The sequence below is a fragment of the Nocardia aurea genome (genome assembly GCF_003123685.1).
GTDB lineage: Bacteria > Actinomycetota > Actinomycetes > Mycobacteriales > Mycobacteriaceae > Nocardia > Nocardia aurea.
In genome coordinates this window covers 56,197-171,539 of record NZ_QCYJ01000029.1, presented here as the reverse complement: position 1 = coordinate 171,539, position 115,343 = coordinate 56,197, and the positions used below count along the sequence as shown (strand labels likewise).

Sequence of the window (115,343 nt, the reverse complement as noted above, 5' to 3'; positions counted from 1 at the left end):
CGAGGTCCCCTTCGTCCTCACCTCCCTGCACCTGACACCCCACAGCGCGAAACTGCTCGCCGAGGTCCCCGAACTCCAGGCGGGCGCGGTGAGCACCGCCACCGTCATCGGCCTGCTCGACCCACGCCTGGCCAGCCCGATCGCCGAAGCCGAACAGTCCATCACCGTCGCCCCGGCCAACGCCGAGGTCGCCGACGCGCTCGGCTGCCCCGTCGGACATCCCATGCTGCGCGTCGACCGGCTCTACTCCAACGATCTGGGCGAACCGGTCGAACTGTCGATCAGCCATTTTCTGCCCGAGCACTACACGTATCGGGTCACCCTGGGCCGCGACAACCGCTGACACCGCTCTATCGGTGCGGGACAGTGGATCTCGCCGCTGCCGCCCTCGACGACGACCGGATCGTGCCCGGGACGTGCTGCCCCGTCGAATGGTTCGAACTGCATGACTCGTGCGCGATGGGTATGATCTCAACCCGGCAGCCCGAAAATACTTCGGCTGTCGGAACGATCGGTCGGATTCCTCGGGTGCGGTGACGGATTCGGCCGCGCAGGCAATGAGCAGGGGAGTTCGACAATGTGTGATTCCGAGTCGGGAAGCGTTGTGATGCGCGCTTCCACCGTCCTCTCAGCAAGCGCCGCTGCCCGATTCGGGTAGGCGCGGCAGCGCGACTCGACGATCGCGTTCGAGCGTCGCGCTCTCCACGCCAGGCACTTTCGGCCGATAACCACGATTTCCCGTACTACCCGGACGACCCATCCTCGGTCGCTCCGGTGATGGCGCACTCAGCGCGCGCCCCGGGGATCGCTGGAAGGTGGGTGATGACCCGACGGCACCGGCCCCGCACGCCCGCATCCGGCGGGCGACCTCAATCGCCACGGCGATACCGGATGACCCGTAATTGTCCCCCCGCGACAGATCATGTGCTATCGGCGATCACCGTTCATCGACATTCGATGCCGGGTAATCGCGATTCGCCCACAATCGCGAAGCGGGCATTTCGGCGTGCTCGCGAACATTCGCGCATAGTCCGAAATATGTTCTCACAGTTGCGTTTTCATTCATGCTTGCTACCATCTGAGAAGAACTTCTCTGTTCCTGGCATATTCGGGGCAAAGGGTTCGAGGGGTCGATCTCGCCGCCGTCGAGGAACCGACGACGCGTAGAAGGTGGTGATGGATTCGCACGCGAACGCGAGTGATCTCGGGGACATTCCGTCCGCGTCCCACCCATCCCGACCGCATGTGGCCCGCACCACGCGGTTTCCGCATACCGATGGCCCGGGGTAGCGGAACGAAATCTCACCACAGGGTATGTGGTGCAACGACTCTCGACGGGTGATCGTCCGGCTCCTCCGTCCCGATACCGGCTGCGAACCGCGTGCCAGCGCGGCGACCGCCGAGTCCGGGTGCATCGAGGTTCGGCGGCGATAGTCCAGTCATGCCCGACGGCCGATCCGTGGCCGCTGGGTTCGGAAACAAGTAGGAGGCGACCATGCTAACGCACGGATCCGACGGACGCACATCATTGGCCGATATCTTTCGGCACGGCGACAGACAGTTTCACCAACAGCTGCAAAAGGTTCTGATCAACCCGGACTTCGCCGTCACGGAGAAACAGAGCCAGGAACAGCGGCGGAAGAACGCCTACGACCAGCTTCGCAATCTGGTCGCGGAGATCGGTAGCACTCGCGATGTCGCGACCGATCTGCCCGAACTCTTCGCGGTCTTCGACTGGTCCGCGATTCTGGCGACCGATCTGATTCCGCTCATCTCCGGTCACTACAACCTGGCTTCGGGAAGCCTCGCCACGCTGACCGATTCCGATTCCGCCGCACCGTATCTCCAGGATCTGGACGACGCGTCGAGCATCGGAGTCATGCTGCTCACCGAATACGGATGCGGCTCCAATATCGGCTTCATGCAGACCACCGCGACCTGGGACGGTGCCGGGTTCGTGCTCGACACCCCGAGCCCGCGAGCGCGCAAATTCATGCCGAGCGTGGGTATTCCGGTCGCCCGGGTCTGCGTCATCGGCGCGCGGTTCATCGACGCGGCGGGCATCGACCAAGGCGTGCACCTGTTCACGGCACGACTACGCGACGCCAACGGTGACCCGTGCCCCGGCGTGACGATCACCCAACTCGACCATCAGCCGTTGGTCATCATGGACAACTCGGTCATCGGTTTCGACAAACTGCGCGTCGATCGCAGCGCCTGGCTGAGCAACGATCTGGCCACCATCGACGACGAGGGTGTGCTGACCTGGCGCGACGAGAGCAGCAGGAAACGCTCGTTCGCCTCGGCGATCAGCCAGCTCACCGTGGGCCGACTGGCGCTCTCGTCGTGCCTGAACGCCTCGGCACGCGCGTCGCTCTACATCGCGTTGCGCTACGCGGCCAAGCGACTGGTGCCGTTGACACCCGTCGACAGCCCGTTCATGGTCGAGATTCCACACGTGCGCGACACCCTGCTCACCGATCTCGCGGGCACCATCGCCCGCACCGTGTACGGCAACGAGATCAAGACCCGCCTCGCAAGCAGCGATCTCACCGATCGCGACACCGTCGTCTCGGTGATGCTGGCCAAGCATTTCATTCAGCCGCACGCGTTGGAGACCGTCACGCACTGTCGCATCAAGATGGGCGCACAGGGCATGTTCAGCGCCAACCGCGTCGCCGACTATCTCGGCGTCTGCCACGCGGCGATCACCGGCGAAGGCGACTGCCACGTACTCGGCTCCGTGGCGGGACGGGTACTGGCCAGGCAACTCGCGGGTACCCCGCCGCCCGCACCGACCCTGCACGATCCCGCCGACGCCGGCGACCGCGCGCGCCTGCTCGACGCCCGCACTCTGACCATCGCGCAGGAGGCCCAGCGGCATCTGGCCACGTCCGCGCTCGCCGATCGGTTGGCGATCATTCCGGAGGCGATCGGCCTCTCCGAAGCGTACTGCGCCGCGGAAGCGCTGCGATTGCTCGACGAACGTGCCGACGATCATGTCGAGATCGCTGCCGCCCGTGACGTTTTCGCGTTGCAGTACCTCGATCGACATGCCGCGTGGTACCTCACCCGAGGTCTGCTCGACATCGCCGCTGTCGCCACGATCGAGCAGCAGCTGCGTCGGGCCGTCGACAACCTCGCCGACAACCTGCCCGCGGTGCTGGAAGCGTTCGATTTCGACGACGAAATCCTCGGCGCTCCGGTGCTTTCCGATGATCTGCCCGCCGCGTGGGACTCCCGAATCAAGGACACGCGCGGCCTCTGATCGGGTACCAGCATCCGGGCAGGTCGCCTCGGGGCGGACGACCTGTCCGAACGCGGGGCCGCCGAAGCCTGTGTCGCCGTTGCGAAGTCCTGTCGCGGCGGCGTCCGGGCGGTGGACGGCACGCCGGAAAAATCACACGCCGATCATCGGCGACGGACTCTCTCGGTACCGAACAACACGCGGCAACCCGACAGCCTTCGCGCAGGCCTCGTCGCGGGTACTATGCTGCCGCAACCGATATCAAGGAGACCACGTGTATCCGCAGCACACGCATCAGGGTGCTACTGCCGAATCAATCTCGCCGATCGAGGTCGATGGACCTCGAATCCCCATCTACAGCGCCGAGTTCGCGGCCGATCCCCACGGGGCCTACCGGCGGATGCGTCGCGACTACGGACCGCTGGTGCCCGTCGAGATGTGGCCGGGGGTACCGGCCACCCTGGTCATCAACTATCGGACCGCCGTCCGCATCCTCAACGACTCCGACCGATTTCCCGCCGATCCCAGCACCTGGCAGAAGACCGTGCCCGCCGATATCCCGATCATGCCGATGGTCGAATACCGGCCGAACGCGATCCGGACCAGCGGTGAGAAGCACACCCGCTATCGCAAAGCCATCAGTGACGCCCTGACCGGGATCGATCTGAACTCCCTGCGTGCCATGGTGGAGCGATCAGCCATCCCGATCGTCAACACATTCTGCCGCGACGGCAGTGCCGACATCTTGAACCAGTACGCTCTGCCGCTGGTCTTCTCCGTCTTCTGCCAGGTACTCGGATGTCCGCCGGAGATCGGCGCGCGGGTCGCGGAGGCCAGCGCGGCGATGTTCGATGGCGTCGACACCGAGACGGTCAATGCGATCATGGGCAGCGCGTTGACCGACCTCACGCTGCTCAAGCGCGAGCATCCCGGCGACGATGTCGCCACCAGGCTGATCCAGGATCCGGCGGGACTGACCGACGAGGAGATGGTCCATCAGCTGGTGCTGCTGTTCGCGGCCGGTGTGGAACCGCCGGTGAATCTCATCGCCAACACACTGCTGCTGATGCTCACCGACTCCCGCTTCGGAGACGGCAACAGCCTGCACGTCTCCACCAAGACCGCCATCGACGAGCGGCTGGCGACCGACCCGCCGATGGCGAACTACTGCATCACCTATCCGCGGCAACCGATCCTGATCGAGGATACGTGGCTGCCCGCCGATCAGCCGGTCATCATCAGCATGGCCGCGTGCAATACCGACCCGGAGATGAACACGGGCGAATTCCTGGACAACGGATGGAATCTCGCGTTCAGCACCGGTGATCACGCCTGCCCCGTGCAAGCCCGCCCGTACGGATTGTTGCTCGCCCAGGACGTCATCGACCAACTCCTGGACACCCTCCCGGAAATACGACTCGCGGTCCCCAAGGATCAGTTGATCTGGCGTCCCGGACCATTCCACCGCGCCCTGACGACGCTGCCGGTCGTATTCCCTCCGTCCGCTCCGCTTACTTTCTGACGCACCGGAACCGCTGCGCGCCCCGATGATCGGCGACCGGGCCACATCCCGGTCGCCGATCATCGCGACCGTCGGATCACCCGCCGATATAGGCCGCCAAGTGCTTGCCGGTGAGCGTGGTGTGATCGGCGACCAGATCGGCGGGCGTGCCTTCGAAGACCACACGTCCGCCGTCGTGGCCCGCTCCCGGTCCGAGGTCGATGATCCAGTCGGCGTGGGCCATGACGGCCTGGTGGTGTTCGACCACGATCACCGATTTGCCGGAATCGACGATGCGGTCGAGCAGGCCGAGCAGCTGTTCGACGTCGGCCAGGTGCAGGCCGGTGGTCGGTTCGTCCAGGACGTAGATGCCGCCCTTCTCGCCGAGATGGGTGGCGAGCTTGAGGCGTTGGCGTTCGCCGCCGGACAGGGTGGTGAGCGGCTGGCCGAGGGTGAGGTAGCCGAGGCCGACGTCGGCGAGGCGCTCGAGGATCTTGTGGGCGGCCGGGATCGCGGTGTCGCCGGGGCCGAAGAATTCCGCGGCCTGGGCCACCGACATCGCGAGCACTTCGCTGATGTCGCGGTCACCGAGCCGGTACTCGAGGACCGAGGCGTCGAACCGTTTGCCCTCGCATTCCTCGCAGACACTCGAGACGCCCGCCATCATCGCCAGATCGGTGTAGATGACGCCCGCGCCGTTGCACGCCGGGCACGCGCCTTCCGAATTCGCGCTGAACAGTGCGGGTTTGACGCCGTTGACCTTGGCGAACGCCTTGCGGATCGGGTCGAGCATGCCGGTGTAGGTGGCCGGGTTGCTGCGCCGTGAGCCGCGGATCGCGGTCTGGTCGATCGAGACGACGTCATCGCCCGCCGGGATCGATCCGTGCACCAGCGAACTCTTTCCCGAGCCCGCGACACCGGTGACGACCACGAGTACGCCGAGTGGAATGTCGACGTCGACCTTGCGCAGGTTGTTGGCCGACGCGCCGCGGATCTTCAGCGCACCGGTCGATTCGCGCACCGTCGACTTGATGGCGGCACGGTCGTCGAAATGGCGGCCGGTGATGGTGTCGCTGGCGCGCAGACCGTCGACGGTGCCTTCGAAACAGACGGTGCCGCCGCCGGTTCCGGCGCCGGGGCCCAGATCGACGATGTGGTCGGCGATCACGATCGTCTCCGGCTTGTGCTCGACCACCAGCACGGTGTTGCCCTTGTCACGCAGGCGCAGCAGCAGGTCGTTCATCCGCTGGATATCGTGCGGGTGCAGACCGGCGGTCGGTTCGTCGAAGACGTAGGTGATGTCGGTGAGCGAGGACCCCAGGTGCCGGATCATCTTGGTGCGCTGGGCTTCACCGCCGGACAGGGTGCCCGAGGGTCGGTCCAGCGACAGGTAGCCGAGTCCGATCTCCACGAACGAGTCCAGGGTGTGGCCCAACGTGGTCAGCAGCGGGGCGACCGAGGGTTCGTTCAGGCCGCGCACCCATTCGGCCAGATCGCTGATCTGCATGGCGCACGCGTCGGCGATGTTGACCTTGCCGATCTTGGAGGAGCGAGCTTCGGCGCTCAGGCGGGTGCCGTCGCATTCGGGGCAGGTGGTGAAGGTGATCGCCCGCTCGACGAAGGCGCGGATATGCGGTTGCAGCGCGTCGACGTCCTTGGACAGCATCGACTTCTGGATTTTCGGGATCAATCCCTCGTAGGTGAGGTTGATGCCGTCGACCTTGATCTTGGTCGGCTCCTTGTAGAGCAGGTCGTGCAGTTGCTTCTTGGTGAATTTGTTGATCGGCTTGTCCGCGTCGAAGAAACCGCAGCCGCTGAAGATTCGACCGAACCAGCCGTCGACGCTGTAACCGGGGATGGTCAACGCGCCGCCGTTGAGGGATTTGCTGTCGTCGTAGAGCTGGGTCAGGTCGAAATCGGTGACCGAGCCACGGCCCTCGCAGCGCGGACACATGCCGCCGGTTCTGCTGAACGTGGCCTTGACGGTCTTGCTGTTGCCCTTCTCGACGGTGATCGCGCCGCTGGCCCGCACCGACGGAGTGTTGAACGAGTACGCGCTCGGCGAGCCGATATGGGGTTTGCCCAGGCGGCTGAACAGGATGCGCAACAACGCGGTGGCGTCGGTGGCGGTGCCGACCGTGGACCGCGGATCCGAACCCATCCGCTCCTGGTCGACGATGATCGCCGTCGTGAGCCCGTCGAGCACGTCGACCTCGGGGCGGGCCAGTGTCGGCATGAAACCCTGCACGAACGCGCTGTAGGTCTCGTTGATCATCCGCTGCGATTCGGCGGCGATCGTGGCGAAGACCAGCGAACTCTTGCCGGAGCCGGAGACGCCGGTGAACACGGTGAGCCTGCGCTTGGGCAGTTCGACGCTGATGTCCTTCAGGTTGTTCACGCGCGCGCCGTGCACGCGGATCAGGTCGTGACTGTCGGCGAGATGGCGCTCGGGTGATTTCGCGCCGGACCTCGTGGCCGTGCTCATCGGGTCTCCCTCTGTTCGGCGGAGCACGGGTGCGTGCGTGCGTCCTCGTTCGGTGCGTTCGGTGGATTCCGGGCCGGTATTCCGGTCCGCGGTTCGAGCCGTGTGTGACCGGGACCGGTCGCCCGGTGGTTCAGTCCAACTGGTTGATGCGGATCAGATTGCCCGCGGGGTCGCGGAAGGCGCAGTCGCGCACACCGTAGGGCTGGTCGGTCGGTTCCTGCACGACTTCGGCACCGCTGGCCTGCACTTTGTCGAAGACGGTCTCGAGGTCGGTGGTGGCCAGGATGATGTGGCCGTAATTGCCCTTGGCCATCATCTCGGTGATGACGCGGCGCTCGTCCTCGGTGATACCGGGGTCGGCGGCCGGCGGGTGCAGCACGATCGAGGTCGCGGGCTGACCGACCGGGCCGACGGTGAGCCAGCGCAGACCGTTGTATCCGACATCGTTGCGCACCTCGAAGCCGAGGGTGTCGCGGTAGAACGCCAGGGCGGCGTCCGGATCGTCCTGCGGCAGGAAGCTCGAGTGAATGGTGATGTCCATGACAGTCAGGCTAATAGCTACCCGGTTACCGGTGCTTCTCGATTCCTGACCGGTCGTGTCACCTGTTTGGACACGCACGACGGCATTCCCGCAGTCTCGGCGGCGGCCTCGCGCCGGTAGGTGCTCGGCGGCACACCGACCAGTTCGGTGAAGCGGGTGCTGAAGGTGCCCAGCGACGAGCAGCCGACGGTGAAGCAGACCTCGGTGACGCTGAGATCGCCGCGGCGCAGCAGCGCCATCGCGCGCTCGATGCGGCGTGTCATCAGATAGGAGTACGGGGATTCGCCGTAGGCGCGGCGGAATTCGCGGCTGAGGTGGCCCGCCGACATGTTCTCGCCACGGGCCAGCGCCTCCACGTCGAGGGGTTTGTCGTACTCGCGGTCCATCCGGTCGCGGACGCGGCGCAGCCGGGCGAGCTCACGCAGATGATGAGCGGTCGCGGGAGTACTGGTCACCTGGAAAATCGTGCCATATCGGCACGGAGATGCCCAGTGGCGTTGTCCGGTGCGCGGCGGGTCAGTGGCCCGGCAGGACGCAGACGGTGTCGAGTCCGAGGACGTGGTTCAGACGCCCGAACGCTAGCCACGAGCCGATGCTCATACTCAGTTCGACGACTTCGGCCTGGGTGTAGTGGGCGAACATCCGCGCCCAGAATTCGTCGTCGAGATTGTGATGGTCGGTGGCGTAGCGTTCGGCGTACTCGGCGGCCAGGCGGGTGCGGTCGTCGAAGAGTTCGGTGGTCTTCCACTCGGTGACCGCGTCGGCGAATTCCGCCTCGACTTTCACCCCGTCGCGTTCGGTGCGCCAGTCCAGGCAGAAGACGCAGCCGTTGATCTGGGCGATCCGCAGCCGGGCGGCCTCGAATTCGCGCAGGCCAAGGGTCGAATGTTCGTAGACCGACAGCGAGAACGCCGAGGCGGCGATGCCGATGCCGGGAACCATTTCGCCCCAGACGTAACCGATCGGGTCTTTTCCCTCGGGCAGGTCGATGATCATCGGTACTTCCTTCCGAGTTTGCCGACTGCGGGCCGCAGCGGGACATCCAATGCGTCGTAGAGTCCGGGTTCGGCCGCCACGAGCCAGTCGATCGCGCCGACCAGCCTGCCCACGGCGGTGGCGTTGCCGCCCGCGGCGCGGTTGCCGCCCTCGTCGGTGGCTTCGACGCTGACCTCGATACGCGGCCTGCCCTCGATGATCACGCGGTGCGCGCCGTCGCCGTCGGGCGGTGTCGGCCAGTCCGGTGCGCAACTCGGGTGGATGCGGGTGACGTGTTCGATGACGATGCGGGGTTGTCCGTCGACGATTCCCTGGACCTCGAAACGCACCGCGCCCTGCGTGCCCGCGTCGAAGGCGCCCATGTGGGCGGTGTCGACGGTGGCGTCGAGTGCGCGTCGGTCGAGGGTTTCGCGGATGTCGTCGAGTTCGACGCCGAGTGCGCGTGCCATGAGCCGGATCTGCCCGCCCCACACCATGGTGGGTACCGACGGCAGCAGCATCGGCGGCTCGTAGTCCATCGGCTGGCCCATGCCGACGAGGTAGCGGACCGAATCGGGCTGGTCGTAGGTGGAGTAGTCGAAGATCTCCTGGCAGCGGATGACGTCGATGGTGCCCGCGAGTCCGCTGACGAGCAGCGGCAGCACGTCGTTGCCCCAGCCGGGGTCCACGCCGGAGACGAACAGCGACCCGCCGCCGTGCGCGATCGCGTCGAGAACGGGTTCGCGCAGTTCGGCGGGGGCGTTGACAGGATCGTAGAGGGCATACAGCGCGGGCGTGACCACGACCGCGCCCACGCGCAGGGCGCGCAGGATATCGGCGAGCGCGTCGTCGGGGCGGATATCGCCGGAGGCGGCGTAGACCACCGCGCCCGGGCCGGTCGCCAGCGCCGCGTCGATATCGGCGGTGGCGGCGACGCCGAGTGTCTCGTCGAGTCCGGCCAGCGCGCCCGCGTCGCGCCCGACCTTGCCCGGGTCGTGGACGAGGACGCCGGTGAGTTCCAGGGCCGGATGGGCATCCACGGCGCGGATGGCCGCTCGGCCCACGTTGCCGGTGCCCCAGACGAGCGTGGGGATCATCGAGCGAGCGTAGCAAGCGCTTGGTTTGTATTCGGCGATATGTCGGATCACCTTCCTGCGCTTACCGTTCGGACCGGCTCCGGCAGGTACGAACGCGTCCGCGCGACCGTTTCGAGGGCAACGGGAGAACTCTGTTTCATAACAGTCCCCGTCGCGCCCGGGAATAGGCGACCGATCGGCGCGCCGACTCGCACCACGGCGAGTACGTTGTACCCGCCGCACAGCGTCAACGGCGGGCGACGAGGAACGCGCAGAGATCGTGGAGAGGTGAGAAGCGACCGATGGACAAGTCGTATTCGCAGTGGCACACCCAGAATTCGACCAACAAGCCACCGCTCGCCGCCCTGTATCAGAGCGCGGAGCCGATCCGGTGGAGCGGCAGCATGATCTACCCGATGTTCACCGAGCGACTCGGACCTGCGCCCCTCGCCCTGACCCTGACCCTGCTGTCGGCGGCCCCGCCCGCCGGACTGCGCGGTCACGGCATGGCGCTCGCGGTGGTGAACGGGTTCGTCGACCTCGAGGGCAGGCAGACCGACAACGTCGACGTGTGGAGCACCGCCCTGCACGGCGGCGTCACCTTCGAACTCACCCCGACCGGGCCCGCCGCGACATTCACCCTCACTCCGGTATGGGTCGACGAACTCGGGATCAAGAAATCCTGGTCGGGCAACTACGGCATCCTCGTCGAGGACGTCCCCGACGGGCGAATCGCGCTGTGGTGCAGCATCGGTGAGGGACCGCCGAATTTCGCCAACCTGGTCGTCGGCTTCAGCACCGCACCCGTCCCCCGTTCGGAACCGGCCGCGCTACCCGAGCAACCGCATGCCCTACCCGAACCGCCGGAAACCCCGCGACCGCAGGATCAGGCGCCCCCGGTCTACCGGCTCGACGAACGCCGCGTCGAGGCCGCGCCCGTCCCGACCACGGAGCCGCCGCGCCCCGCCAACAGCCCCGAGGTCGGCTACCGCAACGCCCTCTACGACCTCGCCGAAGCGATGTACAACCGCGGCGAGGAGGACCAGGCGTGCGAACTGTGGCAACAGGCCGCGGCGGCGGGGCATCCGATCGCCGCCTACGACCTGGGCGTGGTGCGGTTACGGCGCGGAGATGTCGCCGGAGCCGAGAGTTGGTGGCGATCGGCCGCGCGACTGCGCGAACCGCGCGCCATGGCAGGTCTGGCCGAACTGCTCGCCAGGCAGGGCGATCACGCCGAAGCCGAGAGGTGGCGGGTCCACGCCGCCGAGGAGCGCGCCACACAATCGGGTCATTCGATGAGCTGAGCCTCCCGCAAGGCCGCACGAGCCCGCATCAGCGCGAAGCCGAGCAGGTTCAGGCCGCGCCAGCGCCGCGGATCCTCGGCGCGGACATCGTCGGCGGCCAACCCGATCCCCCAGATCCGATCCACCGGACTGGCCTCGACCAGAACCCGGTCCCCGGTGCCGAGCAGATATGCGCCCAACTCGGTGTGCTGAGCGAACTTCGCGGTACTTCCCGCCACCACGATCTCGAAACGATTTGCGTTCCAATGGTTCTCGTCGAAACCGCGAACCTCGCGCCCGAGATCCTTCGCCTGCTTCGGATGCCCCGCCGCCAATACCCGCTGCGCGGTCGCGGCGTCGTCGAACAGCATCGCCTTGCGCCACATCATGTAGTGCTCGGCGCTGGCGAAGGCAATGTCGTCCACCGTGAACTCCGCCTCCCACCACTGGCTCAGGCAACCCGGCCCCACGCCGCCGTCACGCGGGGGCCTGTGCCCCCAGAAGTGCAGATATTTCACGCGGTGCCCGGCCTCGATGATCTGGACCAGTTCGTCGACCGAACTCACATTCATGCTTGGCAGTCTGCCCGGGACAGCGCCGCATCGCATCAGGATTTCGACTGCCGAATCGGCACCGCGCGCAGAGCCATGCGCGCACTCGGTTCGGGGACAACACAATTCGGGTCATCCGGCACGCATGGTCCTCGACTAGGTTCGGGCGGCTACTGACCGATGTTGGGCAGGTTCGGCGGAACGGGTGGTAGTCCTACATCCGTGTGAACACGGCGGAACCGGTCAACTGCGCGGTGGTGGCGGCGTCCGGTGGTTGCGTGTAGCCGGGGTGCGGGTGGAGCGCGGGGATCAGGAAGCGTCGCAGCAGTTGGGCTTCGGTGTCGGCATCGGTGGGCCACAGCAGTAGTGACAGCATCGTCCGGATGAACCAGGTGGCGGTGAGCGGATCGTCGGGGTGGGTGCCGAGGACCTCGGAGGCGATACGGAGCAGCGCAGGAGATTCGGCCAACGTCACCACCGAGCGGGGGCCGTGCTGCGAGGACAGGAACGCGGTGAAAATCGTATCGGAGCGAACCTCACGAAGGGCGATGGTCAACGCGTCGTAGAGACGGTCCGGCCCGGTGAGCTCGCCGATGGCCTTCCGGATGACATCGGTGATGCGGTCGGCGGCGCGGATGAGAACGGTCTCGCGCAGATACCGCACGCCCCCGGTGTGGCGGTAGACGGTCGCGCGGGAGCAATGCGCGTGCCGGGCGACGGTCTCGATATCGAGGCTGTCGAACCCGGAGGCGGCGATCAGATTCACGGCCGCCGCGTAGATGTGTTCGGCAGCGGTGTCGTGGCGGTCGGCACCGAGCAGCCAATCTGTCCCCATCGTCTCAGTATGAGACATATCGACCGCATCCATCCGAAAATCGTGCAGGTCATCGCCACGACATGAGACAACCGGTGACTCGACGGCCACCGAGGAAGTTTCGACTTGGGTCGCACCTCTTGTTCGCTGGTGTCTGCGGCAGCCACGGTAGAGACCGTGCACGAGGTCGGCGACAGATTTCTGTCCGCACCCAGCGGTCCGCGCACGGTTGTCGTCTTCCCCCCACGGGGCGACGCGCCTCGGACGTGAACGGGACAGACGTGAACGGAGACAACGGATGACGAGCACCGCTGTGATCGACCCACCGGCGCGGACATGGTCGTGGGCCCAGCGGCGCACGGTGATCGTGTCGTGTCTGGCCGTCACGCTGGTCATCGCGGCGATGGCCGCCCTGTACACCGCGTTGGCGCAGATCTCGATCGCCACCGGCGCCACGCAGACCCAGGCGACCTGGATCGTCGACGGCTACACCCTCGCGTTGGCCTGTCTGGTTCTACCGGCCGGCGCGCTGGGCGACCGCTACGGACGGCGTCGGATGATGATCACCGGACTCGTCGTCTTCGCCGCCGCCTCGATGATCCCGGTGACGACCACGGCGGTGGCCTGGCTCATCGGTGCTCGCGTGCTGACCGGGATCGGTGCCGCACTGGTCATGCCGTCGACCCTGTCCATGCTCACCGCCGCCTTCGCGCCCGGCCCCTCGGACCGCGCCGTCGGACTCTGGGCCGGGGCCGCGGGCTCCGGCGGCCTGATCGGCCTCGTCGGGTCCGGGCTCGTCTTGCAGTGGTATTCCTGGCAGTCCATCTTCGCCGGAATGGCCGTGGGCGCGGTCCTGCTGGCCGCGGCGGGTTTCACCCTCGCCGAATCTCGCAGCACCGGCGAGACTGGGCTGGACCCGCTCGGCACGGTGACCGGAGTCGCCGCGATCGCGCTACTGGTCTGGGCGTTGATCACCGTCGCCGAACGCGGATGGGGCGATCGCTACGTCCTGGCCGGACTGATCGGAGCCGCCCTCGCGGGAGCGTTGTTCGTGGCGGTCGAACTCCGGGCCCACAAACCACTGCTGGATCTGCGATTGTTCGCACGCCGCGGTTTCGGCTGCGGCACCGTGTCCATCACCGTCCAGTTCCTGACCACCTTCGGCCTGTTCCTGATAGTCGTGCAGTATCTGCAATTGATCCTCGAATACAGCCCGCTGCGCGCCGCCGTCGCGGTCCTGCCCATGGGTGTGGCCGTCACCGGACTCTCGCTGCTGTCACCCCTGCTCACCGCCCGCTACGGACTCCGACTGCCCACCGCCGCCGGACTCACCATCGTCGCGGCCGGACTCGCCCTCATGGCCCGCGTGACACCGGATTCCGGCTACCCCGGAGTCCTGATGCCGCTGTTCATCATGAGCGTGGGACTCGGTCTCGCCTCGGCACCCGCCACCACCGCGATCATGAGCGGCACCGACGCCGACATGCACAGTATCGCCGCGGCGGTCAACGACGCGGCCCGCGAGATCGGCGCCGCCATCGGCATCGCGGTCGCGGGAACCGTCCTGGCCACCGGCTACCGCACCCGCATCACTCCCGTCCTCGATCGACTACCCGAACCCGCGCGCGCCCCGGTCTCGCACTCCCTCGCCGCCACCACCCAACTCGCCGAACACACCGGCCCACAAGCCCAACCACTACTCGACCTCGCCCGCACCGCGTTCCTGCACGGACTGCACAACACCTCCTACACCCTCGCCGCCATCAGCCTCGCCGCCGCCGCCATCCTCGGCATCTGGGCGCCCGGCCGATCCGCGACGCGCGCGCCGAAAACCCCGGCACGACCGACGACCCCGCCGAGCGACTGATCCGAGGTCCACGCCGACGGCTCGGTTCACCGGCTCCGCCGACCGACCGTCGAGTCGATGTGGCAGTCTACGAAGCCGTGTCCGTGTCCCGACACACTCGCGCCGTACCGGCCGAGCGGACGGCGTCGCTGTTGAAAGGAGGTGAGTCGTGACCGACACCGAACTGCGTGACCAGGTCGCCGCGACCGCGCGCCGCCTGGCCGCCGAAGGACTGCTGATCGGCACCGCCGGAAACGTGTCGGTCCGATCCGCGGATCGCGTGGCCGTGACGGCGACCGGGGTCGTACTCGGCGACTGCACCGCCGACGACGTCACCGAAGTGACGGTCGATGGCGATATCCTCGCCGGGCGTCTGCTGCCCACCTCCGAACTCGACCTGCATCTGAAGGTCTACCAGCGCACCGGCGCCACCGCGGTCGTCCACACCCACGCCCCGTACTCGACCGCCGTGGCCTGCGTGGACGACCTCACCGTGCTACCGGTTCTGCACTACCAGCAATTACTGCTCGGCGGGGAGATCAGGATCGCCCCGTACGCCACCTTCGGCAGCCCGGAGTTGGCCGATGTCGTCGTCGAAGCGCTGACCGATCGGCAAGCCGCGCTGATGGCCAACCACGGGTCCATCGCGGTCGGCGCGACGCTGGACAAAGCCGTCGACAACGCGCTGCTGCTGGAGTGGGCGGCCGCGCTGTATCAACGCACCCGCGCCATGGGCCGTCCACGCGCCCTGACCGGTGACGAACAGATCGCCGTCGTGGACCAAGCCATCAGGCTGCGCTATGGAACCACCCAGGAGAACCCGGCATGACCCGTGCGAAGATCGCCACCCTCGGAGTCCACGTCCTCGACGTCCACGTCCTCGGGATCGAATCCATCCCGAGCGGGTCCGAGGGCGCACTCGTCGACACCATCGCGTTCTCCCCCGCCGGGACGGCGGGAGGCACCGCCGTGGTGCTGAGCAGACTCGGCGCCGATGTCCGCACCTTCGGCGCCGTGGGCGAGGACTCCATCGGACGCAGCCTCGTCGCCCTGCTGGGCGAGCACGGAATCGACACCGGGGGCCTCGTCGTCAAACCCGGTGTCCAAACCTCGTCCTCGGTGATTCCGGTCCGACCCAACGGCGAACGCCCGGCCTGGCACTGTATCGGCGCCAACGCACGATTCGACCTGTCGGACTTCGACTTCGACGCCCTCGACGGAATCGACCACCTGCACCTGGGCGGTCCGGAATTCCTCGGCGGCCACGCCGCCGGGCAATTACTGGCCGAAGCGCGCCGACGCGGACTGACCACCTCGATCGACATCCTCGCCGCCGGAGATCCCGGCACCCTCGAATGGATCGCCGACGCCCTGCCACACACCGATTTCCTGCTCCCCAACGACGAACAGATCCGCGGATTCACCGGCACCGATTCCCTGCTGGAAGGCGCACGCGCGCTGCTCGCGCGCGGTGTCGGATGCGTGGCGCCGACACGCGGCGGTCACGGCGCCCTCGTCGTCACCGACCAGGAGGTGATCGAGGTGCCCGCCTACGAGACCGAGGTCGTCGACACCACCGGCTGCGGTGACGCCTTCTCGGCCGGGTTCCTCACCGGACACCTGCGCGACCTCGACCTGGAAGCGTCCGCTCGACTCGGTTGCGCGGTCGCCGCACACGTCGCCCGGGGAATCGGCACCACCGCGGGCGTCTACGACCTCACCGCCGTCGAGGCGTTCGCGGCCTCGGCCGCGACCATCTGACCGGACCGCGATCGGGGCCGCGATCCCCGATGCCGTCTACTCGGTGCCCCGCCCGCGGAAAATCACTGTCGGTGGGGACAGGCGTCGAGCTATGTTGTCGGCATGGGTGGTAGTCCTACATCGACCGGAGTGTGCGCGGTCGTCGCGTATTACATCCGGCTGCGCACGGTGGCCCGGGCTCAGCCCGCGCACAGCGCCGCACCGGGTTTCCGGCTCCGTTGATCGAGTGAGCCGGGTTCGGCTCACCCCAACGATGTCGCGCCGTCGTTTCGCGATGTCCTGATCGGTTGTGCCGATTCTCGTAGGTCGCTCACGGCTTTCTCATCGAGGCCGGGTCGAGCGTGCCGCAGTGGTCTTCGCCGTGCTCGGTATGGGTCCGGGCGAATCACATTTCCTGATTCGTCCACTCCCTCCGGAGGACACCCATGTCCCGTTCGCTTTCTCGCGCTCGCACGGCCCGGCCGGTCGGTGCCCGCAAACTCCTGTCGCAGAACTTCCTCGCCGATCCCGGCATCGCCGCGGCGCTGGTGCGTTCGTCCGGTGTCTGCGCCGACGACCTCGTCGTGGAGATCGGCCCCGGCGACGGCATACTCACCGACCGCCTACTGGCCACGGCGGGGCGCGTCCTCGCCTACGAGATCGACCGCCACTACGCCGCGCGGCTACGCGACCGCTACGCGGGCGACGACCGTATTCGCTGCTACCACAGGGACTTCCGCACGGCGACCGCACCGCGCGAACCGTTCGCGGTGGTCGCCAATATCCCCTTCGCGAGCAGCACCGATATCGTGCGCTGGTGTGTCGCGGCGCCGGACCTGACCTCGGCGACCCTACTCACCCAGCGCGAATTCGCCCGCAAACATTCCGGCGACTACGGGCGCTGGAGCAAACTCGCCGTCACCCATTGGCCCGGCACCGCATTCGAACTGGGGATGCGCGTGGACCGACGGCACTTCCGCCCGGTGCCCGGCGTCGACGCGGCGGTGCTGGGTCTGCGGACCCGTCCGGATCCCCTGCTGCCGGCTTCGGCGATGCCCGGCTACCTGCGCATGGTCGAACTCGGATTCTCCGGGGTCGGAGGCTCGTTCGCGGCCTCGTTGGCGCGGGCGTTCCCGGCACGCCGGGTTCGTGCGGCCTGCGCGCGGATCGGGATACCGGTCGATCGGCCGGTCGGGTCGGTGTCGCCGGACGACTGGATCGCCGTCTACCGGGAACTGCGCCGGTAGGCGCCTCAGCCCGCCTGGACCAGGACGCGTTTGAGAATCTTCCCGGTGGCGTTGCGCGGGAGGGCGTCGAGGAAGGTGACGTCGCGTGGCACCGAGAACCGGCTCAGCCGATGACGGATGTAGTCGCGGATCATGTCGCGGTCCAGGCGGCCCGCCCCTTCGCGGGTGACGACGAAAGCGGCCAGACGCTGGCCGTATTCGCGGTCGGGAACCCCCACCACGGCCACCTCGCTGACCTGCGGCAGCAGTGAGAGTGCTTCCTCGACCGGGCGCGGGAAGACGTTCTCGCCGCCGGAGATGATCATCTCGTCGTCGCGGCCAGCGACGAAGACCAGTCCGTCGGCGTCGATGTAGCCGAGGTCGCCGGTGTCGAGCATGTCGCCGGATTCGGTCGGCGGTGCGGCGTCGGTGTAACCGTCGAACAGCATGTGGTTGCTGACGAAGATACGTCCGGTCACCCCGCGCGGCACCGGTCGCAGATTCCGGTCCAGAACCGCGAGTTTGGTACCGAGTGGCGGTCGGCCTGCGGTGGTCGGCGCGGTGCGCAGATCGGCGGGGTCGGCGATGGTGGCCCAGGAGACCTCGGTGGAGCCGTACACGTTGTAGAGGACGTCGCCGAAGATGTCCATGAACCGTCGCACGGTCGAGACATCCAGTGGCGCGCCGCAACTGGCGACGACGCGCAGGCTGGAGGTGTCGTAGCGGTCGAGTACCGAGCGCGGCAGGTCGAGGATGCGGTTGACCATCACCGGGACCACGATCATGGCGGTGATGCGGTGGTCGTGGATCAGGCGCAGGCATTCCTCGGCGTCGAAACGTTCGGTGAGAACCACACTCGCCCGGATCGGTGTGCTGATCTGCAAGGCGGCCAGACCCCAGGTGTGGAACAGCGGCGCGGGGATCAGCATGGTCTCGTCCATCCGGAACGGGATGCGCGACAACAGCGCGGCGACGGTGCCGAAACCCTTGGGCTGGGGTCTGCGGGCGCTTTTCGGCGTGCCGCTGGTGCCGGAGGTGAGCACGATCAGCCGACCGGGTTGCGCGGGACGGGAGAAATGCGGCGCGGCGTAGTCGACCAGTTCGTCGACGGTCACCGGGCCGCCGTGCGCGGGGGGCGAGGTGGAGTAGCGCGGGATATCGGGGCTCACGCCGTGCAACAGCGGTTCGAATTCGTCGTCGCGGAAGATTCCGGCGAGTTCGTGTCGTGCCACGACCTCGCGGATCTGTAGCGCGGAGAGCCCGGTATTGAGCAGGACCGCGTCCACGCCCGCCTTGCCCGCGGCGACCATGCAGTCGACCATGGCCGCGCTGTTGCGCGACAGCACGCCGATGGCGGTGTGCTCGTCGAAACCGAGCGATGTCAGCGTGGCGGCGAGCCGGTGGGTGCGCCGGTGTACCTCGGAGAAGGTGTATTCGGTGGTCGCGTCGATGACCGCGGGCCGGTCCGGGGTGTAGGCCGCGGCGGCCGCGTACCCGCCCGCGAGGGTGAAACCCCATTTGGCGAGTCCGCCGAGTTGTCTGATGCCGCGGTCGGGTCGGTAGCTGCGGATGACGCCGGTGCTGACCAGTTGCCGGGCGATGCCGACCTGGAGCCGGGCCGGTGAATCCTCACCGTTGACCAGGACCGAGGTGGGCGCGCGGAGCAGGACGTCGGCGACGCGGTCGAGTCCGGCGGCGGTCCATTCGGTGATCTCGGCGCGTTCGCGCGAGGCGATGTCGTCGCCCATGCGCCCGAGTCCGATGAAGGTGACGGTGACGCGGGTGCCGACCATGTCCTCGGTCGCGTTGTCGCGCAATCGGATCGAGGCGAAGCTGCCCGCGTGCGGGCATTGGATCTCGAAGACCTCGCCCACGTGGGTGACGACCAGGTAGACCGGACCCGCGGCGGTCGGGCCGACCAGTCGGCCTCCCGGCACCGCCGGAATCGACTGCCCTTCGGCGGTTTCGGCGCGTTCGTACACCTCGACGCCGCGGAACATGCGCGGGTAGGTCTGCGGGTCCATGAGCAGATCCCACATCGCCCGGCGTTCGACGGCGTATTCGGCATCAACGGTGATGACTTCGGTGACCAACGGTGTGCATTTCTTCCGGGCCTGCCCGCTCTGGTCGGGTCGGCTGATCCCATATTTGTACCCAGCGGTAACACCTAGGTCAAACGGCGAGCGTTTGCCCGATGATGGCTACAGCGTTCGCGCCGTGAGTGTTCCGCCCTCGGAGCACCCACGGCGCGACGCCCTACACGGCGGTGAAATCCCGGGCCGCGATGTAGGTCGGTCGCGGCGCGGGAGCGGCGAACGGGTCGACGAGGGTGTTCTCGACGCTGTTGAATACCAGGAAGATATTCGAGCGCGGAAACGGGGTGATGTTGTCCGAGGAGCCGTGCATGATGTTGGAATCGAACAGCAGCGCCGACCCGGCCCTGCCGGTGAACTGCACGATCCCGTGCCGTGCGGCCAACTCGGCGATATCGGATTGCGTCGGCACCCCGATCTCCTGCTCCCGCAACGATTCCCGGTAGTTTTCCGCCGGGGTCGTGCCCTGGCAACCGACGAAGCTGCGATGCGAACCCGGCATCACCATCAGACTCCCGTTGACCGGATAGTTGTCGGTCAACGCGATCGACAGACTCACCGCGCGCGGCGCGGGCATCCCGTCCTCCGCGTGCCAGGTCTCGAAATCGGAATGCCAGTAGAAACCGGTGCCACGGAATCCCGGCATGTAGTTGATCCGGGTCTGATGCAGGTATACCGGCGAACCGAGCACCTGCCGCGCGAGACCGGCGATCCTGGTCTCGCGCACCAGATCCGACACCGCCGTGCTGAGCTTGTGCACCTCGAAGATCGAGCGCACCCGCCGTGAGGATTTCTCGATGATCAGCCGGTCGTCGTCGGCTAGGTCCGGATCGGCGGCCAGCCGCCCGATCTCGGCGCTGAATTCGGCCACCTCGGCCGGTGTCAGCAGATCCTCCACCGCGGCGAAACCCTCGGTCTCGAATCCGGCGAGTTCGGGCGTCTCGATCGCACCCCACACCGTGGGATCGGACCGCTCCACCCACCGACCCGGCGCACCGAGCCGGGTCGGGTAGCGATCGGCCAATTCGGTCATGTGCTGCAGTACCATTCCTCACCCGACTTCTGCGGCGACCAGCGGATAGACGCCGTTGCTGTCGTGAACCTCCTGACCGGTGACAGGAGGGTTGAAAACACACATCATCCGCATCCTGGTCCGTGCGACCAGGCGATGGCGCTCGTGACCGTTCAGCAGATACATCGATCCCGGGCCCAGTTCATAGACGACGTCGTTGTCCAGATCGGTGAGCGAACCCTCGCCCTCGACCAGCCAGACCGCCTCGACATGGTGCTGGTAGTGGAACAGATGTTCGGTCCCGGCCTCGATGGTGGTCTCGTGGAAGGAGAATCCGACACCGTCGCCGCCGAGCACGATGCGTTTGCTGCGCCAGCCCGTACCCGCGACATCGCGTTCGGTACCGGTGATCTCGTCGGTGCTGCGAACGATCACGCGCGCGCACCTCCTTCGACTGTACCGCGATGATGCAGTCGGCCCCAGCCGGTGCACACCGTATCGATGGCGCCGGTGAGCACCTGCAAACCGCGATCGACCTCGTCGTCGGTGACGGTCAGCGGCGGCAGCAGTTTGACCACCTCGTCGCTGGACCCGGAGGTCTCCACCAGCAGGCCGCGTTCGAAGGCCACCTGGCAGACCTTGCCCGCCTGCGACGGGTCCTCGAAGACGATGCCCTGGACGAATCCGCGGCCGCGGGTGCTGATGCCGGGGAAGTGTTCGGCGACCTCGCCGAGCGCGCCCGCGATCCGCGCGCCCTTGGTCTCGGTCGAGATCTGCAACGCGTCGTCGGACCAGTAGTGCTGCAACGCGGTGTGCGCGGTGACGAAGGCCGGGTTGTTACCGCGGAAGGTGCCGTTGTGCTCGCCCGGAGCCCACTGATCGAGTTCGGGTTTGAACAGCACCAGCGCCATCGGCAGGCCGTAACCGCTGATCGACTTCGACAGCGTCACGATATCGGGGGTGATCCCGGCGACCTCGAAGGAGAAGAACGGGCCGGTGCGACCGCATCCCATCTGCACGTCGTCGACGATCAGCAGGATCTCGCGCTCGGCGCACAGTCCGGCGAGATGGCGCAGCCATTCCACGCGCGCCACGTTCACGCCGCCCTCACCCTGCACGGTCTCCACGATCACCGCGGCGGGCCGGTCGAAACCGGAGGACGTGTCGTCGAGGACTCGTTCCATCCACTGGAAGTCGGCGGTGGTGTTGTCGAAGTAGCCGTCGTAGGGCATATGCGCGGCGTGCACCAGCGGCACTCCCGCACCCGCGCGTTTGGCGGCGTTACCGGTGACCGACAGCGCGCCCAGCGTCATGCCGTGGAAAGCGTTGGTGAAGCTGAGGATCGTCTCGCGGCCGGTGACCTTGCGCGCCAATTTCAGCGCCGCCTCCACCGCGTTGGCTCCGGTCGGGCCGGGGAACTGCACTTTGTAGTCCAGGCCGCGCGGCGCGAAGATGGTGTCGCGCAACGATTCCAGCAGCCTGCGTTTGGCCGCGGTCGACATATCCAGACCGTGGGTGATGCCGTCACCGGCGATATAGTCGAGCAACGGCTGTTTGAGCACCGGATTGTTGTGCCCGTAGTTGAGCGCTCCCGCGCCCGCGAAGAAGTCGAGGTATTCCTTGCCGTCCTCGTCACGCAGCCAGCTGCCCTTCGCGGTGGTGAACACCGTGGGCCAGGCCCGGCAGTAGCCGCGCACATTCGATTCCAGTTCGTCGAAAATAGTGGTTTCGGCGGTGATCATCGGAGTTCCTCCTGAGCGGTCGGTGCGATGCGGTACAGATCCTCGGCGACGTGGTGATCGGGGAAGGCCCCCGGATCGAACAGCGGTTTGCGCGTCATGGCATGACCACGACGGCGAGCCACCGAGGCGAACATCGCTATCGATGCCGGATTGTCCGGCGAAACAGTGGTTTCGAGCGCCGAAACACCATGTGAAGCAACGCTGTCGAGCAGTCTCTCGATCAATGCGGTACCGGTGCCTCTCCCCTGTTGGGAGCGGTCGACCGCCACCTGCCAGACGAATACCGTCTCCGGATCTTGCGGACGCAGGTAGCCGATGACGAATCCGGCCACGCGGCCGTCGACTTCGGCGACCACGGACGTGCCCGCGAAATCCCGACACCAGAGCAGGTACGCGTAGCTGGAGTTCACGTCGAGAACGTGCGAATCCTTGGCGATCCGCCAGATCTGGGCGCCGTCGCCGACCCGCGGGGGTCGAAGCACCGTGGTGGCGCGCCTATCGGACAAAGTTGGTAATGACATACAACTCCCAAGTCGGGGTGGCAGTACATCTCCAGGTTTGCCGGGCAACTTTGAGGTGAAGTGGTCGATCTCTTTGCGGTTGTGTTACGACCGGAACACATTCGCAGGCAGTAGGCCGTTTTTTGTGACGCGTACGACGTTTGAAACGGGGTTCGCGGGCGACGGGAATATCAGCGGCGAATATCGAGCCGATACCCGAGACCGCGCACGGTGACGACAATGGACGGGGCGGACGGGTCACGCTCGATCTTGGTGCGCAGCCGCCGCATATGCACATCGACGATGCGTTCGTCGCCGAAGAAATTGTCGTCCCATATGCGTTCGAGAAGTACCGGACGGCTCAATACCCGGCCCGGGGTTTCCGCGAGTTCGCACAACAATCGGAATTCGGTGATGGTGAGGCGGATCTCTTCCTCGCCGCGGCGCACCGCGCCGCCGTCGCGATCCAGGATCAGCGGGGCGCCGGGATCACCGTCCAACAGCAATTCCCGGCCCGCGGATTCCCGTTCGGCGGTCAGACGGGCGCGTCTGCGCAGCGCGCGCATCCGCGCGGAGATCTCCTTGATCTCGAACGGTTTGGTGACGTAGTCGTCGGCGCCCGCCTCCAGCGCCGCCACCACGTCGTGGGTGTCGTCGCGCGCGCTGACCACGATGATCGGCACATCGTGGTCACGGCGGATCTCGCGAATGCAGTCGAAACCGTCCATGTCGCCGAGCATCAGCTCCACGATCATGACGTCGGGCGCGCCGTTGCTGCGCAGATGGGTCAGCGCGTCCTCGGCCTCCTCGGCCTCGGACACTTCGTACCCCTCGTCCTCCATCGCCAGTCGTAACGCTTCGCGTACCTCGGCGTCGTCGTCCACGATCATCAGATTCGCCGTCATGACCACACCTCGCTGCGCACCCTCGACCTCATCCCATACAGACACGCGGACGCGCGACCCCGGTGCGGACAACCGCATCCCGTGCCGACGCGACATTTCCGCCTTCCGGCCCAACCGGCCAACCCACGGAATACCCGAACCTCCGAGACACAAACATCACCTGTCGTCGCTGGTCGACGCCCTACGGACACGACTCCGCCCCCACGTCGGACGTGGGGGCGGAGGTACGCGGTACTCCGGGGCGCTACTGCTCCGGTGGGCTCTCCAGGCGGTTGAAATTGCTTCGGCTGCCGTCTGCGCGCTGATCCTGGTAGCGGAACTCGAGCCGACGTTCGTCGAAGGTGGCGAACCATTCTTCCCAGTCCACCGGGCGCAGGACCGCGCCGCCGTAGCCGGGGAAGTCGAAACGCAGCACACCGAGGTGGCCGTTGTACTCGCTGCCCGGCATGGTGGCCGGTCGCGCGCCGCGCTGTTCGGCCCAGCGGCGGATCACCTCGTGATCCCGGGTCACCAGGGTCGGGACGGTGCGCGGTGGTCTCTGGACGTATCGAGGTCTGTCACCGAGCGAATCGAGTTCCCGGCCGGTGGGGAGCGACCGTGAACGGCCCGGCGTGGGAATCGGTTGCCGGGAGCTCGGTCGTCGCTGATAGTTCATGACGACCCTTCCTGAGCGCTGAACGACGAATATCCGGTTGATGACGGCGTACCCGATGGCACACGCGGACAAACTCGGCGTCGACTGTGACCTGAGCCGCGGTGTAAGAGAGTTCGGAACGGGGAACCGGGGGCTTCCTGTGGTTTGCCCATGAACGGCGGGGTACCCGCGACACATGATCGCTATGCACAGTTCCGACCCGAATCCCGGTGATCGACCGGAACCGGCGCCGCCGATCCCGGATCCGACACCGCCCGGGCCCTCCCCCGACCCGGTACCGCCGATCCCCGAACCCGACCCCATTCCGTCACCGGAACCCTTTCCACCGCAACCGGATCCGTCACCGGTGCCGCCGGTGCCCGAACCGGTCCCGCACCCGAGACCCGAACCGGGCAGGCCGTTGCCTCCGGTGCCCGGCCCGCCGCCGAATCCGGTGCCGGGGCCGACCGACCCGACGCCACCGGATCTGCACTGACCCCCGCGCGCGGGGCCGAACCGGACGCGAGTCGAGCCGGTTCAGTCCCGCAGCGCCTGCTCGCGCAGCGAATGCAGGGTCCGCGCCAGAATCCGTGAGACGTGCATCTGCGAGACGCCGAGCGATTCGGCGATCTCGGACTGCGTCTTGGATTCGAAGAATCGCATGATCAACACGCGACGTTCACGATCGGGCAGCGCCTCGATCAGCGGGCGCACCGCGAGATAGTCCTCGATCAGGTGATACGAGGCCTCCTCGGCGCCGAGGTTGTCCAGCATCGGCAGAGCGGTGCCCTCGTCGTCGCCGGTGACGGCGTCGATGGAGGCGGCCTGGTAGGCGTTGCCCGCGATCAGGGCGCGGGTCACCTCGTTCAATTCGACCCCGAGTTCGGCGGCGATCTCGCTGGCGCGCGGTCCGCGCCCGAGCCGCTGGGTCAGGGTTTCCACGACCGGGCCGATACTCAGCTGAATTTCCTTGGTGCGCCGGGGAACTCGCACCGCCCAGGTGTGGTCGCGGAAATGTCTGCGGACCTCGCCCATGACGGTGGGCACCGCGAAGGCCAGAAACGACGAGCCGCGCGCGACGTCGAAGCGGTCCACCGCTTCCACCAATCCCAGACGCGCGACCTGGAGCAGATCGTCGAACATCTCCCCGCGCCCGGCGAATTTCCTGGCGATGTGTTCGGCCAGCGGCAGGCAACGCCGGATCACCTCTTCGCGTAAGGCGGCCCGGCGCGGATCGTCGGCGGCCAAGGCCGTGACCTTCTCGAAGAGTGGCTCGATATTGTCGTAACTGTCACCGGGAGATCTCGAAATGCCGGACATCGTCTACCCCGCGCGCACCCAACTGAAATCGACGAGGGTCGGGTATCCGCCGATCGCGTGGTCGTAGGGCTGCTGCACCGCCGCGATCGAATCGGTCAGGGTCCGCACGATATGCCAGCCGAATCCGTCCTGGCCGACCGGCGCCTCCGAGGTCGCCACCGCCGCCACGTGCACGAACATACTGGCGTCGTCATAACTGAACCGACAGTCCAGATTCGTGTCCGGTGCCGCGTCCAAGACCAGCGTGGTGGCCACCTCGTCCAGTGCCAGGCGAATGTCGGTCACCTCGTCCAACGCGAAATCCGCTATGAGACAAACGGTCTCGGCGAGCGCCCGCACCATGATCAACTGCTCGAGTCGCGCCGGGACGCACACCGCTACCGTCGTCGTCTTCGTCGAGGATCGGGAAGCCCAGTCCCCCATACCCATCACCACCTTCTCTCGCGCGCCGCCGGTACGGGGCGGTCAAGAGCTGCCGGCGGCAGCTGAAGTCGTGTGACCGCAGCTTTCCTCTCGAGAGCGCTTACCCGGTGGGTGATGACCGAAACCGTACGGTCACGAGCCGTAACGCGAGCAGGCCGAGTTCCGCGCGCCCGGACCGACGGTGTTTGCGGGCACCTGCCATCGGGCATAACCGGCACATGCCGTACGTGGCTCGGGACGGGCCGAACAGAAACGGAGTCAGCCGTGAGAATCGCCATGGTGTCCGCCCACGCCAGCCCCCTCGCCGAACCGGGCAGTCCCGAAGCGGGTGGCCGCAATGTCCACGTCGCCGCGCTGTCGGCGGCGCTGGTGCGCGCCGGGCATCAGGTGACGGTGTACACCCGTCGCGACGATCCGCACACCAGGACCGAGGTGGTCACCCGCGAGGGCTACATCGTCGTGCACGTGCCCGCGGGACCGGCCGCGCCGCTGTCGCGCGATCAGATCCTGCCGCACCTCGGGGAGTTCGGAACCTTCCTGCGCAAACACTGGTCGCTGCATCCCGCCGACCTGGTGCACGCCCACTACTGGAGTTCCGCGCTCGCCGCGGAACTGGCGGCCCGCTCGCACCGACTACCGGTCGTGGTGTCCTTCCACGGACTCGGCACGATACGGCGGCGTCATCAAGGACTCGCCGACACCAGCCCGCGCTCGCGTATCCGTTTCGAACGTCTCATCGCCCTACGCGCCGCGCACGTGCTCGCCTCCTGCTCGGACGAGGCCGCCGAACTTGTCCGCATGGGCGTGCCCCGGTTCCGGACCTCGGTGGTGCCGGGCGGTGTGGATACCGCGCAGTTCTCCGGCACGGGCGGCAAGGCGAGCCGCGGCGCGAAACATCGCCTGTTCGGGGCGGGGCGCCTGTTGCGGCGCAAGGGATTCGATGTCGGAATACGGGCGTTGTCTGACCTGCCCGATACCGAACTGGTCATCGCGGGCAGTGCCGTCGGCGACGATCTCGACGACGACGGCGAGGGGCGCCGCCTGCGCCGGGTCGCGGTCGAGCACGGTGTGCACGAACGGTTCCGGATATTGGGGCCGGTCTCGCACGCGGCCATGGCGCGGCTCTACCGCTCGGCCGACGTGGTGCTGTGCACGCCGTGGTTCGAGCCGTTCGGGCTGGTGCCGCTCGAGGCTATGGCCTGCCGCACGCCGGTCGTGGCCACCGCCGTCGGCGGCATGCGCGACACCGTCGTGGACGGGGTCACCGGCCGGCTGGTCGAGACCACCGATCCCGCCGAGGTCGCGCGCGCGATCCGCCCGCTGCTCGACGATCCGACCCTGCGTGAGACCTGGGGCGCGGCCGCCGACGATCGCGCGCGATCCGGCTACAACTGGGACCGGGTCGCGGCCGCCACCCTGCACGCCTACCATCGCGCGGCCCCCGACCGCGCGGCCGACGCCGTGGCGGTCGCGCGCTGACCGAGGCCGCCGAACCCACGTTCCGGCTCGGGAAATGCCCGCACGCTGCATCGTTGGCGCGCTGTTGGTTCCTCGTTGGAACCTCACCGGACCCTGAGTGCAACAACCACACCACTTCAGGGGAAACACACCATGAGGATCCAGACCATCACCGCCGCACTCGCCATCGTCGCGGGCGCCGGACTGCTCGCCGTACCGACCGCCTCGGCGGCTCCGTACACCAACTGCGACGTCGACCAGGCCGCCCTGGCGTTGCGCGGTGAGGAGAGCACCGTCTTCGACCAGATCAACCGGATGCGCGCCGACGCGGGTCTGAAAGCGGTCACCCACAGCGACGTGATGGCGCGTCCCGCCGAATGGGCGAGCAACGACAGCGCGGCACGCGGGGTTTCCCCGGCCGATCACGTCGACACGCTCGGCCGTGACATCAAGACCCGTTTCGGCCAGTGCGGCGTCCCGACCAACGCGCCGAAGATCGCGGAGATCAACTTCTACGGCACCGGTGTCGAACCGGCCGACGCCATGCGGTTCTGGGCCAACTCGCCGGGACACCGCGCGATCATCCTGGACGGCGCGCTGAACAAGGTCGGGGTGTCGGTGATCTATCAGGGCGATCGCCGCCACTGGACGGTCACCTTCGCCGCCGACACCGCCGCGCCCGCTCCCACCCCGGCGCCCGCCGCGACCGTCACCCGTTCGAACCTGACCGGCGCCGCGCACCAGACCGAATTCGACTCCCTGGTCGCCCAGGGCTACCGGATCAGCGATATCCAGGTCACCGGTGGCAACGACCCCCGCTACAGCAGCACCTGGGTCCGCAACGACGGACGCGCGTGGCAGGCCCGCCACGGGCTGGACTCCGCTGCCTACCAGCGTGAATTCGACACCCTGCTGGCCCAGGGCTACCGGCTGACGCTGGTGCGCGGCTACGAGGTCAACGGAACATCGCGCTTCGTCGGCATCTGGGAGCGCAACGACGGACGCGCCTGGCAGGCCCGCCACGACATCACCGTCGCGGCATTCGACGCCACCGCCGCCCAACTGTCCGGCCAGGGCTACCGACTCGTGCACGAGCACCGCTACGCGGTGCAGGGCAAGACCTTCGTCGCCGCCATCTGGAACAAATGATCACCGGCTGAGTGATCGACCCCGAATGCGCCGCGGCCCACCGAGTGGGCCGCGGCACATTCGCGCGCGAACGAGAAATACGGAATGTTCCACCGGCACGGTGGCCGAGATTGCGTGTCGGAATTCCGGGTATGCCGTTGACCGACCCAGTTCGACTATGCCACCACCGAGGAGGGCATCGTGACCGAGGAGAATTTTCCGGACCACACCCGGACCACACGGACACACGCCGGAGAATCGATCGAGGACGCCCGCAATTGGCCGGGCATAATCCTCGCCGCGGTCGGCATCGTCGCTATCGCGTTGACATTGACCGCCGCGGGTTACGGATTCGCCGGATGGGCGGTTATCGGCGGAATCGTCGGCGTGGTATGCCTCGCCGGCGGCATATTCCTCGTCTGGGCCGAACACCGCCGGGTCCAGAAGAACGAAGATCGCCGGGAATTCGACGACCACGGCCACTGATTGTCGATCATGGCACCGGGTATCCGATCGGAAACAACGCCGAAACGGGCGCCGAAAGGATAGACGGATGAATACGGCCGAATTCGATTATTCGGTTCCGGTTGCGGGGTTCTCGCGGTAAGGCGCTCGACCTTTCCCCCTTGGCCTCCGGACTCGCCGGATTCTGATCCGAGACCCCCGGAGCATTCGCAGCAGCAGGAGATTCACATGAGAACGACCCTATTGATCGTCGCGGCCGCTGTCGCGCTCGGCGCCACCGGATGTGCCGAGGCGGAGAAGGCCGTCAACAAGGGCGGTGACACGCCGTGCAGCGAATTCGTCGCCCAGGACCAGGACAAGCGGCGGGTGACCGTCACCAAGTTCCTGGAACAGGAGAGCAGCGGTGACGCGGCACCGAGCGCGCAGTCGGTCGACGCGTCGCTCGCGGCGATCCAGGTGATGTGTTCGGCCCAGGCCAATCCCGACACCCCCATCCGTGAAGCGGATCTGACCGGGATCCTGGTGCCCAAATGAGCGGGCACACCAAGGCGGTCACCCTGATCCTGCGGGCACGCGGCCTGGGCGGGCTGCTCACCGCACTGCCCGCCTTACGCGCGATCCGCGCCGCTCGCCCGCACCATCACCTCGTGCTCGCCGCACCGGGTTGGCTGCGCCCGATCGTCGAATTGTCCGGCTGCGTCGACGAATTGCACGCCACGCCGCTGGTGGGTGATCTGCGCTGGAACGCCCCCGCGCCCACCTCGGCGGTGAATCTGCACGACGCGGGACCCGCGTCGATCACCGATCTGCTCGACACCGAACCCGCCCAGCTGATCAGCTACCGGCACCCGGACTTCCCCCGCGTGCGCGGCCCGGTGTGGCCCACGCGCGTCCACGAGACGGCGCGCTGGTGCAGGCTGCTCGAATCGGCGGGAATCCCGGCCGATCCGACCGATCTCGCACTCGCCGCGCCCGCGCGTTCCCTCGCCACGCGCACCCACGTCGTGATCCACCCCGGCGCCGCGCCGGCGCGCGTGTGGCCCGCCGAACGTTTCGCGTTGGTCGCCGCGCACCTGCACGGTGCCGGATATCGGGTCCTGGTCACCGGCACCGCCGCCGAGGCGCCGCTGGCCCGCTACGTCGCCGAACACGCCGGACTACCCGAAAGTTGTGTCGTCGCGGGCGAACTGACACTCGGCCAGCTCGCCGCCACGGTCGCGGGCGCGGCCCTGGTGATCGGCGGCGACACCGGCGTGGGCCACCTGGCCACGGCATTCGGCACCCGATCGGTACTGATCTTCGGTCCCACCCCACCGCACCTGTCCGGCCCGCCGCCCGAGCGCATGGCCCATATCGCGCTGTGGTCGGGCCGCGCCGGCGACCCGCACTCGCCCGACCCGGACCCGGGACTGCTGTCCATCACGGCGATCGAGGTCATCGACGCGGCCGAGCGCCAACTGCGCGGGGTGCGACGTGAAGCGGCCTACGCGGGCGCTGTCACCGAGGCGATCGGTGTGTCCGAACTCGGGTGACAGGTGTCCGACGCCGTATCGGCCGCACCAGTCTTCACCGGTGTCCGGCCTGCTGGAAACCCAGATCGGCCAGCAGTTTCTCGCTTTCGATCCACAAGCGCGCCGCGGCCTCGTCGTCTCGGGCGGCGTCGGTCGGCGTCTCCTCGGCTCCACGATGGAAATAGCGTCCGCCCTCGCGTCCGCCCTCGGCGTCGGTGGCCAGCCAGACCAGCATCTCGGCGGGCTCCTCGGGCGGCACGGTGTCGGCCGCGGCCATGTGTTCGCGCATCGTCCTGTCTCCGTGGGTGGCGAAATTGCTCGCGACGATGCCGGGATGCATTGCCTGCGCGGTGATTCCGTGCGGATGCGCGCGTCTGGCCAACTCGCGGGTGAACAGCAGGGTGGCCAGTTTCGCCTTGGCGTAGGCGGCCGTGGGGTGGAACGCGCCGAGGCTCTGTAGATCGTCCCAGTCCAACCCGCGCGTGATGCGATGCGCGCTCGACGAGACGGCGATGACCCGCACGGTACCGGGCGGGCTGTCGGCGGCACCGGCTTCCAGCAGCGGCATCAACTCGCGGGTCAGCAGGAACGGGGCGAGATGGTTGGCCGCGAAGGTCGCCTCCGTCCCTTCCTCGGTGACGATCCGCCGGTCGCGTACGCCGCCCGCGTTGTTGATCAGGACATCCAGGCGCGCGGTCATGGCCGCGATCTCATCGGCCACCCGCGCGACCTCGGCCATGCGCACGAAATCACCGCGCAGCATGTCGAAACCGCCGCCGTCACTGGCGGCCGCGCGGATCTCGACTTCGGCATCGGCCGCGCGGGCCCGATCGCGGCCGACACCGATCACGCGCCAGCCCGATGCCACGAATCGGCGGGCGGTCGCGCGACCGATGCCCGCGCTGGCTCCCGTGACGACGGCGACGGGACGGTTGTCGTCGAGTGGTTTCGTATCCGGTGACACGGCATTGTCTCCCTGGGTTCAGCGCGGCCGCAGGCCGTCGAGCAGTAGATGAACGGTGAAGTGGACCTGGCGATCGATCGCCTCGGGCGCGATCGTGCGTCCGCTCACGATCGCGCGCACCTGTCCGCCGACGACCATGCTCATGAAGGCGGTAGCGGCGAGCTCGGTGTCGGTGGGGGCGATCTTTCCCGCGGCGACGGCACGGTCGAGCAGGTCCGCGACGAATTCGATCACCGGTTTGGCCGCCTGCTCGTAGTTGGCGGTGAGGATTTCGGGGAAGCGGTAGCTCTCGGTATTGATGATCCGTTGCAGGCGAAGGCCGTTGGGGGTCATCACCTGTCCGATGCGCAGCTTGGCGATCGCTTCCAAGGTGTCGGCCACATCGCCCCGGTCGAAACTCTCCAGCACCGTCGACGGCACGATCTGGCGTTCGATCGCGCGTTGGACCGCGGCGCCGAACAGCGCGGCCTTGTCGGCGTAGAGCCCGTAGACGGTGCGCTTGGTCATGCCGACGCGGGCGGCGATCATCTCGATGGTCGCCACCTGGAAGCCGTGTTCGAGGAACAGGTCGAGCGCGGTGTCGAGCAGTTCGCTGTGGCGCGCCTCGGCCTGCTCTCGGGTGGGACGCCCGGCGCCGCGGCGCACGGGCGAGCTCGTGTTCGTCACGTCCACCTCGCTGAAACTCTCTCTTGCATCGATCCCGGTACCTCCACTAATAATGATACGCATGAGATGCCATTTTCTGGCGCTCATTCGAGAAAGGATGCCCCGGTGGGCTCATCCACAGACAAACTGACAGGCCTGGTCGACGCCGCCGACCGCTTCGATCACTCCTACGCCGACCTGCGCGAGACGCAGATCGAGGCACTGAACGAGCGCTTCCAGGAAGGCAGGGATCACATCAAACTGCTCGGCCATCGAGCACGTGAGGCGGGCACGAGCGAAATCCGCGACCGAGACGACGTGGTCGCGCTGCTGTTCCCGCACACCGCCTACAAGAGCTATCCGGAAAGCTTTGTGACCGAGGGGAAATGGGACCGGCTGGGCACATGGCTCGGCACTGTCTCACCACACCCGATCAGCCCGATCCGGACCTCGGACATCACCGATATCGATGACTGGATCGAGCGGTTACAGGCCGAGGGCCACTACGTCTCCTGTTCCAGCGGCACCACCGGAAAATCGGCGATCCTGCCCGCCTCCGACGCGGATATGGACTGGTCACGCCGTGACACGGTGAACGTCTTCGCCTGGGGTTCGGGCGTCGAGCCCTCGCGTGACCGGATGATCCTCGGCATCGCGCCGACCGCCTCCGTCCCCAAGAACACGGTCATCGCCGAGGCGCAACGCGCGGCATTCGGAGATCCCGGCAAACAACATTTCCGACTGCCGATCCCGCCCATCACGGTCGGCTCGCTGACCTCGATGGTCGTACTCCGCAAGAAGATCGCCGACGGCACCGCCCTGCCGGGAGAACTCGCCGACTTCGAACAGACCTCCAAGGAGCGCGCCGAAGCGCTGGACGAGGCCATGGTCGCCGCCGCACAGGCCCTCGTCGAACATCGCGGTGAGAAACTCATGATCTCCGGAATGTGGAACACGCTGCACCAGGTGGCCGTCATGGTGCGGGAAATGGGCTACTCGAGCACGGACTTCCACCCCGACAACTGCATCTACGTCGGCGGCGGGCTCAAGCGGGCACAATTACCGCCCGACTACCAGGACTACGTCCACCACACCTTCAATATCCCCGCCACCAGGAACTTCCAGAACTATTCCATGCAGGAACTCAATTCCGGCATGCCCAGATGCCGGGGCGGCAACCGCTACCACGTACCGCCGTGGGTCGTGCCCTTCGTGCTCGACGAGCGCGGCGACACCCTGCTTCCCCACCGAAGCGGCGAAATCGAAGGCCGCGCGGCGTTTTTCGATCTCTCGCTCGACGGCCGCTGGGGCGGGGTCATCACCGGTGACAAGATCGCGCTCGATTTCGATCCGTGCGCGTGCGGCGCGGGCAGCCCCTCGGTACGCGACGACATCACCCGCTACGCCGATATCGCGGGCGACGACAAGATCGGCTGCGCGGGCACCGTCGACGCGTATGTGAGGGGACTGTCGTGACCATGACCGATGCTGTCGTCTCCGCTCCGTTCTTCCTGCGCGGCGAGCTGGTCGAAGGGCGCGACGTCACCCACCGTTCGCGCGATCTCGGTGTCGGTTTCACGACGCCGGCGATCGACCTGAATGGTGCCGTGCACCCACGCGCCGAGGTGCCGCCGTTGCTCGACGTACCCCTCGAGGAGATCATCGACTTCCTCGTCGAGACGGGCGAACGAATCCGCGATCCGCGCAATCCCTTCGTCGGCGACTGTCTGGACCGGATGGCCTCCACCCACGTCCTGCCGCGCGCGGTACTGGAAGCCCAGGTCGTCGGCGCGGCCGCCTACCTCGACCGGCGACTGCTGCGGACGGTGGTCGAGCAGAACTTCCCCGACCCCGCCGCCCTGGACCGGTGGGTGCCCAAACAGGATTTCACCGGCCGCAAGAGTTTCGTGCGCGCGTTCGCGCCGCGACTGATCCACGTGCTGCCCGGCAATTCGCCGGGGGTCGCGGTGAAGTCCATCGCACAGGGCGCGATGGTGAAGGCGGTCAATCTGTTCAAGATGTCGTCGAGCGACCCGTTCACCACCGTCGCGATACTGCGCACGATGGCCGATATCGACCCCGGACATCCGATCGTCCGATCGATGTCGGCGGTGTATTGGCGCGGCGGCGACGAAACGGTGGAACGAGTCCTCTACCGCCCGCAGTATTTCGACAAGATCGTCGCCTGGGGTGGCGGCGACGCCATCGACAACGTGATCAAATATCTCGGACCCGGCTTCCAGTTGGTCTCCTTCGACCCCAAGACCTCGATCTCCATGGTCGGCAAGGAAGCCTTCGCCGACGACGAAACCCTCGATCTGGTCGCCGAACTGGCCGCCACCGACGTGATGATCCTCAACCAGGAAGCCTGCGTCGCCAGTCGTTTCCTCTACCTGGAGGCCGATCGCGCCGACGCCGACCGCTTCTGCGAGCGACTGCACGCGCGCATCGTCGAGAAGGCCGCCGCCTCGGGCGACGCACGCCCGCTCGACCTCGAACTGCGCGAACAGGTCGACACCCTGATGATGCTCGACGACGAATACGGTGTCTGGGGTAGAACCGACGGCAAGGGCCTCGTCATCCGTTCCGACGACCCCGTCGACTTCCACCCGATCAACAAGACCGCCAACGTCGTCCGGGTGGATTCGCTCGACGACGCGATGAGACATGTCGACGTGGCCACGCAGACGGTCGGCTTCTACCCGTTCACCCGAATGCCCGACTACCGCGACCGGCTCGCGGGCTACGGCGCCCAGCGCATCGTCCGCCTCGGAGACGCGGGGCCGAGCACCATCGGCAATCCCCACGACGCGATGTATCCCCTGCACCGCTTCGTGCACTGGATGGCACACGAGGACGGAGTAGCGCCAGTGACGCGGTGAGATCGCGCATCGCCTGCGGCGAGGGTTTGAAATATCGGCGCAGGTTCTCGGCCTTGCGGTGCCGGGATTTCGCCAGCAACTCGAGCAGGCCGGCTCCGGATTCCCCGAGGTGCGTGAGACCGGAATGCCTGAGTTCGTGCAGATCCCAGCCTGTTTCGGGCCCGTCGAGCGTGGTGGCGGCGTCGAGTAGATCGCGAGCCTGGTCGTAGGACAGTCGCGCGCGGCCGGTGTCGGGGGGATGTCGCGCTCGGCGAGGTATTTGCCGGGCCCGGGCAGGCGGTGAGTGAGGAACACCGGCCCGCGCGTGCGGCCTCGGATCAGCCTCAGTAGCAGCCGGGCGGTGCCCGCGTCCCGATACACCTTCTCCAGGACGTGTTCGTGGTGGGCGGCGCCGCGGCGGCGGGTGCGGGGTTTGGCACCCTTGGACTTCACCGGCGCACACCGGCCCGCCAGTTCCAGGTCCTTGGCGGGCCCGATGGTGTCCAGGAACGCCTCGGCGGCACTGCGCGGGGTGCGCAACCGGGTCACGCTCGCGGCCATCGGTCCGCCCTTGATCTCGGCCTCCACCCATGCCGAACTTGTCGGCGGCTGGTCGTAGCGTCCATGGAATGGACTGGAGACCGTGGTTGGAGCTGTGGAGCGAGGAATGGATCGCCAGCAGAGATCCTGATGAGTTGGATCCCGATGTGGTGCGGCAGCGCTGGCTCGGGTACGCCCCGGCCGCCGAGACCGACGTCGCAGCGGTCGAGCAGCGCCTCGGCCTGAGGTTGCCGCCCTCCTATCGCAGCTTCCTGCTGACCACCGATGGATGGCGCCATGCCGGGGAATTCGTGTGGAAGATGCGTGACACCACCAATCTGGGATGGCTGCGTGACCTCGAACCGTCCTGGGAGTCCTGGGCCGACCTGATCACCGAGCCACCAGTCGACGCGCCGGGTAACCCGTTCGGTCGCGGCCTGCTGATCTCGCTGCACGCCGACGTCGGAGTCCTGTTCCTCGACCCTGCCGACCGCGACGAGACCGGCGAATGGGCCGCCTACAGCGTGTTTTCCTGGGGGCAGTTCCCGCAGCGGTATCCGTCGTTCACTGCCCTCATGGAATCGGAGTACCAAAGCCTTCATCAACTACGTCAGCCCGCGGGCAAAACCCGTGACAACTGGGATCTGGTGGCCGAACAGGCTCGAGGCGAAGCCCTTTCCGGGGACATCGACACAGCCATGGCGGCCCTGGAGAAAGCCCAGCATTTCGGCCAGTCACGCGCCACGGTCTTACAAACCCAGCTCCAGATGTTCCTCGCCACCTCCTCCTCCCCATACGAGGCCTCCCGGATTCTTTCGCGTCTGCTACCTCTGGCGCCCGTCCCGGACGGATTCTTCACCGGTCCACTGTTCACCGACGAGTTCCTGCCGTGCATGTTCCTCCAACACGCACATAAAGAACCCTGGTACGCCTCCGCGCTCGACAGAGCCCAAAACCTGGCAGACCGCGCACGCACCCAACACCGCGTAGCCCTCGAACGCGCACAGAAACACGCCGACGATGAGCACTCACAGGACTCCGCGCACGAAATCGCCCAGCTTCTCGAAATCACACAAAACGACCCCGGCCTCGAGATCGGACGTGCCGTCGACGAGCACCGAGCACGGATACAGGAGCCCGGCTACCAGCTCACCTACGGCAACCAAGCATTCGACACCGCGGTACGAAACGCGCTCGCACAACACCACTCGGACCCAGCGGCACTGTGGCAGGCACTCGAGACCGCGATGACACACTGGCGGCCCCGCACTCCAGATCACATCGCCCCGGTCGCGCTGCTCGCCGACCCGGTGCTGGCATACAGCCTCACCCCGGAACGCGGTCGCGCGTTGTTGACTGAACCGCGTATCGGCCGCTGACCCGCGAGCAACCGCCCCGACATTCCATAGCATCGGGAACGTAGCCGGTTGTTTCGGCACGCAGTCCGAACCGGTTCGGTCACTGGTTGCGCACCCCCCGGCGACAACCCGGTCCTCACCGCGCACCCGCACCGACCCTCGATCACTGGCGACCACGCCGGATAGCACGCTCATCGGCTACTACAGGATGTCGATGAGAGTCGCCGCAGCACTGGGGCGAGGTCAGAAAAGGGTGTCGCGGACCCGCAGCGGCCGGTAACGGTCGGGCCCAGCTGGGCCAGTTCTCCTTCGATGTCGACCTCGATCGCGCCGAAGAAGTTGATGTTGGCGCTGCGCGCCGGGGAGATGTGGGCCAGGACCTCGTCGTCGAGCCGCTGTCCGGCCCGGCGCATCTGCTCCACGGCCAGCCCGTAATACTCTGTTTTCCAAGCGATCACGGCATTCGTGGCCAGGGTCCGGCACCAGGCTTGTTCGGCCTGCTGCTCGAGGTGACGGGCCCGGATCATGCCCTCGTGGGCGTAGAGCAGGTCGCGGCGCAGCGCGTGCAGCGATTCGCCCTTGTTGAGCTGGCGCGAGATCTTGCGCCGGTAGTCCGGATCCGACAGATACTTTGCGGCGTAGATCGTGCGGCGCGGCGCCCCGTACTCCTTCAGCGCGGCTGCGAGGGCGTTCTGGCGTCCCGAGGCCGAGAGCTTGCCAACCAGTAGGGAGGCGGTGGTCGGACGCCCCGCCGATTCCGGCGTCGCCCTGGCAGGCGTTGTCCAGGAGCTGCACAGCGCGCTATGTGTCGCTGGGGGTTTCGCGGTTGCGGTGGCTCTCGACCGGGCCGGTACAAGCTGGCGTTTCTGCGCGGGCTGGGCGCGGAGCGCCTTGGAAATGTCGGTGTTGCCCGCCGAGCGGCGCCGGTTCCTGGCCGTGATGGGCCGTCGGCTGACTCCGCAAGCACTCGAACGCCGCGATCCGCAGCGCCGGTATCCGATCCTGCTCACTGTGCTGGCCCAGTCCGGCACCGATGTGCTCGATGAAGTTCTTCGTCTGCGAACACCCCCGTCGCCACGAACTCTCACCCTCCAGCACGCCGATCAACATCATCGGCAAGCCAAACACCAACCAACCCGACCCGCACGCTGAAGGTGGAAACTGCCTACCGGCAGGGCATTACGTCATATCCGTTGTTTTTCGCGCGGTTACTACCGGGACCCCTGATCGAGCCGGGCCGAACGACCCGCGATCGATCGGCCCCGCTACTCGCTGCGCGCGGGCAGAGCCGTGAGCGTGTAATCCCCGGCACGGGCGCGGCGGGCGGAGCGGCGGTACTCGCTCATGAAACCGTGCCAGTTGTGGACGTCACGTCCGGCACCGTCCCGGTACCAACTGCGGCAGCCGGAGTTCCACACGGTCGGTTGATTCATGCGCCGCACCAACTTCCGCGAATACGCGTCGAACGACCCGGCCTTCACTTCCAGGCTGCTCGGTCGCGCCGCGGCGGCGGCCAGACCGATCGCCGTGCGAATGTGTTCGGCCTGCGTTTCGAGCATGTAGACGATCGAGCCCGAGCCGAGGTTGGTATTGGGTCCGTAGACCAGGAAGAAATTCGGAAATCCCGGTACCGAGATGCCGAGGAATGCCCTCGCGCCGTCACTCCATCGCTCGGGCAGTGATATCCCGTCGCGGCCGGTCACCGTCAGCGTGGAGACGAACGTGTCGGTCTCGAATCCGGTGGCGCAGATGATCACGTCCACCTCGTGATGAGCGTCGGCGGTGCGGATACCGCCGGTGTCTACGGCGGTGATCGGGGCGGTCTCCAAGCGGACATCGTCGCGGTTGAAGCAGGCGTGGTACGTGCTCGAGATCAAGATCCGCTTGCAGCCCGCCCGGTAATCGGGTGTCAACGCCTGTCGGGTCGACGGATCGGTGACGGTGTGGGCCAATACAGCCGCGTGTCGGCGCTCGAACAGCCGCATGACACGAGGCCATTTCCAGAACGCGGCGGTGACCAGCTCGAACCCGACCCACAGCGTCTTCTCGACCAGCCGTCGCAGGATCGGGGCACGCCGATACAGCCGATGCAGGCCGGGCGAATAGGTGCGGTCGGCCTTGGGGAACACGTAGGGCGCGGACCGCTGGAACACCGTGACGTGCGCGGCGGTCTCGACGATTTCCGGGACCACCTGGATCGCGCTCGCCCCGGTCCCGATCACCGCCACTCGCCGACCGGTCAGGTTCGGGTCCGTCGGCCACCGCGCGGTGTGCAATACCGCTCCCTGGAAATCGGCCAGGCCCGGGATGTCCGGAAGGGCGGGCACACTCAGTTGCCCGGTCGCGCAGACGACGAAATCGAAACGCGACGTCTGCCCGTCCTGGAATTCGAGCAGCCAGTCCCGGCCGGTCCAGGACGCCGCCATGACGGTCGTGCCGAGCGAGAGATGCGGCAGCAGACCCGCATCGATCACACAGTCGTACAGATACCGCTGGATCTGCGCGCCGTCGGCGAATCGGCGTGCCCAGGCGTATCGCGGACCATTCGAATAGCTGTAGACATGTGATGGCGCGTCGCAGGCCACGCCCGGGTACCGGTTGGCGCTCCACGTTCCGCCCACCTCGTCGCGAGCGTCGAACACGACGAGATTTCGGTAGCCGTCGGCGGCCAGCGCACGCGCGGCACCCAGACCACCGAATCCCGCACCGATCACCGCGATACGGGCATCTCGGTCATACCCGGCGTGTTCGGTCACCACATGAGGCTGGCAGTGCCCGGGGACGCTGTCAAGAAGGCCGGTCGGTTCGCTCCGGGTCAGCCGGGTTCGGTGGACAGGGTGATCGTGGTCCACGCGCCCAGGTGGATCCGGTCGCCGCTGCGCAGCGGGAACGGGGTATCGGCGGGGATCAGGTCGTCGCTGCCGTTGAGACTGGTGCCATTGGTGGAGCCGAGATCGGTGATCGTCAGCGCCGTTGGGGTCAGGCGCAGCATCGCGTGAGTCCGCGAAACTCCCGCGTCGGCGGGCGCGAGGCCCAGATCGATATCGGGTTGCACGCCCTGCGAGACGCTCCGTTTGCCGATGAGGATATCGGTGCCGCGCAATGTGATTCGTCGCTGCGGATAGTAGGTCGGGAAATCGACGCGGTCGGCGTCGGGACCTTCGCGCGCCACCACCCGATCGTAGAAGTCGCGGTCGGCGTCGATGGTCGCCACCCATGCGATGCGGCGGACTTCGGTCACTGTCGCGGCCGGGTGCTCGGGCTCGGTGGCCGGTTCGGGTTCCCGGCCCACTACCGTCGGCGGTGCTTCGGGGACCGGAAGTTGCGGCTCACCGGGCACACCGAGCGCCGAATCGTGGCCGCAGGCTTCACAGAACCGGCCGCCGCTGGGTTGGCGGCACGACGGGCACAGCGCCACACCGGCGGCGGCCCCCTCGATCGGCGAACCGCACACATCGCAGTAGTCGGTGGCCAGCGAGCGATGCCCGTCCGGGCAGGTAACCATGTCTCACCCCTCCTTGCGGACCCGTTTCGTCTTCGTCGAACGGGCATTGAGGGCCATCTCGTCGGCCGCGTTCACCGAAGCGCGAAGGCGCACCGTGCCATTGTGCTCGTCCACTTCCACCACGCCGCGCAGCAGTTTCGCCGTGCTCTCGTTACCCGATTCCGCCGCGAGTTCCACCGCGCGGCGCAATTTCGCGGTCGCGGTCTCCGCATCGCCGGAATTGCGCGCCGCCAACCCTTCCTGCACGGCCTGCGCCAATTCGGCCTGACCGGTGTAGTGCGCGACCCGTCTGCTGATCCGGGCCGACAGATCGGTCTCGGTGGTCCACACCGCGCGCACCAGACCCTGACCGACCACCTCCTCACCCGCGACCACGCTGACCCGCGCCGCCAACTTCTCGCGGCCGGGCGCGGCCGGTTCCACCCGGATCTGCACGTGGTAGTCACGTTCCTCGGCGCCCCACGCGCCCAACGGGTACTCCCCGATCTGCCCGCCAGCCTCGGTGCGGCGGGCGGTGAGATCCTCGATCGTCGGCGCGACCTGTTTCACGAAACGAACCGCGGCCCCCGCCGGAGTCCACACGCGCAACGTGAGTTCCGGGATCGCCTTGGCCATCGACGACCGCGCCATCGCCGCGAAATCCTCGGCCAGGCGACCGGGATCGGCGACGATGTCCACGGTGCCGTGCAGAGCGGAGGCGATGGCGCGCAATTCCTCCACCCGCCAGTCGGTGCCGACGCCGCGGCAGTCGCAGGTGAACGCGCCCTCGGACTGCTGGATCTCCGCGGCGAGCGCCGCGGGTTCCTCGTGCTCGTTCTTGCCGTCGGTCAGCAGGATGGCGTGCACCATCGCGCCCTCGTGCTTGCGGGCCAGTTGCCTGGCCAGACCCAGCCACGTGCCCATCGCGGTGCCGCCGTTGGGACGCAACAGGTCCAGATGACGGCGCGCCTGCGCGCGGGTCTCGCGACTGGCCGGCACCGACGGCATATCGGTCGGGTAGATCAACTTCGCCATCGATGTGCCCTGCACGATCGCGAAGCGGGTGCCGTCGGGCAGCACGTCGAGCGCGGCCATCGTGGCGGTGCGGGCGCCGTCGAATTTCGCCCCCACACCCATCGACCCCGAGCAGTCGATGATCAGGATCTCCACGCGCTCCTGCGGTCGGCCGGTCGTGACGAAATCGGCGCCGGTCTCGATGGTGACCACGGCGTCCACCGTGCTCGCGCCGTCGGCCAAATACTCGTTCTGGTCAACGGCGACCGAAACGCCGTTTTCCGCAACAGAACTCACAGTCCTTCTCCTGGCTGGTCGATCACGAAACGGGAGCCAACGCGACCGTGATGTTGTCGCTGCCGCCGCAACGCAGCGCGAACTCCACCAGTCGGCGGGCCACATCCATACGGTCGGCGCCGGTGGTCAGCGCCGCCAGATCCGCCGCGTCCGGGCGGTAGTTCCACAGGCCGTCGCTGCACAACAGCAGTACACCGGGGCCGCCGGTGCGGAAGGTCCGCACACAGCTGTCCGACCACGGTTTCGGTCCCGAGTCGGCCCCGAGCCACCGCAGCAGCGTGTGCGCACGCGGATCCCTCATCGCCGCTTCCTCGTCCATCGCGCCCGCGTCCACCAGCGCCTGCGCGTAGGAATCGTCGACGGTGAGCCGTTGCGACGCGATCACCCACCCGGAACCCGAGGACGAAACGTCCTGGTTGAGCCAATACGCTCTGCTGTCACCGACATTGGCGACGGTGATCTCCGCGGTGTCGGTCCCGTAGCCGCGCAGGATCGCCGACACATACGTGCACGAGGGCGCGTGCCCCTCCCGCACCGCGACCGCGCGCACCGCCCGCGCCGCGCCCGCCAGTCCCGCGAACGCCGCCTCGGCGGGCGTGCGCCCCTCGGCGAGAGCGGCGAGCACGGCGTCCACACCCGCGCGCGACGCCGCACCGGAGGCCGCCTGCGGATCCTCCGACGTCGACACCCCGTCGCAGACCGCGATCACCGTGAACTCGGGCCCGCCGTCGGCTGCGTCGACCACCGCCGCGGCGACCGAATCCTCGTTGCGCGCATGCGAGAGACCCCGGTCCGTGACCACCGACACCGCGCCCAGATCGGCTTCGAACCGGTCGGGCTGCGGCCGCAGTTGACCGCAGCCGCGGCAGTAGCCGTCGGCGTCGTAGAGCCCACCGCCGCAACTGTCGCAATCGGCTTCGGAGGGCGATTCGGACCGGGGCAGCGCGATGCGGCGCGCGCCCAGTTCGCGACCGCAGGATTCGCAGAACCGATCGGCGGCGGCCACCACCGAATCACAGCCGGGACAGCGGGGACCCGACTTCACCTGCGGCCGAGCCGCGGTGGTCGCACTCGGTTCGATACTCAGGGTCGGGTTCACGAGAACACTTTCGACGGTCGTCGGTTCGGGCGGTTCGATCGGCGGCTTCGCGGTCGGCGGCGGAGCCGGGGGGATCCGGGTGATCGGAGGTTCCTCCCTGGATTTCGCCCACCCGCCACCCGTGCGATCACCGCCGACGCGACGTGGCGGGCGCGGTGAATCGAAGGGCAAGGTCGGCGCGTCGGGCACGCTGCGGTCCTCGTCGGGGGCGCGGTCAGGGCTCACAGGGTCGTCCTCGGCCGAACGGCGTTGGCGCGGTCGACCAATTCGATCCGAGTCCACATGTCGCCCGCCTCCCTGGCCAGATCGCGATAGCACCGTTCCAGACCGGTGCGCACACCTTCCCGATCCAACCCCACCTCGAGCAGTGGCGCATCGTCGCCGGGTGCTCCGCCCGCCTCCAGCCACGACAGGGCCGCCTCGAGAACACGCATCCTGACCTGCGCGCCACGACGTTTGGAATCGATCGCGAGACGTTGCACGCGGTTCCCGGCCTCGCGCAACACCGCCTCGTTCAAGGTGGTCGGACCACGTCCGGCCAGTATCGCGTCCACCGCGGCGATGCGGGCCTCGGTGTACAGCGCGGAGGCCGGTTCGACCTGATCCAGTGCCGTCACCGCGTCCTCTCGCCTGCCGCCCATCCCGTGCAGGCGGGCCAGGCCGAAGACCGCGCTGACGAAACCGCGATCGGTCCGCCACACCGTGTCGTAGAAACCGGTGGCCCTGCCCGCATCCCCCACCCCGCGATCCTGACCGTCGGTCGCCGCGGTCGCCAGTTCCGCGACCGCGGCCAAGGCGAGTTTCGGCGCGGGCTCGCCGGGCAACGCGCGGTAGACGGTCTCGAATTCGGTATAGCAGCCGGGGAAATCGCGGCGGAGCAGCAGCGCTTGGGCGCGGTACCACGACAGTCGCCAGTCACCGGGGATGGTTTCGGCGAGGAGGTCGATCCGGCGTATCGCATCCTCGGGATCACCGACCTCGAGCGCCGCGCGCACCAGTCGCAACGGGATCTCCATCGATTCCGCGCGGCCGGTCACCACCGCGCGCAAACCGGCCTCGAACGCCGGTTCCAGCTCCGCGGGCGAGGTTCCCGCGGTCGTCGCGAGTAGTGCCGCACCCGTATCGCCGGGGTCGATCAGCGGCACCGGCAGCGCCGCGACCACGTCGGCGGGTAGCACCGCGCCGCCGACGCCGAAGACGGCGCGCGGTGGCCCGAAGAACGCCGACATGCCGGGTCTCGGCCGACCGTCCTCGGCCGCCAGCACCTCGCGCAGCACACCGGTGAGCTGGTCGGCCAGCTCCTCCATCGAGGCGAAGCGCGCCTCGGGATCGGGATCGGTCGCGCGCAGCAGCAGCCGGTACAGCGAATCGTGGGTGGCCAGCAGCGGTTCGGTGTCGGGGCCGGGCAACTCGCCGAAATGCCCGTCCCGCTGCGGCACCCGCATCGTCAACACGGCCAGCGTGCGCCCGACGGTGTAGACCTCGGTGGCGACGGTCGGTCCGGTGTGCGCGATCTCGGGCGCCTGGTAGCCGACGGTGCCGTAGATGGCGCTGCTCTCGTCGTCCATCGAGATCACCGCGCCCAGATCGATCAACTTCAACTGCTCGTCGGTCTGCATGACGTTGTCCGGCTTGAAATCGCAGTAGGCGAGGCCGAGCGAGTGCAGGTAGCCCAGCGCGGGCAGCATCTCCAGGATGTAGGCGATGGCCTGGGCGGGCGGCAGCGAACCACCGTCGGGTTCGCGGCGGTCGCGCAGGATCTGTTTGAGCGAGGTGCCGCCGACGTACTCCATCACGATGTAGCCCACCGCGACGCCGTCCGAACCGAGATGTTCGACGAAATTGAGGATCTTGACGATGCTCGGGTGCTCGACCTCGGCGAGGAAGCGCCGTTCCGCCACCGCGGCCGCCATGGCGTCGACATCCCCGGAATTGAGCAGACCTTTCAAGACCACCCAGCGATTGCCGACATTGCGGTCGGTGGCCAGATAGATCCAGCCCAGACCACCGTGTGCCAGACATCCGGCGACCTCGTACTGTCCGCCGACCAGATCACCGCGCGACAGTTTCGGCGCGAAGGAGAACCGGGTGCCGCAGTGCGGGCAGAACCCTTCGGCACGCCCCGGCTGCCCGTCGCGACTGCGGCCGACGGGACGTTCGCATTTGCCGCAGAACCGCTTCGACTCGGCGACCTGCGGATCGGCCATGATCGCCGACACCGGATCGACACGGGGAACCCGGGGCACGTCGACCATGCCCGCGCCCAGATGCCCGCGCGCGCTCGATTTCGACGACGACGAACGCCCGGTGCGCACCGAGGACCGCGTGCTCGCGGTCGCCTTGGATATCGGGGCGGCCGCGGTGGTGACGGTCGCCGTCGCGGGCGGACCGGGTGCGGTACCGCAGGTGTCGCAGTAGCCGTCGGAAATCGTGCCCCCGCAGTCCGGTTCGGCGCATCGGCCATCCCCGGCGGTCGCGGTGGCAGCGGTCACGCTCGATTCGGCGGGCGCACCCGCCGACGTCGCGGCAGCGGGTGCGGTTCCGCAGACCACGCAATATCCGTCCTCCACGACGCCCGCGCACCCGGGCTCGGCACAGGTCATGACTTCCTCCCCGATTTCTCCCCGATCGACTGCTGGTAGTCGGCGATCGCCCGGGTCGCGGCCGCCAGATCACACGGGCGTTGCGACAACAATCGCTCAGCGTTCGCGTAGGCGTCCAGCAGATCACCGTCCTCGCCGACGCCGAGTCGCGTCGCCTTGGCCCGGTAGGCGACCAGACGACCGCGCAGTTCCTCGCGCCGATCCAGCAGACCCTGATACAACTCGACGTCGGCCGCCGCGCGCACCGCCGCCTCCGCGATACGCGCGCGCAGCGCCAGCAGGTCCGCGGCGGCGCCCGATCGTGGCGCCAGCGTCTCCAGTTCCGCGCCGAGCGGCGCGGAAGAATTTGACGCGGGCGGCAGCGCACCGGTCCGGATCCTCGCCACGACCTCTGCTCTGGCGCGGGCGGCCCGCGCGTCCATGTCGCGCAGCGCCTCCCACTGTGCTCGGGTGGTCACGACGGCGGCGGGCCAGTTCGCCACCATCGCGGCACGTTCGGACAGACGCGCCGATTCACGGCGCAGTTCCGCGTCCAACGCGCCCACGCGCGCGGTGATCTCGTCGGCGGTGAGCGCGAGCGGGTCGGTAGCCGAACGTCGCAGCAGGTCGGCGATACCGGATTCGATCACCGGAAGTTCCCCCGGTGCGACTCCCACCCGGTCGAGCCGATCCTGGATGGGCGCGAGCCCGGACATGACACGGGTGTTCACCGTGTCCACCGCGTCGAGGAATTCGGCGATGCGCGGAAACGTGTGGCGCATGCGGTCCAAGGTATCGGCGAGTCCGACGAACAGCACGGATTCGCTCGGGCCGGTCAGCGAACGCTGCGCCATCGGAATCGGGGTGCGCGAGATCTCGTGCGGGCGGCCGCGCAGCGTTCGGGTCAGCTCGGCGCGGACATTCTCGTCGAGGCGTGAACGCGTACCGCGCATCTCACGCGCCGATTCCAGAATGACCCGCATCCGTCCGTAGTCCTGCCACATCAGGTCGAGTGCCTCGCGCACCGGTGCCCAGCGTTGCTCGGTCAGCCCGGTCGGCGGGAACCGGCGGATCAGAGTCAATCCCCGGTGTTTGTCCAGTTCCAGCAATGTCGCGGTGATTCTCGTGAATTCATCTGTGCGATAGGATAATTCGATATCGATTTCGGCGAGTGTGAGGATCGGTCCGGTCACCATGTGCACCGGGTCCGATCCGCCGCGGTAGGCAAGGGCCCGCCTCAATCCGAATACCGGGGAGCGGGCGGGGCCTGGGCGGGGCCGAGCACACCGAGCCGCTCGTTGTAGATCCGCTGCCAAGTACCGTCGACTCGAATCCGCTCCAGGACTCCGTTGACGAAGCGGACCAGATCCGGGGTGTCCTTGGCCACGCCGACCACGTAAGCCTCGCTACCGATCGAATCGCCGACCATCTCCAGATTTCGATCCTGGGCTTTGAGACCGAGCAGAATCGTGTCGTCACTGCTGATGGCGTCGACATCTCCTTGTTGCAGCGCCGCCAGGCAGTCGGTCCAGTTGGTCACGCCGATCACCGTCACCTCGACAGGGAGGGAGAACAAGCGGGCCGCGGAGGTGGCCCCCTTCACGACACAGACACGTTTGCCGCCCAGATCGTCCTTGGAACGGATGGTGGAGCCTTTCGGCACCAGAATGCGCTGTGTCGCGCGGTAATAGACGGCGGAGAAGTCGATCTCACGGCGACGCTCGCAGGTCGCGGAGAAGGTGTGGACGATGAGATCGACCTCCTTCTCCCGCAGCGAGGTCATGCGTTCGGCCGCGGTAACCGAACGCAATTCGATCTTGTCCGGATCCCCGAACAGGGCACGGGCGATCTCGCGGGCGATATCGATGTCGAAACCCTCTAGCTGGCCGGTGGCCGGGTTGCGGAAACCGAACAGATAGGTGTCCTGGTCGACACCTATCCGGACTCTGCCGTTGGCCACGATCGCTGCCATAGCCGACCCCGACGGCATCGCCCCCGGACTCGGCAACGCGCCGGGGCGCAGTGTGGCCTCGGCGTCGCAATCGGACGCCGACTGGGGCGGAGCTGTGATCTCGGTGAATTCGTGCGGCACCGGCTTCACCGCCGTGGCGGAAAGCGGTTCGGGAGCAGATGTACCGGCACCGCATCCGGCGATCAACAGACATACTGCGGCAAGTGCGGCGCGCATCGGCCTGCGGTTCACAGAAACTCCTTCAGCCGGGGCCAGAGGCCGACGACGATGGCGGCGGCCGCGGCGAGCATGAGTAGCAGAGTCACCGCTGGAGTCCAGCTCAGTGCGGCGCCCGCGTCATCGACCCCCTCGCGCAGATCGTCTCGGATGCGAACGAGGTCCGTGTCGAGTGTCTTGTCCACCAAGGCGAATCGGGACGCCGAACTCTCGGGTGCCGCGCCGATGGCTTGAGACAGAGCGGCGTTGAAATTCGCAGCCCGGTACGCTTCGATCTGACGCCGGTGAGCCTCGGTCCAGTCGGTAACACTCGTTTCGGCGGATGAACCGGTGCCGAGCACGGTGACGACCCGATCGCGCAGTTGCGCGATATGAGCGGCGTAACTCTCCTCGCCCGGAGCGATGTCGCCTCGGGTGATGAGTTGTAGGGTTTCGTCGGTTCGTGCCTGCTGAGCCAGAATCCGCGCCTCGGCGAGGGTCTGGAATTGTCTGCTCGCCCCGGAGTCGTCGTTGTCCAGCGCTGCCGCCGCGATCGTTGTGGCGGCGACGACCCACACCAGTGCCAATGCGGTCGCGCCCGCGGCGGCGGCGAGGCCGGGGTTGATCCATCGATTGGTGCGTCGCAGCAACAGCACCGACCCGCCGCCGCAGGCCGACAACACCAGCAGCAGCAATCCGATGGTGCCCAGCGGTAGGGCCGCGATATGACGCTGGTCCTCGTGTACCGCGGCGAATCTGTCCGCGCTCAACTCCTCGGCGTTCTTCAGCAGCGAATCCTGCATCAGCGCCGAGGCTTCGCGCAGATACGCCGAGCCCACCGGGTAACCCTGCCGATTGTTGGCCCGCGCGGTCTCCACCAGACCGGTGAAGGCAGGCAACTCAGCCGAGATCCGCGCGACGATCGACCTCGTCTCGGCATCCGAAGCGCCCGCGGTCGCTTCGGCGAGCGCTGCCGCTGCGTCGGCGAGTGCCTGCTGATAACGCGCGCGCACGGCCGGGGTCTCGATCCCGCCGGACAGGAACGCTTCCGCGGCGGCGGCATCGGCGGCCGAGAGCGCCACGTAGAGGCGTTGCGCGGCGAACGCGAGCGGTTCGGTCTGTTCGAGTACCTGTTCGTGCCGGGAGACCTTGCCGCCCAGCTGATTCGCCCCCGTGAATCCTGCCAGCAGGCACAACAACACCGAAACGATCACCAGCGCGCTGATCAGACCGGGCGTCGTACCGGCGAAGCGCCGCAACCATGCCGCACCGTGGCGCATGGTCGCAGGCAGCTGTGGTCCCACACCGTCCCCCTTCGATCACCGGCGGAGTATCCGACCGCGATAGTACGGGAGTTCTGACACTCTTTTGCAGCGCATACCCCTCGTATTCGGTGTCTGATCACCCGACTGACACCGCTCCGTCTGTCCTTGCAGCACGCGAACTGCTTGCCGCAGGGTTGGGCGGGCGTCGATGAACGTTCCGCTGATCTCGCCGTTGACTCCGGATGCGACCGCTTCGACCGTGAGCGGCCCGAGTGTCAGGCCGACCGTGCACCCGCCCTCCCGGCGATCGAATTGCACCTTCCCGCCCCGCCCCGTGAACAGCGATGGGCCTACGGATTCGGAACTGCGAAGACGGTGGATCCGGTCTCGGCCCGATCGGCTGATGTCGGAGACGCTCGAGTCCGTGGCGAAGGACGCGGCGGACACGAAGAGGCTGGCCGAGCAGTTGCCGGATCAGGCGAACGAGCAGTGCAGATCGACGTGCCCCGAGACACGAACTCCTCGTTCGACCCGCAGATCGTGCGCAAGCGGCAGCGGCGTTCGACCAGGGGCGACGCGATGCGCGAGCGTGGGAATGCCTGTGCTGTCGCGCCGCCGGACTGCTGCACCCGATCGACCCGCACACTGTGGATCTCAGGAGATCACTCACCTTCGCGCTGTGCCCGGTCGGCCCGCTCGAACAACGCGCGGACGCGTGTCTCGGCCTCGGCGATCTCGGCGGCGGTGGGTTCAGCGCTGTCCCCGCCGCGTCCCCGCGCGGCTTGGTCTGCGTGACGCCGGATCTTGGCTTCGGCCTCGGGTGCCCATCGGGCGACCGAAGCGCCGGGTCGAGTAGCAGGGCGGACGCAAAGTGTCAGGAGCGGGAAGTGCTTACTGTAGACGTGAGATAGGCGATCCACGGCGACCGGTCGGCTCAGCTGGGATTCCATGGTTGAGAGAAACGGTATCGGTGCGATGGGTTTCTACGACTGCAGTTGCATGATCACCGGCGTCAGTCTGCACGAGGACGCCTCCCTGGTCGTGCTACGACGCATCGGCCAGAACTACCTGCCGATCACGGTGGGCATCACAGGCACCTATGACCGACTCGGCGGCATCGACGGCGTCCACGAGGACCTCAACACCGAGCTTGTTCTGCGCTACTTCTCCGACCGGTATCGCGACGGCAGGTTCTTCGCCAAAGACCAGACCAGCACATTCGACGGCGACTCACTCACCTCTGACAGCCACATCGAGGACCTGTTGCAGCTCATCGAGCGCACGCACGTCGCGATCGCCGACGAGATCCATGACAACGGCATCTATTCCGCATCGACCGTGCTGGACGGCGACATGGTCGTCTTCGCGTTGATCGCGCAGCCTATCTGGGATGCCATCGCTGATGCGGCCTGCGAACCGGATCAGCCAGTGGATCGCCGATTCGAGCGACTGTTCGGCCCCGCATCGACGGCCGCGCACATCTATGATGGTCGACTGCCGGAACTCGTCACTGCTCTCGACCAGCTGGCCGCCGTCAACGACTTCATCGAAGCTCACGGACTGCGCTGGGCTCCCGCACCTGAACCGTCGCAGCGGTACCCGACCGACTACGGCTGCCAACACGGTGACGAGATCAAGGAATTGCTCGACCGAGCAAAACATGACTACCAGGATGAGCCGGTTATCCTGACCGGCCTGGCCCGCTACCAACAGCAGCTGATCGACCGGCAAAGACTCGACTGATGCGACGGCGCCGCCGACATCGGAACTCGGTCATCATCGACCATGACGAAAGTCGGTGATCGCGACCAGGCTCACACCCGGGCCGACCGGTTTGTTCACCGAGACGGTTCGAGCGTTGGGGCATTCAAGCGGTGTGGCACGTCCGACGCGCGCAGACCAGCGGCTGTCATGTGCCCACGACGACCCCTGGGTACTGACCGATGAAGCGTCCGCCTTCGACTCGTTGGTAGCCGATTTGTTGGGTGTCGACGATGCCCCTACGGGCAGACACAAATGCAGGACATGGAAAACGGTGACGGCAAGGACGCGACCGCACCCTCCCCCGCCGTTCACCACTGGACGGTGGGTTCGACGTGCGTGGCGATCGTCGCGACCGGCTACCTGATCGCCGGGCTGCTGTACGAGCGGGAGCCGGAGTCGACGACCGCACCGATCACCCCCACCACTACGGAGCCGCCGGAACCGGCCGAATATTCGTATGTCACTCCGCCGGTGACATTTCCGGTGTGGATCGGTCACTGGTATTCCAGCCGATCCTCGACGACCCCACGGAGGACAAGAGGTTCGGCGGTTGGACCGACGCACGCGCCACGCTGCTGCGCGGCGACGCCGCGATGCCACGGTCGCGCACCCACCTATGCAGTTCGATGTGGTCATATGCCTTGTCGGCGTGCAACTTCGCCGGTCGACGGCGGCGGGGACCGCGTCGGGACCGCACCGCCGGAATCGCTCGAACCAGCGGCCGCAGCGCTTCATGCCGACGAGCGTACGAGCGTGAAATCCGTGTATCACTCCGCCAGCGGATTCCGATTTGCGTTGTGTGAGTGATCAGATCGACGGACCGTCGCATTCCGGAGCCGGATCGGAATCGGAGGGGGATCGGTTCAGCGGCGGAAAAGCGACAGCGGGCCGAGCGAGCCCGGTACAGGCGCCGGACTTCAGCCGATGGCCGCCGATTCCGGTGATGGAGCAACCGGACGCCGAGATGGTGGGTACACCGGAGTGCATCGCACTGTTGAAGGCCATCGTTGGACGGCGAGCTCGGATACATGCTTGGCTGGTGCGCTCGACGTACTCGGTCTTGATCGTCCTGATGACCGCGATGTGTGTGTTGCGGCAGTACGAAATCGCCATCGTGGTGGCCACGATGGCCGCCTTCCCGGTGTTTCTGCGGCTGCTGGGGAAGGGGCCGTTGGCTCGGTCGTACCTGGCCGTGATCCCGCCGGACGGGCAGACACTGAGCATGCGCATCGGCCAGGAAGCGTTCGAACTGCAAGACACCAACTACCGAGCGCGCTTCCTGCACAACCGCTTCCGTGCGATCACGGTGGAGCCGACTTCGATCGCACTGCGCACGAGAAATACCGAGATCGCGTTTCCGCGGCAATTGTTCCCGGACACATCGATCGACTACCTTCGCGCCCGACTCGCAGGGCGCGAAACGGTCGCGACTGTGCCGCCGCTACCCCCGCTCCCGTCGCTGGATCGGCCGACTGCCACGGTAACCGCAGGACCCCACACCGCCGCACAGCTGGCCTGGGCGGTCACCTGGCGAAGAGCCCGGCAGTCGACTCACACCGATGCCGCCGTCGCCGCGATACTCATACTGGTCGTCGGTGTGATCGCGGACAGACAAGGGCTGGCCGCCGTCACTATCGGGGCCGGCATGATCATCCTTGTCACAGCGGCCGCCCGCGTGAGCACCGCAGCGGTCGGCTTCGCCCGACTACGACGAAGATTCACGAACTACGCCGCCGATGGCGACCTGCTCGCCACCCGATTCGGCTCCGACGCGGTCGACATACGAACCCCCGCGTTCTACGGCCACGTGCGTTACGACAGAATCACCGAACTGACCATCTGCCCTCACGCGGTGCTCATGAACCACGATGGACGCGCCACGGTCAATCCGCGCGAATTGTTCCCCGACCACGCGATAGCTCACATGCGTGCCGCCAACCCGCAACTGCTCTGAGCAGCCGATCGCACCACCGCGTCGACGTTCTCTCCGAATTTCGAGCCACATTGCCGTGGTACGCATACGCTCATACCGCATCTGGCCTGGGATTCGGCGGTATCGTAGGTTATGGATGCACGCCCAGGCATCGACACACCGCCCTGATGGCGCGGGTACCGCTGCCTCGCTATCGGACGAGCCATCAGCCAATGTGTAGGTCGCCGCCCGCCATGCCGATTACCGCGCTCGGACGCTGCGGTGATCGGGTTCCAGTCAGCTACAGGACGCTGAAATGGTTTCCGTAACGACCATTCAGGGCTTCGGTTGCGGCTTCGGCGATGATCTGGCGGTCGTCTTGCGAGCATCGGATCAGAAACCCCCGCACGCGAGGCCCGGACCAACCGGCTGCTGCGACCACCGGCCAGTACGGCAGGTACTTCTGGTTGCGATCAGAAAAGTTGGCCTCGGTGTAGTCGAGGACATCGTCGATCGCGGTGTGGGAGAATTTCAGTCGCAGCATCGCGACCCCGCGCAGCGCGCCGTCAGCGAGATGTTCGACATCTTGCCTCAGGCACCACAAGGCGGGGGCAGGGTCGTCGTCGACCTCACGACCGAGGCGGACGATGGCGTCGCCGAGAGCGGTGTTGACCGCCGTTGCCGACCGAGGCTGTAGCGCCAGGCTTTTCAACAGTTCGACGTCCCCGCGACTGCCAGTCGTTCCCAGGGCCATGATCAGTTGGTACTGCGTCTCCCAGGTACGTTTGTCCAGCACTTCGCGTTCCAGTGCGGTGCGGACCTGGGGCGCTGTAGTCGGGTCCGCGAGCGCGCGCAGTCGTTTCGCGCCGCGTCGCCGCCGCGCCGAGCGCGAGTCGGTCAGTAGCGACAATGCCTCATCGCGTGTCAGCGTCATCCTGTGCGGCCTCACCGTGCTTCATTCTTTACCCGTGGCGTGATAGTCCCCGATTTTTCAGGGCTCCGGCTCACTCCGCGCCGCGGCAGGGCGACCACTCGCCGTGGGTGTGATCTCGTCGGCTGCGTCGAGGCGTTGGAGCAGCGCTGTCAGGGCTTTCATCGGCTTGCCCTGGCGGCGTCCGGATTCGAGGCATTCACGCAACGAGTCGATGTCTTGGTGGCGAACCTTGCCACCGTGATGGAAACGGTTGAACGCCTGATAATCCAGTGGACGATAGCCTTTTTCGGCGCCGGTGTGGATGGCTCGGGTGACGCGGGGCCCCATGACGATCGCCATGAGTTTGCCGCGCCAGCCGTGCTCGGGCAGGGCCGCGATTTCGCGTTGAGCGCGACAAGCGAGCTTCCACAACGGTCTGTCGGCGGCCATGGTGGTGAAATCGGGCCACCCGGCCAGATCGCAGGCGGCATAGACCGCAAACCCGACGGTCGAGAACAGTTTGTCCATCTGCGGGCTCGTCAGCGCGCAGCGCGACACGCCGCAGCGGTCGTAGAGGGCCGCGAAGGCCTTCGCCGCGACCGGGTCGGTGGTGTCGAGTCGGAAGCCGACCCGGTTTCCGGGGTGGCGGTAGGCCACCGCCGATTCCCGGACCTGGTCGCGGTCGGCCGGAGGATGTACCGGAAGATCCGCCGAACCCTGATGAGCGAGCAGCCCGACGAATCCGTGCAGCACTCGCTCGGCCGCGATTCCCAGTGTGCGCACATGATGTTCGCGCACTCCGAGTCCGAAACCGCACATGATCACCGTGGTCTTGTCGGGGGCGATGAACTCACCGATCGCGCGCAGGGTGTCCTGCCCGTGTGGGGTGCGAGCGGTGTGGCCGTCGAAGGTGATCACGACGAAGTCGAACCCGCCTGCACCCAGTTCGGTGACGCTCTCGACCACCCGGTAGCCGGTGAAGGTCGCGAGCGAGGCGTCGTCGTAGCAGTACAACCGCGTCGGCGGCGCGGCCCGCGCCGCAGTACCCGGGCGCACCAGGAACGTTATCTCGGCCCCGGCGAGGTCGAGGTGGTATCCGACCGACAACCCCGTCGCCCCGGCACCGACGATCAATATCGCAGGACCCGTCATCGCCACATTCCTTCGCGCGGATACCGACGCCTGGCGGTGAACCTCACCCGGACGCTGCCGGAGGCTCGGCGGGCTCCGATCACGAGGTCGCCGCCGAATCGGTCCTGGGTGAGTTGATGAACCAGACATTCTCTTCGCGCAGGTTCCGGCTGCGCCAGCCTTGCGGTGTCCGCACCAACTCGTGGTGGTAGTAGCCGCCGCAGTAACTGAGTTCCGACATGCCCGGCAACTGCATGGGGTTGTAGAACATCGCGCGCACATCGGCGTTGTCACCGTCGATATCGGTCTCGATATTGGTGATGTAGTGCATCGACATGGGGATGGCGGCAAAGCCGACACTGAGTAACTCGGTGACTTCGTCGCGGGGTCCGGCCATCGCCCCGGCCGAGGAGTAGTCGATGTAGGCGTCGTCGGTGAACACCGACCGGTACAGCTCCCAGTCCTTGGTGTCGACGGCACGCGCGTAGCGGTGCAGTAGGGCCTGTATCTCGAGTTCGTCGCTGATCCGTCGGGTGTCCATGGCGTTCTCTTTCATGCGGGCATGCCGATGGTCTTGGCTTCCAGATACTCTCGGTAGCCCTCGTCGCCGTTGCGTCGGCCGAGCCCGCTCTGTTTGGTGCCGCCGAACGGGCTGGTGATGCCGAAGTGGCTCTTGCCGTTGATGGTCACGTTGCCGGTGCGCATCCGGGTGGCGATCGCGAACGCGCGCTCGACATCGCCGCCGGACACCTCGCCGGAGAGCCCGTAGATCGAATTGTTGGCGATCGCCACGGCTTCGTCGTCGGTGTCGTACGGGGTGACGGTGAGTACCGGGCCGAAGATCTCCTCCTGGGAGATCCGGGCGTCGGGGTCGACGTCGGCCAACAGTGTGGGCTGGGTGTAGTAGCCCGTCGGCAGGTTCTCGGGGATGCCGCCGCCGGTGATCAGCCGGGCCCCGGAGTCGATGCCGTCCTTGATCAGACCGAGCACCTTGCGGCGCTGGGTCTCACTGATCTGCGGGCCCTGCATGACGCCGGGAGTCCACGGATCACCGACCGGGAACCCTTCCATCATCGACTTCAGGATTTCCAGACCTTCGTCGTAGCGACTGCGAGGCAACAGGATCCGACTGGGCAGGATGCAGGACTGCCCCGACATGACGCACGCCATCATCGCCGCCATCGGCAGCGCGGCGTTGAAGTCGGCGTCGTCGAGCACGATGTGCGCGGACTTTCCGCCCAGTTCCAGCAGGGTCTTCTTCACCGTCGCCGCGCCCGCGGCCAGGATCGCCCGCCCGGTCGCGGTGGACCCGGTGAAGGTGATCATGTCCACCCGCGGATCCGCCGAAAGAGCGGCGCCGACCTCGTTGGCGTCGGATACCACGACATTGAACACACCCGCGGGGATATCGGTCTCCTCCGCCACGATCCGCCCGTACTCGCTACCGGACCACGGGGTCAGCTGAGCCGGTTTGAGCACCACGGTGTTTCCGGCCATCAGCGCGGGCACCGTCTCGGCGATATTGAGATAGAACGGCACGTTCCACGGTGTGATCGCCCCGACCACACCGGTCGCCTCGTAGTGGATCCTGCGCCGCGCCGGACCCAACTGTGTCGGATGAATCCCGGTGTCGACCAGGTATTCGAAGTTCTTGCCGTGCTCGGCCCAGTGCTTCACCTCTTCGATGGGGCTCTCGATCTGCGACCTGCTCACCGTCACCGGACAACCGACCTCGGTGACCAATATCCGGCGCAGCCGCTCGGCGTTGCGCTCCAACGCCTCGTGCAACTGGATCAGGCAGTGGTAGCGGAAATCGAGATCTCGCGACCAATCGGTCTCGTCGAAAGCACGCCGCGCCGCCCCGACCGCACGCGCCATATCGGCCACCGATCCGTCGGTCGCCCGGCCCGCCACCTGCTCGCACGCCGGGTCGACGACCTCGAAGAACGCACCGCTGTCGCTGTGGCACAGCTCGCCGTCGATCAGCATCCGCTCCTCACCCGCCAGTACACCGGATTCGGTCTGCACGTCTGTCATGTCCGACTTCCCTTCGAGCGTTCCGGCCGCGACCCGGCACATCCGTTGTGCCGGCGACCTTTCGAGCAGCGTAGAACAGGCGGGACTTGAAATGAACCTGATTCATGAAAATCTGCCGGAGTTCATCGCGAGAGCTGACCGTTCGGGGTATGGTCCTCCGGGTATGTGCGGCGCGTGTGACGCCGCGTCGCTGTCCCGAAGGAGGTGTGTGGTGCCAGGTGCCACCGAGGTGAACTCCGCGAGTTCATCGGACGCCGAGCCGGACGCGCCCCCGTCGCCTCGTGAGGAGCGGCGTCGTCTGAGGCTGGAGATGACCAGGACGCAGGTGCTCGACGTGGCCGAACGCGCGTTCGCGACCGTGGGGTTCCACAACACCACCATCAAATCGATCGCCGAACAGTGCGAGATCGCGGTCGGGACCATCTACACACTGTTCGACGACAAGGACAGTGTCTTCGAAGCGGTCCTGCGTCGGCGCGGCGCGATCGTGCACGGTTTGACTCTGGCCAGAGCAGCCGAGCCCGGACCGGCCGACCTCACATTGGTCGCGGTGGCCGAATTGCATGTGCGGTTCTTTCGTGAGCACCCGGACTGGGCCGGACTCGCGTCGGCGCTGGGCTCCGAAGTTCGTGCCACACCATCGAACGCCGGACCGTCACGCCTCTACGAGTCCGGCCACCGAGTTGTCTGCGACGACCTCGCCGCGGTGATCGCCCGAGGACAACACGAAGGCCGTATCCGCGACGGCAACCCGCGCGCGCTGGCTCTGGTCTTTCTCGGAATGCTGGAAACCTTCCACCGCCTCGACAACACCGGTGCTCGCGCCGACCAGCCGGACTACACCCTCGCCGAATTCCTCGACCTCGTCCGCGCGGCATTCAGCTCGTAGCCCGCTCTCCCGGAGCGAATTTCGGCCATCTCGGCGGGCAGCCCGCGCGAGTCAGGTCCACCGACCACGACGATGCGATCGTCGCAGCCACGATGACCGCCCTTCGAAGGAGATTCATGTCCGACGCACCCCGACCGGACGCGGGCGCCCCGCGGCCTCCCTCCGGCGACTGGCTCGGCACGCCGTTTCTCAGGTTCACCCGCGAGAAACCTTTCGCCGTCTGCGCATTGGACCGCCCCGAGGCGCGCAACGCCATGTCGCCCGCCATGTACTTCGGCATCGGCTACGCGGTCAATCACGTCGCGGCCGATGACGATCTCGCCGGCCTGATCATCACCGGCACCGGCGACGTCTTCTCCCCCGGCGGCGACTTGGGCGGCGGCGGAGCCGACCAATGGGTCGACTTCGGAGCGACCCTGTCGATGGACGCCGTCCTGCCCTTCGACACACTGCGCACCTCTACCAAACCGGTGGTCGCCGCGGTCAACGGCCTCTGCCAGGGCGGCGGACTGATGATCGCGATGTGCAGCGATATCGCCGTGGTCAGCGACCGCGCCACCTTCCGCGTGCCCGAACTCTTCCGAGGCATCGCCGACACCTACTACAGCCACATGCTCGCGCGCATCATCGGACCGATCCGCACCCGCGACCTCATGCTCACCGGCCGGGTCCTGTCCGCCCGGGAAGCCCTCGACTGGGGCATGATCGCCCGCGTGGTGCCGCACGAGGAATTGATGGACACGGCCCGCGACGTACTCGCGCAATGCGCCCGGACAGCGCCGATCGCCCGCGGCGTCGTCAAAGCCAGCCTGGACAACTACCTGGGCCTCAACGACCGCATCGGAATGCGCTCCAGCCTGCGCGCACCGGAGGTCTCCGAAGGATTCCGGGCTTTCAAAGAGCGGCGATCACCCGACTGGGTGCACCCCGACCTGCGGGTGGACGGTCGCCTCTAGGCATCGTCGGCGGACGCCGGGCCGCTGATCCGGTGCGGAAACGGCACGGGGAGCGTCTGCTCCCCGATCAGCGAGCCGCCATCGACCCCGCCGCGCGACGGGTCGCCACAGCCTCGCGTCGGGCCCGCGACGCCGCCGGTATCCGGTAGCCGATATCGGCGGCGCGCATCCGGAATTCCTGTGGCGGGCATCCTTTCCAGCGCCGGAACGCGCGAATGAAGGAGGCGGCCTCCGCGTAACCCAGGCGGGCGGCCAGTTGTTCGGTGGTCATATCGGTGTGGGTGAGCAGTTCCTCGGACAGGGTCTGGCGTACCTCGTCGAGCAGGGCACGGAACGAGGTGCCCTCGTGATTGAGTCTGCGCGACAGCGTGCGTGGACTCATGAACATCTCCGAGGCGACCGCGATCTGGTCCGGGATCGCGCCCGGATCGCGAATGAGCAGATCGCGCACCGATCCCGCGACACCCGTGCGGACGTGGCGGCGCGCCAACATGTCCCGGCACAGTTGCTCGCACGCCGCCCGCGCCCATTCGCTCGGACGCGGTAGCGGCAGGTCGACGTACATGCGGTCGAAAACCACCATGGTGCGGCGCGCGCCGAATACCGGCGTCACGCCGAATACCTGGCGGTGGATCGCGGTGCTCGCGGGCGCGGGATGCTGGAATTCGATGCGGGCCAACGGGATGTCGGCGGAGAACAGTTCCCGGCCGATCGTCCGGATGCCGGCGAGCGCCCGCTCGGTGAGGAAGGTCCGCAACTCCGGCGGGATCTCGGAATCGTCGAGATACAGGCGGGCCTCGCCCGCTCCCTCCTCGAAGGTCAATCTCCCGAACACGAACGCCGCGTCGAGATAGCGTCGCGCCACTTCGATCACCTCGCGCACCGTCCGGCTGCTGAGCATGGCCAGCCCCCACGGTCCGGCCAGCGAAAGGTGCGAGCGACTGCCCGCCAGCGCGCCCAGACCCGGTTCCCGACCGCACCGCCGCACCAGATTCCGCACGATCCGCAATTCCTGGCGGGCGGTGATCTCGGCCGAGGAACCTGTCAGCGAGTCACGCGACAGACCTGTTCCCTCCAGGCTTTCCGGCACGGCAATTCCGCGTTCTTCGGCGAGCCCGAGCAGAATATGGGCGCTGGAGGTACGGCGGCGAAGATCCCAGTCGAACATGAACCCGCAATTCCGATCGAACGTATACCAGACGGATTGGCGCAACCTATCAACGACCGGACCACCGCAAGTGTGAAACGACAAACTTTCGACCGCTCGGGATCGTTGCCGCGTGGTCGCGGTACCCGCTCAGGAGTCGGAAACGATGATTCCCGTCGCCCGTGCGAACGCGGGCGCAAGGTCCATCAATTGCAGGGTCGTGATGGTCGCGCCGCGCAGCGCGTCGATACCGTCGGCGATATCGATTCCGACAGCGCCGCGCAGATCCACTTTTGTCAATCGGGCGTTGTTCAGCAGCACCCCGTCGATCCGGGTGCCGTCGAAGGTCACCTCGGTCAGTTTCGCGCCGCCGAAATCGGTATCGCGCAGCACGCAGTCGACGAACGCGACCTCGCGCAATGTCGCCGAACGCAGATTGACCGATTCGATTTTGCATCCTTCGAAGCGGACCCGCCGCAGGACCGCACCGCCCGCGTCGACGCCGACCAGCGCGCCCGCGACGATCTCGGCGTCCTGCCACACGGTGTCGGCGAGTTCGGTCCCCACCCAGCGCACATCGCGCAACCAGACGTCGTGGAACCGGGTGTGGCGCATACTGCCACGATTCATCGCGAAATCGGTGAGGGCGGATTCGACGAAGCGCGCGTTGCCGATATCCGCGTCGGCGATATCCACACCGGTCAGATGTGTGCGGTCGTAATCGCCCTCGGCCCGCAGGTCGTCCTCGAACGGCTCCAGCCGCCGCGCCCACGGCAGGTCGGTGAGATCACGAGGCACGATCGGCTCCCCCGACCCGGTTTCCCCGATACGAACGGTCTCGGCTACCCATCCGATGAACGCTAGCGACACCCACCGACAGCTTTCGAAGCACGGGCCGCTTTTCCGTGCGGAAACAAGATCGTTAGCCTGGGAAATGGATTGACGGGATTCGAGGTTCTCCCGTACGACCCATGGCAAGACCTCGCGCAGAGGACATAATCATTCGGAGGGCGTAATGACACCTGAGGCATCGAGGAGGTGGCATGCCTGAGGAACGCAAGGTCGCCGTCCACGGTCAGACCGCGGGCTACCGTCAGATCGCCGTGTACGCGGCCCCCGCGCTTCGACCCGCGCTGACCGTCGTGTTGCTGCTGGTCAGCGCCCTGCTGCTGTATGCGGCCGAACGCGCGGCCCACGAAGGGGTCAATCGCGGCTGGTTCGTCGCGGTATCGCTGGCCGGACTCTTCGTGGTGCGCGGACTGCACCTGTGCCGTCCGATCACCCTCACGCACGTGGCCGCCGCCGTCGTGATGCTCGCGCTGGCCAACGTGGCCTACCGCGCCGAACATTCGCCGGCCGGATTCGTCTTCCTCGCCTCGACCGGATTCGTGCTCATGCTGCCGCATTCGAGCCGACCGCAGCCCGAGCACCGGTACCGGGTGGCCGAACTGATCGGGCGCACCGAACGCGACCCGCTCGCCGCCTTCGCACTGCACTCCTCCAAGAGCTATTTCTTCGACGCGACCAACTGCGCCGCGATCGCCTACCGCGCCCGCTTCGGGATCGCGGTCGTCTCGGGCGACCCGATCGGTGATCGCGTGGCATTCGGCCCGTTGATAACCGAATTCTCGGCGTTCGCGGCCGAGAACGGCTGGCGGATCGCGGTGCTCGGCTCCGGCCAGGAGATGGCCCAACTGTGGCGGTACCGCGCCGTCGAACACCGCGGCCTTCGCACCGTGCCCATCGGACGCGATGTGGTGATCGACGTCGGCGCTTTCGCCATGGTCGGGCGCGAGTACCGGAATCTGCGCCAAGCCGTGAACCGCACCGCGAATTTCGGGGTGACCACCGAGATCATGCTCGAGACGGCGCTCACCGAACCGTTGCGCGCGGAACTACTCGACATCGTCGACGAGTGGCGGGTGGGCCGCCAGAGCCGCGGATTCTCGATGATCCTGGATCACCTGCTCGACGGATGCCATCCCGGCATGCTGCTGATCATCGCCCGCGACGCGCAGGGACGGGTCGCGGGATTCCAGCGCTACGGCATGTCGGCACGGGGCACGGAACTGAGTCTGGACGTGCCGTGGCGACGCAAGGACGCGCCCAACGGCCTCGATGAGCGCATGATCGTGGACCTGATCGGCTACGGGCGCGCGAACGGCGTCACCCGGATCTCGCTGGCCTTCGCGCCCTTCCCGGAACTGTTCGCCGAGAAGGAACGCTCCCGCGCCGGGCAGCTGGTCCACGCCACCGTCCACCTCGCCGACCCGCTGATCCGGCTGGAATCGCTGTATCGGTTCCTGCGCAAATTCCACGCGATGGCCGAGCAGCGCTACGTGCTGGTCCGCTGGCGCGAAGTCCTCCCGGCCGCGCTGGCGCTGCTGACACTGGAATTCGTTCCGCATCGCCGCCAGTACTGACCTACGGCACGACCGGTCCGAGAATCCGGGCGGCACGTGTCACCAGGTAGCGCCGCTGCGGCAGACTGGTCGTCAGGTCGGCGGCGCGCAGATACGCGGCGTGGGCGGCCGCGCTCTCCCCGATCCGTTCGAGCAGATGCGCGCGAACCGCCGAAAGTCGATGGTCCTCGGCCAGGCGCGGGTCGTGGGCCAGCTGGTCGACCCTGGTGAGTCCCTCACGCGGGCCCCGGACCATGGCCACCGCGACGGCGTGGTTGAGCGCGATCACCGGATTGTCCACCAGCCCCAGCAGGCGTTCGTAGAGCAGCATGATCTGCGCCCAGTCGGTATCGGCGTAGGTCGGGGCCTCGTCGTGCACGGCCGCGATCGCCGCCTGCAACTGGTACTGGCCGGGGACGCCGCGCGGCAGGGCCGCGGTGATCAGCGCGATGCCCTCGGCGATCGCCGCGGCGTCCCACAGCGCGCGATCCTGATCCTCCATCGCGATCAATTCCCCGCCGCGCCCGGTGCGGGCCGTGCGACGTGCGTCGGTGAGCAACATCAACGCCAGCAATCCGGTGACCTCGTCGTCTCCGGGCAACAGTCGATGCACGAGCCGGGTGAGCCGGATCGCCTCGGCCGAGAATTCGACGCGGTGCAGATCCGGGCCCGAGGTGGCGGCATAACCCTCGGTGAAGATCAGATACAGCACGTGCAGCACGGCCGCCCATCGTGCGTCCCGGTCCGCGGCCGGAGGTACGGCGAACCCGTCCGCACTGTCGCGGACGGTTTGTTTGGCCCGGCTTATGCGTCTGGTCATCGTCGCCTCCGGCACCAGGAAGGTTCGCGCGATCTCGGCGGTGGTGAGGCCGCCGACGGCCCGCAGGGTCAGCGCGACCCGCGAAGACGGGGTCAGCGCCGGGTGACAGCACAGGAACAGCAGGATGAGGGTGTCATCGGAGTCGGCGGGCGTCCGGTCCGCGGCGGGGGTCAGCCAATCCTGCGGCAACGCCCACCGCGCGACCCGCTCCTCCCGCGCTCGACGAGCCTGCTCGGCGCGCAGCAGATCGGTGAGTCTGCGGGAGGCGACGGTGATCAACCAGGCCTGCGGATTCTCGGGGATGCCCGAGGTCGGCCACCGGGTGGCGGCCGTGAGCAGTGCCTCCTGCACCGCGTCCTCGGCGGTGTCGAAATGGCCGTAGCGACGCACCAACGCCGCGAGGACCCGCGGCGCGCAGACGCGAAGCAGGTCCGTGATCGCGGCATCGGACATGGTCAGTCGAAATCGGGCGCGGCGTCCGCCAACGGACGCACGTCGACATATTCGAGATCGATCAGATGCGCGGGCGCCGGACAATTCTTCAGTTCCGAGGCGATCTCGGTGGCGCGGTCGAAACTCTCGCATTCGACGATCCAGTACCCGGCCAACACCTCCTGGGTCTCGGCGTAGGGACCGTCGGTGACGAACAGCTCGCCGTTCTTGGCACCGATCCGGCGGGTGTGCACCGGTTCGACCAGTCCGCGCGTCTCCACGAGTTCACCCGCGGCCTCGAGTTTGCCGTTGAATTCGGTCATGAACGCGGCCATGGCCTCGAACTCCTCACGTGACCACGCCGGTTTGCCGCTCTCCTTACCCACCATGCCGTCGTAGTCCTGCTGCGACGCGTAGCTCAGGATCATGTATTCTGGCACCGCGTTGCGGCAAATGCGCTGCATATCTTATGTTTTCGCACTCCTCTGACACGGCAGTCGAGCCGCTCTCCGAGGTCTTCACGCACCAATCTACTGCGGGAGTATGTAGGTGAGCGTCACGCCGTTGGTGCCCGTCTTGCCGGATTCTGCAGGCGCCCGCCGATCGTCGCTGAAAAATAGCCACTACGACGTCGAGCCACTTCCGGTTGTCGAGTTGGTCAGCTCGATACCCACTCGCGACCCTCGCTGGGCCTATGGGGTCAAGCGCGTCGATTGCAACGGTCGAGTCTCCGACCGGGCGATCATGTCGTTACTCGAGTGGCGGCCGGGTATGAGACTCGAGGCTGTACGTCATGGAGGGGCTGTTCGCTTGCGGCTCGCGAATGCCGGTCGACTCCGGGTGAGCGCTGCCGGCGATCTGTGGCTCAGCGCCTCCGTCCGCCGGATGCTGGGCGTGAGTCGCGGTGACCAGGTCATGTTGGCTGCCGACACCCAGACCGGATCTCTGACCGTGTTACCACTGCGGGTCGTCGATGACATGGTGAACGCGTGGGTCGATCAGGCCGAGTCCAAGGTGGTCTCGTCATGACCTCGACCGATGCCTCCGAAGTCCGGGCCATAAGTCTGCTGCTGGAACGTTTGGGACTCACTGCCCAAGACCTGCTGGTGTTCTCCGCAGGTGAACAGTCGGTCCCGACTTTCGCAGAGTACGTGCCACGCGTGTATGCGGCCATGCCCGCCAGGGACACTCGCGACATCTACAACGTGTGCTGGCGCAGACTCGTGGCCGTGTGGCCGGACAAGCGTCTCGACGAGCCCACACCCACCGAACTGCTCACCGTCCTCACTCAATTCGTCGAGGGCCGCCAGATGCGACGCACCGATCGCGGCGGAAAAGGCACAGCGACCACGGCAGTGAACGCGATGCGCAAACTCTACGAATTCGCCATCAACGACGGCTACCTGCGGACCGAGAAGGACCCCAGCAGAAAGGTCACCAAGCCCCGCAGGCCGCCATCACGACGGCGCGCGCTGTCGGCAGAACAGCTGACCGAGATCAACACGATCGCCGCCACGACCGGCGACGACCCCGAATTGGACACGCTGATCCTGCGGCTGCATACCGAGACAGCATGTCGACGTGGCGGCGCGCTTGCCTTGCGAGAAGGGGACCTCGATCCCGTCAACTGTCTGATCCGACTGACCGAGAAGGGCGAACTCGAGCGGTGGCAGCCGATCTCGCCGACGCTGATGCGGGCACTGCAAGCACACACCGCAACCCGTAAACCGGCTTCGAGTCTCGTCGGGCTTCGCGCGACGAACGGCCAGATGATCTCGGAGAAGGCCGACGGGCGGCTTCTGCGGTACAAGAACGGTAATCCCATCTCCGGTGCCAGGTATACGACGTTCTTCCGACGCGCAGGACGTCACCTTCCGTGGGTCGAGCAACACAACGTGACCATTCACTGGCTGCGACACACGACCCTGACCTGGGTCGACCGTCGATTCGGGATGCCGGTCTCCAAGGCCTATGCCGGGCATTCGGACAACGCCGGCGGTGCCACGACCCTGATCTACACGCGTGCGGGCATTCCGGAAGTGGCCCGGGCCTTAGCCGAACTCACCGGTGAACCCCACCCGTGCGCTGCCAAATCCTTGGCAGATCTGGACTATCTGCGCCCGATCGAGGATGGACAAAGATGAGACGAGGAAAAGGCTGACGAGATCCTGACGGATGACACCGACCGCGGGCATGCAGCGAGTGCTGGTACGCGGGAGGCGCGGCGGGGCCGGGGATGTACGGTGCCGAGCCGAGTACATCTGCCTGTTCCCGCGTCGTTGCGAGACTCGGTCGAGATCACACGAAAATGTTGCAGGCTCGTGACCTGTACGAGGCGATGTCGGTCGAGGAAACAGACGCAGAGCGTGAACTGGCGCAATGGGAGCGCGGCAGCGACGTCAAGATCGAAAGCGTTCCGCGCGAGAGGAACTGGCCGTGGAGTTGCGACTACCCCGGTCCACTACGCGCTAGCAACGGCGCGACGAACGTCAGCAGCGTTGGTTCCGCCCATGCCCGTGCTGATCGAGCGCGGGCGACGAACCAGGATGCACTGGTGGCGGGGTTGCACGACCGTGCGAAACGCTCGTCGCTGCTCCTGCGCTGTGTGATCAGGGTGGGCATGTTGTGGTCGGCGATAAACATCGACCGCAACCTGACACCCGCCGACTCGCAACCGGTCTCACATGGTGGCTGTTGTGGCCGTTGTCATTCGGCATTGAGGCCATGATCTCCGTACCGATTCTGGAGATCATGGCCCAGGCCGCGACCGCGGGCCAGACTCGGGCAACGCGTCGATCGCACCAAGATCGTGTTCTTCGAGGCAGCTCTGCTCAGCGGCACAGTCACTGAAGCCCCCACCGATACGGCGACGGCGCAGGATCGCCATGTTAAGACACTACGAAACGTTAACCTACTTTCGCGCCTCCAAGCTTGAACATCGGAGGCAAAAGATAGGCCAGCGAAACGATCCAGTCTCCGGTGGCTGGTGCTCCAGGTGTTGATCGGCCCCCGAATTCGCCGTCGAGACGACGAGTGAGCGGCAGCATCGATAGGAAGGTAGTCCAACCCATGGCTCGCAAGGTCGTTGTGACAGTCGTCGACGATTACGACGGCAAATCCCAAGCCGCTGAGACCGTGTCTTTCGCCCTCGATGGCGAGGTCTACGAAATCGACCTGTCCGAAACCAACGCCGAATCGCTACGGTGCGACCTTTCATCCCTGGCTCTCAGCCGCTCGCCGTACCGGCCGCTCAACGCGCGGCCGCAAACTTGTCGCCGCTTCGGCCCCGAAGAAACAGAACAACGCTGAAATCCGTACCTGGGCAAGAGAAAACGGACACAAGGTATCAGCGCGCGGTCGAGTTTCCGCCGAACTTGTCACCGCCTACGAACGCGCTACCGCCTGAGTAGGGCGAGGCCGCCCCCACCCACCGGATCTTCCAATTCCGCCGCGCCGGGGAAAGTCCGAGCTGATCAAACGCCAAATGTATGGCCGCGCGGGCTTCGAGCTACTCCGACACTCCATCCTGCTCGGGTGACCGGGATACCACCGCATGTTAGACAGAACCGCTTTATTTACAGTCCCATCGACTGCGGTGCAGTTCTGCCTCGTGCCCCCCTTGGCAGGCAGGCTGCGCCTTATCGGCTCCGGCCGTGGTCTTTGTAGTTGCGGACCGCACGGTCGAGAGTGTCAGGGGTGTAGTCGGCCAGGGCGCTGCGTGGGCTCAGTACGGTCGGATGCTGGGCATCGTGCAGTTCACGGGCGTGCTCGGCGTCGGCCACATCGCGTGCGATCTTCGCGCGGTTCGCCGCGTGGGCCAGGAGGGTTTGCGCACCGCCGCTGGCGCGGTCGAGGAGTTCACGCCGACGCCCCGCAGGGACGGTGGTCCGCACCTCGTAGTCGAGGCGGGCGAGTTCTCCGCGCAGATCACGGAGCAGGTCGACGTCGGGATCGTGCCCGAGTTTCTTCGCGGCCTCGATGATGTCGACGTAGCGCTGTTCGAGGCTGGGCATTCGCGTCTCCCCCGGGCAGATGACTGTCTCGTCTTCACGATATGCGTGTTGGCGGATTTGCGGAACCATCCCGACCGTGATCGTCCCTGTCGCGTGCTCGGCAATGCGCACAGCCTTTTTCGCTGCTCGTCGTTTTCATCCCTGCTATCGGAGTCCGACAGCACACTGTGACGGTTCATGTCGCCACGGCCTGCTCTCGACGGGCGCGGCAATCATCTCGGCGGTGGTTGTCGCAGAAGTCGACGTTGTTGTGCGACGATGGTGGCCGTGGGCGGGTCAAGTGCTCTCGTTCCACCACACCGTGATGGGTTTGCACTCCGAGGTGTCTGGTTTCCAACCAGGCCCAGGCCGTGACATTGACGGGCTCCCAGTGCATGTTCAGGGCAAGCAGCGCCCAAAAGTGGCGGCGCGCCAGTCACCGCGCGGCACCACAGCAGGGCGAAGATCCTGACCCGAACCAGCGCCGTGATATTCATGCCGCGATGTCGAACAGTGTCGGTTGACCAGGATCAGGCGACCGAGGGTGCGCGTGTGCCGCGCATGTCGGGCCGATGCCGTGGGCGACCGACTGGGGTGCCAACAGCCAGTGACGGCAGCGGCGGCAGCGGGTGATCAGTCTCAGAACAGGGCGCTCGCGTTCGGTCACAGCGGCGTGTTCTTGTGGGTCGGCGATCCGTGGCAGTAGTGCCGAGCGGCCGAGTGCGGTGGGCTGCCCGGCCGGGTTCCGGTGTTCAGGTGGCATCGAAGTACCTTTCAGCGGCGCGGCGGATTTGGGTCAGGCGTTTGGATACGGCGCTGTGGTTGGCGTAGCCGAGGGCTTTCGCGATCTCGGTCTTGCGGGTGACGCCGCTGGAGAGCAGCACGACGATCTGGCGGTTACGAGGATCGAGCAGGGCGAGGAAGTCGTTGGTGACGGTGTTGCCCACCACTTCGGTTTCCGGGCCTTGAACCGGGGTGGTGTCGGTCAACTCCATGAAACTGACTTTTATCTTGCGGCGTTTGCCGTGCAGTTGGCGTTCGAAGTCCTCACGGGCGAAGGACCATCGGTGGGAGAAGTCGTCCGCGGCCCGGTGAGACCGGACCGCGTCCAGGATGCCGCGCAACTGCCCCGACCGATCCGCCGCCGCCGCCGTCTCGGCGAGAGCATCAGCAGCGTCTTCCTCACCGAACCACACCGGGCCGCCCGTGCGGGGGTTACCGGTGACCGCGCCGGACAGGACGCTGCCATCGACCGGAGTGACCGGCCCTACCTTGCGGTCTTTGTCGACCTCGGGGAACTCCCGCAGCCGATCGTGGATCACCGCGGTGACCGCAGGAACCCAGAAATCGAGGTTGTGAGCGAGCAGCCGGATCGGATCGTCGCCGGAGAACGCGCCCAGTGCCGAACCCGACATCAGATGCGGCCACACCACACTCGCCCACGCCTTGCCCAGCCGACGCTCGAAGTCCTCCGGCAGGAACTCATCGACGCGAGCGTAATCGGCCAAGAACGGCCACAATCCGCCACGCAGCGCCGGCAGTCCGAAGGCGTCGAGTACCCGCTTGGGTAGCAGGTGCACCAGCGGCGCGTACTCGAAATACCGTGAGCGGGTCCGCGGTACGAACGTCACGTTCACATCACCCAGATCAGCGACCTTGGCGATCGGCGCGGGCAGATCGTCCTCATCGAAGAACCGGCGCCGGAACTGTGCTGCCTCCCACAACATGTTCCATTGCGCGACCGCTCCTTCCAACTCCACCTGCCGAGCCCGCGGGATCGCCAGCGTCACGAACTCCTCCGGCTCCGGTCGCAGCGGGCGGATCACACCCTGGAACAGAAAACCCGCCGACATGTTCTGCAGACGTGGAAACACCTCGGGGGCGAGTTCACCCTCGGGCTGGAAAACAGCGTCGCGCCGCCACCTCCACCGCTGCTGCGCGGTCGGCTCGTAATCCTCATCGTGCTCGTCGGTCACCAACGGATCCCCCCCGGTCGAGGCTGTGTCGAAATTCTCGTCATACCTATGTCACGACATATCGCACCCCGATCTGTTCCAGTTCCGCAGAAATTTCCTGAAGATGTAGGTCGAGAGGTGGGACAGGCCGACGTGCCAGCACACGACGACACTGCTTCGGTAGACGGACCTCCCTCGGTGGGTGGTGGTGGCGGAGGTTGCGCGGTGCCGAGATGGGGTGCGAGCAACGGTGGCCGCGTCAGCCTCCACGATGCGCTGTTCGAATCCTCGCGATAGACCGTGAGTCGGTGAGCCGACCGGTATTCGGCGGCGGCCCTAGGGTTGGGTTGGGTTGGGTCGTGATCGGTTCCGGAGCCCGGGAGAATGCCGCGAGTCCGTCGAGAATTTGCGTAGCGGCGGGATTCATCCCAGGCGTCTCGATTAGGATGTAACCGAACGTCTTGGTGGACAACGACACCACTTGTGCCCGAGTAGTTTCGAGCCCTGGGCGGCCAGTCGGTCACGGCAGATGGCGCGCGACGACGGCCTCGATCAAGAACCGACGCGGCCTCGCCACACCCGATTCGGTCACCACCCACGACGTGGCCTGACACGGTTAGCGCTGCTCAGCGGCACGGTTACGCATGCCCGCTCCGAGCCGCGACGGCCCACGCCCGACGCGGCAGCGAAGACAAGGTTCCCACCCGAATCGCGTAACCTCGCGGGCAAGACGAGTTTTGCCGACACCGGCGGGACCCGAAAGGACCGAGCCGTGGGCTGCGGGAGTAGTCGATTCCCGCAGCCGGTCCAGTTCCTCGGCCCGCCCGATCAGCGGCCACGCGGCCACCATCGTCTCAGAATAATCGCTGGTAGCAGACGGCGGGGCGAGGTTACCGATGCCCATACTCATCACCGCCCACGATCGCGGATCGCGGCCAGTTTCACCTCGGCTATCGCCAACACCGACCCGACCGCTGTCACGTCCAGGGCCAGGATTTGCGCGATCACCTCATCACCGATGCCTGCGGCACGTAGCCGCAGTGCCTCCGCGTATGGGAACGGCAACCGAACCATCGCCCACCGATCCCGCTCGTCCTCACTCATGTCCACCACAACCTTCCCGCCCACAACAAGGGGGACGGCAGCTTCCGCACCGTCCGGCGTGACGCCGACGATCGACCGATTCCCGAGCGCCCGGTCGGGTTCTCCCGAACCCACCGGGCGCTCGTCGTCCTCCCGCCCCCCGGGGGGATGCTCACCGCAGGGTGGGATCGGTCGCCATCGAGCTGCTCCCTGTACCGATCAACATCGAGTCGACCGCGTCCAGCGCCGGATTAGCCAACCCGACCTCCACCGGCCTGGTCACGGGCAGGCTTGCGGAGCAGGCGACCGTGATTTCGCGCCAGCCGGGGGCGACCTGGCCGATGACCAGGCTCTGTCTGTGACCGGGCAGAAGGCTGATCGTCCCACGCGGTAGTGGCCCCCCGTCCACGTACACGTTGCATGGCTCCGGAAAGCCCTTGTCCGAGGTGACGGTGACCTTCACCCGCTCCCGGCCACCGACCGGGTCCGAATCCAGGACCGCCGCCGAGGCCGAACCCGGCAACACAGCGACCACCGTCGCTCCTGCCAGTACGAGCATCGTCGCGCGAATAGTGTTGCGTCGCATCACATACCTCCGTTCTCGGCAGTGCAGGATCGGAGTCCTGCCACTGCGGATCTGTGCACGCCGGTTGTTGAGCCGCCGTCTGGAATGGTTTCCGTAAAACAGCATTCGGGATGGGCCCATCGACCGGCGACGGGGAAAACCCTGGTCCAAGATTTCGGACTGCCGACACGGGTTTGCGCATTGCCGCTAGAAGGAGCGAGGCGTATGAGTTTCAGGGATTTCCCTGTCGAGTGACCGTGCTTGTCCGGGCAAGAGTGACTGCATGGCTGATCATTTGTTGAGTGCGGCCGAACGGTCCGCCAACGCACTGCACCTTCCCTTGCGCGACGAGGCACACACCTTTTTGCGGCGGCGACAGGCACGCGACCGACTCCGATCCGTGGCTGTCCCCTTGGACGCGGGAGGTCTGCCCGTGATGCTGGTGGGTGGCTTGTTCGGTACGTCGTGGCTGTTGGAACCACTCTGGGAGTGGTTCGACCTTGTGCATTGTCACCCGACTGTCGCCCCGATCCGCTGGGGTGTCGACTGTGGTGAGCGAACTACGGTTCGGTACTGGCAGCGTTGGAGGAACTGGTCCTCGACACGGGTAGGTCCGCGCTGATCGTGGCACACAGCCGCGGCGGTCAGTTCGCTCGCGCATGCGCGGTGCGCCGACCCGATCTGGTCCACGGTCTGATCACCCTGGGCAGCCCGCTGAACAGTCTCATAGGCGGGGTTCATCCCCTGGTCAAGACAGCGGCGGTGGCGTTCGCGGTGGCAGGCACCGCAGGTGTTCCCGGGTTGATTCGATCCGGATGCCTTCACGGCCGCTGCTGCCGGGGCCTACGACAGGATTTGGTGCGGTCGTTCCCGCCCGATGTTCCGTTCCTCAGCGTCTTCTCCCGTATGGACAGCGTCGTCGACTGGCGCAGTTCTCTGGATCCCGACGCCCGCCACCGGCACGTCACGACCACCCATCTCGGCCTGCTCTACGCCTTCGATGTCTTGGCCGAGGAGCTGATCAGGCTCGATGCGGGACATCGACGGGTGCGCGACCGACATTCCAGCACATCGGCACGGTGGCGCGGGACACAGCCGGATGAGGTTTCCTCACGCCAGGCCGTTGTTGTGGAGCAGGTTGGCGAGTTGGGTGCGGGAGCGGACCCCGAGCTTGCGGTAGACCCGTCCGAGGTGCATTTCGATGGTCTTGACGCTGAGGAACAGCTGGGCGGCGACCTCACGGTTGGTGGCGCCACCGGCGGCGAGGCGGGCGACCTGTAGTTCCTGGGCGGTGAGCCGGTCACCGGCGTTCTGCGGCACAGGGCGCCCGATCGGATGCCCTGCGGCGGTGAGTTCGGTGGCGGCGCGCTCGGCCCACAGGCGGGCACCGATCCTCTCGAAGGTTCCGTACGCTGCCTCCAGCTGCTCACGAGCGTCTCGGCGGCGTCCGCTGCGACGCAATCGCTCGCCGTAGCACAGTTGCGTGCGAGCGGTGTCGAACGGGGAGCCGCCCCGCGCGTGCAGCTGCAGTGAGCGCGTGAAGTAGGTATCGAACTGATCCTCGTCGGCGAGTAACGCCCGGCCACGCCACAGGACCGAACCGACTGCCGCGGGAAGCATTTCGGCGTCGGTGAATCGGCGTAGTTGCTCGATCGTCGTGGCCGGTACCGGTCTTCCCGAGTACACATAGGCCTCTATCAGGTTGACCGAGTACGCACGCCCGATGACGGGGTCCTCGATATCGGCCTCCGGGTAGCGGTTGGCCTGTGCCAGGTAGGAGATCGCATGCTCCGGTCGGCCCAAGCTCAGTTCCAGAAGACCCAGGCCATCGAAAGCGTCGTGCGCCATGTCTCTGGGAATGGCCAGTTCGACCCATTTCAGGCATTCGGCGGCGTGCGTCCGGCAGGCATGCTCGTCTCCGAGTTGCGCCTCCAGCAGGGCCAGGCATCCGAGCCCGCGAAATCGGATGAGCTGATCACCGGTGTTGGCGGCCAGATCGACGGCCTCCGTCGCCGCGGCGCGACCGCTCTCCAGGCGCCCGAGTCTGCTGTCGGCGAGGGCCGAGACGTACAACGCACTCGGCAGATGTCCCAACTGTCCTTCCACACGCAGGCGATGGACGAGGGGATCGAGAATCCCCTGTGCGGGTGCCCCTTCCCCGATCCACGCCACGCCGAATGCCGCCAGCACGTACCACTCGACATCGACATCGAATTCAGCACTGTGTAGAAGTTCCACGGCCGAGCCGAGCTCCTCGAGCCCCTGGTCAAAGGATCGACCCAACATGTGACTCGCCCATCCTGTGACGATCTTCGTGATCAGGGTGATGGTCGGGTCGTTCCCACTGGAGGAACTGACTTCCTGTGCGAGTTCGAGCGCACGCGTACCGTAGCCGGCTATCGCCGCGCCCGCCGCCGCCGCGGCAAGCAGCGACCCCGCCATCGCCGGGTCGACATCAGCAACGGCACCGGCTCCTTGCTGCCAGACCGTGTACGCGACCCCTGCACGGCCACACAGCAATTCGATCTGGCCGCGGGTCAACGCGATCGCGGCCACCAGCGCAGGGTCGCAGGCATGAGCCTCGGACCTGGTCAACAGACGCAACGCCCACTCGGTCTGCCCGGCGCGCCGGGCCGCCTCAGCGCCGGCATAGAAACGCCGCGCCCTGGCCTGGTCATGCACCGAGAGTTCGGCGGCGCGCTCGAGCGCCGTCGCGGCACCGTCGTAGCCGCCACGTCCCGATGCCAGCGCCGCTGCACTCTCGAGCGTTAGCGCGATGTCCTCGTCCTGGCCCAGCGCCGCCGCGGCGAGATGCCAGGCACGCCGTTCTGCCTGCGAGGGGGAAATCAGGACCGCAGCCATCTCTGCGTGCAGCGCTCGCAGCCGCGACGGTGTCAGATCAGCAAGAGCGGCGGTACGGACCAGCGGGTGCACGAATCTGACCTGCCCGGCCTCGAAAGAGACCAACCCGCTGTCCTCGAGAGCTTCGACCGTGGCGCGGGCGATCTGCTGTGTCGAAAGGGCAGCCAGGACCGCCGCCGGTCCGTCACCCGCGCCGACCGCGGCGATCTCGAGCACCAAACGTTGCCCGGGATCGAGCACAGCGATGCGGGGACCGAAAATCCGTTCTGCGGTCAGCCGCGCCTGCAGCGGAAGATGCAGCGGCGCACGGCCGGTCAACTCGGCCGGGGTGAGGGCATCGGCCACCTCGGACAACGCCAACGGATTACCTTCCAACTGCTCGGTCAACACCCGCACAACGTCGGCGGCCGGCGCCTCGGCGCATCGAGCAGTCAGTAGTTCCGCCGCCGCCACATTGTCGAACCCCCCGACACGCAGCATCTCCATGTCCGCGAACCCCTGCGGATCGCGTGTGGCGATAAGCAACGTCAATCCCTCGGCACGCAACCGCCGCGCCGTGAACGCCAACGCTTCCGCTGACGAGAGATCCAGCCACTGTGCGTCATCGACCAGGACCAGGATCGTGGATGCTTCCGCCGCTGCCGCCAGCAACTGAAATGTCGCCGCATACACGGCGAACCGATCACCGGGCACCGCCTCCCCCAGCGTCAACGCACCCCTCAAGGCGACGGCCTGAGCGTCGGGGATCGATGCGATGTCGTCCAGGACCGGTCGGAGTAGACGACCGAGCGCAGCGAAAGGAAACATCGTCTCCGCTTCGACCCCGGTCACCGACAGCACCCGCACATCCCGGACGCGCTCGCGGGCGTAACACAGCAACGCTGTCTTGCCGATCCCCGGCTCCCCGGTCAGGACCAACGCTCCACTTGATCCCGAGCGATTCTCGGCAAGCAGGTGATCAATTCGCGCGCACTCCGACACCCGTCCGACCAGCACCGCTCAACCGTAACCGCGCGAGACCTACACACGGCGGAACTACGCCTGTCGAACAACAGTGGCAGATCCGCCACCGCCACACCGCCCGCCGAGACATTCCGACACGAGTCGCACGTTGACCTCCCGGCACATCGCTCTGAGACTTCAATATGCCGAAGGGGCACGACACTGCGGAGCCTGCGTCTTGCCGTCCCGACGGCACAGGTTCCAGCAGATTCAGGCGCGCCGCCGCTGCCAGAAGCGGCGCGAACTCCTCTTCGTCGACCTCGACTGATCGAGGGTGATGCTCGAGACGCTGGCCAGAGCGGCCTGTAACCCAGCGAAACATACGGCACTGCAACGAGAGTCGGCGCTACTCAGCCGAACCGGTTAGGAGCTCTCATCGGGGCGGTGGGCAGTGAACTCTGAGCACGATGATGGCGCTCAGAGTGGCCACGGCGAGCCGATGGCCGATTCCGTGTATTGCCTGGATCGGTACCGGGACCGGGCTGAGGATTTGCCATAGGATCGGCTCGCCGTTTGAGAGTTCCCACAACCGGACGGTGTTGTCACTTCCGAGGGAGGCGAGCAGGGTACGTCCGTCTGATGCCACCACCGACGTCAACGCCCGCACGGCACCGGCGTGGCCGATCAGCGGTTGCCCATATTGCCGTCCGGTGACCGGATCCCACAGCCGAATGGTGTGGTCGTCGCTGGCGGAGGCGAGCAGGGTACGTCCGTCAGCCGCCAACACCGACGTCAACGCCCGCACGGGACCGGTGTGGCCGATCAGCGGTTGCCCGTATTGCCGTCCGGTGACCGGGTCCCACAACCGGACGGTGTCGTCGAGGCTGGCGGAGGCGAGCAGGGTACGTCCGTCTGATACCACCACCGACATCAACGCCAACACGGCAAACCTGTGGCCGCGCAGGGATTGCCCGTGTCGTCGCCCAGTAGCGAGGTCCCACAACCACACCGAGCGGTCTTTATTGGCTGCGGCGACCAGAGTGCGTCCGTCGGCTGTCACCACCGACGCCAACACGTACTCATTAAAAGGGTCATACCCCGTCTGCGGTGAACTACGCCACCATCGTCGTTTCGGTAGTTGGCCGTGTCGTCGTCCGGTGACCGGGTCCCACAACCAGACGGTGTAATCATCGCTGGCGTAGGCGAGTAGGGGGCGTCCGTCGGGCGCCACCACCGACGTCAACGCCCGCACGGCACCGGTCAACGGTTGCCCGTGTTGTCGGCCTGTGACCGGATCCCACAACCGGACGGACTTGTCGTTTTCAGCGGAGGCGAGCAGGGTACGTCCGTCGGGTATCGCCACCGACGCCAACGCCGTCACCGACATAAGGCCTGGGTTGCTCGAGTCGATCTTACTGGTCAGCGCCTTTGGCCGAGCAGTGTCTATCGTCGACTCGTTGGTGGTCAGGTCCCACAACCGGACGGTGTTGTCACTGCCGCCGGAGGCGAGCAGGGTGCGCCCGTCGGGTGCCAACACCGATGTCAACGCCCGCACAGGACCGGTGTGGCCGGTCAGCGGTTGCCCATATTGCCGTCCGGTGACCGGATCCCACAACCGGACGGTGTGGTCGTCGCTGGCCGAAGCGAGCAGGACACGGCCATCGGCCGCCGCCACCGATGCCAACACCGACACCGAACCGGTGTGGCCGGTCAAGGGGCGGCCATGTTGTCGGCCGGTCACCGGGTCCCACAACCGGACAGACTTGTCGTTTTCAGCGGAGGCGAGCAGAGTGCGTCCATCAGCCGCCGCCACCGACGCCAACACCCGCACAGAACCGGTGTGGCCGGTCAAGGGGCGGCCATGTTGTCGGCCGGTCACCGGGTCCCACAACCGGACAGACTTGTCGTCGCCAGCGGAGGCGAGCAGAGTCCGGCCATCAGCTGTCACCACCGACGCCAAGACCAAGACCCAACCGGTGTGGCCGGCCAGCGGTTGGCCATGTTGTCGGCCGGTGACCGGGTCCCACAACCGGACGGTGTTCTCCCAGCTGGCGTAGGCAAGCAGGATGCGGCCATCAGCTGTCACCACCAATGCCAACGCGAGCACTTCACCGGTGAAGCCGGTCAGGGTTTGGCCGTATTGCCGTCCGGTGACCGGATCCCACAACCGGACGGTGTCGTCGAGGCTGGCGGCGGCGAGCAGCGTGCGTCCATCAACTGTCACCACCGACGCCCACACCTGCCTCCAACCGGTGTGGCCGGTCAGGGTTTGGCCGTGTTGTCGGCCGGTGAACGGGTCCCACAACCGGACGGACCCGTCGTCGCCAGCGGAGGCGAGCAGTGTGCGTCCATCAGCTGTCACCGCTGTTGTCAACACCGACACCGAACCGGTGTGGCCGGTGAGGATGCGGTGTCGCGATGACGGGGAGTGCATGGTTGTCTCGACAGTGATCGGTGGTGCCCACGGGGGAAGCTGGGCTGCGATGGCGGGCATGACGAGGTGGCGGGCTTGGACTTGGATGGGCAGGTAGCGATCGCGGGGTGCGAGGGGCTCCAGGTGTGTGTTGAGGGTGGTGATAGCGGCGACGGTAGCGGGTAGCGGGTAGCGGCCCGAGGAACTGCGCCAGGCATTGGTGGCGACGGCTCCTGGATCGAGCGCGAGCAGCAGCGTGGTGTGGGCATCGAGGTGGTTCCAACCGGGTTGTCCTGCTGCGGCGGCGTGTGCGGGCAGGTAGTGGATCAGGTAGGGATTGAGCGTGTTTGTCCCGGTGAGGACTTGTTCGATGTGTTCAGTGGCGATGGTGACGAGTGCGTCGGTGATGGCGAGGTGATGGCGGTGGTCGGTGGTGGTGGTGGTGGGTTCGGTGTCGTTGGTGAAGTATGCGGTGAACGTGCGGTGCGCGAGCCGGTACACGGTTTGGCCATGTTCGTGGTCGGCGAGCACGTAAGCGGCAGCGACCTTGGTCAACCGGTCCACGTCGATATTGCTGACCGTGGTCGTGGGGTCGGCGGTGAGAGCTTGAGCCGCAGTGACCCAGATGCTTTCGACAGCGGGAAGTCCGCGTCCGCGGGCAAAGGCCAACGCCTTCAGCAGCGCCAGAAGAGCAGGTTGACCATCGCTGAGCCTGGCGACTGCGGCCGCGAACAGCGACTGGTGATCGCGTGCCAGCAGTCGTGTCCAAGCGGTCCGGGTGCGCTGGCGGGGGTCTGCGAGTAGTTCGTGGACCAACAGCCGAGCGAACAGAAACTGGGGTGCGCGTCTGTATACATCAGCCACCAACGACTCGACATCAATTGCCACACCAGAACGATCCAGCAACACGGTGCGCGTCGATCGAAGTCGCTGTCCCACATAGCCCGCGACCGCAGTGGCGTCTGCAGCGATCGGCACCGTCGTTGTCGTTGTCTGTCCATCGTGTAGCGCGTCGAGCAGATCGGTGTCGGGGGACGGACGATCGGGAGACTCGTGGGTGCTGGTTCGGGTTCCGACCACAACTCGAATCTGTGGAGTTCTGGCCAGGACCGCGAGAATTCTGCTGGCCACGAGCAGAGGTTCGACGGCCTCGTCAAGAGCGTCGACGAGGATCGTCACTCGGCGTCGCATGCTGGTGATTCCGTCGATGAGGAGTTTCACGGCTTCGTCGAGTCCGTGAACATAGTGGACCAAGGAGTTGCGGGTCCGGCGTTCGGCGAGGGCCGCGAGGCGGACAAGGACTTCTACGGTGGGAGCACCGGTCAGGTGCAACACGGCGTCGAAGATGTTGTCGGGAGGCTGTTCATCCGGTGGGAGTCGTTGGACGAGATCCGCGCGGTCCAGGGCGGTGCGCAGGGTGGGGTTGGCGTGGACGACCAAGTGCCCGAGCAGCGCGGATTTGCCACTGCCAGCGGGACCGGTGACAACGAGCATGCCGGTGTCTGTACCTTCGAGCCACTCCACGATCTGACGAGTTTCATTGTGGCGGCCTTGGAAGTACCAGGATTGTTCGCCGATCATGGTCTCGGCGACGGGCATCTCCCCGCCGTACGCCTTCGGTACGAAGTGCAGCAGTTCATCCGGGTCCAACCTGTCCAGCGCAGCCATGAGTTGGTTGCGGGTGTCGAGGTCGAGGTTGACCGGCATCACATACCGACGACGCAGGACCACCTCCTTTGTGAGCCGTTTCTCCTCGACCTCGGCGTGCAGTTCTATGAAATGCGCCGCTAGATCGCGAAGGGTGATCGTGAGTTCGGTCGCGCGCGCGGTGTGCAGGAAATAGCGCAGTTGTGTGCTGAACCGCCCCAGGTCGGTCGCGCCCGCGCCAGCGAGACCACCGATCAGCAAGTATTTGGCTTCAGTCGTTGGAGCTTGGCGAAAGATCTCGAGTTTGAGCTCACGCACGAACGCCGCCGATTGACAGGCATCGATTACTACGATCATCCACGGCACTCTGTCCGCGTCGTCGCCACCGGGCTGGCCAGCACGGGTGACGATCGCGTCGGCGATCCGCTTTGCGCTGACGCCTTGGCTGCGTACCGCTACAGGGCTGTCGGCATGCGCCAGAGCAACATCTTGAGCATTGGACCAGCCATGGCCCACCCAATACAGGATGGTCTGCGGCCGGGTCGATTTCGCCCACTGGTTCAGCCGTGTGTTGACCGCGTCGAAACTTCGCTTTCCGGCTGGTGTGTCCCAGTCGATGCGGTGGACCTCGAAGGCGGCCAGAGCCGCAGCGATTTCCGCGACTTCGGTGTCCACCTCAAGGTCCTCGAGGCGCTCGTCGGTGTAGGTACCGATCGCGACCGGGAACAGCTCCAGCCCTTCGCTCACCAATCCTCCGCCGAGATCACCGCCAGTACCAGAATGGTCACCGGAGAAGTGCCCCCACCGGTGACCGCGATCCGGAACAAGCCCTGACGCCATAACGTGACCGGTACGACCACCCGGCCCTCGTGCCGCCGCGCTTGTGGTCCGTCGACCCGTTCACCGTCCTCGGCGTCGTAGACGACCGAGCCGATATCGTATGGGTCGTCGATCCCGGTGACCTCGACCACGAATTCTGTGCCCACCTGGACGGTGTCGGGGGCGCTGATCCCGATCTCGCCGTCACCGAGGCGCGCGCCGGTATCGCGGTGCAGCAACCGATCGCACACGAACGCGATCGCCTCGTCGGTTTGTGCCACCGCCCCGTGCTGCTGCGGCAGCGGCGCGGTGTCGCGTTCGTTCCACGGCAGCGCCGAATTTCGCGGCACCGTCCCGTCACCGAGTCCCGGCAAACGCACCAACGCCCCCTCGGTGTTGCGGGCCAGCTCACCATCCGCACCGACATCGAAGGTATAGAACCGCGGCTCCACCCGACCTGCTTGCACAGCGAGGCTGCATATGGTCGGTTGCGCGACTCCGATCAGCGCCCGATGCGAGGGCATCACCACCGAACGCCGCCGCTCGGCTCGATCCAGCGCCTCGTCCGCCAGCCCGCGATCACCACCGAGACCCGCGACATCGACCGGTGTCAGCCGACGCACGTCAGTGCCGTCATCGACGCACCGATACGTCGGCAACAAATCGTAGATCCCGGGCATGGTCACCGCGATCGGCCGCAACCCACGCGCGGGCACCAGCGAACCTTCTCCCGTCCCCAGGATGACCGCGGCTTTCGCGGCGCCCTCGAAAGGCGTGCCGAGCGTGATCACCTGCGCCACATCGTCATACGCCCCCGAAATGCCCGCCAGTGCTTGACAGAGCAGTCCGCCCATCGAATGTGCCACCAGATGCACCCGCGCATGCGGGCGATCCGAACGCACCCGCCACCACAACAGATGCTCGGTAATCGCCTCCGCGAGCAGGGCCGCGTTGTCGGTCACCGGCAACCGCCAGTCATACCCGAACTCGCACACCGCATCCGGATGCCGCACCACCGACCGCAACCCCCGGATCAGCCGCGTATAGGGCTCGACGCTACCCAGCCCCGGCATCAACGCCGGAAACCGCAACAACCGACCAGGCCGCACCCTCGACGGTTTCTCACGATCCACCACCAACGGTGACAAATTTCCCGTCGGAGCCGCCCACATTCGCGCCAAAAGCCCAGGACGCAACCCCCACAGCAGTTTCCCGGATTCAGCGTCGACGAGCTCGGTCCCCATGATGCCCGGGATCACCACCACCGCGTCCTCGATAATCTGCGTCGACACCCGCAACGACTCTGGAAAACTCAACGGCTCCTGCAACCGCTCCAGCGCAACGTCAGGCTCTGCATCGGGAAACTCCCACCCATCCGACATACCAATCATCATCGCCGCACGACACCGATTCCGGTGCCCGACCACAAATCACGGTCACCTCGACCACTCTGCCCAACTTTCACGACACCAGGCAGCCCGGCCGCAACCCACCACCATCCCCGCGGACCGAGGCCACTACATCGTGGGTTCGGCTGCCATCCGTGCCACGCCACCTCACTCCTCTTGGAACAGAGCGTTGCCGCGCGGTCAGCGGGCACGGACATTGCAGCGCACATATTGCGGGGTGCGGCGGCACCGGTCGCGCAGAGAGCCGTTGAACCGATGCATCCGCGGTCGGCGCAGCGACGACCACAGTCGCGCAACAGGTTCGCGGCTTGGTCGACCTGGGCACTACTTCACCTTCGTCAAGGGTCGGTTGTTTCCATTCGCCTGACGGCGAGCTGCGGAGGTGATGCTACCGAAATTTCACCCGGTCTAACCTGCGGCGTTGTCGCGGCTTCGCAGAGACCGTATCGCGGTGGCCTCCGGCGAAGATTTCGAACCGACAGTCTCAGGTTGTTTGTGCTGGTAGGAGGCATGGATAGACTTCTGGGTGTTGGAGGTTCCGCCCACCACGCCGCAGCATGTAGACGCGACGGGCGATCCTCCCCGCTCGGGCACTTCGGGCAGATCTTCAAATGTCTGCCGTGGGCGATCCCCAAGAGATCAGGCAAGTGACCTCGTGCGCGGCGTGCTGCGGACCACGCGCCGCAGCTGCGGGCACGATCAATGAAGGGAATGTCGTTGGCAGGGAAGCAGTCGAGGTTTAGCGAAGGCGGCGGGGACGTAGACCAACACGACGGCACCTGAACTCGATGCAGAGTTACCCCCTGTCACGTATTTCCATCGTGCAGCGCCGTTCTCGGGCTCGGATGCGTAAGTGTCCACGAGTTGGCACGTCGTCTGTGACGACTCGCCGAAAGGCTTCGGCGGAGGTTGTCGCGATTGCTTCGGGGCGTCGCGCGGTGACAATATGATCATTGTATGGAGACCATCATCCTCACCTGCGGTGCCGACGATGTGGACGAGATCGATCGCCACCTGAGCGAGAACGGCGTTGCCGCCCAGCGGTCACCGCGCCGCCAGTTGGACGGGGCTGCCGCGACGACCTGGGTGTTGGTCGCCGGTGTCGCCGTCCAGTCAGCACCGGCGATCCTGACTTCTTTGCGGGATCTGTTGACCCGTAACCGGGTTCGTGAACTCAAGATCGGCGATGTGACAATCGTCAACCCCAGTCCCGCCGACGTGGACAAGCTCCTCGAAGAGCGGCGAGAACCTCGGCAATGACCGGCCTGGATCCGTCGATCCTGGACGAACTGGTCAGAGACCACCTCCCCGCGAACGCCCGGTTCTCCCGTGTCACGCGGGAACCGTTGACGCCGTTGGTCACCGTGTTGAGCATGGCCGAGCGCGAACTCGGCCGTGAGGTCGCGGTGTACTGGGTCGATGGTGGTGTGCCGGAGATGTTCAGTCTGCCGGGACTGAGTCCGGCGCCGATCACGTTTTCTACCCGGTTCCTGGTCGCGTCGTCGCAGCTGTTCGGGCTCAAACAGATGTCGTGGTCGGTGACGCCGGAGATATTGGAGGCAGCCGTCGAGCGGTATGCGCTCCAGCTCATCGCGGAATTGTCTCTGGCCCATGGCGATTGCACGACAGCCTCGTATCTGATCGCGCGATCGCTGTGTATCTCGCAGGGGTTCATTGTTGCGCCGACGACTGTCTTCGACTTGGAGTACCTGCCCCGCAACGAGATCTACATGACGATGTGGTTCCTGGGACTTCTCCACGAGATCGGTCACGTCCACGCCCATGACCGCGGATGGTCCGGTGTCATGGAAGACGAGGACCTGGATCAGATCATCGAGACGGTGCTCGCGGGCGTGACCGACCTCGACACCAGCCGCCGGATCAACGAACAGCTCGCGAACGCGGGCACAACCCATTCGCTCGACCTCGAGGTTCTGCGCGCGGAGATCGACGCGGATCTGTTCGCTGCGCATGTCCTGCTCCAGTCGACCTTCCGTGTCATGGAAACCGATCGCGGTGCGAAATTCGCTGAGACCGGTCTCGATTACGTCGAACTATGCGCGGCCATCCTCAACATGTTCGGGGCGTTGACCATGCTGTCGCGTTGCACGACGGCGGCGTTGATCGCGGGCGGTATGGACGACCGGGTCCGGTCCGACCCTTGGACCGGAGGCTCCTACCAGGTCAGAGCGCAGGTGCTCGCACGCGTTCTGGCCTCTGCCACGACGCAGTCGGGCCACGATTCCGACGAGGTCTACCAAGCGGTCCGCGCGCGGGTGGAGGACGCCGAACGCCACGACGCCTACGACCGGGGCATCGACCGCGCCATGCGACATGCCATGTACCCCCGAATGCGGGAACCGGGTCTCGTGCACCGTCTGAGCGAGGCACCGCTCGAGGCATCGGCGAGGACGCAGATAGACCCCTTTCTGGCACTCGCGCACGAGCTGCGGATCGACCACCCCGATATCGACCTCATCCGAAGCCTCGCCGAGCAACCCACACCGCCGCAAACCTATGTGTTCCTGGCGCTGTGGGTACAGGGACCGGACGGCTTCCAGACCCCCTTCGGGCTTTCCACACGATACGGATTGACGATCTTTCTGTTCGTCAGCGATACCCTGTTCGATGACTTCTACAGCCAGTCGCTGCCACTGAGACAGGGCTACAGCCTCGAGCGTGTGGCGATCGTGGCGAACACTGCGTTCGACGCCGTCATCGAAATGGCTACGGCTGCGCCACACGACGAAAAACTCAGGATCGTCGTCGAAGGCACCGCGCTGTTCGACCGACTGCTGCACAGCCTCTACGACGAATCCATCTGGCCGGACTGATACCTGAACACCTGGTCGGCCGGGAGCAGCAACCGATGTCCAGGCCAGAGCCCCATCCGACGACAGCCCTGACCGTGCCGGGACCCCGCGCTACGAACTCCGTTGACCTACACGGCGACGGTCACATCGCATCCGGAATCGGCAAGGCCGAGTATCGGCGACTTACAGACACGCCCGCAGACGACCAGTCCCTCCAAAACAGTCCCTGGCGAGGAGCGTGTGCGACTGTTCTCGAGGTCAGTAGAGGGCTCGTAGTGCTGCGAGTTCCGTTGCTGTGGCGTCTGCTTCGGGGAGGTCGAGTTCCTGGTAGATGGTGAGTGCTGTGGTGAGGTCGGTGACGGCGGTTGGGATGTCGCCGATGGATGCATTCGCGCGCGCGGTTCCTAGGAGTGCGTGGGCGTGTTGGTGTCGGCATCCGTTCTGCGCAGCGATTCTTGTGGCTTCGGAGAAGGCCGCAGACGCCTGCCGTGGTTCACCGGTGTTGAGCAGCGCGGCCCCGATTTTGTTGAGCGCGGTGAGTTCACCGGGTTGGTAGCCGATCTCGCGGAAGGTCACCAGCGCTTGTCGGTGCAGGTCGAGGGCTGCGCTGTACGTACCTTGGATCTGAAGGTTGGCTCCGATTTCGTTGAGGGTGTTCGCTTCGCCTTGGTGGTTGTCGAACTCGCGGAACATCTGCAACGCGCTGGCGGCGAGGTCAGCGGCGCGTTCGTGGTGTCCAGTGTGGCGGTGTAGTCGAGCCAACAGTAGTAGCGTGTTGGCCTGTCCGAGGTGTAGGCCGAGTTCTCGGAACGCTGTCAGCGACAGGTTGAGCGGTTCGGTCGCGTGGGTGTGTTCTCCGGTTTCGAGGTGTACCTCGCCGATGTTGAGCAAGGCAATGGCTTGTCCGTAGCGGTCACCGAGGTCACCGTAGATCGCCAGAGCGTGGTCGAACAGGTCTGCGGCTTGTCCGTACTGGCTGGTCCCGAGACTGACACACCCCAGGTTCACGAGGATGTTGGCTTCTCCGCGGCGGTCGCCGAGTTCGCGATACAGCGCCAGTGCCTTGTGTGAGTTGTTGGTCGAGTTGGCGTTGGCTCCCGCGTTCCACTGGATTTCGCTCATCACGGCGAGTGCTTCGGCGTGGTCGCGTGGACGGTCGAAGCGATCTGCCAGATCCGCCGCCTGTTGGAGCAGTTGCAGGGCCAGTGACCACGGCCCGTCTCGGATCAGCAGCGACGCTACTGGGCTGATCAGGGGGAGCGTCTTTGTCGGATCCTTGTCGGTCGTGTCCTGCAGATAGGACAGCAGCGTGGATCGTTCGCGGCGCAGCCATTCCATCGCTTCGATATCGTTGCCGAAGGTCGGGCCGCGGTGGCTACTCGTGGTGGCGGAGGCTGGTGTGTTAGCCGGTGTCAGTTGCTCGCCCGCCGCAGCGGCGGTGTGTTGGTAGTAGTCGAGCAGTCTGTCCCTCGCACGATGATTGTGATCGGGTGGGTCAGCGGCGGCCAGCGCCCGGGAGTAGTCGCGCAGCAGGTCGTGCAGGCGGTAGCGTCCGCGGGCGATCTCGTCGATGAGATGGTCGGTGTGTAGGTTGCCCAACTCACGTGCCGCCGCCACCGGGTCGGTTCCCAGCAACGCGGCTGCGGCGAAGGCATCGATCCCAGCGCCGGGGTGCAATCCCATGCGGCGGAACAATAGTTGCCTGCCAGGTGGTATCGAGTTGTAGGACAGGTCGAATGCTGCGCGCACGATGGAGCCGTCATCATCGAGTATCGACAGTCGGTTGGTCGCCGCCGCCAACTCTCGTGCGAATTGGTCGATTTCGGTGACGGTCCAGCCCGGGTGATGGGCCACGCGCCCTGCTACCAGCCCGATCGAGAGCGGTAGTTGACCGCACAGTGCCACGATTCTTGAGGCCACATCGCGTTCGGCCGGGTCGTGTGCGTTTCTGCCGGTAATGGTGAGGAACAGTTCGGTTCCTGCGCGAGGGGTGAGAACCTCGAGCGGGAGGGGTCGCATATCGGGGACCAGGAGAAGTCTTCTCCGGCTGGTGATTACGGTCAGTGACTGCGGTCCGCTCGGAAGTAACGGCTCGATCTGGGCTCGATCGGTGGCGTCGTCGAGCACGAGGAGGACCTTCTTGTCGGACAGGCGGTGGCGCCAAAGATCGCGCCGCGCGGCGAGGCTGTCCGGAATTGCGCGAGGATCCACGCCCAGCGCTGCCAGCAGACGAGCCAGGACCTCGGCTGGATGCTCCGGAGCCCGACCAGGGGTGTGTGCGTGCAACTCGACGAAATACTGCCCATGTGGGAACCGTGCGCGGAGTTGATGTGCGGCGTAGACAGCCAGAGTGGTCTTACCGATACCGGCCATGCCGTCGATCGCGTGAATAGCCACGATCCGATCGCGGTCGGCTGCATCGAGGATTTGCCGCAGCTCTGTCTCTCGGCCGACGAACGTCCGCGGTGCGGGAGGAAGGCTCGTGGTGATCTGCTCGCGTGCTGGGATCAGACCATCACTATGGTGAACATGGGCAGTGATCACCCCCTCGTTGCCGTTGGCGGTGGAATCCGAGCGCCGGTCGCGGGACCTCCGGCTTTCGGCAGGTTCGGTGGCGGCGTCGCGAAGGGCGAGCCAGTCCTCTCGCGTACGCCGATCGAGCTGTGCGCGTTCGGCCAAGCGGCCGGCGCGACGTAGGAAAAATTCCAGCACCGCGATTAGTTGCTCGTCTTTGCGTGGAACCGTACGCGTCTTCGTCGGTCTGGTAGGAAACCAGCTGTACAACGTCCCTACCGGCACCTCGGTGCTACGAGAAATCACCTGTACCGATGGCGGCCGCTTATCGGTCACCGCCCGCGCCGCAGTGCGCAACTCGTCCAAGGCGGCGAAAAACTCAGTCCGCCTACCACTTTCGGTCATCGCCACGTCTTTGCAAAGTACGAGTCGTTTCGAGTCGATACGACTCGAAACATTGTCGCGAGCCGAATTCTGATGCCTGACATGCGCGTTCACGCTATTCGCTGATGTCGAGTCGTTGCTGAACCGGACGGTGTGGGGTGTGCTGGCTACCGATATTAGTTCCGAAAACCCGGCTCTGGGAGACCCGCATGAACCAGCCGTTGCGCAAAGCGCTCCTGGTCACCATCGCCGCACTGATCGGCGTCATCGTCGGTATTGCTGCGGCTCTACTCACCTACCTCGGAGGCGAACCCCTCACCGAGGTTATCCGCGACGGCGGTTTAGGTTTCGCGGCCACGACCGCCTTCGTACTTCTGATCGTGGATCACCTCGGTGCGCTGTGAAGTGTGCTCGATCAGCGATGCTATGTGGACGAGAGCTCCTCGACCCGGCACTCAATCCGACCATGCGAAAGAGCGACTGAGATGATTGCCAAAACTCCATTCGGACGATCAGGCGCTCCGAATCTGTCGCAGGTGCGACGTCACTGGCGCGACGGTCGATTCAGCCGCACTGTGCACTACAACCCAGCCAGCGGCGGGGTCGGCCGCTGGCAGCCAGTGGTGCACCCGGCTACACCTTCGTCTGCGCGACCATCCACCATCTAGACCCGCGCTGCTCAGGTACCGAGAGTGATCCGGGCCAGCGCACCGATCGGCCTGGATCAACGCGCCGGTTCGCGTCGTGCTGGACCGTGTACGAGAGTTGTCGCCACGACGACATCCACGCTGTCGTTCTCGGACTCGACCAGTCCGGAGGCGCGCTGCGGGAGAGACCGGCGTGCTCCCCCACTGCTGCGGGCAACCGGGTCGACTACGCGAAGACGTCGGCAGTGGTCTCGATCCGGAACTCAGACAACGACATCGGCGGATCGCTGCCGATCGTTCCGAGTCTGCGAACACCGCCCACGCGTGGGCGGTCACGTACTGTTCGGCCGGTCGAGACTCGTCCTCGCCAGCCAGTACTGCCAACAACGCCGGTCGCTCGACGGCGTAGGGCATCCGGCGCAGCTTAAAGTCTGTAAGTCCGCATCGGTCCTGAGGTCGGTGATGTTGCTGCGGCCAGAAACCCGCAGTGCGCGGGACTGCGGGTTTCTGGGCGGTCTTTGCGACTGTCGGTCAGCTGAGTTGCTGCCTGAGTAGTTGCCCGTATGGATCGACGGTGATGCTCGCGCGGTGTTCTCGTTGCGCGGCGGCCACGATCAACCATCCGATGCCCCAGAAGCCGCAGGTGGCGAGGGTGAGGATCAGGTGGAGGACGTGGTTGGGTTTCGACCCGGTCACGATGATCGCCATGGTTTCGGTTTGCGATTCCACGCGGGCTCCACGGGCGACCTCGTGCGCGACTGCCATCGCCAACGTCTGGCGGCGATGATCGATCGACACCTCACGCAGGGGCGCGGTCGGCATGTATCCGGCTGTCGGCATCTGCCCGGTCGGCTGCGGGGACCCTGCTGCGGGCGCGAGATTTCCGGGCTGCGGGATTCCGTCGGACGGGGTAGCTGTTGTGGGCCACTCGGGGGCACTGCCGGACTGTGGCTGATATGGGTCGGTCATCGTTCCTCATCTAGAAGGCGGCGTACGCTCATGCCGCGCGACCCTCACGTTAGCTGGCGGGAAACAGTCACGAGCAACTGATCGGATAATCGGACGATTTCGATGCCCGAAACCCGCCGCGATGTCGAGCCTGCTGGCGCCGGGCCCGGGAGCGTTCAGCAGTCGATTCCGCGGACGCGCTGTGGACGGTTCGAGGTCGAACACTGCGAGTCCGTGGTGCACCTCCGTACGGGATGTGCCCGTCGTGGTAGGAGCAGGGCCGCCGACGCCGGCTCCACCTCGACGGCAGTCATCGGCGCCTGATGGACCGGTCTGCAGACCACCCGTTTCAAATGGCCACAGCAAGAGGCAGGGGCCGGCGTGATCGGCTGCTGCTGCAAGTCGACCAGTAGCCAGCGCGGCGGACCGCACGATTGCGGCCTGGTCTGCACGATGGCGGTGCGACCAGGAAGATGTCGCAGGTGGGTATCGCGGACTATCTCGGGGAAACCTCGGGTCGCTCGGTCGGATTGGTCGTCAGCGCGCTCGAGGCGATCGGACATGACACTGCTGGTCTGGATCGGTTGGCGCTGGCGAGTTCGTTCGCGCAGGGCGAGTCACAGTGGGTGTGGGAGACGATCCTGCAGCTTGTGCAGGCAGGGGTTCCACACGCGGCTGTCGAGCGTGAGATACCGGTCAAGGCAATGCTCGGAAGCCGAATCGACCTGCGTGTGTACGAGACCGTCGTGGAGTTCAAGTCGGCGTTCACTCACTTCTTTCTCAACAATCGAGAACAGGCGTCGATCGACTGGTTCGGCAAGGACTGGGAAAAGCTCCGGGCAACGAACGGTCACGGGGTGTTCGTTCTGACGCTGGCGACGGCCGCCGGATTCACCCACCGACACCGAGCAATCACGCGGGGAACATCCAACGATTGGCGATCGGACCGGACACGGGGACTCGCGGCCTATACCGACTTTCTGACACGCCAATGCGGAGGGCCGGTAACACACGTCGAGGTTGGCTGTGCCGCGGTTCCGGCGAGCCAGGATCGTGTCATGCTCGACGCGCTCGTGGCACCGATCGACTGACCTCGGCTCGTGATCCGCGCCTGTACTACGTGGGTATTTCCACAGTGTGAGACCTGGAACGGGAACCACAGCCGATGCGGTACGCGCGCAGCCAAAGGGGCTGGTGCTCATCCGCTGTCGCTGCGCCTGGACCAGCCCCACTCCATCGAAAGCTCCTCTTCGGTTGATTGCCCTCGGGGCCGGATCTGGCATTCGAAGCTTCGATCGTCTCCAGTCGAACTCGCAACAATCACGCTCACAGGATCGGTTAGGTTTCGGACTTCGCCGTGTCGCTGTCGGCGCTTCCAGCCTGGCCTACGATTTCGGTCCGAACGGTTTGCCCGGATATCCTGGCAACCGGCCAGCTCGCCAGGGAGCCGACAATCTCGCAGCTTCGGAACGAGACGTTATGAAACGCTGTCGGGGTAGCATCGCCCGGCACGGAAAGTGGTTCCCTTGAACAGAATTAGCCCGTGCAACAAAGGGCGGAGTGGAATATGAGGGACGTTCGCGGCCCCGCCCTGGCGATAGGGCTCGTGATGGTGGTGGCAGGTATCGCAGTACCGGTGAAGCCCGGCGGCTTTCCTGTTCTCTCAGCACTCGGTGCGATATTACTAGTGGTTGTATTCGCAAGCCGTCCATCGACCGATACACCGCCGACAAAATCTCCCGGCGAGCGGCCGACCCTCGACACGCTCCTGCAACGCCACGACGGATCCTCGGTCCGCGAACGCCTCGATCCCGGACCCACACCGATCGGGTTCACCGACACCGGAGAACCGGTTTTCCCGGTCGTCGGATACACAGCCCAAGGACAACCGGTGACCGCCGACAAGATCAGCGGCGCACCATCATCGACCAGCCACCTCGGAACCAACTCCCTCGCGGTCACCGCTGTCGTTCTCGGGATCCTGCTGCCACCCCTGGCGATCCTGTTCGGACACGCGGCACTGCGCGAGATACGCACAACCGGACAACGCGGAGACGGGCTCGCGATCGCCGGATTGATCCTCGGATACCTCTCAATGATCCCGATCACGGGGATACTGCTGCTGGTACTGCTCTGAACTCACTTGCTGACCTCGAGAGTTCGGGTCGATGAGGTAGTCGAGGCGCCGAGTCTCCTCTGCGGCGAGCAGTCGCGCGCAGCGATGTCAGCGTTGCGGGGCAGTGTGTGGGGTCCAGATCGTCCCGTCCCACCAGCGCAGAGTGCCGGGAACAGTGGGGTCGGGATACCAGCCCGGCGGTGCGGTCGGGGGTGCCGAGTCCGCACAGTCCCCCGAAGGTAAGCCGGTGTCGTCGATGTCGGTGCCTGCCGGGTTTGCCGTATCCGCGGAACGCGGGGTGCAGTCGCTGCCGAGCGCTTCCGACAGGGCGGCACGTAGGCGTTCGAAACGTTCGACCTGCTGTTTGGTCACCAGGACGGTGTTGGGGTCGGCCGCGGCCGCCACCGAGCCGTGGGCGGAGGGCCCTTCGTCGGCGACGACGAATCGCAGGTGGCCGTTGACCAGCATCGAGGGCTGCTTCCACTCCACGCGCACGAGGCGATCGAGCGGGATCCGTGCGGAATCGAACGAGTTGACCTTGGCCGCGAGCCTGGCGGTGATACCGGTGCGTTGTATGTCGATCCACCATCCGTCGAAGGTGACGGTGCCGGTGTGGCCCTTGGCCGTGATCGGATGCTCGAGCACCAATGGCTCGAGCTGTCGAGGCCCGACCGGTGGTGGCGGCGGCGGCACGTCGGGCGGCGGACGATCTGTGGGATTTGCGGGTTTGTTGGCTCGGCCGATGATTTCGGTGTCGTAGATGCCTGTGCCGGGCACCGATATCGTGCGTCGCACTTTGCCGTCAGGGCCGACACCGACCCGCAGCGGCCCCGCACCGACACTCGCGCCGAGACCCTTCTTCGACACGGTAAACCGCACCGGGCCGAACTTTTTCGATTTCCGGAACTGGACCATATTCCAGTATAAGAGTCAGCAACTCGATAGCTACTCGATGGTTCGGCGGAATTCACCCGGCACTGTTCGGACAGACGAGCAGCCCACCAACCTGTTGCGCCGACCTCACGGTAGGACTACCGATCCGTCCCGGGTTCGCGACGTCCGGTGGCGCGGGCGCCCACAGCGCCACCGCATCGCTGCCAGGGCCGATCAGAGTGCTGAAGAAGGAGCGGTCCATGCGGGTGATCGTCGGTGGTGATCGCGTGCGCGAACGGCTGCGACCGAGTCACCTCCCACCGTGGTCATCGAGGCGCGGCGAGTCCACCGACGGGTGACTTCGATATCGGTACTGGTCGGATAGATTTCCCCTGCGTGAGCGAAGATCGCTGGAAGCAGCTGACCGACTGGCCGCTCACCGCGGCGGCGGTCGTCTTCCTGGGCGTCTACACCTGGATAGTCCTCGCCCAACCCGCTGGTACAGCGGCACGGATCGGCGATGCCGTGCTGTGGAGCACGTGGCTGGCCTTCGCCCTCGACTACGCGGTTCGCTGGTATCTGGGCAAGCCGCGCTGGCGGTGGTTTATCCGACACCTCTACGAATTCGCGATCGTCGCCCTCCCGATGCTGCGACCCTTACGCGTACTTCGACTCCTCACCATGGTCGGTGTCCTACAACGATCGGTCGGCGGCGCGCTTCGTGGTCGGGTCATCGCCTACACCGCAGGATCGACACTGCTGCTGATCTTCGTCGCCTCACTGGCCATGCTCGACACCGAACGCCACGCCCCCGGAGCCAACATCACCACCTTCCCCGACGCACTGTGGTGGTCGATCACCACCGTCACCACAGTCGGCTACGGGGACTACACACCGGTCACCAACACCGGACGATTGGTCGCCCTCGGATTGATGCTCGGAGGCATCGCCCTACTCGGCGTAGTCACAGCCACATTGGCGTCGTGGATCATCCAACGCGTCGCAGAAGAAGACGAAGCCAGCCAATCCGCGACCCGCGCCCAAGTCACCGAACTCACCGAGCAAATCGCGGCGATGCGGGCGGAATTCGACGCGAGACACGACCCGAACACCGACCGAACTCAACCGCCGTAACCAGTGCATCGAGCCAACCGATGTTCGGCCCTCACGAGGACACCGGCACTCCCGCCGCCGCCATGGCATCAGCCCATCATGACCGACCATCCTGAGGATGGTCGGTCATGATGGGCTGATGCCATTCAACCTGGACGGGTTCGAGGCCTTCGTGCCGATTGTCGATGTGGACACCGCCCCTGCCGCGGCCGGGGTCTATGTCGTGGTGCGCCCGGTGTCGTGTCCGCCGGTCTTCCTGCCGGTCAGTTCGGCAGGGCGTTGGAAGGACAAGGACCCGACACTGCCGATCACGGAACTCCAGCGGTCGTGGGTACCCGATGAACCGGTGCTCTACATCGGCAGCGCCACGGCCGGCGGCACCGGGCAGCGGGGATTGCGCACACGGCTCGATGAACTACGCCGATACGGGACCGGACAGGCAGCCCCACACGAGGGTGGCCGAATGATCTGGCAACTGGCCGACAGAGCCCAACTGCTCGTGGGCTGGCGCCTGGTCGACGACCCCGTCGCTGTGAAACAGGAAATGCTCGACGAATTCTGCGCGATGCACGCCACGTTACCCTTCGCCAACCGCAAGAGGTGACCGGCACCGACTGGGTCCCCCGCCTCTATTCGGGTTATCGGGCACCGTTACACGGTGGTCCCCACAGTCCGCGGCCCGCGGCTTGTGCCTGTTGTTGGGCGGCGTGGATCTGCGGGTAGATGGTGACCGGTTTGTCGTCGTAGATGTAGGCGCGGGCGACTCCCGCGCGGGCGGCTTCGATGCTGTAGTTCCAGCCGTCGCGGTCCACGACAGCCAGCTGGCGTCGGTATCGGTCTCGTTCGTCCTGGGTGGGATCGGTACTGAGCGTGACCACCCTGCCCGCGAGTTCGGTGGTGGCGAACGCTGTGGCTTCGGGCCCCCAACATTCGACAGGTTTGTCGGGGTGTTTGGTCTCTGGGGTATCGATACCGAGGATGCGGACGGTGTCGTCACGACCGTCGGAGTACTCGACACCGACGGTGTCACCGTCAACGACTTTCACCACGGTCGCGGTCGTCGCATAGGCCAGGGCTGACGGCGGGGTGAGAAACGCGACCGAGGTCGCCATTCCGACGGCACAAGCAAACGAGATAGTCGTCCTTGACATCGAATACCTCCAGGTCGAGGGCATTCAACTCTAGTCGCCTCGATCCCGGCCCGAAGCGTTCCAGACCAAACCGATCGGTTTGATCAGGTCTGGACTTGGATCGGTTCGCCCGGGCGAGCACGTGCAGTTTCGAGCCGGATTTGCCGCGGTCGACCGGGCTCGGCCCGGTCATGGCGCCCCCTTTTTGGTTCGTATCGATGCCGCGTCCACCACCGCCCGCGACCAGTCGATCAAGCCCTCGCTACCCAGCTCGTCGAGTACCGCACGGTGTAGTCGCCGCCACAGACCGGCTTCGGTCCACGCGGTGAACCGGCGATGCGCCGTCGGGACGGTCACCCCGAACGAAGGCGGCAACATCCGCCACGCGCAGCCGCTGGTCAACACGAACACCACCGCGGTGAACACCGCACGCTCATCGACCGGCGCGGTCCCGCCACCCTGGGCACGGGCCTCGAACCTCGGCAACAACGGCTCGACCAGCACCCACAACCCATCCGGTACCAGACGCTGCGACAGAACATCGACCACGACCAGACATCATGCAACACAACCAGTTACCGCAGACACTGAACGAACTACGACGACGTGAGACACGGTCTTAGCGAGATAGTCCCAGACGGACCTAGTCGGCGATCGCGGCGATGCCGCTGGTTCCTGCCTCTCGCAGGCGGGCTATCACTCCGTTGGCGTATTGGTGCGGGCTTGTCAGTACCGTATCGAGACCATCTGTGGTTGCGCGAAGGATGCGGCTTCCGCTGTCGAGTTCGTCGGCGGTGGGCACAGTCAGCGATATTTTGTAGCGATGCTTGTCGGGGTCGTTGCGTAGAACTAGTTCGACGGTGGTGCCGTGTTTCCATGTCAGAGCCTCCGGACGGATGCTGTCCGCGATCGCTCCGACTCGAGCAACTGCTTTGGCGAGCGATTCGAAACAATCAGCTATTTTCGCGCCCGGTGGGGGTGTGCCTATTTCGATATCCCAGTACCGCCCGCGCCCTTCGGTGTAGGCCTGATAGAACTTCGGGAAACGTTCGTTCTTGTAGATTGTCTCGACTCGGTTGCCGTCCCTGTCGATCAAGGACACCAACAAACCCCGATAGCGAACTCTGTGCGCTACCCAGTCGAAATCGGTGGGTGCGGCGAGTAGTTCACCGTTCGAGGCGATAAAGAATACGAAAAACCATTGACGGGCGCCCTCGGCCGGGGTGCCGTCGGGGGCTTCACGCAGGTAACACCATGACGGTTTCGGAAGAAGAATGTTGCGCCACGCTGTCGCTTCCACATACGGAATGAGCCCCGGTGACGCGGCGTTCTGCGCGTCCGACGATGCCGGATCCACCGCAACGAGCAGGCTCGCCAGGTATACAGGTCCCATGGCCGAGAAGGTGCCATCATTGTCGACCCGCCGGGTACTGAGGTCGGCGGTGATCCCGACACGGGGATCAGTACAGGACCGTCCGCGGAGAGTTCTCGCGACCTGCGAGATACTGTCATGTGCCAGGTCAACGAGCGCGATACCTGTGAAGCCGTTGCCCATGGTTGACAACTGCCGGTCTACCTCGGTTCGCAGTTCGTCGAGCCGGTGGTCGGACGGAACGCTCATCACCCGATCCTCCTAGGTCTGTGAATCATCGTCGAGCCGGTGGGACGACACACTGCTGCCGCCTGTCTGATGTACCGGTCCAGTCAGGCGTTGATCAGTTGATGCCTTGGCCCTCGGCGGCCTTGGCCAGCGCCGCGGTCACCCAGAGATCGCACCGGAGCAGACTTTGCTGACCGTAGTCGCAGTAGACAGTCTGTAGGCCCAGAGGCTCTCCCGCTGGCATGCCGCCGGTCGGTTCATAATCGTCGCCGCCTTCGGTGGAGGCGGCCTTGACCGGCACGCTTACCTTGTTCGCACATGCTTGCGGATCCGGATTGCCCTTTGGGCATTCCGTTCCGCCGTTGGCGTAGACGAGGAAATTCCATCCGAATCCCCAGTCGTCTGTTTTGGAGGTGACATTCGATGGTGGTGCCGAGAGGACGAACTTGACTGCCTTGATTGCGGTAGCGCGGTTGTACCCGTCCTGCGGGCGTCCGATGTGGTGTCGGTTCTGGACTTTGTCGAGTCCGAACCCGAACCCGTCGGCCGCTTCGTTCTGTGATGAGCTCGGCACGCAGTAGAACCCACGTCGGATGATCACTTCGCCGGCCACAGTGTTGTCGTAAGTTCCCAGCTCTTCGGAACTGTCATAGTTCGGGTAGATTGGAGCTTGTGGCGTTCCGGTGCAGGTCGAGACATCGGCGGCAGCGGCGGGAGCATTGTTGGTCAGCGCCGGTATCGTCGCCATCATCACCAGCACGACAGCGGCAATGGCTGCTGGCATAAGCTGTGGGATCCGCTTACGTGACTGGGAACGATCAGTAGGATGCGGTGTAGTAGTCATATGTGGCCCCCCTGTCGATATAGATGATCGAGCCGTTCTCGAAACCCTGCCCGATCCCGTTGTCTGCTCCAGCTGGCCCGGCAGCCGAGGTCGGATAGCCGAACTTTCCGCTTTCAGCACCGAATTGAGCGAAAATCCTGAGTATGCCGGGAGTGACTCGCCATGCGCCGATCACCGGGTACCAGTAGATGGCCGAGCCGTCCTCGAAGTTTGCGTAGTGGCCGGTACCGTCGGCCGCGACCAGCTCATCGCCCAGAGGTAGCCCCATCTCCCCGTCCTCACGACCGAACGAGGCCCACCGGTCCCGGATCGCGCCGTAGAGCAGCCGCGATCCGGTCTGGCCTGACCACGTGATCGTGCCGTTCTCGAAGTTGTTGTAGCGGCCGTTGTTCTTCGTTACCGACAGCTCGTCGGTATTCGGATATCCCAACGGCCCGCCCTCGGCGCCCACGGTGTTCCACTTGTCGCGGATCGCGCCGCCGATCGCGTACGCCTCGTTGAGATGCCAATAGATCGCGGCACCTTGGAATTCCTGGCGTCGTCCACCATTGGCGGACGGTATCTCATCGGTAGTGGGGTACCCCAGCACCCCTCCTTCCCAACCCTGCCGCTGCCACGCCGCGAAGAAGTGATTCACCACCGGGTGAGCGCCACCAGCGGGCGACCAGTAGATCGGCCCGTTCTGGAACGTCGTCCGCTTACCGACACCGTCGGGGTTGCTCAACTCGTTGCTGGTCGGAAATAGCAGGAAGCTGTTCGGGCCACCAAGTGCATTGTATTTGTCACGGATCGCCCCACACACCTCATACGGTGCGGGCCAATACACCTGACATCCCGCTGCCACCCGCGACTGTGGGCGGCTCGCCAGCGACGCTTCCATGGTCTCGGCCTTGTCCGCATCGGCCTTCGTGAAACCGTCGGGAATTTCCTGGCAGTCCGAACGCATCCTGCCCGGTTCGACCGTGGCCTTCGGATTCTCGGTCGGTGTCCACTCCTCGGATTTGTTTTTCGGACCAGGGCCACACTCGGTACCCGGCGAAGTCGTCACGGCGGGCGCACTCGTCGAGGGAGGCGCGGGCACAGGGGTCGAGGTAGGCGCAGGCACCGACGACGACGGGGCAGAAGGCGGGACAGAGGAAGCCTGCGGCGCAGGAACTGTCGTCGATGTCCGCGGGTCCACGGTAGTCGAGGGAGGCACTTCGCTCGGCTGCGCCGTTACGACACCGCCGCCCCAAACAACCGCAAAAGCCACCACCACAACCGTTATCGAGTGAGGCACTGCGACTCGCCAGCGTGGTTGCGCTCGGCGTTGCCGACTGTCTTCCATCAAGCCCTCCTTCTCTCCCCGTTGGGCTATACGAGGCGAAAAACACAGTCCCACACAAGTTTTCGACTCGCCGGGTTGTCACTACTGTCTACCCGGCTAGAAATCGGCCTAAACCCTGATCTCATCGCTGTCCTGCTCGACCCCGGGCCGAACGACGAATTCGGCACGCCGGGGGTGTCCCTATGGGTTCCGTCAAGGTGGAACGGAGGCTTGCGGGGCCGGGTGCTGATGTGGCTGGTGTTCATGGCGGTGGGGTGCAGGTAGTGATGCAGAACGCGGGTAGCCTGCTGGATCGAGTAGTACTCCCCAGCGAGGGTCGGGTTGTGTGGGTGCTGGTTCGGCTCCGATCCGGAGCGCGTGCAGCTGGCATTGATCCAGGTCGGTGTTCGCGGCCAGGTCGAGGTGGACGATCGAGCTCGACGAACATGCCGACAGACGATTCTCGCTCGCGCGAAAAGGCCCTGAACGAGACTCCCCTGGCCGACCCGAATCCGCTCCAGAATGCTGTCGAGCAGGGGTCCGGGGCGATCGGCGACCTTCACGCGGCCGCCCTATCCGCTTGGCCCGGTATCGACAGTTCCGGCGACACCGGACAGGGCCCTCTTACCCGCGGCGGCCCATGCCGGGGAGCCCACCCGAGACGACCGAGCGCAATCCCCCGGTCAGCACCGGTCGACCGACACGCTCCGGACGCTTTCCGGCAGGAGGAGTCCTCGGGCCCAAACGCATGTACAGCTGCCGACGCAACTGCCGCGCCTCGACGACCAAATCGCGCTCGCGCGGTGTCAATGGCCGGGATGCCTCAACCGACTTCGCAGTTCGGAGGAACTCCTCGACTCGGATCAATTCCGCCCGGGCAACACGCTGGCGCTTGGTCTCGACCGAGGCCCGCGCCTTCTTTCTGCCGCCCTTGCCCTTAGCCACACATCGGATGGTCGCACACTCGATGACAGGCCACGGCGAGAACGGATTTCATGCGATGTGATCAGTCAGCGCCCGCAGCCGGCCCAGCAGGACGACCGCAGACCTGCTGCTGGGACGCCAACTCTTCGACGTGTTTCTCGACACCCGCCCGCGCAGCTGCACCCCGGCCTTCGGTTCTCGCGCCCGAAGTGCTCGAGAATCGAACGATTCTTGAGACCCGACTGGGTGCCGTAGGCGTCGATAAGACTCAGAGCTTCCACACGTAATCGGGAGCCGGTTCGACCGACTGCAGCAGTCCGAAGTCGAAACGGACCCGATGTACACGTTTTTCTCCGGACTCTGGGTCGATCGCTCGGAAGAACGCCACGTCATCGACGCTGCCGAATCCATCGACGTGATCGGCCGGCGCGAAGGGGCTGTCGTGGAATTCGTTCACGGTGCACGACCAGGGAGTCAGATCGGCGACCGAACCCCACCGCGGCGGTGGACTGTCGGGGTGACGCACGATCTGCCTGAACAGTCTCCGATGCAGGGAGACCTCCATCCACTCCACCCGGAAGTCCGGCCAGAACGTCAGATCCCACGCTGCCCATCGGATCTCGGCATGTTCTCGGCGTTCGATCCGCTCCGCCACCGGTATGCCCCACGCGGATTCGTATTCGGCGATCGAGGTGAAGTCGTTGGTGCTGTCTGCGTACCACCAGCGCCTCTCGGCTGCCGCGGCATCGGCGCGGGTCGCTCCTATCCGGTCGAGCAGGTCCGTGGCGCGCACGGGCGCGCCCGCACACATCGCGTGCAGCATCGACAGCTGGAAGTCCTCCAGCGTGGTCACGGATTGGCCGGTCATCGTCTGTCCCCCGGGTCGGCGCCGTCCAGGTCGAACCTACCTCACGCGACGCCGATCCAAGTCACACCCCGATATGGTCCGCGGCGTGAAACGCATCGGTGACCGCGATCAGGAGAAGGCCGCACGCCCCCTGAGCCGACGCTCCCGGACCCCCGCACGCGAAGCCGATGCAGGAAGCCAGAGTCCTTAACGGGCACCGGGTTTGCCAGCGAGTGGCGTGCCGATCTGTAGTCCTGTCGCAGCGCCCCGCAGACGAACGGGTCGGTCTTCGCTGCCGGATCGAGGCATGGCCCGACGGGGGTTGTTCGAGGTCTCGCTCGACCCGACGCCTGGGCTGTTCGACCTATTCGCTGGCGGTGAGGTCGACAGCCTCGAGGAGGTTGCCTGCGATCTTGCAGGCTTCGGCTATCCCGAGGGGCGTGTGGGATCCCGACAGCATCAATTCCGGATAGATCCGGCGGGTGCGGTCGTTGTCGAGGGCGACGACTCGGACCGAGACGTCGGTGTCGGTCGAGGTCGGGCCCCAGACTTCCACGGTCATGGGGGCGCTGGCGTGGAAGGCGTTGCCGTCGGTGTCGGGTTCGTCCTCGGGGGTGTCGTCGTGGTCTTCGATACACCACTGTGGGCATCCAATACCTGCGGGATTGGTCGAGTCGCACAGTTCGGTGGCGTGCAACAGGTTCACCACGATCGCTTTGGCCTGCCACTCGGTAATTTGCGCTACCCCGCGTCCGGGGTTGTCGAGATAGATCATGGTCTCGCGCTGCCCGCGGTAGTCGTGCGCGGCGAGCTGGACCACGAAGCTCTGGTCATCGGACAAGCCGGGGGGTTTGGTCACCGCGACCGTCAACTGTTGGCCGAAATGCGCGCCCTCGTCGCCGGGTTCGCTCGGATCGGGGTCGACGTGCTCGCTGCACCACGCCGGACACGCCATTACCTCAGCCATCGCGATCACCCTCCCGTTCGCACTGGACGGGCTCGCCGAGGCCTGTCCCTTCATCGAGCCTAGCGCCGACGCACGCGCAACTATGCTGTCGTCCTTTCTCCTGGTTGATGCCGTCGGTGGATCGTGTCACCTGCACTCTTGGGCGTCACGGTGTCGGTTCTGCTTCGAGGCGAGACGAACCGAGGTGAGTGGGAGACGCTTCCCGTGGTCCGCATGGTCTGCCACACTGCCCCGATGAGTCCCCGAAGGACCTGGCTCGGTGACCGCATCGACGTGTTCGTGGCCGAGGCCCAGCGGCTCAATTTGAGCTGTGCCCGTGGCCCTGTCGGCGAACAGATCCAGGCTAGGGTGACCGCGGTGGCGGACACCATGGGAGTCACCAAGGCCACCGCGCGGCGCGAATCCGGCGATGACCTGATCCGGGAGATGGCTTGTAGCGTCGCGGCGGTGCTCGCCCACGAGAAGCCCGGGTCGGATCCGCCCCGGTGATCGCGAGTTGAGCGACGATCGCCAGTCCCGCACTGCTCTACCCGGCCACCCCGGTCGGCACAACGTCGAAGCTAGTTATCATCACCGCGTTCCGACCCGGAACCTGGTGATTCGCTCTCCGACTCAGCGAGAGCTCGGAATCTCTCCCGATCAAGGAGTTTGCCATGCCTGACACACAACTGAGCCGTACTGACCTGGCACAACTGGCGGCGCTCGCGCGAGCCGCAGCACGAGAGGGCAGTTTCGACTTCGCGTTCGATGCCGCCGTGTGGAGCTTCGAAAACGATCACTTGGCCGATGCCGCTACGCGCAGGCTGACGACCGCGCTGCGGGACGCAATCGAAGTCCATTCCGACGCTATCGCAGGGCTGAACGGTGAATCGTGACCGACATGCCACCTCGAATGGCTCACCGTAGGTGCGAAGTTGCTCACGTCAGCGGTGTTTCCGTTCGGAACGCGCCGGAAGAGTTCGCGTCGAAGCACAATGACAAGTCGACACATGGGTTGCCGTCCACACGTCCCTGCGCTCCTGACGTCGGCAGTGGCCGATGGCGTCCCCGAGCCTGAGAGGCTGCAGAAATGACGACCATCGAAGACCCGGACCAGTTGGATGCGCTTCCTGTCGGGTCGGCAATCGTTGACAGCGGATTGCGGGCGACGAAGACGTCGTCGGGCGGATGGCTTTACCCGCATGGGCAGTACTGGGAGCCGGGCTTGCCTTGCAAACTGGCGAGCATCCCCAATGACTAGCGGATACTTCGAGCACCCCGCACGGCTGTCACCGGCGCCACGGTGGCCGTTCACCAGTTCCGGCGTGACACGGTCGTGCCTCGTCCCGGTGTGGTGGATTCGATCGAGCCTGCCCTAATCAACGGTCACCGCGATGTGGTAGTCCGGTTGTCGCACGGCGGATTCGTGCGATTCGACATGGACGCGCGGTCGTCGGATGTGGTGTTGGTGGCGGTGGACAGTTACGGGTATCGGATGGAGTTGACCCCCGAGGACCACCAGTGAGCCTGAACACCCGGATTCGGCGGGTCAACCTCGCAGGGGCCTACCCGAACACCGCTCGAATTCTTCCTGTCCGGCACGGTCGATGAGGTGTTCACCGGATTCGGCCGCAGCGGTGTGGCATTGGTCCCCTCCGGTCACGGCCTGGCCAGCGCGGCAGCGATGACTACCCTGCGCCTGCTGGCCACCGGCAGGCTGATCCGGGCCGTCGATGTCCGACTGGTTCGCCACCAACTTCTCCTGTGTTCGGCGAGCACTTCTACGGGGTAGCGGTGAGTGCGCCATCCGTCGTGCGACAGGAGTAACGCCACCTCGTGTGATGGCCTTGGTGACAGCCGCGCCTCGGCGCGCGCGTCCAAGCATTGAGCGCGATGTCGTCCACATTGGACGGCAGATCAGCGACACCGCAATGAACATTGGTCGGCCCGGCGATGAAGGCGTGGCACCGAGCATGTCGATCATCACCCCGCGTCATCGCCATCGGGATGGGGTGGCGTGCGCTCACCTCTCGGCCCCCGAGTTCGCAACCGACCGAACTCTCCGGCGTGTCTCTGCTCATCTGCAACAGCCGTTATCGATTGCAGGACAATAGGCTTCGTCGCTCGCATGGCCTTCCTGCCGGCGTGCCCGACGTCGGGCCGGTCGACCCAATTGCGGTGTCCGACAGAGCGTGCAGCCTCCGCGAGCACCAGCCTATTCGCTAGTCCGGACAGCTGTCGCACCGTACATGGACCCCGGAATTGTGACCAGGCGCGGCTCCGTGAGCCGATATACGATCCGCCGCGAGAAGATGTGATCGAGGAGTGGTAATCGTATGCGTCTGAACCGAATTGGCATCCGGGGTATCGGGGCGGTCTCGGGCTACGGCTGGGGAGTCGACGCGCTCTGGAAAGGTTTCGTCTCCGAAGAGGTCGCCGCCGCGGTACACGCCGAACTCGGCGGCAGATTTCCTGATCCCTGCTGGATGGCGCGAATTCCCGACAGCGAGCCCGACAACTACATGGGTCGATACACGCGCGCCTACGCGAGCGCCACCGAGCAGGCCATACGCGACGCCACCGAGCGGGGCTGGCGCCCCGGCGAACGCGTCGCCGTCGTCACCGCCACCACTCAGGCGGATCAGGAACTGCTCGGCTACCTCATCGCCGAGTTCGACCGGGTGGAAATCCACAAGAAGGCCTATGTCCAGATGACCTGGACGACACCGGCCTACGAAGTCATGAACCGCCATGGCTACCACGGTCCCGCCCTGGTCGTCAGCGCGGCCTGCACCTCGGGAATACACGCGATAGCCACCGCCCAGCGGTTGATCACGCTGGGCGATGCGACCGATGCCATCGTGATCGGCGTGGACTGCGGCTACAACGCCGAACCGTTGATCTCGTTCCACGAACTCGGCCCGCTCAGATACGACACGCACCCACGGGAAATCTGCCGCCCACTCCAGGAAGGTAGCCGAGGATTCGTCATCGGCGAAGCGGCGGCGGCACTGGTCCTGTCACCATCGCTGGACAACAGCTACCTCACAGTGGCCGGCACCACCATGACCAGCGAGGCCTATCACGCGCTCAGCATCGATCCCACCCATCGGATGATCACGAGCTCTGTCGACCAAGCCTTGGCACACGCGGACCTGACCGCCGCCGAGGTAGCCACCTATATCGCGCACGCGACGGGAACGCCCGAATGCAATCGGGCCGATGAGGCCGTCGTGGCCCACCTGGGGCCGGGCCCCAGGTCACCGCGTTCGGCACCAAACCCATGCTCGGACACTGTATGGGTGCGGCCAACCTGCTCGACACAGTACTGCTGTCGCGCGGGCACGAAGAAGGTGTGATCCCGGTCCCCCGGCCGCATTCCGATGCCCCGCATCATCCGCAGCTCGCGACGGGTCCGATCGCGCCGACAGAGAACACCGTGCAGGTCGGCATCGGCTTCGGCGGAAATATCGGTGTCGCGGTGTACCAGGCCCATCCGAACTGATCACGCCGAGAGGAAAAGCGTCACCGCCGCCGCGCAGGAGGCCGTGTAGGCGGGATAGATGGTCGTATCGTTCGTTAGATTGCGGTGGACGCCGAAGGCTAATCGCTCGGCGCTGGGCGGAGGTCGTCATCCAGATCGAGTTCGAAAGATCGTGACATTCTGGCGAGCCCGTCGTAGGCAGTGACGGTGAAGAGGAGATCGAGGAGCTGCTGGGTGTCGAAGTCGGCGCGCAGCCTGCTCCAGGCGTTCTCGCCGACAACACCGTCGTTGATGAGGTCGTCGACGGCCTGCAACAGCGCCGCGTCCGGATCAGTCCAGAACGGCGCTTCGGGACCGAAGGCGATGCGCGCGATCTCCTCGTCGGTGAGACCTGCGTCGTGCGCCATGCAAATATGCTGTGCCCATTCGTAATTGGATGAACGCACTGCCGCGACGCGTAGCACGATCATCTCGCGTTGCCGCTCGGTGAGGGTGGTCGCCCTGAGTATGTGGCCGTTGAAGGTGAAGAACGCCTGGGCCAGTGCGGGATGATATGCGAAGGTGCCGAGTATGTTTCGGGCCGCAGGGCGATTCTCCTGGACCGGCTGCGGATAGCGAGGCTCCGGCGGCACCATGGCCGCCAAAGCGGCACGCATCGTTTTCGGCCACTCGGCCAAGGGGAGGGGCTCGATTCGGGCCATGTCGGATCGGATTCCTTCTGTGAATTATGGGCCTGCACGCCGACTCGGCGCGATCGACATCGCGTCGATGGACGATGTCAGATGAGCAGACCGCTGACATCGACATTCAGGGGAATGCCTGTGACGTAGGCGGATTCGTTCGACGCCAGGAATACGACAGCGTCGCTGATGTCTGGTGCGCAGTTCCAGCCGACGAGCATCCTGTTCACCGACTGGGCGATCATTTCCAGATCGGCAGAGTCGGGGTCGCCGAGATTCGGACTGGATATCGACTCGACCTGGTCGTCCGCGAAGATCGGAGCGCCCGGCTCGGCCGGGTGGATCGAATTGCAGCGGATGGAGTGTGGCGCCAACTCGAGCGCGAAACTCCGCATCATCCTGACCACGCCGGGCTTCGAGGCGCTGTACAGGCCCGTGTCCGCGCTCTCCTCGAGTCCGTCCAACGGGCCGGTGAGCACGATGCTGCCTCCTCCGGCCGTGAGTAGTTGGGGTACGGCGGCTTTCACCGTCTTCCATACCCCTGATCGGTTGAGGTCGATCCTGGGTGGGTTCCCGTTCCGGCGACCGGGCTCGACAGCGGTTCGCCCGCCGTTTCCTATACCGGCATTGGCCACGACGACGTCGAGTCGACCCAGCTCTTGTACGGCGTCGTCCACCGCACGCTCGAGCGCGTCGCCGTCGCGGATATCGACCTGGGCGGTCACGACACGCCGTCCCTGCTGCTTCACGAGCTCGGCAGTGGCGGCGAGGTCCGCGAGCGTGGAAGATATTGAGGCACTATCGGTTTCGTCGACCGGTCCGCAGATGTCGATTGCGATGATGTCTGCTCCCTCTTTCGCCAGTCGTACCGCGTGACTGCGTCCTTGACCCCGCGCGGCCCCCGTGATCAAAGCGACCTTGCCGTCAACCCGCCCACTCATGAATTACCTCGTTCGATTCGATGGCACGCACAGACACTCACACTCCCGATCAACGCGAAACTGATCGATCGATCAAACCTTCACATATTGATTTGATCGTGTCAACGGTCATATCGCCGGTGCGTCGGCCGAATTCGAATTCGGGGCCGACAGGCGGAACTGCGCGATCATGCCCTCCATGAAGGCGCGTAACTCTTCGTGCCCTTGCCGCATTCCCACCGCGCCCTCGTTGCAGATGATTCGCGCGGCTCCGGTCAGGAGTATGGACATCACGACCGGCGGGAATCGTTGCAGATCCAGCCCGTGAGAGCGCATCACGAGGGTGACCGCCGTCGTCTCGATGTCGCGGACCCGCTCGGCGTAGGACTTCAATTCCTCGGCGATCACTTTGCGATGGTTGGCCAAGGCCATGAACTCGGTATTGAGCGCGGTATATCGGGTATCGGTATTGATCAGCCATAACGCTTGCAGGGGATCGTCATCGGTGATCGCTTGACGCATGCGGGCGAGCGAAAGTTCCGCGCCGTTTCGCATCACCGCGACGAGCAGGTCTTCCATCGTCGGGAAGTAGTAGTACAACAGCGCGGAGCGCACCCCCACCTCCGTGGCGACCCGTCGTGTGGTGACGGCGGCGTACCCCTCGGTACGCATGATCTCGGCGGTCGCTTCCATGAGACGCTGGCGCGTGTCGGCTTTGCCCCCCTTCGGTACGCTCTGGTCGGTCATACGCCACCCCGATCGTCGGCGACGACGCTGGGCTGCGCGGCACTTGAGGCGGTATGGCATCCGACAGAACTCATAAGCCACTCTAACATTGATCGACTGATCAAAATTTGCAGGAGTTGGCGAGTGAGGTTCGGATGGTGGATCGCGTCCGGTCGATGCCGAACTTGCCGGGTAACTCATCTGATATCGAGGACCAGGGGTTGCGGGTCAGGGCGGGCACGCGTCGTGGATTTCGTGGTCCAGAACCCCTCGGTCGCATCTACGGTCGCGTCCATGTCGCCGGTGGCCACGAGGGCACATCTCTTGAACGCGCGTCCAGCGAGGCTCAGGCGATGGGTCGTCCGGTGAAGACGATCCGCGAATCCGCCGGGTAGTTCCGCGGGCCCCCACAGTGCTGCGTGTGTGTGGCGACGTTTCAAGAGCCGCTGTGTGCTGGCCCGAATGGCGGAATCCTCGCGGAAGTCGTCGATCGAAGTGGCGACCGCGTATGGCTTGATGGCGTCCAGCGTTTCAGCCAACGGCCGGTGGGCGATGACGGCGACACCGAGAATATCCAGTGCGCGGCGGTTGTCGTCCTCGGTCACGCATGCGGTCACCTCCCAGCCTGCCGCCCGCACGTCGAACAGCCAACCACCCACCTGTTCGACCACTTTCGTCGAAGACGAGGCGAGAACAGCCAAGTGATAGTTCGCGGGACGATGATCGGCGTCGGCAATCCAGTGATCGAGAGAGAAGTCCTGGTCCGATCGACTGAGCGCGTCCTCGAGGTGGGGGTTCATAGTTCGCTTTCGGTGTTCCTCGTGACACGGTTGGAGCCGGGTTGCAGCGGAGAGGAAGTCGGCCGGGTCCGAGCGGTGATTCGGAACTCGACCTCCCGCTATCGGTGGCGTCCGGATGTCGCTTCGTAGCCGGTGGTCAACCAGTAAACGGCGCGGTCGACGGCGGGCACGATCGCCCGTGCTTCGATCTCACCGCGTGCGACGCGTCCGAAAAGCCCGTAGACCAGGCTGGTGAGGATCGTGTCCAGGTCCTGGATGAACTCGGCATCAACGTCGACCAGTGCCGTCATCGCGGCGGGGACGACCGCGTCGAGTCCGTGGCTGACCAGAGTTTCCCCGCCCGTGGCGGATCGTGCGCGAAAGTAGGCGACCAGTAGGCCCGGGTGATGCTCCCAGGGTTCGAAGATCGGGCGCAGCACCCGCATGAGGGCGGCATGGAGGGAATCGTCCGGGCTCGGTGTCGATGTAGGTAGCCCCGCGTAGCGGTTCTCCTTCGTCCACCAGTCCAATGCAGCGAGGATGAGTTCGTCGCGGGTGCCGTAGAGCTTGTAGATCTTGGCCAGCGACACGCGAGCGCGTCGCGCGACGACACGCACCTGCACCGCGTCGTATCCCTCGGTCTCGAGTATGTCGATGACCGATTCTCGAATGCGCTGTTCGCCTTCCCCGACGGCCGACTCCATGACCGCGTCGTAGCGTTCACTCAATCCGACCGATTCCTTCCCTCCGGGCGGCGGACCTGCTAGTCTCGCTGCTGGTATCCAAGATACCACAGGTCAAGCGCAGATTTGCGTTCAATGTTGTCGCGTTCTCCTCGTGAATCAACCGAGGCGACGCGGATCTACTCGGCACTGAAGCGAGGAACGATGGGTTCGTTAGATGGCAAAGTCGCCTTCATCACCGGCGTGGCGCGAGGGCAGGGCAGAAGCCACGCCGTTCGCCTCGCCAGCGAGGGAGCCGACATCATCGGTGTGGACATCTGCGCCAATATCGCGTCCACCAGCTACCCCATGGCTAGCCGCGAGGAGCTCGACGAGACGATCGCGCTCGTCGAGGGGCAGGGACGCAAGATGATCGGCACGGTCGCCGATGTGCGCGATTTCCTCCAGGTCCGCGACGCGCTGAACGCGGGAGTGGCCCAGCTCGGTCGTCTCGACATCGTGTGCGCGAACGCGGGCATCGCGCCGCTGTCGCTCGAGGAAGTTCCCATCGAGACCGAACTCGCACAGTGGGCCGATGTGATCGGCGTGAACATGTCCGGCGCGTTCCACACCGCACGGGCCGCGGTCCCCCATCTGATCGCGGGCGGGCGTGGCGGTTCGATCATCTTCACCAGTTCCACTGCGGGCCTGGTCGGTATGGGCGGTCTCGACGGCGGCGGTCTTGGCTACGCCGCGTCCAAGCACGCCATCGTCGGGATCATGCGCTGTATGGCGAATGGGCTGGCGCAGTACAGCATTCGTGTCAACACCGTCCATCCGACGGCGGTGAATACGATGATGGCGGTCAATCCGCAGATGATGGAATGGGCGGCGAACAACCCCGACGGCGGTCCGCATCTGATGAACCCGATGCCCGTCGCGATGCTCGAGCCACAGGACATCAGCTCGGCGATCGCATTCCTGGCTTCCGACGAAGCCAAATACATCACCGGTGTGACCCTGCCTGTCGACGCCGGCTTCACCAACAAGCTCTGAGGACGCGATGACCGAGAACACGCGACCGCCCGGACGGGCGGCGGGCAAAAGGGTCCTGATCACCGGTGCCGCACGCGGAATGGGCCGCAGTCACGCCGTCCGGCTCGCCGAAGAGGGTGCCGATGTCATCCTGATCGATATCTGCCGGTCGCTCCCGGAACTGGAATATCCGCTGTCCACGCCGGAGGATCTCGCCGAAACAGCACAGCTGGTGGAAAAGCACGGTCGTCGTGCGGTCACCGCGCAGGTCGATATCCGTGACGCCGAGGCGCTGATGAGTGCCGTCGACGCCGGGGTCGCTCAACTCGGCGGCCTGGACGCCGTCGTGTCCAACGCCGGGGTATTGACGGCGGGGACCTGGGATATGACGACCTCGCAACAGTGGCGCACAGTCGTCGACATCAATCTCATCGGCACCTGGAACACCTGTGCCGCCGCGCTTCCGTATATGGTCGATCACGGTGGCAGCATCGTCAACATCAGTTCGGCGGCGGGCCTGAAAGGCACACCGCTGCATACTCCGTACACGGCCTCCAAACACGGTGTCGTCGGGTTGAGTCGCGCGTTGGCCAATGAGCTTGCCGCGCAGAGTGTTCGGGTCAATACCGTGCACCCGACCGGGGTGCCGACCGGCATGTCGCCGGAGTCGCTGTTCGGTCTGCTCACACAGGTGCGCCCGGACTTGGCGCCGCTGTTCGGCAACGCGCTGCCGGTCGTGATGACCGAGGCCATCGATATCAGCAACGCCGTGCTCTACCTGATCTCCGACGAGGCCCGACATGTGACCGGCATGGAGTTCAAGGTCGACGCCGGTGTCACGCTCAGATGAAAGCGAATGAAATGGGAACCATCGACACGGCGGCGGCAGATGCCGCGCAGCGTTCGGAACGAGGCCGACGTGAGTTCGCCGACGTCATGACCTTCGAGCCACCGGCGGATTCGAGCCCGACGGCGACCAGCGGCCTGATCGACTTCGTCTTCGCCGAGGTGTGGACCCGCTCGGTGCTCAGCCGCCGCGATCGCCGGTTCATCACGCTGTCGTGCGTGGCCGACTCCGACTCCGAACAGGATCTGGTCGACCACGTCTACGCCGCGCTGAACAGCGGCGACATCACGATTGCCGAAATGCGTGAAACAGTATTGCATTTCGCGGTCTACGCAGGATGGCCGAAGGCGTCACGGTTCAACATCGTCGTCGACATCCAGTGGGACCGGATCCATCGCGAACGTGGCCTACCCTTGCCCCCGCCGGAACCGCTACTGCCCCTGGTCACTCCGAGCGACCCGGAAGAGCGCCTGGTGCAGGGCACGGCGACCTTCAAAGACATCAACTGCATGCCCTACGCGCCGGACCGGGACAACCCCTACCAGGGGGCGGGCATTCTCAATTTCGTCTTCGGCGAGATGTGGGTTCGGCCCGGACTGGATATGAGAGCGCGCCGGTTGATCACGGTGGCGTGCGTGGGATTCCAGGACGCGCCGCTGCCGATCCTGTCTCATGTCTACGCGGCGATGAAGAGCCGCGACATCTCCTTCGAGGAGATGGACGAACTGGCTCTGCAATTCGGCGCGTACTCCGGGTTGCCCAAGGCGGCCTATCTCAGTCACGTGATCGGTGAGCAGAAGGCCCGGGTTCTCCGGGAGTGGCGTGACGAAGCCGCAACGACTTCCTAGGAGCAGACATGGTCTCCACCACTGACAATCACCAGCCCGCACCTTCGCTGCCGGGTGGGCTGTTCATCGGCGGCGATCGGATCGATCGATCCTCCGGTGGCACCCACGAGCACATCTTCCCCGGCACCGGCCGCTCGAACGGGACGATCGCCCTGGCCGGACCCGAGGAGATCGACCTGGCGGTCGCCTCCGGCAAACACGCTCAGCGGGAATGGATGTCGTTCACCGCCGACCGTCGCCGCGACCTGCTGATCGATCTCGCCGACGCCGTGCGCGACCACATGGGCGAATTCTCCCAGCTCAACGTGCAGGACTACGGTGTCCCGGTATCGCTGGCGATCAACACGATTCTTGTCGAACGTTTCCTGCGGCACTTCGCCGGATATGTCGACAAGCCACACGGCCTCAGCAGTCCGGTGGCCGGGTCGTTCGATCTCAACCTGATCGAACGCGAACCCTACGGCGTCGTCGGCGTCATCGCCCCGTGGAACGGTTCGATGGTCGTCGCGGCCGCCTGCGTAGCACCGGCGTTGGCTGCGGGAAACGCCGTTGTCTTCAAGCCGTCGGCGCTGGCGCCGTTCGCGGCGCTGCGCTTCGGTGAGTTGTGCGCGGAAGTCGGACTGCCTGCGGGCTTGGTGAACATCGTGCCCGCGCGCACCGAGGGCGGCGACGCGCTCGTGCGACACCGCGGGATCAGCAAGATCCACTTCACCGGCGGGGGCGAGACCGCGCGCAAGATCCTGACCGCCGCCGCGCAGAACCTCACTCCGGTGGTCGCCGAACTCGGGGGCAAATCCGCCAATCTCGTGTTCGCCGATGCCGACCTCGATGCTGCGGCGCAGTTGTCGGCCTACCAGGGCCCCATCGTCCAGTCCGGACAGAGTTGTGCCAGTGCGAGCCGGGTCCTCGTCCAGGAATCGGTGTACGACGCGTTCCTGGACAAGTTCGTCGGTGCCGTCGAGGCCGCGAAGGTCGGAGACCCCTTCGACCCGAGCGTCGTCTTCGGTCCGGTGGTGAGCCAGCACGACACCGACCGCATCCTGAGCGTGATCGATGAAGCTGTCACCACACGCTCAGGCGAACTGGTCACCGGCGGAAAACGGATCGGTGGAGACCTGGCCGAGGGCTTCTACATCGAACCGACAGTATTCGCCGACGTCGACAACCGGTCGGCGCTGGCCCAGGTCGAAACCTTCGGACCGGTGGTGTCTGTCATCAAGTTCACCGACGAAGCCGATGCGATCCGGATCGCCAATGACAGTCCCTACGGTCTGAACGCGTTTATCCAAACCACCAATCTCACTCGTGCGCACCGTGTCTCGCGGCAACTGGAAGCGGGATCGATCTGGATCAACCAGATCAGCGATATCTCGCCCCAGGGGCCTTACGGCGGCTACAAGCAGAGCGGGTTCGGCCGGACCGGTGGACTCGACGGCCTGAACGAATTCCTTCAGGTGAAGAACATTCGGATCGGAATGAGCTGACCCGCACGCAACAGATCAGGTGTCGGCCTACTGCCCGCGCGGGCAGTAGGCCGACACCGCCACGAACGAATGATGAAAGTGGATACCCGATGGACTGTCCGCCTCGACGGCACGCTCGTACCCACCTGGGGCACCCGTTGGCCCAGGTGGGTACGAGCCAGGAACTGCGTCGGCTGGGGCGGGTCTGGCCTCGCCGCGACATTCGAGATCTTCCCCAGCTGCGCCGCGTTCTCGCGTCCGCACAGCGTGCGCGAGCTCGCCCCGGTGATCGTGTGATGCCCGATCCCCGTCTGAGCGCAACTCGTCATCGACCGCGTCATGCGCAACGACAGCCACCGTCGGCGCGCGCACGCACTCGTTCATTCTGAAAGGGGCTGGCGTGCCCGCCGACTGGTCCGATCTGCTTCGCTGCCTCGAGCTGCGTTCGCCGCCCGTGCACTCACCGGAGGCCGACGGTGACACAGCGATTTTCGAGGCCGACAGCCAGCAGCTCGAACTCGACCGCCTCTTCGGTGGCCAGGTGCTCGCGCAGTTCATCCGCGTCGCGGCGGCGGCATGTCCCGACAAAGCGGTGAAATCGTTGCACGTGCAATTCATACGGGAAGGCAAGGGACGCAGGCCGGTCCGCTATGTGGCGCGTCGGGTGCGGATCGGGCGGTCCTTCGCCACGCTCGCAATCCTCGCCCAACAGGACAGCCAAGTGCTCGCCACTGCCTCGGTGAGTCTGCACGTCATCGAAGACGGGCCGGAGAATCAAGCAGCAATTTCTGTTCCGCCGATGCTGTCGTCCGAATTCCGGATCAGCCACGGCCTGCTGCCCTGGGAAGCCCGCACGACCGACGATCTGAACTCCCTCACCGCGAAAGCACCCGACTACGACCTATGGATGCGCACGCCCGCGGTGGATTCCTCACTCGCGGAGGCATTACTCGCCTACGCCTCGGATATGAATCTCATCGGTACCGCGCTGCGCCCGTTCGCTGGCTACAACCACCACGGCAACGGCAGCGCGTGGAGTGCGGCCACGACCTCGCACACCGTGTGGTTCCATCACCCGTTCAGTACCGACGACTGGCTCCTGCTGCGTCACCACAGTCCGGTGGCCGCACACGCCCGTTGCTTCGGGCGTGGGGATGTCTTCACCGAGGACGGCACACTGGTCGCCTCGTTCGCGCAAGAGGGACTGCTCAGGTTCCACTCGTGACGGATCGGCCGCGAACGACCGATCCGTCACGATCGTCAGCGCAGCGACTCCATCAGGTCCAGCGTCGCCTCGGCGGCGGTAACGACCGCACCCCGCTCGGCCGCGGCACGGTCGGCGAGATCGCCGATGAGTCCGACATCCTTACGCAGCAGACCACTGGCGTGGGCGGCCAGGATCTCGAGGCTCCCGCCCAGCGGGGCGATCGTGCTCAGCGCGAAACTGTTCGCGGTGCCCTCGGACAGGAATTCGCCCAGCCGCTGTGGATCGATACCCAACTGCTTGCCGAGAGTGAAAGTCGTTGCCGCGGTTGCGAGATTCGCGGTGAACAGCAGATTGTTGAGAAGTTTCGCGACCTGACCGGCGCCGAGATCACCCAGGTGCACGACTCGTCCGGCGTAGGAGTCGAAGATCGGCTTGCACCGTTCGACGGTGTCGGTCTCGCCGCCGACCATCACCAGGAGCCGGCCTTCTGCGGCCGCCTGACCGCCGCCGCTCACCGGTGCGTCGATGACCTGAACACCTTGGTCAGCAGCGATTTTCGCGATCTCGCGACAGGTGTCGGGATGAATCGTGCTGTGTACGGCGATGACGCCGCCGCGCGCCAAACCACTCAGCACTCCCTCGGTGCCCTCGACGACCTGGGTGACATCGGCATCGCCGACCACGCACAGGCAGACCAGGTCACTGGCTGCGGCGAGCTCGGCCGGGGATTGCGCGACCGTGGCATCGGTGTCGGCGAAGGCGGCCAGTGTCTCGGGGCGACGCGCCCACAATGTGGTCGGGTGTCCCGCCTCGATGATCCGCCGCGCCATGGGGCCGCCCTGGCTGCCGAGTCCGATAAAACCTACGCGCACGATATGTCTCCCATAGTGGTTGGTTGTGGTTGTACTTCTCCCCCCGACACAGGCCGGGTGCCTGCTCAGCCGACGGCTGGGCAAGGTGCGGATCGGCCGAGCACGTCCCCGCCCGGCTCGTGGGTGGTCCGGATCGCCGACCGGCGTCGGTCGGTGCCGACTCCCACCGCTGTACCCGAAACGTCCGCCGGTCGCGACCGGCGGACCGGTGTCCTACTTCAGGGTGCTGCCCGCGTCGACCGTCAGGGGAAGACCTGTGACGTAGCGGGCTTCGTCGGAGGCCAGGAACAGCACCGCGTTGCTGATGTCGACCGGCTCGACCCAGCCGATGGGCAGCACGTGCATGAATTGCGCGACCGGACGGAAATCATCGATGGTCGGACTCTCCAGGTCCGGACGGAACATCTTCATCGTCCCGACGTTCATGAACATCGGGGTGTTGACGTTGGTCGGATGCACCGAGTTGACCCGGATCGAATGCTGTCCCAGCTCGATGGCGAAGGTGCGCATCAGGCCGACCACGCCGTGCTTGGCGGCGATGTAGTGACCGGTGTGCGGGTAGGCTTTCAGCCCGCCGACCGAACTGGTCAGGATGATCGATCCGCCGGTACCTTGCGAGAGCAGATGCGGCACAGCGGCTTTCACGGTCTTCCAGACGCCGGAGAGGTTGATGTCGATCATGACATTCCAGTCCTGCTCCTCGAGCTGGTCCAGGGTCTGCCCGCCGTTGCCGATGCCCGCGTTGGCCACGATGACGTCCAGGCGGCCCAACTGCTCGACACCGTCGTCGACCGCGGCCTTGAGCGCGTCGAAGTCGCGAACGTCGACTTCTGTAGCGATGATCCGCCTGCCCAGACGCTTCACCAGTTCGACGGTATCGGCCAGGTCGTCCGGAGTGGACGCGGCGATCAGATCGGTCCCGCTGACCGGCTTGCACACGTCGACGGCGATGATATCGGCGCCTTCCTGCGCCAGGCGCAATGCGTGGCTGCGTCCCTGACCACGCGCAGCACCCGTGATGAAGGCAACCTTGCCTTCGACACGTCCAACCATGGAAAACCCCGTTCCTCGGAGGGTGACCGCTCGTGCGGTCCGATGAATATCTACGGTCAATCTACTGATCAGACGATCAAATGTGACATCGAGAACACTTCGTTGTCAACGGCCGATCAGCTGAAAGTCCGCCGACACACTGCGGAGTCGACACTATCCCACACTGCTGTCTCACCACAGCGGCGACGATTAGATGCAGGTAGATGGTGTGCAGCCGCGTTATTGGGCGGTCTGTTGCAAAGGTCGGCTTGCTCGTCGATCTCGGATCAGGTCGACACCCTTGACCATGCACTGGGCTACGTGATACTCATACTCGACTCCGAAAATTTGATCGATCGATAAGTCTAGATCGGATAGGACGTCAAGAACCTGTCTGCGGCGAGCACCGCCGAGGTGATGCCGACAGCTGCCCTTTGTGACGTTGACGGGACCTCGACTCGGTCTCCGATCAACTCCGACTCGACCCTCCGATCGACTGTCCTCGGCCGGTGGCCACAGCTCCTGTTCGAAAGGCTGACAATGACCGACTTGGCGTCTGTCGACTACTTCTCCGATGCGTCGATCGCGCAAGACCCGTACGAATATCTGGACTACCTACGTAGCCAGAATCCGGTCTTCCGTGAGCCCAACCACGGCGTCGTCGCCGTCACCGGATACCAGGAAGCCAACGAGGCGTTCCGCAACACCGACGCGTTCTCGGCCTGCATCTCGATCGGTGGGCCTTTCCCGCCTCTGCCGTTCGTGCCCGAGGGCGACGACATCACCGCGCAGATCGAGGCCCATCGCCACCAGCTCCCGCTCTACGAGCACATGGTGACCATGGATCCGCCGGACCACACCCGGACTCGGACCCTGTTGAGCCGACTACTGACGCCCAAGCGCCTCAAGGAGAACGAGGACTACATGTGGCGGCTGGCCGA

At 65.8% G+C, this 115,343-nt stretch carries 107 protein-coding genes and 3 pseudogenes (2 of these 110 only partly in view); 49 read left to right on the top strand and 61 right to left on the bottom strand.

The genetic code is table 11. From position 1 onward, the window contains the following. The 3 genes from DAT37_RS11340 to DAT37_RS11330 all read left to right on the top strand — a co-directional run. Positions 1-343: the 3' end of a GntR family transcriptional regulator gene (locus tag DAT37_RS11340; protein WP_109524805.1), read on the top strand. The gene continues 404 nt to the left of window position 1, outside the view; the window shows 343 of its 747 coding nt (coding positions 405-747); the start codon falls outside the window, past its left edge; it ends in the stop codon at positions 341-343. A gap of 1,152 nt (positions 344-1,495) precedes the next feature. After that, complete coding sequence (locus DAT37_RS11335; protein ID WP_157978418.1) at positions 1,496-3,268, top strand: acyl-CoA dehydrogenase family protein; 1,773 nt, start codon at positions 1,496-1,498, stop codon at positions 3,266-3,268. Positions 3,269-3,521: 253 nt separating this feature from the next. Further along, positions 3,522-4,769 (top strand): cytochrome P450, encoded by a 1,248-nt coding sequence (locus DAT37_RS11330; protein WP_232839677.1) that lies wholly within the window; start codon positions 3,522-3,524, stop codon positions 4,767-4,769. A gap of 76 nt (positions 4,770-4,845) precedes the next feature. Here DAT37_RS11330 and DAT37_RS11325 read toward each other — a convergent pair whose 3' ends face one another. The 5 genes from DAT37_RS11325 to DAT37_RS11305 all read right to left on the bottom strand — a co-directional run bounded on the left by DAT37_RS11325 (position 4,846) and on the right by DAT37_RS11305 (position 9,846). After that, entirely contained in the window at positions 4,846-7,233 is a 2,388-nt protein-coding gene (locus DAT37_RS11325) for an ATP-binding cassette domain-containing protein (protein WP_109524705.1), read from the bottom strand. A gap of 130 nt (positions 7,234-7,363) precedes the next feature. Continuing rightward, complete coding sequence (locus DAT37_RS11320; protein ID WP_109524704.1) at positions 7,364-7,774, bottom strand: VOC family protein; 411 nt, start codon at positions 7,772-7,774, stop codon at positions 7,364-7,366. Positions 7,775-7,791: 17 nt separating this feature from the next. Continuing rightward, positions 7,792-8,229: a helix-turn-helix transcriptional regulator gene (locus DAT37_RS11315; protein WP_109524703.1), complete on the bottom strand. Its 438-nt coding sequence runs from the start codon at positions 8,227-8,229 to the stop codon at positions 7,792-7,794. A 61-nt stretch (positions 8,230-8,290) separates the two neighbouring features. Further along, entirely contained in the window at positions 8,291-8,770 is a 480-nt protein-coding gene (locus DAT37_RS11310) for a carboxymuconolactone decarboxylase family protein (RefSeq protein WP_109524702.1), read from the bottom strand. After that, positions 8,767-9,846, bottom strand: a complete 1,080-nt coding sequence (locus DAT37_RS11305) for an NAD(P)H-dependent amine dehydrogenase family protein (RefSeq protein WP_109524701.1) — start codon at positions 9,844-9,846, stop codon at positions 8,767-8,769. Before DAT37_RS11305 ends, DAT37_RS11310 begins: the two co-directional genes overlap by 4 nt. Before the next feature lie 281 nt (positions 9,847-10,127). Between DAT37_RS11305 and DAT37_RS11300 the strand changes: the two genes are divergently transcribed. After that, a complete protein-coding gene (locus DAT37_RS11300; RefSeq protein WP_109524700.1) occupies positions 10,128-11,129 on the top strand; it encodes a tetratricopeptide repeat protein in 1,002 nt (333 codons plus the stop codon). On the opposite strand, the gene DAT37_RS11295 is transcribed toward DAT37_RS11300, so the two are convergent. After that, a complete protein-coding gene (locus tag DAT37_RS11295; RefSeq protein WP_109524699.1) occupies positions 11,114-11,680 on the bottom strand; it encodes an NADAR family protein in 567 nt (188 codons plus the stop codon). The genes DAT37_RS11300 and DAT37_RS11295 overlap by 16 nt on opposite strands. Before the next feature lie 193 nt (positions 11,681-11,873). Further along, a complete protein-coding gene (locus tag DAT37_RS44040) occupies positions 11,874-12,494 on the bottom strand; it encodes a TetR/AcrR family transcriptional regulator (protein WP_157978417.1) in 621 nt (206 codons plus the stop codon). A gap of 277 nt (positions 12,495-12,771) precedes the next feature. Here DAT37_RS44040 and DAT37_RS11285 point away from each other — a divergent pair, with 277 nt between their 5' ends. From DAT37_RS11285 to erm, 4 genes are all read left to right on the top strand, one after another. Continuing rightward, positions 12,772-14,340 carry an MFS transporter gene (locus DAT37_RS11285; RefSeq protein ID WP_109524698.1) on the top strand — a complete coding sequence of 523 codons (1,569 nt, stop codon included), beginning with the start codon at positions 12,772-12,774 and terminating at the stop codon, positions 14,338-14,340. A 148-nt stretch (positions 14,341-14,488) separates the two neighbouring features. Then, positions 14,489-15,148 (top strand): class II aldolase/adducin family protein, encoded by a 660-nt coding sequence (locus DAT37_RS11280; RefSeq protein ID WP_109524697.1) that lies wholly within the window; start codon positions 14,489-14,491, stop codon positions 15,146-15,148. Next, the gene (locus DAT37_RS11275; RefSeq protein ID WP_109524696.1) at positions 15,145-16,080 is read left to right on the top strand and encodes a carbohydrate kinase family protein; all 936 of its coding nucleotides are present in this window, start codon (positions 15,145-15,147) and stop codon (positions 16,078-16,080) included. Before DAT37_RS11280 ends, DAT37_RS11275 begins: the two co-directional genes overlap by 4 nt. A 425-nt stretch (positions 16,081-16,505) precedes the next feature. After that, positions 16,506-17,306: a 23S ribosomal RNA methyltransferase Erm gene (gene erm, locus DAT37_RS11270; RefSeq protein ID WP_109524695.1), complete on the top strand. Its 801-nt coding sequence runs from the start codon at positions 16,506-16,508 to the stop codon at positions 17,304-17,306. Positions 17,307-17,311: 5 nt separating this feature from the next. Here the strand turns inward: erm and DAT37_RS11265 are convergent, their stop codons facing one another. The 7 genes from DAT37_RS11265 to DAT37_RS11235 form a co-directional block, all read right to left on the bottom strand. After that, positions 17,312-19,378: an AMP-binding protein gene (locus DAT37_RS11265; protein WP_408637392.1), complete on the bottom strand. Its 2,067-nt coding sequence runs from the start codon at positions 19,376-19,378 to the stop codon at positions 17,312-17,314. A gap of 163 nt (positions 19,379-19,541) precedes the next feature. After that, positions 19,542-20,411, bottom strand: coding sequence for an ectoine hydroxylase (gene thpD, locus DAT37_RS11260; RefSeq protein ID WP_232839676.1), 870 nt, complete (start codon positions 20,409-20,411; stop codon positions 19,542-19,544). 18 nt (positions 20,412-20,429) lie between these two features. Further along, positions 20,430-20,825, bottom strand: a complete 396-nt coding sequence (locus DAT37_RS11255; protein ID WP_109524693.1) for an ectoine synthase — start codon at positions 20,823-20,825, stop codon at positions 20,430-20,432. Beyond that, positions 20,822-22,132, bottom strand: a complete 1,311-nt coding sequence (gene ectB / locus DAT37_RS11250) for a diaminobutyrate--2-oxoglutarate transaminase (protein WP_109524692.1) — start codon at positions 22,130-22,132, stop codon at positions 20,822-20,824. The genes DAT37_RS11255 and ectB overlap by 4 nt, the downstream gene beginning before the upstream one ends. Further along, positions 22,129-22,653 carry a diaminobutyrate acetyltransferase gene (gene ectA, locus DAT37_RS11245; RefSeq protein ID WP_109524691.1) on the bottom strand — a complete coding sequence of 175 codons (525 nt, stop codon included), beginning with the start codon at positions 22,651-22,653 and terminating at the stop codon, positions 22,129-22,131. Before ectA ends, ectB begins: the two co-directional genes overlap by 4 nt. Before the next feature lie 170 nt (positions 22,654-22,823). Further along, positions 22,824-23,537: a response regulator transcription factor gene (locus DAT37_RS11240; RefSeq protein ID WP_109524690.1), complete on the bottom strand. Its 714-nt coding sequence runs from the start codon at positions 23,535-23,537 to the stop codon at positions 22,824-22,826. Positions 23,538-23,781: 244 nt separating this feature from the next. Continuing rightward, positions 23,782-24,048: a hypothetical protein gene (locus tag DAT37_RS11235; RefSeq protein WP_232839675.1), complete on the bottom strand. Its 267-nt coding sequence runs from the start codon at positions 24,046-24,048 to the stop codon at positions 23,782-23,784. Between the two features lie 319 nt (positions 24,049-24,367). On the opposite strand from DAT37_RS11235, the gene DAT37_RS11230 reads away from it, so the two are divergent. After that, positions 24,368-24,667: a hypothetical protein gene (locus DAT37_RS11230; protein ID WP_198654190.1), complete on the top strand. Its 300-nt coding sequence runs from the start codon at positions 24,368-24,370 to the stop codon at positions 24,665-24,667. A gap of 41 nt (positions 24,668-24,708) precedes the next feature. Here DAT37_RS11230 and DAT37_RS11225 read toward each other — a convergent pair whose 3' ends face one another. Together DAT37_RS11225 and DAT37_RS11220 are read right to left on the bottom strand one after the other, a co-directional pair. Continuing rightward, the gene (locus DAT37_RS11225; protein WP_109524689.1) at positions 24,709-25,491 is read right to left on the bottom strand and encodes an RNA polymerase sigma factor SigF; all 783 of its coding nucleotides are present in this window, start codon (positions 25,489-25,491) and stop codon (positions 24,709-24,711) included. 3 nt (positions 25,492-25,494) lie between these two features. Next, entirely contained in the window at positions 25,495-25,914 is a 420-nt protein-coding gene (locus tag DAT37_RS11220) for an ATP-binding protein (RefSeq protein WP_109524799.1), read from the bottom strand. A gap of 264 nt (positions 25,915-26,178) precedes the next feature. Here DAT37_RS11220 and DAT37_RS11215 point away from each other — a divergent pair, with 264 nt between their 5' ends. From DAT37_RS11215 to DAT37_RS11195, 5 genes are all read left to right on the top strand, one after another. Next, a complete protein-coding gene (locus DAT37_RS11215; RefSeq protein WP_109524688.1) occupies positions 26,179-27,393 on the top strand; it encodes a glycosyltransferase in 1,215 nt (404 codons plus the stop codon). Positions 27,394-27,525: 132 nt separating this feature from the next. Next, a complete protein-coding gene (locus DAT37_RS11210; protein ID WP_109524687.1) occupies positions 27,526-28,521 on the top strand; it encodes a CAP domain-containing protein in 996 nt (331 codons plus the stop codon). 180 nt (positions 28,522-28,701) lie between these two features. Then, positions 28,702-28,986, top strand: coding sequence for a DUF308 domain-containing protein (locus DAT37_RS11205; RefSeq protein WP_109524686.1), 285 nt, complete (start codon positions 28,702-28,704; stop codon positions 28,984-28,986). A gap of 207 nt (positions 28,987-29,193) precedes the next feature. After that, the gene (locus tag DAT37_RS11200; RefSeq protein WP_109524685.1) at positions 29,194-29,499 is read left to right on the top strand and encodes a hypothetical protein; all 306 of its coding nucleotides are present in this window, start codon (positions 29,194-29,196) and stop codon (positions 29,497-29,499) included. Next, positions 29,496-30,497: a glycosyltransferase family 9 protein gene (locus DAT37_RS11195; RefSeq protein WP_109524684.1), complete on the top strand. Its 1,002-nt coding sequence runs from the start codon at positions 29,496-29,498 to the stop codon at positions 30,495-30,497. Before DAT37_RS11200 ends, DAT37_RS11195 begins: the two co-directional genes overlap by 4 nt. Before the next feature lie 34 nt (positions 30,498-30,531). Here DAT37_RS11195 and DAT37_RS11190 read toward each other — a convergent pair whose 3' ends face one another. Both DAT37_RS11190 and DAT37_RS11185 read right to left on the bottom strand, forming a co-directional pair. After that, positions 30,532-31,440: an SDR family NAD(P)-dependent oxidoreductase gene (locus tag DAT37_RS11190; protein ID WP_109524683.1), complete on the bottom strand. Its 909-nt coding sequence runs from the start codon at positions 31,438-31,440 to the stop codon at positions 30,532-30,534. Positions 31,441-31,458: 18 nt separating this feature from the next. Then, positions 31,459-32,193 carry a TetR/AcrR family transcriptional regulator gene (locus tag DAT37_RS11185; protein WP_232839674.1) on the bottom strand — a complete coding sequence of 245 codons (735 nt, stop codon included), beginning with the start codon at positions 32,191-32,193 and terminating at the stop codon, positions 31,459-31,461. Between the two features lie 18 nt (positions 32,194-32,211). On the opposite strand from DAT37_RS11185, the gene DAT37_RS11180 reads away from it, so the two are divergent. From DAT37_RS11180 to DAT37_RS11165, 4 genes are all read left to right on the top strand, one after another. Then, entirely contained in the window at positions 32,212-33,561 is a 1,350-nt protein-coding gene (locus DAT37_RS11180) for a hypothetical protein (protein ID WP_109524682.1), read from the top strand. Between the two features lie 2 nt (positions 33,562-33,563). Next, positions 33,564-34,967 carry an acyl-CoA reductase gene (locus DAT37_RS11175; protein ID WP_109524681.1) on the top strand — a complete coding sequence of 468 codons (1,404 nt, stop codon included), beginning with the start codon at positions 33,564-33,566 and terminating at the stop codon, positions 34,965-34,967. Between the two features lie 412 nt (positions 34,968-35,379). After that, entirely contained in the window at positions 35,380-35,565 is a 186-nt protein-coding gene (locus tag DAT37_RS44860) for a hypothetical protein (RefSeq protein WP_198654189.1), read from the top strand. A 10-nt stretch (positions 35,566-35,575) separates the two neighbouring features. Beyond that, positions 35,576-36,865, top strand: coding sequence for an SMI1/KNR4 family protein (locus DAT37_RS11165; protein ID WP_198654188.1), 1,290 nt, complete (start codon positions 35,576-35,578; stop codon positions 36,863-36,865). 222 nt (positions 36,866-37,087) lie between these two features. Here the strand turns inward: DAT37_RS11165 and DAT37_RS46235 are convergent. Beyond that, a pseudogene (locus DAT37_RS46235) lies at positions 37,088-37,581 on the bottom strand (Tn3 family transposase); the annotation flags it as partial. 71 nt (positions 37,582-37,652) lie between these two features. Between DAT37_RS46235 and DAT37_RS46375 the strand changes: the two are divergent. Continuing rightward, positions 37,653-37,903, top strand: a pseudogene (locus DAT37_RS46375) (hypothetical protein); the annotation flags it as partial. 206 nt (positions 37,904-38,109) lie between these two features. Here DAT37_RS46375 and DAT37_RS11150 read toward each other — a convergent pair. Genes DAT37_RS11150 through DAT37_RS11115 form a run of 8 tightly spaced genes read right to left on the bottom strand, consistent with a single transcriptional unit; the run spans position 38,110 to position 48,791 of the window. Then, entirely contained in the window at positions 38,110-39,600 is a 1,491-nt protein-coding gene (locus DAT37_RS11150; protein WP_157978416.1) for a flavin-containing monooxygenase, read from the bottom strand. A 59-nt stretch (positions 39,601-39,659) separates the two neighbouring features. Then, the gene (locus tag DAT37_RS11145) at positions 39,660-40,349 is read right to left on the bottom strand and encodes an FHA domain-containing protein (RefSeq protein ID WP_109524678.1); all 690 of its coding nucleotides are present in this window, start codon (positions 40,347-40,349) and stop codon (positions 39,660-39,662) included. A gap of 3 nt (positions 40,350-40,352) precedes the next feature. Beyond that, the gene (locus tag DAT37_RS11140; RefSeq protein WP_198654187.1) at positions 40,353-41,639 is read right to left on the bottom strand and encodes a VWA domain-containing protein; all 1,287 of its coding nucleotides are present in this window, start codon (positions 41,637-41,639) and stop codon (positions 40,353-40,355) included. Positions 41,640-41,661: 22 nt separating this feature from the next. After that, positions 41,662-42,963: a phosphatase gene (locus DAT37_RS11135; protein WP_232839672.1), complete on the bottom strand. Its 1,302-nt coding sequence runs from the start codon at positions 42,961-42,963 to the stop codon at positions 41,662-41,664. Next, entirely contained in the window at positions 42,960-45,341 is a 2,382-nt protein-coding gene (locus DAT37_RS11130) for a serine/threonine-protein kinase (protein WP_109524676.1), read from the bottom strand. The genes DAT37_RS11135 and DAT37_RS11130 overlap by 4 nt, the downstream gene beginning before the upstream one ends. Beyond that, positions 45,338-46,516, bottom strand: a complete 1,179-nt coding sequence (locus tag DAT37_RS11125) for a hypothetical protein (RefSeq protein ID WP_109524675.1) — start codon at positions 46,514-46,516, stop codon at positions 45,338-45,340. The genes DAT37_RS11130 and DAT37_RS11125 overlap by 4 nt, the downstream gene beginning before the upstream one ends. 41 nt (positions 46,517-46,557) lie before the next feature. After that, positions 46,558-47,523 (bottom strand): glutamate ABC transporter substrate-binding protein, encoded by a 966-nt coding sequence (locus DAT37_RS11120; protein ID WP_408637391.1) that lies wholly within the window; start codon positions 47,521-47,523, stop codon positions 46,558-46,560. Beyond that, positions 47,520-48,791 carry a hypothetical protein gene (locus DAT37_RS11115; RefSeq protein WP_232839671.1) on the bottom strand — a complete coding sequence of 424 codons (1,272 nt, stop codon included), beginning with the start codon at positions 48,789-48,791 and terminating at the stop codon, positions 47,520-47,522. Before DAT37_RS11115 ends, DAT37_RS11120 begins: the two co-directional genes overlap by 4 nt. Positions 48,792-49,727: 936 nt before the next feature. Here DAT37_RS11115 and DAT37_RS11105 point away from each other — a divergent pair. Further along, a complete protein-coding gene (locus tag DAT37_RS11105; RefSeq protein ID WP_109524673.1) occupies positions 49,728-50,495 on the top strand; it encodes a hypothetical protein in 768 nt (255 codons plus the stop codon). A 1,060-nt stretch (positions 50,496-51,555) separates the two neighbouring features. Then, positions 51,556-52,470: a hypothetical protein gene (locus DAT37_RS11090; protein ID WP_109524671.1), complete on the top strand. Its 915-nt coding sequence runs from the start codon at positions 51,556-51,558 to the stop codon at positions 52,468-52,470. A gap of 259 nt (positions 52,471-52,729) precedes the next feature. Here DAT37_RS11090 and DAT37_RS11085 read toward each other — a convergent pair whose 3' ends face one another. From DAT37_RS11085 to DAT37_RS11070, 4 genes are all read right to left on the bottom strand, one after another. Further along, positions 52,730-53,362: a HEAT repeat domain-containing protein gene (locus tag DAT37_RS11085; protein WP_109524670.1), complete on the bottom strand. Its 633-nt coding sequence runs from the start codon at positions 53,360-53,362 to the stop codon at positions 52,730-52,732. 57 nt (positions 53,363-53,419) lie between these two features. Beyond that, positions 53,420-54,493, bottom strand: a complete 1,074-nt coding sequence (locus DAT37_RS11080) for a ketopantoate reductase family protein (RefSeq protein WP_109524669.1) — start codon at positions 54,491-54,493, stop codon at positions 53,420-53,422. Positions 54,494-54,572: 79 nt separating this feature from the next. Then, positions 54,573-55,013, bottom strand: coding sequence for a nuclear transport factor 2 family protein (locus tag DAT37_RS11075; protein WP_109524794.1), 441 nt, complete (start codon positions 55,011-55,013; stop codon positions 54,573-54,575). 11 nt (positions 55,014-55,024) lie between these two features. Next, positions 55,025-56,509: an aldehyde dehydrogenase family protein gene (locus DAT37_RS11070; RefSeq protein WP_109524793.1), complete on the bottom strand. Its 1,485-nt coding sequence runs from the start codon at positions 56,507-56,509 to the stop codon at positions 55,025-55,027. Positions 56,510-56,720: 211 nt separating this feature from the next. On the opposite strand from DAT37_RS11070, the gene DAT37_RS11065 reads away from it, so the two are divergent. Further along, positions 56,721-57,398, top strand: coding sequence for a TetR/AcrR family transcriptional regulator (locus DAT37_RS11065; protein WP_157978415.1), 678 nt, complete (start codon positions 56,721-56,723; stop codon positions 57,396-57,398). Between the two features lie 116 nt (positions 57,399-57,514). After that, the gene (locus tag DAT37_RS11060; protein WP_109524667.1) at positions 57,515-58,354 is read left to right on the top strand and encodes an enoyl-CoA hydratase/isomerase family protein; all 840 of its coding nucleotides are present in this window, start codon (positions 57,515-57,517) and stop codon (positions 58,352-58,354) included. Between the two features lie 67 nt (positions 58,355-58,421). On the opposite strand, the gene DAT37_RS11055 is transcribed toward DAT37_RS11060, so the two are convergent. After that, positions 58,422-59,522 (bottom strand): AraC family transcriptional regulator, encoded by a 1,101-nt coding sequence (locus DAT37_RS11055; RefSeq protein ID WP_109524666.1) that lies wholly within the window; start codon positions 59,520-59,522, stop codon positions 58,422-58,424. Between the two features lie 129 nt (positions 59,523-59,651). Then, positions 59,652-60,299 carry a pentapeptide repeat-containing protein gene (locus DAT37_RS11050; protein ID WP_109524792.1) on the bottom strand — a complete coding sequence of 216 codons (648 nt, stop codon included), beginning with the start codon at positions 60,297-60,299 and terminating at the stop codon, positions 59,652-59,654. A gap of 245 nt (positions 60,300-60,544) precedes the next feature. Here DAT37_RS11050 and DAT37_RS11045 point away from each other — a divergent pair, with 245 nt between their 5' ends. Next, complete coding sequence (locus DAT37_RS11045) at positions 60,545-61,924, top strand: bifunctional lysylphosphatidylglycerol flippase/synthetase MprF (protein WP_109524665.1); 1,380 nt, start codon at positions 60,545-60,547, stop codon at positions 61,922-61,924. A gap of 1 nt (position 61,925) precedes the next feature. Here the strand turns inward: DAT37_RS11045 and DAT37_RS11040 are convergent, their stop codons facing one another. Together DAT37_RS11040 and DAT37_RS11035 are read right to left on the bottom strand one after the other, a co-directional pair. Next, entirely contained in the window at positions 61,926-63,176 is a 1,251-nt protein-coding gene (locus tag DAT37_RS11040) for an RNA polymerase sigma factor (RefSeq protein WP_109524664.1), read from the bottom strand. A 2-nt stretch (positions 63,177-63,178) separates the two neighbouring features. After that, a complete protein-coding gene (locus tag DAT37_RS11035; protein WP_109524791.1) occupies positions 63,179-63,583 on the bottom strand; it encodes a YciI family protein in 405 nt (134 codons plus the stop codon). A gap of 121 nt (positions 63,584-63,704) precedes the next feature. Between DAT37_RS11035 and DAT37_RS44035 the strand changes: the two genes are divergently transcribed. From DAT37_RS44035 to DAT37_RS46615, 5 genes are all read left to right on the top strand, one after another. After that, positions 63,705-64,184: a hypothetical protein gene (locus DAT37_RS44035; RefSeq protein ID WP_157978414.1), complete on the top strand. Its 480-nt coding sequence runs from the start codon at positions 63,705-63,707 to the stop codon at positions 64,182-64,184. Next, positions 64,181-65,299, top strand: coding sequence for a tyrosine-type recombinase/integrase (locus tag DAT37_RS11025; protein WP_109524662.1), 1,119 nt, complete (start codon positions 64,181-64,183; stop codon positions 65,297-65,299). Before DAT37_RS44035 ends, DAT37_RS11025 begins: the two co-directional genes overlap by 4 nt. 164 nt (positions 65,300-65,463) lie before the next feature. Next, a complete protein-coding gene (locus tag DAT37_RS44030) occupies positions 65,464-65,883 on the top strand; it encodes a hypothetical protein (RefSeq protein ID WP_157978413.1) in 420 nt (139 codons plus the stop codon). A 341-nt stretch (positions 65,884-66,224) separates the two neighbouring features. Next, positions 66,225-66,464: an Lsr2 dimerization domain-containing protein gene (locus DAT37_RS46620; RefSeq protein ID WP_456320117.1), complete on the top strand. Its 240-nt coding sequence runs from the start codon at positions 66,225-66,227 to the stop codon at positions 66,462-66,464. 1 nt (position 66,465) lies between these two features. After that, a complete protein-coding gene (locus tag DAT37_RS46615) occupies positions 66,466-66,561 on the top strand; it encodes an Lsr2 family DNA-binding protein (protein ID WP_456320118.1) in 96 nt (31 codons plus the stop codon). Positions 66,562-66,793: 232 nt separating this feature from the next. Here DAT37_RS46615 and DAT37_RS11015 read toward each other — a convergent pair whose 3' ends face one another. The 8 genes from DAT37_RS11015 to DAT37_RS10980 form a co-directional block, all read right to left on the bottom strand. Continuing rightward, a complete protein-coding gene (locus DAT37_RS11015; RefSeq protein WP_109524661.1) occupies positions 66,794-67,168 on the bottom strand; it encodes a hypothetical protein in 375 nt (124 codons plus the stop codon). Positions 67,169-67,640: 472 nt separating this feature from the next. Further along, the gene (locus DAT37_RS45370; RefSeq protein WP_232839670.1) at positions 67,641-67,910 is read right to left on the bottom strand and encodes a DUF6011 domain-containing protein; all 270 of its coding nucleotides are present in this window, start codon (positions 67,908-67,910) and stop codon (positions 67,641-67,643) included. Continuing rightward, on the bottom strand, positions 67,900-69,123 hold the full coding sequence (locus DAT37_RS11010) for a hypothetical protein (protein WP_109524790.1): 1,224 nt from the start codon (positions 69,121-69,123) through the stop codon (positions 67,900-67,902). The genes DAT37_RS45370 and DAT37_RS11010 overlap by 11 nt, the downstream gene beginning before the upstream one ends. Positions 69,124-70,011: 888 nt before the next feature. Continuing rightward, entirely contained in the window at positions 70,012-70,206 is a 195-nt protein-coding gene (locus tag DAT37_RS44025) for a hypothetical protein (RefSeq protein ID WP_157978412.1), read from the bottom strand. A 151-nt stretch (positions 70,207-70,357) separates the two neighbouring features. Further along, complete coding sequence (locus tag DAT37_RS11000; RefSeq protein WP_109524659.1) at positions 70,358-70,771, bottom strand: hypothetical protein; 414 nt, start codon at positions 70,769-70,771, stop codon at positions 70,358-70,360. A gap of 1,089 nt (positions 70,772-71,860) precedes the next feature. Beyond that, complete coding sequence (locus tag DAT37_RS10990) at positions 71,861-74,593, bottom strand: helix-turn-helix transcriptional regulator (RefSeq protein WP_232839693.1); 2,733 nt, start codon at positions 74,591-74,593, stop codon at positions 71,861-71,863. A 394-nt stretch (positions 74,594-74,987) separates the two neighbouring features. Further along, a complete protein-coding gene (locus DAT37_RS10985; RefSeq protein WP_157978411.1) occupies positions 74,988-79,361 on the bottom strand; it encodes an nSTAND1 domain-containing NTPase in 4,374 nt (1,457 codons plus the stop codon). Then, the gene (locus DAT37_RS10980; protein WP_157978410.1) at positions 79,358-80,725 is read right to left on the bottom strand and encodes a PGAP1-like alpha/beta domain-containing protein; all 1,368 of its coding nucleotides are present in this window, start codon (positions 80,723-80,725) and stop codon (positions 79,358-79,360) included. Before DAT37_RS10980 ends, DAT37_RS10985 begins: the two co-directional genes overlap by 4 nt. A gap of 1,074 nt (positions 80,726-81,799) precedes the next feature. On the opposite strand from DAT37_RS10980, the gene DAT37_RS10975 reads away from it, so the two are divergent. Together DAT37_RS10975 and DAT37_RS10970 are read left to right on the top strand one after the other, a co-directional pair. After that, on the top strand, positions 81,800-82,102 hold the full coding sequence (locus DAT37_RS10975) for a hypothetical protein (protein ID WP_109524655.1): 303 nt from the start codon (positions 81,800-81,802) through the stop codon (positions 82,100-82,102). Then, positions 82,099-83,676 (top strand): hypothetical protein, encoded by a 1,578-nt coding sequence (locus DAT37_RS10970; protein WP_109524654.1) that lies wholly within the window; start codon positions 82,099-82,101, stop codon positions 83,674-83,676. Before DAT37_RS10975 ends, DAT37_RS10970 begins: the two co-directional genes overlap by 4 nt. Positions 83,677-83,913: 237 nt before the next feature. Here the strand turns inward: DAT37_RS10970 and DAT37_RS10965 are convergent, their stop codons facing one another. Next, complete coding sequence (locus DAT37_RS10965; RefSeq protein WP_157978409.1) at positions 83,914-86,574, bottom strand: ATP-binding protein; 2,661 nt, start codon at positions 86,572-86,574, stop codon at positions 83,914-83,916. A gap of 188 nt (positions 86,575-86,762) precedes the next feature. Between DAT37_RS10965 and DAT37_RS10960 the strand changes: the two genes are divergently transcribed. Beyond that, positions 86,763-86,957: a hypothetical protein gene (locus DAT37_RS10960; RefSeq protein WP_109524652.1), complete on the top strand. Its 195-nt coding sequence runs from the start codon at positions 86,763-86,765 to the stop codon at positions 86,955-86,957. 774 nt (positions 86,958-87,731) lie between these two features. Here DAT37_RS10960 and DAT37_RS10955 read toward each other — a convergent pair. Then, entirely contained in the window at positions 87,732-88,169 is a 438-nt protein-coding gene (locus tag DAT37_RS10955; RefSeq protein WP_157978408.1) for a hypothetical protein, read from the bottom strand. A gap of 461 nt (positions 88,170-88,630) precedes the next feature. Here DAT37_RS10955 and DAT37_RS10950 point away from each other — a divergent pair, with 461 nt between their 5' ends. Together DAT37_RS10950 and DAT37_RS10945 are read left to right on the top strand one after the other, a co-directional pair. Next, positions 88,631-89,239 (top strand): hypothetical protein, encoded by a 609-nt coding sequence (locus tag DAT37_RS10950; RefSeq protein ID WP_157978407.1) that lies wholly within the window; start codon positions 88,631-88,633, stop codon positions 89,237-89,239. A 476-nt stretch (positions 89,240-89,715) separates the two neighbouring features. Continuing rightward, positions 89,716-90,285 carry a DUF4190 domain-containing protein gene (locus tag DAT37_RS10945; RefSeq protein WP_232839669.1) on the top strand — a complete coding sequence of 190 codons (570 nt, stop codon included), beginning with the start codon at positions 89,716-89,718 and terminating at the stop codon, positions 90,283-90,285. An 87-nt stretch (positions 90,286-90,372) separates the two neighbouring features. Here DAT37_RS10945 and DAT37_RS44020 read toward each other — a convergent pair whose 3' ends face one another. Further along, positions 90,373-91,179 carry a DUF4236 domain-containing protein gene (locus DAT37_RS44020; protein ID WP_157978406.1) on the bottom strand — a complete coding sequence of 269 codons (807 nt, stop codon included), beginning with the start codon at positions 91,177-91,179 and terminating at the stop codon, positions 90,373-90,375. Positions 91,180-91,533: 354 nt separating this feature from the next. Here DAT37_RS44020 and DAT37_RS10930 point away from each other — a divergent pair, with 354 nt between their 5' ends. Next, positions 91,534-92,271 carry a potassium channel family protein gene (locus tag DAT37_RS10930; protein ID WP_109524648.1) on the top strand — a complete coding sequence of 246 codons (738 nt, stop codon included), beginning with the start codon at positions 91,534-91,536 and terminating at the stop codon, positions 92,269-92,271. Positions 92,272-92,389: 118 nt separating this feature from the next. After that, a complete protein-coding gene (locus tag DAT37_RS45365; protein WP_109524787.1) occupies positions 92,390-92,854 on the top strand; it encodes a hypothetical protein in 465 nt (154 codons plus the stop codon). A 34-nt stretch (positions 92,855-92,888) separates the two neighbouring features. Here the strand turns inward: DAT37_RS45365 and DAT37_RS10920 are convergent, their stop codons facing one another. The 8 genes and pseudogenes from DAT37_RS10920 to DAT37_RS10885 all read right to left on the bottom strand — a co-directional run bounded on the left by DAT37_RS10920 (position 92,889) and on the right by DAT37_RS10885 (position 99,868). Beyond that, positions 92,889-93,401: a thermonuclease family protein gene (locus DAT37_RS10920; RefSeq protein WP_232839667.1), complete on the bottom strand. Its 513-nt coding sequence runs from the start codon at positions 93,399-93,401 to the stop codon at positions 92,889-92,891. A gap of 103 nt (positions 93,402-93,504) precedes the next feature. After that, positions 93,505-93,929 (bottom strand): annotated as a pseudogene (locus DAT37_RS10915) (transposase); the annotation flags it as partial. A 94-nt stretch (positions 93,930-94,023) separates the two neighbouring features. After that, positions 94,024-95,001 carry a hypothetical protein gene (locus DAT37_RS10910; protein ID WP_109524647.1) on the bottom strand — a complete coding sequence of 326 codons (978 nt, stop codon included), beginning with the start codon at positions 94,999-95,001 and terminating at the stop codon, positions 94,024-94,026. Positions 95,002-95,095: 94 nt separating this feature from the next. Beyond that, positions 95,096-95,764, bottom strand: a complete 669-nt coding sequence (locus DAT37_RS10905) for a hypothetical protein (RefSeq protein WP_109524646.1) — start codon at positions 95,762-95,764, stop codon at positions 95,096-95,098. Positions 95,765-95,798: 34 nt separating this feature from the next. Continuing rightward, on the bottom strand, positions 95,799-96,872 hold the full coding sequence (locus DAT37_RS10900; RefSeq protein WP_109524645.1) for an LGFP repeat-containing protein: 1,074 nt from the start codon (positions 96,870-96,872) through the stop codon (positions 95,799-95,801). Positions 96,873-97,343: 471 nt separating this feature from the next. Next, on the bottom strand, positions 97,344-97,547 hold the full coding sequence (locus DAT37_RS45360) for a hypothetical protein (protein WP_232839692.1): 204 nt from the start codon (positions 97,545-97,547) through the stop codon (positions 97,344-97,346). Positions 97,548-98,322: 775 nt separating this feature from the next. Next, positions 98,323-98,922 carry a hypothetical protein gene (locus DAT37_RS10890; RefSeq protein ID WP_109524643.1) on the bottom strand — a complete coding sequence of 200 codons (600 nt, stop codon included), beginning with the start codon at positions 98,920-98,922 and terminating at the stop codon, positions 98,323-98,325. A gap of 343 nt (positions 98,923-99,265) precedes the next feature. After that, positions 99,266-99,868 (bottom strand): DUF6907 domain-containing protein, encoded by a 603-nt coding sequence (locus DAT37_RS10885; protein ID WP_157978405.1) that lies wholly within the window; start codon positions 99,866-99,868, stop codon positions 99,266-99,268. A gap of 234 nt (positions 99,869-100,102) precedes the next feature. On the opposite strand from DAT37_RS10885, the gene DAT37_RS10880 reads away from it, so the two are divergent. The 6 genes from DAT37_RS10880 (at position 100,103) to DAT37_RS44010 (ending at position 103,352) form a co-directional block, all read left to right on the top strand. Next, positions 100,103-100,357 carry a hypothetical protein gene (locus tag DAT37_RS10880; RefSeq protein ID WP_157978404.1) on the top strand — a complete coding sequence of 85 codons (255 nt, stop codon included), beginning with the start codon at positions 100,103-100,105 and terminating at the stop codon, positions 100,355-100,357. Positions 100,358-100,521: 164 nt separating this feature from the next. Beyond that, positions 100,522-100,743 (top strand): hypothetical protein, encoded by a 222-nt coding sequence (locus tag DAT37_RS10875; protein ID WP_109524640.1) that lies wholly within the window; start codon positions 100,522-100,524, stop codon positions 100,741-100,743. Positions 100,744-100,937: 194 nt separating this feature from the next. Further along, positions 100,938-101,108, top strand: a complete 171-nt coding sequence (locus DAT37_RS44015) for a hypothetical protein (RefSeq protein WP_157978403.1) — start codon at positions 100,938-100,940, stop codon at positions 101,106-101,108. 351 nt (positions 101,109-101,459) lie between these two features. Then, positions 101,460-101,639, top strand: a complete 180-nt coding sequence (locus DAT37_RS10865; protein ID WP_109524638.1) for a hypothetical protein — start codon at positions 101,460-101,462, stop codon at positions 101,637-101,639. 544 nt (positions 101,640-102,183) lie between these two features. Beyond that, on the top strand, positions 102,184-103,206 hold the full coding sequence (locus DAT37_RS10860) for a beta-ketoacyl synthase N-terminal-like domain-containing protein (protein ID WP_109524637.1): 1,023 nt from the start codon (positions 102,184-102,186) through the stop codon (positions 103,204-103,206). After that, entirely contained in the window at positions 103,203-103,352 is a 150-nt protein-coding gene (locus DAT37_RS44010) for a hypothetical protein (protein ID WP_198654184.1), read from the top strand. The genes DAT37_RS10860 and DAT37_RS44010 overlap by 4 nt, the downstream gene beginning before the upstream one ends. 98 nt (positions 103,353-103,450) lie before the next feature. Here the strand turns inward: DAT37_RS44010 and DAT37_RS10855 are convergent, their stop codons facing one another. From DAT37_RS10855 to DAT37_RS10835, 5 genes are all read right to left on the bottom strand, one after another. Beyond that, positions 103,451-104,032, bottom strand: coding sequence for a carboxymuconolactone decarboxylase family protein (locus tag DAT37_RS10855; protein ID WP_109524636.1), 582 nt, complete (start codon positions 104,030-104,032; stop codon positions 103,451-103,453). A gap of 77 nt (positions 104,033-104,109) precedes the next feature. Continuing rightward, positions 104,110-104,952 carry an SDR family NAD(P)-dependent oxidoreductase gene (locus DAT37_RS10850; RefSeq protein WP_109524635.1) on the bottom strand — a complete coding sequence of 281 codons (843 nt, stop codon included), beginning with the start codon at positions 104,950-104,952 and terminating at the stop codon, positions 104,110-104,112. Positions 104,953-105,060: 108 nt separating this feature from the next. Then, the gene (locus tag DAT37_RS10845) at positions 105,061-105,678 is read right to left on the bottom strand and encodes a TetR/AcrR family transcriptional regulator (protein WP_109524634.1); all 618 of its coding nucleotides are present in this window, start codon (positions 105,676-105,678) and stop codon (positions 105,061-105,063) included. A gap of 176 nt (positions 105,679-105,854) precedes the next feature. Next, a complete protein-coding gene (locus tag DAT37_RS10840; protein WP_109524633.1) occupies positions 105,855-106,457 on the bottom strand; it encodes a hypothetical protein in 603 nt (200 codons plus the stop codon). Between the two features lie 98 nt (positions 106,458-106,555). Then, entirely contained in the window at positions 106,556-107,164 is a 609-nt protein-coding gene (locus DAT37_RS10835; protein WP_332873280.1) for a TetR family transcriptional regulator, read from the bottom strand. Between the two features lie 159 nt (positions 107,165-107,323). Between DAT37_RS10835 and DAT37_RS10830 the strand changes: the two genes are divergently transcribed. The 6 genes from DAT37_RS10830 to DAT37_RS10805 all read left to right on the top strand — a co-directional run bounded on the left by DAT37_RS10830 (position 107,324) and on the right by DAT37_RS10805 (position 112,516). Next, entirely contained in the window at positions 107,324-108,154 is an 831-nt protein-coding gene (locus DAT37_RS10830; protein WP_109524632.1) for a mycofactocin-coupled SDR family oxidoreductase, read from the top strand. Between the two features lie 7 nt (positions 108,155-108,161). Then, positions 108,162-108,983 carry a mycofactocin-coupled SDR family oxidoreductase gene (locus DAT37_RS10825; RefSeq protein WP_109524631.1) on the top strand — a complete coding sequence of 274 codons (822 nt, stop codon included), beginning with the start codon at positions 108,162-108,164 and terminating at the stop codon, positions 108,981-108,983. Between the two features lie 11 nt (positions 108,984-108,994). Beyond that, positions 108,995-109,828, top strand: coding sequence for a carboxymuconolactone decarboxylase family protein (locus DAT37_RS10820; protein WP_109524630.1), 834 nt, complete (start codon positions 108,995-108,997; stop codon positions 109,826-109,828). 8 nt (positions 109,829-109,836) lie between these two features. Next, a complete protein-coding gene (locus tag DAT37_RS10815) occupies positions 109,837-111,312 on the top strand; it encodes an aldehyde dehydrogenase family protein (protein WP_109524629.1) in 1,476 nt (491 codons plus the stop codon). Positions 111,313-111,384: 72 nt separating this feature from the next. Further along, entirely contained in the window at positions 111,385-111,588 is a 204-nt protein-coding gene (locus DAT37_RS10810; protein ID WP_157978401.1) for a hypothetical protein, read from the top strand. Positions 111,589-111,691: 103 nt separating this feature from the next. Further along, positions 111,692-112,516 carry an acyl-CoA thioesterase gene (locus tag DAT37_RS10805; protein WP_109524627.1) on the top strand — a complete coding sequence of 275 codons (825 nt, stop codon included), beginning with the start codon at positions 111,692-111,694 and terminating at the stop codon, positions 112,514-112,516. 35 nt (positions 112,517-112,551) lie between these two features. On the opposite strand, the gene DAT37_RS10800 is transcribed toward DAT37_RS10805, so the two are convergent. Together DAT37_RS10800 and DAT37_RS10795 are read right to left on the bottom strand one after the other, a co-directional pair. Then, positions 112,552-113,370: an NAD(P)-dependent oxidoreductase gene (locus DAT37_RS10800; RefSeq protein ID WP_109524626.1), complete on the bottom strand. Its 819-nt coding sequence runs from the start codon at positions 113,368-113,370 to the stop codon at positions 112,552-112,554. A gap of 213 nt (positions 113,371-113,583) precedes the next feature. Beyond that, positions 113,584-114,423 carry a mycofactocin-coupled SDR family oxidoreductase gene (locus DAT37_RS10795; protein ID WP_109524625.1) on the bottom strand — a complete coding sequence of 280 codons (840 nt, stop codon included), beginning with the start codon at positions 114,421-114,423 and terminating at the stop codon, positions 113,584-113,586. Positions 114,424-114,942: 519 nt separating this feature from the next. On the opposite strand from DAT37_RS10795, the gene DAT37_RS10790 reads away from it, so the two are divergent. Continuing rightward, positions 114,943-115,343: the beginning of a cytochrome P450 gene (locus tag DAT37_RS10790; RefSeq protein WP_109524624.1), read on the top strand. It continues 877 nt past the right edge of the window; 401 of the gene's 1,278 nt are visible here — the first part of the coding sequence; it begins with the start codon at positions 114,943-114,945; its stop codon lies off the right edge, out of view.

Bases quoted from the DNA above. Each gene is read 5' to 3' on its own strand.
- DAT37_RS11335 (WP_157978418.1), top strand. From the start codon at position 1,496: ATGCTAACGCACGGATCCGACGGACGCACATCATTGGCCGATATCTTT.
- DAT37_RS11325 (WP_109524705.1), bottom strand. From the start codon at position 7,233: ATGAGCACGGCCACGAGGTCCGGCGCGAAATCACCCGAGCGCCATCTC.
- DAT37_RS11320 (WP_109524704.1), bottom strand. From the start codon at position 7,774: ATGGACATCACCATTCACTCGAGCTTCCTGCCGCAGGACGATCCGGAC.
- DAT37_RS11310 (WP_109524702.1), bottom strand. From the start codon at position 8,770: ATGATCATCGACCTGCCCGAGGGAAAAGACCCGATCGGTTACGTCTGG.
- DAT37_RS11305 (WP_109524701.1), bottom strand. From the start codon at position 9,846: ATGATCCCCACGCTCGTCTGGGGCACCGGCAACGTGGGCCGAGCGGCC.
- DAT37_RS11300 (WP_109524700.1), top strand. From the start codon at position 10,128: ATGGACAAGTCGTATTCGCAGTGGCACACCCAGAATTCGACCAACAAG.
- DAT37_RS11295 (WP_109524699.1), bottom strand. From the start codon at position 11,680: ATGAATGTGAGTTCGGTCGACGAACTGGTCCAGATCATCGAGGCCGGG.
- DAT37_RS44040 (WP_157978417.1), bottom strand. From the start codon at position 12,494: ATGGGGACAGATTGGCTGCTCGGTGCCGACCGCCACGACACCGCTGCC.
- DAT37_RS11285 (WP_109524698.1), top strand. From the start codon at position 12,772: ATGACGAGCACCGCTGTGATCGACCCACCGGCGCGGACATGGTCGTGG.
- DAT37_RS11275 (WP_109524696.1), top strand. From the start codon at position 15,145: ATGACCCGTGCGAAGATCGCCACCCTCGGAGTCCACGTCCTCGACGTC.
- erm (WP_109524695.1), top strand. From the start codon at position 16,506: ATGTCCCGTTCGCTTTCTCGCGCTCGCACGGCCCGGCCGGTCGGTGCC.
- thpD (WP_232839676.1), bottom strand. From the start codon at position 20,411: ATGACCGAATTGGCCGATCGCTACCCGACCCGGCTCGGTGCGCCGGGT.
- ectB (WP_109524692.1), bottom strand. From the start codon at position 22,132: ATGATCACCGCCGAAACCACTATTTTCGACGAACTGGAATCGAATGTG.
- ectA (WP_109524691.1), bottom strand. From the start codon at position 22,653: ATGTCATTACCAACTTTGTCCGATAGGCGCGCCACCACGGTGCTTCGA.
- DAT37_RS11240 (WP_109524690.1), bottom strand. From the start codon at position 23,537: ATGACGGCGAATCTGATGATCGTGGACGACGACGCCGAGGTACGCGAA.
- DAT37_RS11230 (WP_198654190.1), top strand. From the start codon at position 24,368: ATGATCGCTATGCACAGTTCCGACCCGAATCCCGGTGATCGACCGGAA.
- DAT37_RS11225 (WP_109524689.1), bottom strand. From the start codon at position 25,491: ATGTCCGGCATTTCGAGATCTCCCGGTGACAGTTACGACAATATCGAG.
- DAT37_RS11220 (WP_109524799.1), bottom strand. From the start codon at position 25,914: ATGGGGGACTGGGCTTCCCGATCCTCGACGAAGACGACGACGGTAGCG.
- DAT37_RS11210 (WP_109524687.1), top strand. From the start codon at position 27,526: ATGAGGATCCAGACCATCACCGCCGCACTCGCCATCGTCGCGGGCGCC.
- DAT37_RS11200 (WP_109524685.1), top strand. From the start codon at position 29,194: ATGAGAACGACCCTATTGATCGTCGCGGCCGCTGTCGCGCTCGGCGCC.
- DAT37_RS11195 (WP_109524684.1), top strand. From the start codon at position 29,496: ATGAGCGGGCACACCAAGGCGGTCACCCTGATCCTGCGGGCACGCGGC.
- DAT37_RS11185 (WP_232839674.1), bottom strand. From the start codon at position 32,193: ATGAGCGCCAGAAAATGGCATCTCATGCGTATCATTATTAGTGGAGGT.
- DAT37_RS11175 (WP_109524681.1), top strand. From the start codon at position 33,564: ATGACCGATGCTGTCGTCTCCGCTCCGTTCTTCCTGCGCGGCGAGCTG.
- DAT37_RS11165 (WP_198654188.1), top strand. From the start codon at position 35,576: ATGGACTGGAGACCGTGGTTGGAGCTGTGGAGCGAGGAATGGATCGCC.
- DAT37_RS11145 (WP_109524678.1), bottom strand. From the start codon at position 40,349: ATGGTTACCTGCCCGGACGGGCATCGCTCGCTGGCCACCGACTACTGC.
- DAT37_RS11130 (WP_109524676.1), bottom strand. From the start codon at position 45,341: ATGACCTGTGCCGAGCCCGGGTGCGCGGGCGTCGTGGAGGACGGATAT.
- DAT37_RS11125 (WP_109524675.1), bottom strand. From the start codon at position 46,516: ATGGTGACCGGACCGATCCTCACACTCGCCGAAATCGATATCGAATTA.
- DAT37_RS11105 (WP_109524673.1), top strand. From the start codon at position 49,728: ATGGGTTTCTACGACTGCAGTTGCATGATCACCGGCGTCAGTCTGCAC.
- DAT37_RS11085 (WP_109524670.1), bottom strand. From the start codon at position 53,362: ATGACGCTGACACGCGATGAGGCATTGTCGCTACTGACCGACTCGCGC.
- DAT37_RS11080 (WP_109524669.1), bottom strand. From the start codon at position 54,493: ATGACGGGTCCTGCGATATTGATCGTCGGTGCCGGGGCGACGGGGTTG.
- DAT37_RS11075 (WP_109524794.1), bottom strand. From the start codon at position 55,013: ATGGACACCCGACGGATCAGCGACGAACTCGAGATACAGGCCCTACTG.
- DAT37_RS11070 (WP_109524793.1), bottom strand. From the start codon at position 56,509: ATGACAGACGTGCAGACCGAATCCGGTGTACTGGCGGGTGAGGAGCGG.
- DAT37_RS11060 (WP_109524667.1), top strand. From the start codon at position 57,515: ATGTCCGACGCACCCCGACCGGACGCGGGCGCCCCGCGGCCTCCCTCC.
- DAT37_RS11055 (WP_109524666.1), bottom strand. From the start codon at position 59,522: ATGTTCGACTGGGATCTTCGCCGCCGTACCTCCAGCGCCCATATTCTG.
- DAT37_RS11045 (WP_109524665.1), top strand. From the start codon at position 60,545: ATGCCTGAGGAACGCAAGGTCGCCGTCCACGGTCAGACCGCGGGCTAC.
- DAT37_RS11040 (WP_109524664.1), bottom strand. From the start codon at position 63,176: ATGTCCGATGCCGCGATCACGGACCTGCTTCGCGTCTGCGCGCCGCGG.
- DAT37_RS11035 (WP_109524791.1), bottom strand. From the start codon at position 63,583: ATGATCCTGAGCTACGCGTCGCAGCAGGACTACGACGGCATGGTGGGT.
- DAT37_RS11025 (WP_109524662.1), top strand. From the start codon at position 64,181: ATGACCTCGACCGATGCCTCCGAAGTCCGGGCCATAAGTCTGCTGCTG.
- DAT37_RS44030 (WP_157978413.1), top strand. From the start codon at position 65,464: ATGTTGCAGGCTCGTGACCTGTACGAGGCGATGTCGGTCGAGGAAACA.
- DAT37_RS46620 (WP_456320117.1), top strand. From the start codon at position 66,225: ATGGCTCGCAAGGTCGTTGTGACAGTCGTCGACGATTACGACGGCAAA.
- DAT37_RS11015 (WP_109524661.1), bottom strand. From the start codon at position 67,168: ATGCCCAGCCTCGAACAGCGCTACGTCGACATCATCGAGGCCGCGAAG.
- DAT37_RS45370 (WP_232839670.1), bottom strand. From the start codon at position 67,910: ATGCCACCTGAACACCGGAACCCGGCCGGGCAGCCCACCGCACTCGGC.
- DAT37_RS44025 (WP_157978412.1), bottom strand. From the start codon at position 70,206: ATGAGTGAGGACGAGCGGGATCGGTGGGCGATGGTTCGGTTGCCGTTC.
- DAT37_RS11000 (WP_109524659.1), bottom strand. From the start codon at position 70,771: ATGCGACGCAACACTATTCGCGCGACGATGCTCGTACTGGCAGGAGCG.
- DAT37_RS10975 (WP_109524655.1), top strand. From the start codon at position 81,800: ATGGAGACCATCATCCTCACCTGCGGTGCCGACGATGTGGACGAGATC.
- DAT37_RS10970 (WP_109524654.1), top strand. From the start codon at position 82,099: ATGACCGGCCTGGATCCGTCGATCCTGGACGAACTGGTCAGAGACCAC.
- DAT37_RS10965 (WP_157978409.1), bottom strand. From the start codon at position 86,574: ATGACCGAAAGTGGTAGGCGGACTGAGTTTTTCGCCGCCTTGGACGAG.
- DAT37_RS10960 (WP_109524652.1), top strand. From the start codon at position 86,763: ATGAACCAGCCGTTGCGCAAAGCGCTCCTGGTCACCATCGCCGCACTG.
- DAT37_RS10955 (WP_157978408.1), bottom strand. From the start codon at position 88,169: ATGACCGACCCATATCAGCCACAGTCCGGCAGTGCCCCCGAGTGGCCC.
- DAT37_RS10945 (WP_232839669.1), top strand. From the start codon at position 89,716: ATGAGGGACGTTCGCGGCCCCGCCCTGGCGATAGGGCTCGTGATGGTG.
- DAT37_RS44020 (WP_157978406.1), bottom strand. From the start codon at position 91,179: ATGGTCCAGTTCCGGAAATCGAAAAAGTTCGGCCCGGTGCGGTTTACC.
- DAT37_RS45365 (WP_109524787.1), top strand. From the start codon at position 92,390: ATGCCATTCAACCTGGACGGGTTCGAGGCCTTCGTGCCGATTGTCGAT.
- DAT37_RS10920 (WP_232839667.1), bottom strand. From the start codon at position 93,401: ATGTCAAGGACGACTATCTCGTTTGCTTGTGCCGTCGGAATGGCGACC.
- DAT37_RS10910 (WP_109524647.1), bottom strand. From the start codon at position 95,001: ATGAGCGTTCCGTCCGACCACCGGCTCGACGAACTGCGAACCGAGGTA.
- DAT37_RS10905 (WP_109524646.1), bottom strand. From the start codon at position 95,764: ATGCCAGCAGCCATTGCCGCTGTCGTGCTGGTGATGATGGCGACGATA.
- DAT37_RS10890 (WP_109524643.1), bottom strand. From the start codon at position 98,922: ATGACCGGCCAATCCGTGACCACGCTGGAGGACTTCCAGCTGTCGATG.
- DAT37_RS10885 (WP_157978405.1), bottom strand. From the start codon at position 99,868: ATGGCTGAGGTAATGGCGTGTCCGGCGTGGTGCAGCGAGCACGTCGAC.
- DAT37_RS10880 (WP_157978404.1), top strand. From the start codon at position 100,103: ATGAGTCCCCGAAGGACCTGGCTCGGTGACCGCATCGACGTGTTCGTG.
- DAT37_RS10875 (WP_109524640.1), top strand. From the start codon at position 100,522: ATGCCTGACACACAACTGAGCCGTACTGACCTGGCACAACTGGCGGCG.
- DAT37_RS44015 (WP_157978403.1), top strand. From the start codon at position 100,938: ATGACGACCATCGAAGACCCGGACCAGTTGGATGCGCTTCCTGTCGGG.
- DAT37_RS10860 (WP_109524637.1), top strand. From the start codon at position 102,184: ATGCGTCTGAACCGAATTGGCATCCGGGGTATCGGGGCGGTCTCGGGC.
- DAT37_RS10855 (WP_109524636.1), bottom strand. From the start codon at position 104,032: ATGGCCCGAATCGAGCCCCTCCCCTTGGCCGAGTGGCCGAAAACGATG.
- DAT37_RS10850 (WP_109524635.1), bottom strand. From the start codon at position 104,952: ATGAGTGGGCGGGTTGACGGCAAGGTCGCTTTGATCACGGGGGCCGCG.
- DAT37_RS10845 (WP_109524634.1), bottom strand. From the start codon at position 105,678: ATGACCGACCAGAGCGTACCGAAGGGGGGCAAAGCCGACACGCGCCAG.
- DAT37_RS10840 (WP_109524633.1), bottom strand. From the start codon at position 106,457: ATGAACCCCCACCTCGAGGACGCGCTCAGTCGATCGGACCAGGACTTC.
- DAT37_RS10830 (WP_109524632.1), top strand. From the start codon at position 107,324: ATGGGTTCGTTAGATGGCAAAGTCGCCTTCATCACCGGCGTGGCGCGA.
- DAT37_RS10825 (WP_109524631.1), top strand. From the start codon at position 108,162: ATGACCGAGAACACGCGACCGCCCGGACGGGCGGCGGGCAAAAGGGTC.
- DAT37_RS10820 (WP_109524630.1), top strand. From the start codon at position 108,995: ATGGGAACCATCGACACGGCGGCGGCAGATGCCGCGCAGCGTTCGGAA.
- DAT37_RS10815 (WP_109524629.1), top strand. From the start codon at position 109,837: ATGGTCTCCACCACTGACAATCACCAGCCCGCACCTTCGCTGCCGGGT.
- DAT37_RS10810 (WP_157978401.1), top strand. From the start codon at position 111,385: ATGAAAGTGGATACCCGATGGACTGTCCGCCTCGACGGCACGCTCGTA.
- DAT37_RS10795 (WP_109524625.1), bottom strand. From the start codon at position 114,423: ATGGTTGGACGTGTCGAAGGCAAGGTTGCCTTCATCACGGGTGCTGCG.